We start from the raw sequence: 82,776 nt of genomic DNA, 5'->3' as shown, positions 1-82,776 counted from the left end.
GAATTGCTCCGGCAAAACGTATTGTCGGTAAAGAGGGGTCAATGCCATTAGCTGCGTTTAAACACGTTATTGATGTCAATCTTATTGGTACTTTTAATGTGATGCGCGTGGTGGCAAATTCAATGTTGACCTTAGAGTTAGAAGATAACTCTCAGGAGCGTGGTGTTATTATTAATACAGCCTCAATCGCTGCATTTGAGGGACAAATAGGTCAGGTTGCATACAGTGCTTCTAAAGGAGGTATTGTTGCAATGACTTTACCAGCAGCACGTGAATTGGCACAGTTTGCAATTCGGGTGAATAGTATAGCGCCCGGATTAATTGCTACACCTTTATTACTCAATATGCCGGAAGAGGTACAGAATAATCTGATCTCAACAATGACATTTCCTAAGCGTTTTGGTACGCCAGAAGAGTTTGCTGCTTTGGTGGGTCATATTATTGAAAATGGCATGATGAATGGAGAAGTCATCAGATTGGATGGCGCTTTGCGTATGCGATGAAATAGAGTGTACTTTAATAGACTAAAATTTAGATAATTCTACAGGCCACAAATGATAAAAATGATGCACAGGTCCGTGCCCTTTGCCAACATTGTTATCCTTAGCTGCTTTTATAGCATTAAATAAATACCTTTTAGCAATCTCGCAAGCTTTTTCCATTTCTATTTTTTGTGCAAGACAGGCGGTAATTGCTGCTGAAAGGGTACATCCTGTTCCATGCGTATTTTTTGAATTAATTCTTGGACTTTCAAACCAATGAAGTTCGCCATTTTTTCCCATAAATAAATCATTGGATGTTCGGGACTTTAGATGGCCACCTTTGAGTAAAATATAATGCGGGCCTAGATCCAGTAACTTCTGACCAACAATTAACATTTCTTCTTCAGAGTGTGCATTCATTCCTGTAAAAGTATAAGCTTCAGGAAGATTAGGGGTTATAAGGGTTGCAAGCGGAATTAGTTCAGAAATTAAAGTATCGACTGCATCAGGCAATAACAAAGGATCGCCACTTTTAGCTACAGTTACAGGATCAAGTACAATAGGAATATGTGCAGCCATACGTTTAAGAAATGCAGCAACTAATCTAATAATATCGCTATTAAATAACATACCAATTTTAATGCTATCTGGTCTGATGTCTTCAAAAATTGCGTAAAGTTGCTCTTCAATGGCTTGCAGTGGGATATCGTAGCAGTTTCTTACACCGCATGTATTTTGAATCGGAAGTGCTGTAAGTACAGTCATTCCGTAACAACCAAAAGCAGAAAAAGTCTTTAGATCAGCTTGGATACCAGCTCCACCCGAACCATCAAATCCTGCTATAGATAAGGCTTTATACTGCATGTTTAGACTCAGCAGCATTATGTGAAAAGAAATCCCAATCAGGATGAAATAAATTGTCAATGAATGTCTGTCTAAATGCAGCAGGGGCATTACTTTGTTGCTCTGCTAGTTGCCCGCATAAGCCAAAATAAGCGATCGCGTGGACCGTAGCCTGAAAATAGTCAAGGTTGCAAGCAACAAAAGTGCTAATGACAGCAGTTAGTGTGCAGCCCATACCAGTGATAAGGGGCATTAAGTGAGAGCCAAACGGAAGTATTTGATCCTGATTACCATCGGTTACAAAATCTTCCGGGCCACTAATAACAATAATTTTGTTATAGTTCTTCGCTAGTATCTGCGCGCTGTTTATTGCTTTGGTCACAGGCTCTGCAGTTTCAACACCTTTTGTCGTACCCATTGCCCCTGTTAATGAAATAATTTCACTGGCATTGCCTCTGATGACATTGGCCAGAGGAAGTAATTCTATGGCTGCAGAGGTTCTAAGCCTACTAGCTCCTGCACCTACAGGATCAAGAATTACTGGTTTGTTTAATAAATTAGCATACTTAGCAGCGAGACGTGCTCGCTCCATAAATACATCGTTTAATGTGCCAATGTTAATATAAACAGCGTGACTTAGAGTCACCAATTCTTCAACTTCTTCTATGGATTCAGACATTAATGGCGCAGCGCCTAAAGATAATAGGCTATTAGCCATAAGATCCATAGTGACATAATTGGTTAAACAAAGTACTAAAGGTTTGCTTTGTTTCACTTGCGTAAGTGTGGATTTAATTTGCTCTATCATTTCTTTGTTCCTGATTAATATCAACTGCGCAGAAAAAAATCAATAGATTTAAGAGGACAAAGTATATCCTATGACCTACCAGGCTGCAATTTTTTCTGGAGGATTTTGTAGTGAGCATTCTTCTGAGATTGAGCCATCGCCACACACGATTAAGCCTGAAGGTGCACTAAGAGAAGGAGGGGGCATAACACCGCCGCGCCATAAACAACAACCTCTAAGTAATTGTAAGTCCATTATGGCATGCGGAGTACAATAACAGGTGGAGTAAAAGCCATTATTACAAACAAGTCGTCCGGCTGATGAATCACAGTAACTAACCCCGCCCATTTTTTTACAACAATCACTTTCGAATTTTTTTCCAGCACATGTAGAAGAGATTAGCACACTTAACAGTCCTATGAGAAAAAGGGGTTTACATGATAGCATCTTAATTTCTCTGGTGATTTATTGGTTTTAGAATAACATAGAGTTTTACGCAAGTGTAGCCTGCTTCCAAAGAACTTTTTTCTTATTTTTTCGTCTACAACATAAAATAAGAAGGATAAAACTGTAGCAAATAACTTGTTGCGAACCCTGCTAATAATCCAAATAAGTGAGACTCCCATGAGACTCCCTTTTGTTGGGGGAAAATCCCAAAAAATATACCAGCAAAATAGTAGATACTAATCAACCCCAAGATAAATGTAGTTACATTGCCATTTTGATAAATATTACTAACTAAAAATCCCCAATACCCTGTAATAACCCCACTTGCCCCTATATGTATAGCGGGTTTAGCAAAACACCATATAGCAATACCACTAAGGAGTGTAATTAGTACAGTCACTACTAAATAATAGTAAATACCATTGATTAAGATAAAATTACTCAATACTACTAAAGGTATGGTGTTGAAAAATAGATGATTAAAGTTGAGGTGCAGGAGGGGAGCAAAAATAATCCCAGGAAGCCCACGAAGATGTCTCGGGATAATTCCCAGTATGTATAATAATTTTTTATCAAATCGAGTAACAAAAAAAATAAGCCAGGGAATGATTATAATGACTGCCAAAATAGAAAGGTTATCTTGGGTTTGCGTAATAATTAAATTAAGGCTGTTGGCTAGAGCGTCAAGCATGGCTTTGTTAAATCCTAAGATTGAGTTTCTGTTATGTCACAAGTAAGCTTACCTTGTGCTAAAAGTACTTCAATTATATCTCCAATATGTACTTGTTCACTAGAAAAAAGTACTTTGTCTTTGTGCGTTGCAATAGCATAACCTCTATCCAGTGTAGCCAATGGACTGACTGCATGTAAAGTGGCGAACTGGGTGTGTAATTGGTATTTAAGTTGATTTATTTTGTTGTGCATGTACTGGATTAATTGTGTTGTCATTTGTTGCAACAGAATTTGCGTCTGTTTGATTTGCATTTTGGGATTCAGGGCATTTAATTGATGAGAGTAAAGATGTACCTGATGCCTCTTGTGTTTTATAGTCTGCACGATGCACGAGTTCAGTTGGCGTTCTAGATAATCAGTAGTTTGCCAATAGCTTGCAATGGTCTTTTGCGGCGAAGATATTTTATCAATTAAGTGCTGTAGTTTGGTTTGCTTTTTTTGCAGGAAGCGGTGTATTGCTTCCTGCAAGCGAAAGATTGAATTGTTGAGTAATTTCATTAATTCAAGGCAATCAGGTGTAACTGCTGTTGCCGCTGCAGTTGGAGTTTCTGCTCGATAATCAGCGACGAAATCAGCAATGGTAAAATCAGTTTCATGACCAACACCAGATACTATGGGTATTAAACTACTGGCAATCTGTCGCGCTAATTGTTCATCATTAAAAGACCATAAATCCTCAATACTGCCACCACCACGGGCGAGAATCAATACATCACAACGAGCATCAAAATTAGCATGCTGCAGTGCTGCAATCAGTTGTTGAGCCGCACTAGCACCTTGAACTTCACTAGGATAAATCAAGACACGTGCTAAGGGAAAACGCCGCGCTAAGGTAGATAAAATATCACGAATGGCAGCTCCTGTAGTGGAACTAATTATACCTATTGTCTTAGGCATAGTAGGCAATGCTTTTTTATTCGCTGGATGAAAAAGATCTTCTGCAGCCAGTTTATTTTTTAACTCTTCAAACCGTTGATAGAGTGCCCCCAGACCGGCTTCGGTAATTTTTTCAACGATTAATTGGTAATCCCCCCGTGCTTCATAAAGACTTAATTTACCGCTGACAATAAGATGTTGGCCATCAGCAATCTGAGATGCAAGAGTACTTAAGTGGCGATTTTTAAAAAATACGCAACGTACCTGAGCCCCACTGTCTTTTAATGTGAAATAAAAATGTCCTGAGGATGGTTTACTTAAATTGGAAATTTCTCCTTCTACATGAACAAGACCCAGTTCATTTTCAAGATAACTTTTAACTTGGCGATTGAGCTGACTTACGGTGAGAATTGAACTTGGTGTTTCCATAAACAATTGTTCACAACAAATGAAAGAGAAATACATCTTAGCAAATTATTATGAGCTCAGTTAACATTAATTTTTTAATTCAAGAGAGTCGTTATTACCATCCCTCGGGGAGGCTCAGTTTCAGACTTAAGAATAGGCACTCACTTCTTTAATGATGTGATTAAAATTGCACATCTTTACGGGATGTGTGTTGGCAAACACTATAAGAATACGCTATCATCTCTCTTTATAAAAAATTTAAATAATAGTAAAATGAACTGCTTACATAATCGACAAATTGGTTTCTTTTCATTTTTATTACCCTCTCTTCTTGCAATGGGTATGGCAGGATGTATTGACTTATCGAGCACTAGGTATTATAGCAAAACAGATATTCATGCCCTCAGAAAAGAAAATTCCCAAGTTAAACACAAAGCTTATCATGGTGAAGTGCATACCATGTTGGGGGGGTTGGGAGTTTTTAGTACAGGTATGAAAGAATTAAGTAATTCAGTAGTCGTTAAGTATGATATTCCAGCTCCCAGTGATATGTGGTACAACGCGGGTGCTGTGTCTAAATCTATAATGGCCTACTATTATAAGCACAAAAATCATAGGCCAATTATTTTAGTAGGTCATTCATTAGGTGCTAATGAACAAATCAAAGTGGCGCGTAACTTGAATAAAGTCGCTATTCCAGTTGATTTATTAGTTACTGTTGATGCGGTATCCCAAACCATTGTGCCGCCTAACGTGAAGCATGCTATGAATTTTTATAAGCCAGGTTATGTACCTATGTTCAGTGGTTTAAAACTTAAAGCGGTTGATCCAGATAAAACCTTTATTGAAAATATTAATGTAACTGAATTAAAAGGTGTTAAGGTTAATCACTTCACAATTGATAAAGATCCTGTCGTTCAAGCGATGATAATGAAAGAAGTTAAAAAGGTAACCACTCATGCAAATAGAACAAAAGCATAAGGAAAATCATTATCCTCGTGTCTGTGTTATCGGAGCAGGCCCAAGTGGTCTTGCTGCAATTAAAAATTTGCAAGAACAAGGTGTTTCTGCAATTACCGCATTTGAAAAAAATAATCAAATCGGAGGAAACTGGGTTTATGATGAACAGAATAATCATTCCAGTGTTTATGAAACAACTCATATTATTAGTTCAAAACGCTGGTCTCAGTTTGAAGATTTTCCTATGCCAGCGAGTTATCCTGATTATCCTTCCCACAAACTAGTTTTAGAGTATTTTAACAGCTATGCAAAGCATTTTGATTTAACCAGATACATTCGTTTTAATACAACAGTCTTAAAAGTAACGAGGAATAGCTCACAACAATGGCAGGTTGTATATGAAGATGCTCAAGGCACACATGAGCAATGTTACGATTATGTATTAATCGCTAATGGGCATCATTGGGATCCTTTCATGCCTGAATATCCTGGTCAATTTAATGGTGAAATTCTGCATTCACATCAATACAAAAAAGCTTCTGTTTTCAAAAATAAACGAGTTTTGGTTGTTGGTGGTGGTAATTCCGCCTGTGATGTTGCTGTTGAAATAGCTCGTATTTCTACACAAACTTCTATTAGTATGCGGCGTGGCTATAATATTTTTCCTAAATTTGTGTTTGGCAAGCCTACTGATGAGGCAGTTGCTAAAACTCGGTGGATGCCGTCGTGGCTACGCCAGAGACTCTTTACTCTGGTTATTAGAATGTTGCAGGGACGATATGCCAAGTACCGTTTAATGAAGCCAGATTGTGGGCCTTTAGAAATACACCCAACAATTAATTCTGAATTGCTTTATTCTATTCGTCATGGAAAAGTTCATCCATATGTTGGAATAACTCATTTTGAAGGCAATAAGGTCCATTTTGCTAACGGTGAACACCATGAATTTGATACGGTCATTTTTGCTACGGGTTATAAAATTAGTTTCCCTTTTATTGATAAGGAGTTAATTGATTTTACCGGTTCTACACAGGTACCTTTATACCGCAAAATGATGCATGCAGATTTAGAAACTCTTTATTTTATTGGTTTATGTCAGCCTCAAGGGTGTATTTGGCCATTAGCTGACTATCAATCAAAAATTGTAGCTCGTATTATTATGGATACTCTAAAGCGCCCCGATCAACTTCATAAAAAAATTGCTCAGGAAATGAGTAAGCCTCATTACCACTTCAAAGCACATATGCGCCATGCTTTAGAAGTTGATTACCATATGTTCCGTCGTGAACTGTTGGAGATGTTAGGGTAACCTTTCACTCTGAACATCTTCGGTCGATTTGGAACGGAAATCGACCGAAAGATGACCTTCCTTCAAGAGTCTCAAATTACACTGGAGGAAATAGATCCTGGAATTTAATTCGTGTTTTAAGTTGCAATGCTTTGTGTCTTTTTTTCGAAAAGTCTAGCATCGTATAGATTGCGATAGGAACCAGAAAACTCACCAGGCCAATATAGAATGCCAACTTGTAGGTAGGATCTTTATTTAATACTAAGAAAAACAAGGCAAAACACATGAGCACTATTGCCAATATTCCTGTATAAGGCGAGTAGGGTGTTACATAGCGCAGATTCGCTGTAGTATAGCCAGCCTGGTATAATCTGTTTCTAAATCTAATTTGTGAGATACATAAAGAAATCCAAGCGAGAGTACCTGTAAAACCAGAGACTAAAAGTAACGCAATATAGAGCTGTGTTTGACCAAAAAAATACCCTACACCTAAAAGAATCCATATCATAATCAAGGTGGCAATTACCGCATTTTGAGGAATTGAATTTTGATTAAATCGAGCAAAGGTATGAGGTGCCATACCATCGCGGGCAAGAGCATTAAGCGCGCGTACGGTGCCATAAAATCCAGAGTTAGCACAGGATAAGGTAGCACTCAGGGTAACAAAGCTGGTTACTGCTCCTGCCCACTTTAAACCATATAAATTGAGCGCATCAGCAAATACAGAGTTGGATAAACCTGCCTTTTGCCACGGGAAAATCAAAACCAGAAAAAATACTGGAATGATATAAATAAAAAGAATTCTAAAGGTCACATTGCGGATGGCATGTGGAATCATGCGCGCGGGATTTTCCGATTCTCCAGCAGCAAGACCAATGATTTCAGAGCCCTGATAGTTGACCAATAAGAGAACCATAGCTGTTAATAAGGACATGAATCCATTAGGAAGAAGGCCACCATCACCTAAAATATAGGTACTACCGATAATTCCAGAGGGTTCGCTACCATTAATCACGCCAAAGAAAATTAAAATGGCCAAAACAACAAATCCAAACAATGCCAGAATTTTAATTAGTGCTAGCCAGAACTCGATTTCACCAAAGGTATCTACCTTAGCGAGATTAATGTAGGTAATTAATAAACCAAAACAAATGGCGCAAAGATAGCCGTTGATCCCTGTAAACATTTCCATGATAATACCTCCCGCAACACATTCGGCAGGAATATAGGCTACCCAACTGATCCAGTAGGACCAACCAACGCCACAAGCAATTGATGGAGAGATAAAATCAGCTGTGTAGGTTACAAAAGAGCCTGAAATGGGTATTGCAACAGCGAGTTCACCCATACACAACATCGTTAAAAAAATAATTAAACCACCGAGCATATAGGCTATAAATACCGCCGGTCCTACGAGATTAATTACCTCGCCAGTGCCTAAAAAATAACCGGAGCCGATAATTCCACCAAGAGCTATTAGTTGAACATGGCGGTCTTTCAATCGACGACTGTAACCACTATCTTTTAAGGGTTTCGTTTCTTTTGACTTACTCTTATTCACAAGCTGTTTATTTCTCACATTGTTGATTAGGATGATGAAAAACAATGTTCATCTCTAAAATACTAAGTTCATTTTTTAGCAAAGCAAAAAATGGCCCGATGTCAATTATTTGTTCATTTTTGTCTATTTTTGATAAAAAATCAAGAGAATTATACACGCTTTTAATAACCTATCAATTATCAAATAATTTGATAGTATTCGCAAATTATTTAATAAGCTTAATTTAACTCGACGTTATCTTTTTAAGCGGTTAAAGAGAACTGATAAATCAAGGTGTTAATTGTTTCATCAGTGTATTTATCCAAATCAGGATGATTTTAGACTTTGAAAAATAATTTTTTGCTTAGATTGAGCGACGGCAACTTACTTTTTGACAGATACCTGCAACGTTAGCGCATAACTCTGTTTTTAGTTCCTCAGCAGCTAGAAAGATCAATAGAGTTAACATCTTCCTACATTTAAAAGAAAATTAATGGACTCATTCTAAATTATCAACTGTACTTCGAAGACTTTCACCTTTAGTCCTTCTTCAATTTAGTAAGAGTCCATTGGACTAATTATCTGTAACAACGTAATTGGCCCCAAGCATTTCTCCAACAGCCTCGGTGATATGGAGCTGGAGTAGCTCGTGGTCCTGGGTGATTTAGCACGCATCGACCATGCATATTTCTATGAAAGCCATAACCGCAACCTTGGGCTGCATTGGCAACAGGTATATAACTGGCCATGAAACCTAAAATGCTTATTATAAGCATAGTGCGTAATGATTTTGCAAAACATAATGTCATTGTATTCATTACATTCTCCTTGGTTACTTTTTTCCTACCATTTAATTATAGTGATTTATTTTTTAATTGCTTTTAATTTGCACAAATAATTATTTATTAATTGATTACTTTTTATTCTATGCTGGATTTACGGAAGGTTTTGACTATCTTTTTGCTTTTATTATCAATGACTTCGCCGTGGATATCCGCGAAATTCCCTGATCCTTGTATGAGCATCCATGCATAAAGTTCATCAATATTATTTCCAACTTGTTTTGCCAACAGCTCCTTGCCAGTATATACAATTGCAGTGTATTTATCGTTCATTTGGGGGGATCCTCTGATACAACTCTTCTTTAATAATTCTAGTTGTTCAGCGTACTAATTGCCAATTATTTAAACAATAAATAAAGAATACTGAACTATAATTTAAATAATGACATTGACAGGAGTATTATCATGATGATTACCTATTTTTTAGCAACCGTTTTAGGTTGGTATTTAGTAATTATGGGTATTTTTTTAATTAGCAGACGAGAGATAGTTATATCAGTAATGAATGATATGGTCACTCGACCTGGAATATTATTAGCTTTGGCGTTTATCACCCTAATTTTTGGTTTGTTAATGGTTGTTAGTCACAATTTATGGGTTATGGGATGGCCAGTAATTATTACAATAATAAGTTGGCTTGTTTTGATTAATGGAATCATCAGATTATTTTACCCAGCGTTCGTTTATCAAATTTGGGATGAGTTAGCAGCTAAACCAGCATTATTTACTATTACTGGCATCATCGCTCTACTTATAGGATTATTTTTACTAGTAGAGGTTTATTTCATTTGATGAAATAACTTCTTTTGTTCTTTAATGCTTCCCAAGTTACGTACCAGCAGCTTATTATAAATATAGAGAAAGCTGCTGGTTTATTTGATTTAAAAAAGAGACCTCTCTCTAAATGGCTACTTTTAAAGTGCTCTAACTCCACGCCAAAAGGAACTATTAGATAAAGGGCTTTCCTTGCAAATCACGACCATAACTAATCGTATGATACTTTCCTGTTTCTACAATGATTTGTCACTTGTATGGTGAATACTCATAATGGATAAGCTTTGGGAAGAGTTCTCAGATTGAATCAGGGACAGTTCTTTATTTATTGTTTTGTTAAAGCATTTCTTCAAAGTAAAAAAATTGAATTGAGTCATTTATCCATTATCTTTATACATTCATTTTGGACTTTATTTGACTCTAAAAAAGAATTCACACAAGTTGGAAAGAGGTCTGTAGGGTGGTTGAGGTGATAAAAGTGGTTAAGCCTCCTTTTTTTTGTTAAATTATGTTTTTTAATTTAAATGGGAATTTTATGCCATCTTTTGATATTGTTTCAGAGACCAGTGAAGTTGAATTACGCAATGCAGTAGATAATGCAGTGCGTGAGATGGGAACTCGCTTCGATTTTCGAGGTGTGGAATCCAGCATAGATCTCAAAGAACTTACTGTGACTTTACGTTCAGAGTCTGATTTTCAGGTAAGACAATTGGAAGACTTGTTTCGTACTCATTGCACCAAGCGTTCACTTGATGCTTCAGGAGCAGATATAGAGGATGAGCCGCTGCATAGTGGGAAATTCTATTCTTTAAATATGACTTTTAAACAAGGCATTGATCAACCCACAGCAAAAGAAATTGTGAAGCTATTAAAAGAAGCTAAGTTGAAAGTGCAAAGTTCTATTCAAGGAGATAAGGTTCGCATTACGGGAAAAAAACGAGATGATTTGCAAGAGGCAATTGCGCTGTTAAAAAAATCTGATTTGAAGTTACCATTACAGTATGAAAATTTTCGCGATTAATTTAAATAAAGTCAAGGTGAGAGAGATTAATTCATAATTTCTTCAATCTTTGCAGAAATTCTCGCTTGCAAATATTTATCGTCTTTCGCAATACTGCGGGCGACTTTTAATTGAGCCACCGCTGCTCTTTTTTGTCCTTCAAGTATTAAGCACTGAGCTTGCGTAAAATAGGCATAGCCTTTTTGGTTTATTTTTGCTTGTGCTCGAGCTAATTCCTTACAAAGTGACAGGTCTTGTTTGTATTGTCTGCTGCCTTTAAGCAAAATGCTGACGGCCTTTTCATTTTGATTGGCCGCTAATAACGCTTGCGAATAAGCCATAAGCACGGCGTAACTATCAGGGTAATTAATTTGCATTTCTGCTAGTCGAGAAAGCGCTGTCTGGTATTGAGATAATCCTGTTTCTGCTTGGGCCATAGCAATTTGAAAATAAAGGTTATTTTTTTGTATTACTAACGGTGTCAGCAGTTCGCGTGCCTTAGTAAAATTATTGGTATTTAATAAAGTCAGCGCATGACCGTATTGACAGGCTGTAGGTGGACTTATTTTAGGACATTGACGTTCGTAGTATTCTAGTAAGGTCCTGGGATCTCGTGATACATCGGTGCGAATGATTTCTTTAACTAAAGCATAATCCAAGGAGTCAGAATAATTTTTTTTCGCAAAGCGTGTTGTACGGTTCTGTGCTTCAGCAATTCGATCTGAATCTAAGGGATGGCTACGTAAAATGGCTGGTATATGCGCTGTATAGTAATAACGAGTATTTTCCTGCATTTTCTGAAAAAAGGCAGCCATACTGTGCGGGTTGTAGCCTGCTTTAATCAGCATATCAATACCAATTCGGTCTGCTTCTTTTTCTTTTGAGCGTGTAAAATTAATAGTATCTTGCGAAAATCCAGATAATGAACCCATTATAGCTCCCATACCTAATGTAGGATTGATGACGCCTAAAGCAACTGAAGCAAGCAAAGAGGCGAGCATGGGAATACGCATTTGTTTTTGATGCTCAATTGCACTGTAAAGATGATGCAAACGGACGTGCGCGATCTCATGCGCCATTACTCCAGCTAACTCACTTTCGTTGCTCGTGATGAGAATTAATTGGGTGTTAATGCCTATATGCCCACCAGGACCGGCAAACGCATTGATTTCATTTGATTTTACGATAAAAAAATCGGGTGTTTTAATGTGTCCCTGTTGAGCTAAGTTTTTTCCAATACGATTAATGAATTGTCTTGCTAGAGGGTTACGTTCTACACTTTCTGATTGATTAATTTGTTGCACAAACTCTTTTTCTAACTGGTCCAGCTCATTGGTGGAGTAGGGAGATAATCCTTCCGCGGCAAGTGGTTGGGTCAAAATAATAGTTAATGACAGCCAACAAATAGTTTTCTTGATTTTCAATTTAATCATTAGGCTACTCAAAAATTGAATAATTTGTTATCATTCGTACAGATTTTAAAGGTAATGTAATCAATGCATAAAAAGTTTTTGCTCGCAACTCTCGAACAAGCCCGCCTTGGGCAAGGTTTTTGCGCCCCTAATCCTTGTGTTGGCGCTGTTGCTGTGCAAAATGGAACTATTATAGCACAGAGCTGCCATAGGGGTGCAGGAACCCCACATGCTGAACAACTATTGTTAGCACAGATCCCAGCTAAAACACCAGGGGTTAGTCTTTATATTTCTCTTGAACCGTGTAATCACTGGGGGAGGACACCTCCTTGTGTTGATGCTATTATTAATCATGGTAGCATTGAGCATGTTATTTTTGCTTATTCAGATCCAAATCCAGTAGTTGCTAAAAATAATTCCTCGGAAAAATTGCGTGCACAGGGGATAAAGGTAACTCATTATCCGGTGGAAGAGATCACTGAGTTTTACAAAAGCTACGCCCATTGGATTTTAACCAAAACGCCCAGAGTTACAGTTAAAATAGCGCATACATTAAATGGTAAAATTGGTCGGTCAGTTGGTGAGCAAGTCGTTTTATCTAATTCTTTATGCGGGGAATTTACTCATAAAATGCGCGCGGCTACTGACGTGATTCTTACCAGCGCCAGAACCATTTCTTTGGATAATCCCCGGATGAATGTAAGATTAGCTGCTACAGAACAAGCAAAGCCAATAGCCATTATTGACAGGCAACTTACATTGAATAAAGAAGTAAGTATTTTTTCAACTGCTGCTTATTGTCATGTATATCATTGTGCAAAGCGGGAAGTATCCTATTCAAATAGCAGTTTTCATTTAATGCCTATGAAAAATGGGTTAATGGATTTAGCTGCTGTAATTAGGCATTTGGGTAAATTGGGATATCATGATGTGTGGGTTGAGGCAGGTGGGGCTATTTTTAGTACTTTACATAAAGAGCGGTTAGTTCAGCGAACTTATGTGTATCTTGTTCCCACATGTTTGGAGCACGATGCCATTTCAGCATACCAGCAAAGTGGGCTATTTGACTATCCACACACAGTGTCATGGCATGGTATGGGTGACAATATAATCATAGAAATTGATTGGCAAGAACACTAGGGTATATACACTTGTATTAAATGAGGTCGCATTATGAAGCATTCATTAGCTACAATAGAACAGGCAATAGAAACACTCAAAGCCGGTAAAATGATTATTTTAATCGATGATGAAGATAGAGAAAATGAAGGGGATCTCGTTATGGCAGCAGAATTTGCCACCCCTGAAGCAATTAATTTCATGTCTCGTTATGGTTGTGGGTTAATTTGTTTGTCTATGGCTGAAGAATTGGTTGATAAATTACAGTTGCCTATGATGGCGCAAAATAATAAATCACCCTATGGCACAGCGTTTACTGTATCTATTGAAGCAACGGAGGGCGTCTCAACAGGGATTTCCGCACAGGATAGAGCGCATACCATTAAAGTGGCAATTAATTCGGAAAGTAAGCCCACGGATATTATTTCTCCAGGGCATGTTTTTCCGTTACGTGCTAGAAAAAAAGGAGTTTTGGAACGGATGGGCCAAACGGAAGGTAGTGTTGATCTGGCAAAACTTGCTGGTTTAGTTCCAGCTGCGGTGATTTGTGAGATTATGAATGAAGATGGGACTATGAGTCGATTTGATGAGCTATTAGTATTTTCACAAAAACACACTATTCCACTGGTGGCCATTAAGGATTTAATTGAATACAGAGTTCGTCATGAAGTTTTGGTTATTGAAGCTGCATCAACACGTATTCCTCTGCAGGATAAAGGGGATTTTAATATGACAGTGTTTGCCAACGACTTAGATTCTTTGGAGCATTTTGCATTGGTAAAACCCTCACGATTTGCCAATCAAATACCTTTAGTTCGTATTCATTCTGAGTGCATTACGGGCGATATTCTGGGTTCTTGTAAATGTGATTGTGGCAAACAATTAGAACAGGCTCTTTTTTTGATTGCACAGGAAGGCGGCGTGTTAATTTATTTACGTCAGGAAGGACGAGGTATTGGCTTAGCTAATAAGTTAAAAGCTTATGCTTTACAAGAAAAGGGATTAGATACCGTGGATGCAAATAATGAGTTGGGTCTCCCTGTTGATAATCGCGATTATGCAATTGCATACCAAATACTGAAGCATTTTGGTATTGATGCCATACGGTTGTTAACAAATAATCCATTAAAAATCAATGCAGTTAAGCGTTATGGTGTTACTATAACTGAGCGTGTTCCTTTAGAGATAGAGCCGACTCAGGAAAGTCATCGATATTTGAAAACTAAAAAAGAAAAAATGGGTCATTTTTTGGCAATAAACTAAAGAAGGAAATCACGAAATTTCCCTTCCTTTAGTTGGGATTTTAGCACTTTCCTTCAAAATTCATGTCATTTTTATTTTCATTTTGGTAGAATTAAATCCCGTTTACTTTAGGTGAGTTTAGGGGCAACAGGCTCTAGTGGATTTAGCATTTTGAACGGGATCAATTATGACAAATTTTATTTTTATTACTGGCGGTGTTGTTTCTTCCTTAGGGAAGGGTATTACTGCTGCATCTTTAGCGGCCATCCTTGAGGCACGCGGTCTTAGAGTTACGTTAATTAAGCTGGATCCCTACATTAACGTTGACCCGGGCACTATGAGCCCATTCCAACATGGTGAAGTTTTTGTAACCAATGATGGTGCAGAAACTGATTTAGATTTAGGACATTACGAACGTTTTGTAAATACTATTATGACCAGACGTAATAATTTTACCTCTGGCAAGATTTACGAAAACGTTATTAAAAAAGAGCGCAAAGGGGATTATTTAGGAGGCACTGTTCAGGTAATTCCACACATCACAAATGAAATCAAACGTTGCATTAAACTAGGGGCTGATGGCTTTGATGTCGCTATGGTTGAAATTGGTGGCACAGTAGGCGATATCGAGTCTTTGCCCTTTCTTGAAGCGATTCGTCAAATGCGGATAGAATTAGGCTCACAAAGAGCGATATTTATTCATCTAACCTTAGTGCCCTATATTACTACTTCAGGTGAAACAAAAACAAAACCAACACAGCATTCAGTAAAAGAATTACGCTCCATAGGTATTCAGCCAGACATTTTAATTTGTCGTTCTGAGAGAGCATTATCCATGGCTGATCGAGCAAAAATCGCACTGTTTACGAATGTTGAAAAAGAGGGTGTAATTCCACTTGAGGATGCGCCCTGTATTTATCAAATCCCAATGATCTTACATGAGCAAGGGTTAGACGATATAGTGGTAAAGAAATTAGCACTTAATGCGAATGCTGCGGATCTTAGTGAATGGCAGCGTGTTGTTGATATGCACAAAATTCAAACCATGACTGTTAAAGTTGCATTGGTGGGTAAGTACATTGAATTAAATGATGCTTATAAATCAATTAACGAAGCATTGCTACATGCAGGAATTCATACTCAGACTAAGGTTGAAATTATCTATTTGGATGCAGAATTAATTGAAACGCATGGTTCTGAATTATTAGAAAATATCGATGCTATTCTTGTTCCAGGTGGTTTTGGCGAAAGGGGAGTTGAAGGCAAGATTAATGCAATTCAATATGCACGTGAACACAAGGTACCATTCTTAGGAATTTGTTTAGGTATGCAAACCGCAGTTATCGAATTTGCCAGAAATGTTGCAGGTCTTGCTGGAGCAAATTCTACTGAATTTAATAAAGATACACCTTTTCCTGTACTTGGTTTAATTAATGAGTGGATGGATTCAGATGGCTCCAAACAATTTCGTGATGAGCATACCAATTTAGGGGGGACGATGCGTTTGGGAGCGCAATTGTGCCAATTGGAGGAGGGTACTTTAGCTAGTAAGGTCTATGAAAAATCGAAAATCATTGAGCGTCATCGGCATCGTTATGAAATGAATAATAAATACGTTCAACATTTGGTAGAGTGTGGTTTGATTATTTCAGGACGTTCTGCGGATAATACATTAGTTGAAATGGTGGAACTAGCCGATCATCCTTGGTTTTTAGCATGTCAATTTCATCCCGAATTTACATCAACTCCTAGAAAAAGTCATCCACTATTTAAACAATTTATACTTGCTGCACGGAACAAACATCAGGATAAGGATAAAGCATGAAATTATGTGGATTTGAGATAGGTTTGGACAAACCTTTATTTTTAATTGCAGGTCCTTGTGTTATTGAAAGCGAAGAATTAGCGATAGAAACTGCGGGTTATTTAAAAGAACTATGCAGTCAATTAAACATCCCTTTTATCTACAAATCATCTTTTGATAAAGCAAATCGTTCGTCTTTATCCAGTTATCGCGGCCCAGGATTTGAAAAGGGGCTACTTATTTTAGAAAAAGTAAAGGCACAGGTTGGTGTGCCAGTATTGACTGATGTGCATGAGGACACTCCATTACTTGAAGTATCCAGTGTAGTGGATGTGTTGCAGACCCCTGCTTTTTTATGCAGACAAACAAACTTCATTCAACAAGTGGCTGCAATGAATAAGCCAGTTAACATCAAGAAAGGTCAGTTTTTAGCTCCTTGGGAAATGAAGCATGTAATTGCCAAAGCAAAAGCAGGGGGTAATGAGCAAATTATGGCCTGTGAACGTGGAGTAAGCTTTGGTTACAATAACCTAGTTTCAGACATGCGTTCTTTAGCTATCATGCGGGATACTGGATGTCCTATTGTTTATGATGCAACTCATTCGGTGCAGTTGCCTGGTGGTAATAACGGTGTTTCGGGGGGGCAAAGAGAGTTTGTTCCTGTGCTTGCCCGTGCGGCAGTTGCGGCAGGGATTTCGGGTATTTTTATGGAAACTCATCCTGATCCCGATAAGGCTTTAAGCGATGGTCCTAACAGCTGGCCTTTAGATAAGATGAAACAGCTGTTAGAATCTTTAATCTCTATTGATTCTGTATATAAAAAGGCTGGAGAAATTTTTTAAACAGCTTTTCTTAATGCTGGGCTGTACTTTACAGCCCAAAACCAGTGATTTAAGCTAAATCACTCATTGTAGAAACCGCATGATATCCTGCATCAACATGCACTACCTCGCCAGTAATGCCTGAGGCTAAATGAGAGCATAAAAATGCAGCAGTATTACCTACTTCTTCAGTAGTAACATTTCTTTGTAGTGGGGTAATGTTTGCATAAGCGGTTTGAATTTTACGGAAATCCTTAATACCTGCAGCAGCCAAAGTTTTAATTGGGCCTGCTGAAATAGCATTAACACGTAAACCCCTATGACCCAAACTTGATGCTAAATAACGCACAGAAGCCTCTAAACTTGCTTTAGCGACTCCCATAACATTATAGTTAGGAACTGCTTTTTCAGCACCATAATAGCTCAAAGTTAAAATAGCACCTTGAGTACCTTCCATCATTGGTAAGGCAGCTTGTGCCACGCCAATCAGACTATAGGCACTAATATCATGCGCAATTCTAAATCCTTCACGTGTACATGAGCTAACAAAGTCTCCGCTGATTTGATCTGCTGGCGCATAAGCCACAGAGTGAATAAGTATATCTAATTTGTTCCAATGTTTGCTTAGATTAGTAAAAAGAGTATTAATCTCTTCATCATGAGCAACATCGCAGGGATAGATCATGGCCGAATTAAATTCGGCCGCCATTGATTGTACGCGGTCTTTCAAGCGTTCATTTTGATAGGTAAATGCTAATTCAGCTCCTTGTTCATAAAATGCTTTAGCAATGCCATAAGCAATAGATCTATTGCTTGCCAGACCAATAATTAGTGCTTTTTTACCCGCTAAAAAACCCATGGTTTTCTCCTTATGTATTATCCTAGAACATTCATTATCTTATTAATTAAGCGCTGTGATTTAATTGCTTTTTTTAAAATTATTTACTGTGTGATGCTAATAATTCACGCATTTTAGCTTGGATCATTTCAATAGCAATTCTATTTTCACCACCGCGAGGAACAATGATGTCCGCATAACGACTTGATGGTTCAATAAATTGTAAGTACATAGGACGGACAGTGGTTTCGTATTGATGAACAACCGATTCAAATGTTCTGTGACGTTCAACAACATCTCTTTTTAAGCGTCGAGTCAGACACACATCAAGTGGGGTAGACATAAAAATACGAATATCCATAATTTCGCGTAACTTTTTATCACTAAAGAGTAAAATACCTTCCAGAATAATAATCGCGTGTTTGCCTACAGTTCTTGTTTCAGCCAAGCGTTGATGATTTGAATGAGAATAAATTGGGATTTCAACAGATTTTCCTTCACGAAGTTGACGTAAATGTTCGCAAAGCAATGCATGATCAAAAGAGTCGGGATGATCATAGTTTATTTTTTCTCTGTCAGCAAACGGAAGGTGTCCATTATCTTTATAATAAGCATCTTCGGAAATAACGACTACATGTTCTGATCCTAATTCGTTAACTATGGTGTTGGCAAAAAGACTTTTACCTGATGCGGAAGGACCTGAAATTCCAATTATAATTGCTTTTTTGTTCATCATAACATCACTCAAATTTTCGCACGGATGGTAAAGGTTTTTTGTGTTAAATTCAATAGTAGCTGCTCATTACGGCTCAAGAAATGTCTAATATTTTTACATAACGACTGAGTAGTTACATTTAATAAAAAGCAAAAATGAAAATCATGACGTAATTAATTAGTTTAAACTTCATTCTAGTGAGGAAGTTTAGTTTTATGTGCATGCAGCTATTTATGATGAATATGCTGCTGACAGTTCGTTGCAAAATTATCTTTCCTCGTGATTAACAAATGCTAACAAAAGTACGCTCTATCGTTCATTAAGTATTTCTTTAGATTTAAGAGAAAATAATAAACCCACTAATTCAGACTTATGTTATATGTATAGTGCATTAAAAGAATTTATGTTCTCATATATGTATAAGAATCCAAAAGATTTAAGGGAAGGCGCTTATCAACCCTTATTCCATTTAGTAAGGAAAAAATTGAAAAATTTGATGTGAATAATTTTCTTGAACAGTTAACTAAAAAGATAGGAACGTTAGAAAAGAGTGTTAATATCAAATTAGAGCAAACATCTCATTTTTCTCTACATCTGTTTTCTACTGCTGATCCATTTTAAAAGAGCTAGGTCATAGAACCTGCAGAGACTCAGCAGGATCTTCTTCATTATGTAGGGAAGGCCATCTTTGGCCGATTGGGAGCGAAAAAATTCCACATCAATGCTCACATACTGATGTATGCTGTGCTTTTTTCGTTCCCAATCGACTCAAAGCTGACCTTTCTCCAAGAATCAAGATCTTAACTTGAACGGATAGCTAATATACCTGAGAGGTATATTATTCAACAGGATAACCGAACGCAGACCATGCCATGATTCCCCCTTCGACAGAATAGACTTCCTGATATCCCAGATTCATTAATGAGTGTGCTGCATGTAAGGATCTAACTCCTCCTTGGCAAAGCAGATAAATTGAATGATTTTTATCAGGGATTTGAACTTCGATATGTGTCGTAATGCTGCCTTTAGAGATATGAAATGTTTTGGGTATATGGCCCATTTGCCATTCTTCCTCTTCCCGCACATCAATAACGCATAAGTCGGAATTTTGCTCCATTTTACTTTTTAACATATGAACGTCGATGGTTTTGATATTAAGATTTGTCATAACGAACTTCTCTCGGTATGGGTCTTGTTAATGAAGAATGGTGTAATAACCAGTAAATTGTTGCAGTTAATACACCCCCGATTAATGTGGCAAATGCCCAAGTTGAGGCAGAAACAAGAATAGTTTTTTGTCCTATTCTATTCATATTGCCACCATCGCGAGCTACGGCTCCAGCAAATACCAAGTGCAAAATTCCGTTGATTAACATAATAATATAGAAAAAAGTCTGAATTTGTGTAGCAAATTGTTTTACCAGTTCATTGATCATAAAATTTAATTCCTCTATAAAAGGTTTCTTTTTATTCCCTTCGTCTCAAACATATACACAAGCTTCCCCCAGACTGAACGAATGTCTGGATGCATCCGCTAATGTTTGCAAGGGTTGGTATTCATCATAATGGAATCTATAATAAATAACAGAAATTTGTTCAGATCTTTTATTTCTTTCTTAACACCGGTAACATCAGTGAATAAAAATAATATGAGAAAAAGCATGAAAGCTTATGAAGTCCCTGTTCCACATTTAACTATAGCTAATTCAGGCCCCTTATATCACGTAGAAAAAATTGTTTTAAATCAGGTTGCAGTAATTGAGTCATGGTTTCGACAAGAATGGAAGAAAACGCCGCCGCCATTGACATCATCAGTTGATTTACGTCAGGCGGGGTTCAAGTTGACGCCTGTTGATACTAATTTATTTCCCGCTGGATTTAATAACTTAAATCCAGAATTTCTTCCATTATGTATTCAGGCAGTACAATCAGTACTTGCAGATTACGTTCCTGATTGCACTCGAATTATATTACTTCCGGAAAACCATACTCGTAATAAATTTTATATGCAAAGTCTTTATGTTTTGCGAACTATTTTAGTTAAAGCAGGTTTTGTAGTGCGTATTGGGAGTCTGGATCCAGAACTTAAAGAGCCTATTGAAATTGTTCTCAAAAATGATGAAACTCTATTAATTGAACCAATACAAAGACAAGGAGAACGAATAGGCCTTTCTGATTTTAATCCTTGTTTTTTAATGCTAAATAATGATCTGTCGCAAGGTATTCCTGAAATTTTACAAGGTTTGCAGCAAAAAATCGGACCTACAGCCAAACTGGGTTGGTCGAGGCGATTAAAATCGAGTCACTTTAGTTTTTTTGATGATGTGGCAAATGAGTTTGCTGAGTTACTCGGTATGGATGCATGGTTGATCAATCCTTATTTTAGCGCAATCAATGGGGTTAATTTTATAGCGCAAGAAGGAATTGAACAATTAGCAGAAGAAGTTGACAAAGTTCTCACTTTAATGCGGCACAAATATACATTCTATGGGATTAAAGAAAAACCATTTGTAGTAATTAAAGCGGATAATGGCACTTACGGTATGAGTGTTATGATGGTAAATGATGCTGATGAAGTAAGGATGTTAAATCGAAAGCAGCGTACCAAAATGTCTGCGAGCAAAGGGAGCCGAAAGGTAGATCGTGTCCTTATTCAAGAAGGTGTTTACACCTTTGAAACTATGCCTGATGGAGCAGTTGCTGAACCTGTAGTTTATATGATTGGTCAATATGTAGTTGGTGGTTTTTATCGAGTTCATCAAGAGCGAGGCTTTAACGAAAATCTGAATGCGCCAGGAATGCATTTTGAGCCACTAGCGTTTGCACAGGCCTGTAATATGCCGGATGATGAATTAGAGGTGGTGGATTGTCCTAATCGTTTCTATGTTTATGGTGTTATTGCACGTTTAGCCGCTCTTGCTGCAGCAAGGGAAATCGTAGCTATTGAGGAAGAATAATGAAACTTGCCATATTGCTGGATCCGTTACATTATCTAAAACCCTATAAAGATACTACAGTTGCCTTGATAAAAAGAGCACAAGAGATGGGTTGGTCTTGTGTTTATTTTACTCAAAACGATTTATTTTGTAGAGAAGGCCGAGCTTATGCTCGAGTTGCCGATATAAATATTGGTGATTTGCAAAGCATTGATTGGGCCCGAACAAAAGATTTTGGAGAAAAAGCCTTAGGTGAGTTTGATATTATTTTGATGCGTAAAGACCCGCCATTTAATACAGAATATATTTACACTACTTATCTTTTGGAGCTTGCCGAATGTGAGGGGGTTCTTGTGGTGAATAAACCACAAAGTTTACGTGATGCTAATGAAAAATTTTTTACATTGAATTTTCCTCAATGTTGCCCTACAACACTTGTTTCGCGAGATATGAATAAGTTGCGTTCTTTTTGGCAGCAGCATCAAAATGTCATTTTTAAACCCGCGGAAGGTATGGGGGGGAGCTCGGTATTTCATGTGGATGAACACGGAAAAAATTTGTCAGTCATTTTAGAAGTTCTGACCGAATATCAAAAAAGAACTATTATTGCACAGCGTTATATTCCCGAAATTGTATCAGGTGGCGACAAACGTATTTTAGTCCTTAACGGCGAACCTGTCCCATACGCTTTAGCAAGAATCCCCGCACCAGGGGAATTACGTGGTAATTTAGCAGCAGGTGCACGGGGCAAAGTTGTCCCAATTACTAGCCGTGATCGCTGGATTTGTGAGCAAATAGCCCCAACTCTTAGATCGAAAGGATTGTACTTTGTTGGGATTGATGTGATTGGAGATTATTTAACTGAAATCAATGTAACCAGTCCAACCTGTTTGCAAGAAATTACTGCGGAAACGGGATTGGATATTGCCGGTAATTTTTTACAATCTCTTGAGAAAATTTGTCTCGCTCAAGGTTAAAGGAATCTTTGATCAGTTCTTCCTCCAAGAGTCAAGATCTCATGAATACACCGGAGCTCTTGTCTATTTTATAGCTCCTACTCATCTACATAGTCGCTACCAACGTTCGCTGCTGCTGCTTTTTGGTCCGCTTGTTGATCTTCAATATAAAGAGAACCATTATCTTGCTCAGCACCAGAAATAAGGTAGTTGCGATGTTGCAAATAGGCATCCCTAAGAAATGAATATTTATCTAGAGCTTCATCCATCAAGCGTTCAGCATCAAACAGTTGCGAACGCAGATCAACATAGCGTAAAGCCAGTAAACTAAAAATTACTGTATTGTCATTGATATAAACATAGGGGCTATATAGAGCAAATTGGAATAACCAACCCGCTCCGTCACGAATAGTACTTGGGCCTAAGAAGGGCAGAACCAGGTAGGGTGAATTTTTATCACCCCATTTAGCTAAAGTAAGTCCCAAATCATTTGAGTGGGGCGGTAAACCAAATTTTTGGCCTACATCCAAGAGCCCACCGATACCTAAGGTAGAGTTAATGACAAAGCGCCAACTGTCTCTGATTGCCCATTTTCCCTCAGCTTGCAACAAATCATTACCCACAGTAGGAATCAGGTCTAGATTATTGTAGAAATTATTTACACCTTTACGAACAAATGCAGGTAAAACAGCCCTATACAATTTTGCAGGTGGCTTTAAAAAAATCTTATCAAATGTTGAATTAAACTTATATACCTTGCGGTTAAATGACTCATAAGGATCTGCGGGATTTATTCCTTTAGTCGCACAGCAACCAGCTAAGGTAAGGCTTCCTGCCAAACTGATACTTATTAAATTTAAGCGCATGATTTTTCTAACTTATTAAACTTAGCAACGATGTTACACGAGTTTATTGTTCTTGCAAACTGCCAGGTTGAGTAACGCATCTAGCATGCATCAAGCCTTTGCTTGGAAATTTCTTTGCTGGCATAGATAAGAGCATCAATAATGCCAGATTCCCGATCAGAATGCCCCGCATCGCGGACAATTCTTAAATTGGATGCGGGGATAGATTGATGTAATTCAAATGCACCCGCCAATGGAGTAATCAAGTCAAAACGACCATGCACAATATAAGTAGGAATATGTCTTATTTTGTTAACATTATTCATTACTTGGTTTTCTGTTATGAAAAAATTATTTGTGATGAAATAGGTTTCCAAAGTTGCAAGAGCCAAGGCAAAATGTGGATCGCTGTATTGATCAATAATATATAAATGAGGTTGTAAACTGCTACAACGAGCCTCCCACAGTGCCCAGTTTTTTGCAGCACTCATGCGAGCTAATTCATTAGTCCCTTGTAAGCAATGAGCATAATATTGGGGGATTTCTTCAAGCATGTTTTCGGGAACATTAGTAATAAATTCTTGCCAATAATCTGGATAGACTAAATTGGCTCCCTGTTTGTAAAACCAGTCGACATCTTTTTTCCTACCTAAAAAGATCTGATGCAACAACAAGGCTTTAATATGTTGGGGGAATTTTTGTGCATAGAGTAAAGCTAACAAAGAACCCCAACCACTACCGGATAAAACAAATTCAGATAATTTTAAAAAATCTCTAATCGTATCAATGTCATTAATTAATAATGCTGTATTATTTTCACGAATTTCTAAATGGGGGGAAGAACGTCCACAACCCCGTTGATCAAAAAGAACAATACGGTATTGTTGGGGGTCAAAAAAACGACGTAAATAGCCATCAGATGAACTGGCTCCAGGACCGGGGTGCAAAACAATAACGGGTATTCCTTCCGGATTTCCTGTTTCTTCAATGTAAAGTGTATGTATCTCACTGACTTTTAATTCATGTTGAGCATAAGGTTTAATTGCTGGATAGAGTGAATGCATGTTAATCCTTTAGGAATTAGTATTAGACTATTTTCGCAGTGTGATAGCACACCGCCTTTTTTGCACTTTGTTTTCTGCAAAGTGAAGTTTATTGTTAAATTCTTTTATTCTGCTCTTGGCGTGGTACGATTGCAAGGGCTGCTTTGCACGCACATCCAGAAATTTTTGAGAGGTGCGCATTAAATTTTTTATTTAAAAAGGTTTTAGATTAGTTACATGTGCTAAAACTTAGCATAACATATCCTTTGTTTTTACCAGCCAAATTGAGGATAATATCCACCTCTATTTTTTTTGGAATTAATGTATGACTATTGCTGCTCTTCTCAAAGGCTTGAACGAACGACAACGTGAAGCAGTTACTGCGCCTTTGGGTAATACGTTGGTTTTGGCTGGAGCTGGAAGTGGCAAAACAAAAGTTTTAGTTAGTCGTATTGCCTGGTTGATTGAAGAAAAGCATATTTCACCGCATGAAATTTTAGCGGTAACTTTTACTAACAAAGCTGCTGGTGAAATGCGAACACGTTTAAACAACCTACTTGCTATGCCTGTGCTAGGTTTATGGGTTGGAACATTTCACGGCCTGTGCCATCGCTTGTTACGTAGACATTATAAAGAAGCCCATTTACCTGAGCAATTTCATATTCTAGATTCTGATGATCAGGCACGAGTGATCAAGAGGGTAATTGCTGCTTTAAATTTAGATTCAGAACAATGGCCTATAAAACAGGCTCAGTTTTTTATTAATGGACGTAAAGATGAAGGAATACGTCCGCAACATGTCCATACATTACACTATGGACCTGGTAAAACATTACTGGCAATTTATACTGCTTATGAAGAGGCTTGTCGTACTGCCGGAGTAATTGACTTTGCTGAATTATTATTGAGAACTCACGAGTTATTACGAGATAATCCTGAAATTCTGACGCATTATCGCCAACGTTTTCAAGCGATATTGGTTGATGAATTTCAAGATACAAATACCATTCAATATGCCTGGATACGTCTTCTAGCTGGTGAGAAAATGGCAGTTTTAGCGGTAGGAGATGATGATCAGTCTATTTACGGTTGGCGTGGAGCTAAAGTAGAAAATATTCAACAATTTTCGCATGATTTCAAAGACACGAAAATCATTCGTTTGGAACAAAATTACCGATCAACAGCTACCATACTTGATGCTGCCAATGCCTTAATTACAAATAACAATTCACGCATGGGTAAAGACTTATGGACTGCCGGCAGTGCCGGCGAGAAAATTCTTGTCTTTAGTGCATTTAATGAATTGGAAGAAGCACGTTTTGTTAGCGAACGCATTATGATTGAGATTAATCAAGGTGTGAGCACTGATGGTATTGCTGTTTTATATCGTTCGAACGCTCAATCTCGTGTATTGGAAGAAGCGTTATTACGCGCAGGAATTGCCTATCGAATTTACGGTGGTTTGCGGTTCTTTGATCGTGCCGAAGTTAAAGATACCCTAGCGTATTTGCGATTACTCGTTAATCCAGATGATGATACGGCTTTTGAGCGTGTGGTGAATTTTCCAACACGCGGTATTGGCGAAAAAACATTAGATGATGTGCGTCAATATGCTAAATCAGAACAATGCTCTTTATGGTTGGCGGCAAAAAAATTAGTGTCCTCAGGTGAAATGCCACAACGGGCAGGAGCAGCTCTGACGAAATTTATTGAATTAATTGACGAGTTGCGATGTAACACAGCAGATATGGAATTAGATGAGCAACTTTCTACAGTGATTCAGGGTAGTGGTTTGTATACTCACTTCAGTAAGATTAAGGGAGATAATAAGTCGGAGTCACGTCTTGATAACTTGCAAGAGTTGATCAATGCAGCAAAACAATTTCGTTATGAACAGGACGAAGAAGAGGAGCTTCCTTTAGTGAACGCCTTTTTAGCCCATGCCTCATTAGAAGCTGGTGAAATGCAAGCTGATGAATATGAACGCTCGGTACATTTGATGACTTTGCATGCAGCCAAAGGTCTTGAGTTTCCAATTGTATTTTTGGTAGGTATGGAAGAAGGAGTGTTTCCTGGAAAACAATCCCTTGAAGAGCCAGGACGTTTAGAAGAAGAGCGTCGTTTGTGTTATGTGGGTATGACTCGTGCTATGCAGAAATTGATTTTGTCTTATGCTGAAGTTCGTCGTCAATATGGGCGTGAAGAATATCATCGCCCCTCTCGATTTTTACGTGAATTACCCCAGGAATTACTTGATGAAATTCGTGTTAAAGCACGCTTTAAATCTCCTGATGTGACAAGAAGTAAGGCACCCATTATTGCGCAAACGCAGGCTGAGGAAGCTGGGTTGCCTTTAGGACAAAGTGTCATGCACACGAAATTTGGCCAAGGAGTAGTCTTGGCAATTGAGGGAACTGGGGCACATACTCGGGTTCAGGTGAAGTTTAGCGAGCATGGTATCAAATGGTTGGTTTTAGCTTATGCTAATTTGGCTGTGGAATCTTAAGTTCTCGTTATTTTAACTATTGAATTTTTTGCAAGTGAATGCTAGGGTGCCGTTTGGGGTTGGGATAATAATTATATAAATATTTAAGGGGAATTCTGTGAAATTTACAAATCTATTAACAATAGGTGCATTGACAGCATCTTTGGTCTCACCTGTGCTTAGTGCAGATGACAACACTGCTGCTTCTCTGTCAGATGCACAAAAAAAGGAAGTTCAGCAAGTAATTCATAATTATTTAGTAACTAACCCAGAAGTCTTATTAGAGGCGTCACAGTCTCTACAACAAAAACAACAACAAAATATGCAGCAGCAAGCACAATCTGCAATTAAAGAAAATGCAGATCAATTATTCAATGACAAAATAACTGTTGCAGGTAACCCAAAAGGTAATGTGACAATTGTTGAGTTTTTTGATTATCAATGTGTTCACTGCAAAAAAATGTCACCGATTATTAATAGTTTAATTGAGAAAGACAGTGATTTAAGAGTAGTCTATAAAGAATTTCCAATTTTTGGAAAGAGCTCTGAATTAGCTTCAAAAGCTGTTTTAGCTGCGGGTATGCAGGGTAAATATAAGGCAATGCATATGGCTTTAATTGGTGTTGATAAGCGTTTGAATGATAAGATCATTATGGATTCTGCCAAGTCTCTCGGTTTGGATATGAAGAAGTTCAAAAAAGATATGGACAGCAAAGAAGTTACGGAAGTGTTAGAAGCTAATCGTGCATTGGCTGAAAAATTACACTTGATGGGAACTCCTGCATTTATCATTGCATCTACTCCAAATGGCCGCTTTAAAGTAGGTACTGAACCCTCATTTATTCCCGGCGCTGCAAGTAAAGAAGCATTACAAGAACTCATTAAGAAAGCTGCTGGTAACTGATGGCAATGCCAAGACACTTACTTTTCGCGGACAAGTGCCGCGAAAAGTAAAGCTACTTTTGTCCCAACTTATTTAAGAAGTTACAATCTTATCATCATTGTTAATTTTGAGATCTTCATGACAAAACCGAATACATTTCAGGATATTATTCTCATTCTGCAGCAATATTGGGCTGCTCAAGGTTGCATTATTTTGCAACCCTTGGATATGGAGGTTGGTGCGGGTACTTTTCATCCGGCAACTTTCTTGCGAGCCATAGGCCCAGAACCATGGTCCGCTGCTTATGTTCAACCTTCACGAAGACCCACAGATGGTCGTTATGGAGATAACCCTAACCGGGTACAGCATTATTATCAATTCCAGGTAGTGCTTAAACCTTCTCCTTTGGATATACAAGATAAATATTTAGATTCATTGCGTGCATTAGGCATAGATTTTTTAGCAGATGACATTCGTTTTGTTGAAGATAACTGGGAGTCACCTACTTTAGGGGCTTGGGGTTTAGGTTGGGAAGTTTGGCAAAATGGAATGGAAGTGTCGCAATTTACCTATTTTCAACAAGCAGGTGGTCTGCCTTGTAAGCCTGTAACCGGCGAGTTAACTTATGGCCTGGAACGATTGGCCATGTATATTTTAGGTGTGGATAATTTATTTGATTTGCCTTGGGCTAATACAGCAAATGGGATGATAACTTACGGTAATGTCTTTCACCAAAATGAAGTAGAAATGTCTGCTTATAATTTTGAATATGCAAATGTGGACGAATTATTCAGACAATTTGATTATTATGAAGGTGAAGCACAAAAATTGATCTCCTTAAAGTTGCCACTTCCAGCCTATGAAATGGTGATCAAAGCGTCTCACTCCTTTAATCTTCTTGACGCGCGTAAAGCGATCTCTGTAACTGAAAGACAGCGTTATATTTTACGAGTTAGGCAATTATCACGAGCAGTGGCGCAAGTATATTATGAAGCGCGTGAAGCTTTGGGGTTTCCTTTGGTAAAAGGTGTGTAATGGTTAATGATTTTATATTTGAATTAGGGTGTGAGGAGTTACCTTCAGGTTCTGTTTGGGCCTTAGCTGATGAGTTTGCTAATCAATTATTAGCTGCTTTGGATAAGGCACAATTAAGCTACGGAGAAGTAAAACGTTTTGCAACACCCCGTCGTCTTGCTGTGTATATCCAGAATTTACAAACGGAACAAAAAAGTCAAATGATAACCCGACGTGGTCCAGCGGTAATTGCAGCCTATGACAAAGAGGGTAAACCTACACAAGCGTTACTGGGTTTTTCTAAATCTTGTGGTGTAGCGCTTGAGCAGCTTTCAAAAATAGAAACAGATAAAGGTGGTTGGATTGTATGTGAAATACCAACGCATGTTAATAAAACTAAAGAGTTACTGCCCGTTTTCATCAGTCAGTCTTTAGCTGCTTTACCTATTGCAAAACCTATGCGTTGGGGTTCAGGTGATGAGGAGTTTGCCAGACCGGTTCATTGGGCTATGATGCTTTATGGAAATGAAGTAATTGACTCGCAGCTGTTGGGAATCAGAACTGGTTGTAAGAGTCGCGGACATCGCTTTCATCATCCACAAGAGATTACACTTTCTTCAGCACAAAGTTATGAGATAAAAATGAAAGAAGGATTTGTTATCGCTGATTTTGCTCTTAGAAAACAATTAATTAAAGAACAAGTTGAGCACTTGGCTGCTTTGCAGGAGGCAACAGCGGTTATGCCTGATGATTTGCTTGATGAAGTAACTTCCATTGTCGAATGGCCCCAAGCATTAATGGCTAATTTTGAAAAGGAGTTTCTTGAAGTGCCTGCTGAAGTGTTGATTGCATCGATGCAAGCCCATCAGAAATGTTTTGCGTTAAGAGATAAGAATGGATTGTTAATACCGCATTTTATTACGGTTGTAAATATTGCTAGTACAAATCCACAGCAGGTTATTTCAGGTAATGAAAAAGTGATGCGTGCACGTTTAAGTGATGCTGCATACTTCTTTAAAAAAGATAAAAAATATAGTTTACATCAGCACATTGCCGCAACTGAAAATGTTGTTTTCCAGGTAAAGCTAGGAAGTTTGTGGGATAAAGCACTACGTATAAAGGCCTTAATGACTTATTTGAGTCCAGCGCTGAATCTATCTTTGCCAGAAGCTCAACGTGCTGCTGAATTAAGTAAATGCGATTTACTAACCGGTATGGTAGGAGAATTTCCTGAGTTACAAGGTTTAATGGGTTATTATTATGCTCTTCATGATGGAGAAAATCCCTCTGTTGCTCACGCCTTAAATGAACAATACATGCCACGTTTTGCAACAGATAAATTGCCTGAATCAGTTTTAGGTCTTGCTTTATCTTTGTCGGATAGAATGGATACTTTAGTAGGTATTTTTGCTATAGGACAAAAGCCTTCGGGAGTAAAAGATCCATTTAAATTAAGACGCCATGCTTTAGCAGTTGTTCGTTTATTAATTTCTACGCCGGTCTCATTAAATCTGAGTTCGTTAATTGATCAGGCTGTAGCACAGTATATAGGAATTTTAGACGTAGATTCTAATATAACTTCTGAATTAAAACTGTTTATTCTTGAGCGCCTGCAGTCTTATTATCAAGGTCAAGGGTTAAGCGTGGATTTAATTCATGCAGTGCGTGCACGTCAAGATGAATGCCTATATGATTTAGATAAACGCTTACACGCCTTACAAATGTTTGTCTCGCGTCCCGAAGCAACATCGCTCTCTGCTGCATGTAAGCGGGTGACTAATTTATTAAACTCTACGAGTAAACTAGTATTATCGGCTAAAATTAATGAGCAATTGCTTGAAGAAGCTACAGAAAAATCTTTATATATTCATATTAATAAAATAATACAATCAGTTGCACCTTTATATCGTTCGGCAGATTATGGAGCTTTATTAAAATTACTTGCTAGTCTTAGAGATCCTGTAGATGCTTTCTTTGATCAGGTAATGGTTATGGTGGATGATGAAGCTGTAAAAGTTAATCGTTTAACTCTCTTGGCTTGTTTGCAAGATGTGCTTCAAGGTGTCGCTGATATTTCACTATTGCAACTTTCATGATTAATGTTTCTAGTGTAGGTTATGAACATGAAGGTTTACACGATAAAGCACAAGCGCTTGCTAAACAGCTAAGTTTTTTATTGGACAAGGATGCAAATCCCTGTCTTTTTCTTACTGAAAAAAAATTGACATTGAAAATACCTAATTTTTCTCTACTTTTTCCTGAATTTCATGCAGCCTTTTGGAATAAAAGGAAAAAGGCGGGGAAAAAACAAGGATTAATACGCGCATGCAAACCCGTAACAGGTTTAAAAATTATTGATGCAACAGCTGGTTGGGGACGAGATGCTGCTGTTTTGGCTACTTTTGGTGCCGAAGTATTAATGTTGGAGCGCCATCCAGTGATAGCAGCATTATTGGCTGATGCTTTATTGCAGCGAACTGAATTTGATAAGAAACAAATGCACTTATCCCTTTACGTAGGCGATTCTTGTTCTTTTTTAAATACATTAAAGGAAAAGGAGTACCCTGATGTAATTTATATTGATCCCATGCATCCTGAACGTAATAAATCAGCTTTAGTGAAAAAAGACATGCAAGCATTACAACAAATGATCGGAGCTGACAAGGACGTTTTAAAATTAATACATCTTGCAATAAGACGAGTGAAACAAAAGGTAGTGGTAAAATGGCCGCAAAAAACAAAGTCTTTATTGCCTGCAAATGCATCTATTGAGGGAAAGACAGTTCGATTTGATATTTATTTTCCTTTGAATCAAATAAATCTCAGGCAAAATGATCTCCAAGTTAACTAACCAAATTCTGTCAGCTCTTCTTTTAAACGCTTTTCTTCTAGCAAATCTTCGATTTTTCGTCGTCTTTCCAATTTGGTAGAAGGATTTGATTCGGTAATTATTACACTGTTGTCGCTAAAATCTTCCAGTACATTTTCATCTTCATCAAAACCACAGGTACTCATAGCTAACTCCTTAGCTTAATCGGTTTTGTTTCTTTAATAAAATAACAGAATTCAGAAAGCAAAAATAGTGGAATTTTTTGAGCAGTAGTAATTATTTCTAGCTGGATTTACTTTATTTATGTTACGAGATTATGTTAATTCACAAAGAACATATAAATGATATAGGTATTGTTTAAATTATATCGAACTCAAAGACGATAAACTTTTATCGTCTTTGACACTTATAGAGGAGCTTGTTGGTTCACGTCTTGACAGGCATTTATTTTTTTCTTTCTTGAACTAATATAGAGGCAACGTCGATTCGGCGTTGCCGTCTTTATTGAACCTCTTGATTTTGAGACAAGAGACATTTAAAATCAGCCATAAAATAATTTTGCTGTTCTCACTTTCCTGGGTTTACAGTTGCGCTAGTCTGTTTTTCATTGGGCACATTTTGAATTGCCTTAGCTTGGGCACTTGCTCTTAAATCTTCCATTTCTTTCCTTATTTCATTCATACCTGCTTTGGTCATTGTTTTCGGTGTTGAAGTTATATTTTGTAAACTATCCTGAATTGTCTTCGATCTTTGTTCCAGGAGAGCAAATTCACTGCCTTTTTTACTGTACAGCCGTTCTTGGATTGATTCATATTTTTGACTGTCTTTCTCATTTCCAACCCCATTATAGCTCATCAGCTTACCATTGATGTTTAATTTAATTTTCTCAGGTGGAAAACCAGCTTTAATACATGCTTCATATGCTTCTCGGCCACGTTGCTCTGCAATTTTTTGATTACTAAAATCGAGTTTCATCGTGATTGAACTCGAGCCTGAGGCACGAATTGCTTGAGCTAATATCAACATGTCTCTACTAGCTCGATCATTGAGATAATAACGGGGATTAAATAGTCTCATCCCCATATCTAATTGATAACTTATGGGTTGTTCGGATGCTCGCCTTATTTCACCACCGCCAATAAGTTGAATGAATTTTAACTGATCCAGATTAACTGAAAAAATATCTTTTTTATCAGCACCGAAGGCTACTTCCATATTCTGAGCACTATATAGATTTCGATTAGCATCAGCAATTTTCTCAATTTCTCTTTGCATATTGGCGTCATTTTTATGTAGACTGGCAATAAATAGAAATGCTTGCCTTTGTCTTGTTGACGTATTATGTAATTGTGCTTCAGACTCTTGAGTTGATTTATCAAATGCTTCTATTTGTTTTTTGTGAGTATCTTCTAAATCTGCAATGAGACTGTGTTGCACATTTTCAATTTGTGCTTCAGTAATATTAAGCCCTGTTTGAAAATCTTTCTTAAACTCAGTCAAAGTAAATTGGTGTTTTAATCGCTCTAATTCTTCTGATTGTTGTTGTTTTATTGCGTTTTTACCCTCTTCAACAAGTTCTTTCATGACTCCGATAATGTCTTGAACGTTACGTCTACCCCTGCTTTGTTCTACAAGTTCTTTGAATATCTGTACGGATTCGACGTATTTTTTTTGAGCTGTTTGAAGTTTTGTGGTTAGTTCGCCTTCTGTGATTGGTGTTAATTTTAAAACATCATTTATTCCTGTTTTAATGCGCTCAATGGCTGCACGGCGATCATTTGCATTGTCGTCATCACCTCCAATAATTGCCCCCAGTTTTTTATAAAGAGGTTCATCTTTTTCAAAGATTTTGGCTTCTTGTAGATCGGTAAAGTCTCGAGCTCTTCCTTTGACATGATCTTCAAACGCTTTAGCATCAAAGATGAAATCATCCCCTTCTCTCAAAGGCATATCAGAAAGATATTCTTGTGCTATATTTTCTAAATCTGTCGGAGAGTAGTGTTTAGAAGTTCCACGATCGCCAATAATCTTATTTAATCGAGATCGTTTTTCAGGTTTCGTTGGATTCAGCCCACCCATCAATGGTGCTGAAGGAAGAGGACTTGTCATAATCTGCACCTTTAAAGAAATTTAGTTAACTAAAGTATAACACTTTTTTCATTAAGGGAGGATTAAACTACCTCGATAATTATCTTAGTAGTTTAATTCATTTACCAGGCAGGAATGGCAGTATCTCCAAATAATGTTTCTGCCTTTGCTTTAACTTCATTAGAATTTAATGCCTTAACAAATAAGAGCAATTGTTCCTTTTTAGGACTATCACGACGAATTACAATAATATTTGCATAAGGTGAATCTTTATCTTCAGTGAATAATCCATCATGAGAAGGAGTTAAACCAGCGGGTAAAGCAAAAGTAGTGTTGATTACAGCTGCATCGACGTCAGGTAGTATTCGAGGTAATTGCGCAGCATTCATTTCTTTAAATTGTAAATGCTGCGGATTGAGTGCAATATCCTGTAAACCTGTAGTATTGGTGTCTTTTAATGTAATTAAATGAGCCTTTTCCAATAATTGTAAAGCGCGCATCTCATTACTGGGATCGTTAGGTAAAGCAATGATTGAGTTTTCAGGCAAATCGTTTAATGAAGTAAATTTTTTGGAATAAATACCCATAGGATAAACAAAGGTTCTTCCTATAGCTTCAAAATTATAATGATGTGCCTTAATAGCGGCTTGCAAATAAGGTAAATGCTGGTACACATTCGCGTCCAGGCTGCCATCCTGCAATGCTTCATTGGGTAAGTTATAATCATTAAATGCAATAATTTTAATGTCTAATCCATATTTGGTTTTTGCTACTTCTTTTGCTGTTTCAATAAGCTCCGTTTCAGGGCCAGCAATAGTTCCTACAACTAAGGTATTGGGCGAGGGCTTATTGCAGGCCACTAAGCTTAATAATAAAACAATATAAGTTAAAATTCGCATTGAAAAACTCCAAATTTATTTAATGATGTAAAAACCGTTTTGCCAAATGGTCACCCATCATTTGTATCATTTGTACCATAATAATTAATACAATAACCGTCGATGCCATCACTCCAGCATCAAAACGTTGATAGCCATAGTTAATTGCTAAAGTACCCAGGCCTCCCGCACCCACCGTTCCGGCCATTGCTGAATAATTAACCAAAGTGATGGCAGTTACAGTGATGGCATGAATTAATCCAGGTTTTGCTTCTGGTAATAAAATATGAAGAATGATTTGTTTAGTAGTTGCCCCCATAGCATATCCTGTTTCAATTAGCCCATTGGGCAAACTCTGATAAACATTATCAACCAAGCGGGCAAAAAAGGGAGTGGCTCCTAAAGTCAAAGGTACAATTGCTGCATTTATCCCAATCGATGTGCCAACAATAATTCGAGTAAATGGAATAATAGCTACTAACAAAATGATAAAAGGTATTGAGCGCGACATATTAATAAAGATGGACAGGGCTTTATGTAATTTAGGCATTAGCTTTACCCGCTTGGTTGTGTAAAGTAGGGTACCTAACGGCAAACCCAATAGTATGGCAAAAAGCATACTAGTAACCACCATATATAGAGTTTCGCCTGTAGCGACGAATAAATCATATGCCATCGGGTAGGACATAGCCTAAAACCTCCACAGTTAATTTGGCGTGTTTGCATCGTTCTATGAATGCTTCCAATAAAAATTGGTGTGCAGTGAGTTCAACTATTAAAACCCCACAAGTGACTGTATCAAAACGATCAATATTGGCGAGTAAAATATTAATATCTAAATTTAACTCACGACTGGTTTGACTGATAAAGGGTACTGTAGCTTCTTCCCCTTGAAAAAAAAGACGAAGAAGGGGTTTGTCTGTTATATAGGACGCTACTCTGCTGGTTAAACATTCTGGTAATTTTGGGCTAAGTTGTGCATAAAGCATAGTACGTGCCACACTGTCATTTTTATTGAATACATTTGCCAAAGCTACAGTTTCGATAAGCTTCCCTTGTTCTATAACAGCCAATCTTTGACAAATGCGTTTTACTATATCCATTTCATGAGTAATAAGGACTATGGTAATTCCATACAAGGTATTAATTTTTTTAAGTAAGATGAGAATTGCATCCGTTGTTTCGGGATCTAGAGCAGAGGTGGCTTCATCACAGAGTAAAATTTTAGGTGAACAACTTAAAGCACGTGCAATTGCTACTCTTTGTTTTTGCCCGCCACTAAGTTGATGTGGATAGGCAAATTTTTTATCTGTTAGTTCTACAATTGGCAGCAATTCTTTGATTTTAGCATCGATCAAGTCTTCATTAATTCCTTGAATGCGCATTGGTAGTGCAATATTGTCATACACATTTTTTGAATTGAGTAAATTAAATTGCTGAAAAATCATCGCCATTTTGTGACGAGCTAAAGCTAAATTTTTTCGTGAAAGGCTATTCAGGTATTGGCCATCAATAACGACATCACCTTCGTCAGGACGCTCCAACAAATTAATACATCGTAATAAAGTGGACTTTCCAGCGCCACTTTTGCCAATAATACCAAAAATTTCACCTTCTTGAATGAATAAATTAATATCTTGTAAAACTGGTTTGCCAGAAAAGGATTTTGTTAATCGAATTAAATCAATCATGTTATAACCTGAAATTATATATTATGCATGCGATAGACGGTTTGGAGAGAGAGTATGAAACAGCACCCGCTTTAGCCGTATTTTCAAAAAAGAACCCTTTTTTGAGCGTCCGCAAGCTGAATTTCAAATCGACGCCGTAGTTGGAGTATACACAATCTGATTAAGTAAACAAAGAAGTATTTGAATTGCTTTTTGGTTGTGATGTAGAAAAAACTATTACCATAATGCTCTTGGTGAGAGTATTATTTTTTAATTCAGTAAAAAACCTACCACATGGATGTTTCATGATTTTTAATAATAGCGCTGTTGCGTTCTTTTTTTATGTGTTTTCAGTTCACTAACTTCATTTGCTGGTAGTATGGGAAAAATTGGTTTTTTACCTAAAGGTTATTTCCTTGCTTAGATTGGTGGGTATTCTGGAGTTCAGGTCAAAACGCAAACTATAATTATGGACAAGAACCTCCGGTGAGTAATTACTACACAGTTACAACTCATCAGGGTATTAGTCTCCAGTTCAATAATGTTGCAGATCAACTATCCATTGTAATTGGTTATCGCTTTTTCTACCTAGGACAGGGGAAATCAACAATCAACAATCAACAATCAACAATCAGCAAGCACTTAATGCAATTAAAACGGGCGATAACTATGCGAATGCTCTTGTTTTTACCGTGACAATTTAATGATTTTACTAACTCATTAACTCTATACGATTTTTAAAATAATCCAAGGCCTGGGGGTTTGCTAATGATTGCAAATTATGTACTGGTAAACCGTGAACTACCTGGCGAACAGCTAACTCAACGATTTTTCCACTGATAGTGCGAGGAATGTCATCTACTTGCAAAATTTTTGCTGGGACATGTCTTGGTGAAGCATTTTTACGAATAGTAGAGCGAATTTTATCGATTAGTTCTTCATTCAAAGATTTGTTTTTACGTAGTTTCACAAATAAAACAACACGGACATCATCTTGCCAATCTTGACCAATGACAATGCTGTCAATAACTTCATCAATTTGCTCTACCTGTCGGTAAATCTCAGCAGTACCAATGCGGACACCACCAGGGTTTAATACAGCATCGGAGCGACCATAAATAATGAGTCCAAAGTGCGCTGTTATTTCAGCAAAATCACCATGTGCCCAGACTCCCGCAAAACGTTCGAAATAAGCGTGCCTGTATGCTTGTCGATCGGGGTCATTCCAAAAACTTATTGGCATGGAAGGGAATGGCATAGTACAAACTAATTCGCCATGAGCTTTATGCACAGAGTGACCTTCCTCATCAAACACTTTAACGGCCATACCTAAACCTAAACATTGTAACTCGCCTCGATAAACGGGCAACATGGGGTTGCCTAGTGCAAAACAGGAAAGGATATCGGTACCTCCTGATATAGAGCTAAGTTGTATATCGCTTTTGATTTGCTCATAAACATAATCATAATTTTTTGGAAGTAACGGTGAACCTGTAGACAGAATACAGCGTAAATGTTTTAAATTACATTCCTTGCCGGGTTTTACTCTGGCTTTTTCTACAGCGGAAATATATTTAGCACTGGTTCCAAAGACAGTGACTTTTTCTTCTTCAAGTAATTTAAATAAGCGATTGCTTTTAGGGTAAGTTGGAGATCCTTCGTAAAGAGTTAATGTGGCGCCTAATGCTAGTGAAGAAACCATCCAGTTCCACATCATCCATCCGCAGGTGGTATAAAAACATAAATTGTCTTTTGCATGTAAATCTGTATGCAAACCTAATTCTTTAATATGCTGTATTAATGTTCCACCGGCACCATGCACAATGCATTTAGGTTTTCCAGTTGTTCCTGAAGAAAACATGATATACAGTGGGTGTGCGAAGGGAAGGGAGGTAAACTCACATTCTTTGGCTGGTTTTAAAAAATCATCCCAATGTTCTGCGTTAGGTAGTTCTGAGATGTCTATAACTTCATGGATATTAGGGCAAATTATCAGATGTATCAATGTTGGAAGGAAATTATTGAGTTGTTTAATCTTCTCAGCCTCGCTGAATTTCTTACCATTATATTGATGGCCATCACAAATGAATAATACTTTAGGCTCAATTTGTCCCAAGCGGTCAATGGCTGCTTGAGCACCAAAATCAGGTGAGCAAGAGGACCATATGGCTCCTATCGATGCAGTAGCTAACATAGCAATGATGGTATAATGAGTATTAGGCATTAATGCTGCAACCCGGTCTCCGCTACTGACCCCAATTGCCTTTAACCCAGCAGCACATTGGGCGACTGCGGTATATAATTGTTGATAACTTAGTTCATGACGTTCATTATTTTCATTGAGACTAATCAGCGCAGGATGTTCATCTCTTCGTGACAAAAGTTTTTGCGAAAAATTTAATTTAGCACCAGAAAACCAATGTGCGTCCATCATTTCATCGTAATAATTTAGGATTTGGTGGGGTGGGATATCAAATTTTAAATGAAAAAAATCGCAAAGTGTCGGCCAAAATGAATCAGGATGTTTAATAGACCAGGTATGAAGATCCTGATAATTTTCAAAAACCTGACAGTGTTGTTTTGCAGCAAAATGCATAAATTGCCACATTCTGCTCTTCTGAGGATATTTAGGTTTCCATGCAAGTTCACTCATTATTTATTCCTTTTTTAATAATTACAAGGATTTGCCAGTAGAGCGTTGCCAACTTTTGATTGATTTTTACGTCCCAAAATTTTACAAATTAAATCACCAACTGCTACAATTTTAAATACATCCACTCCAGTGTTAATACCTAAACCATGCATTAAATAAAGAACATCTTCAGTAGCCACATTCCCTGTAGCTCCAAGAGCATAAGGACAACCACCGAGTCCTGCAACAGAACTGTCAAAGCGATGTACTCCATAGTGTAATGAGGCATAAATATTAGCTATTGCCTGCCCAAAAGTATCATGAAAATGCATTGCTAATTGATTTAAAGGTAGAAATTTTAATACTTGGTCTAGGACTAATTGAGTTTGACGGGGAGTACCTACGCCTATGGTATCGCCCAATGAAATTTCATTGACGCCTAAATCTAAAAGTTTTTGCGTGACCTCAGCAACTTGTTCAGGAGGTATATTGCCTTCATAAGGACAGCCTAAGACACAAGAAATGTAGCCGCGTACATTGATGTTTTGCGCATTAGCTAAAGTAAGAACTGGTTTAAAGCGCATGATGCTTTCATGAATAGAACAATTAATATTATGTTGATTGAATGATTCGCTTGCTGCTGTAAATACAGCGATTTCTTTAACACCTGCTTCTATGGCTTTACGCATACCTTGTTCATTAGGAACCAGAGCGGAATAATGCACATTGGGGACTTTATCGATTGCCTGAAACACTTTTTCATGATCTGCTAATTGTGGAATGGCTTTTGCAGAAACAAAACTAGTCACTTCGATGCATTCCAAGCCTGTTTGACTCAGGGCATTAATCAACTCAATTTTATGTTTACTGGATACAAAAGCAGATTCATTTTGTAGACCATCACGGGGTCCTACTTCAATGATTGTCACTTGGTGTGGATAGTCCATATTCTTCTCTCAGTTCTTCATATATCACTCTTACTCAATGACAGTAATTCTTCTCCCTCATTAACCTGTGAACCGACAGAGTAAAATATCTGTGACAAAATACCATCACTTGGCGCATGAATAGTGTGTTCCATTTTCATAGCTTCCAGAACGATCAAGCGATCACCTGCTTTCACTTGCTCCCCAATATTTTTAAGTATAGCAACTACTGTTGCAGACATGGGTGCAGTCAATTGTCCTTTATGAGTTGATGAATGAACAGATGTATTCCAATTAAATCGTTCGATGGTAATCTGACCATTAATTGTATATAAGGTCAACGATTGGTTTTTATTGTATATTATGGCTTGATGTTGTTGTTCATTTAATTCAAGTGTAAGTTGATCCGCATTCAGTTGTGCGCGAATGAAATATTCTTGTTCTTTTATTTTTACTTTAAACTGATTGGCACTAATCGATGTAATTACCGCTTCCAGTAAATCATTTTCATCTTGATAGCGGTATATCCAGTTACTTATTGCGAAAGATTGCCAGGCAAACGCTGCTTGCAATAACGGATCTTGTATTTTATTCACTGTATTTAAATAGTCAAAACTTATTGTCATCAATTGTGCTAACTCTTTATCGGGTGAAGATAATTTAATGTCTTCCTTCGTTAAAAAATCAGTACACAGTTCTGCATGTCTGAATTTGGGATGTTGGCAAATTGCGTATAAGAATGGAATATTGGTTTTTACGCCTCCAATAAAATAATGTTCAAGTGCTCCTTGTAGTCGTTGTAAGGCTTCTTGGCGGTTAGTTCCCCAAGCAATCAGTTTGGCAATCATGGGATCGTAATATCTGGTAATTGGTGAGGAGCATGTTATTCCAGTATCGATACGTATTCCATCGCCCGACGGTTCTTTAAGAAAATGAATTTGACCTATTGATGGAATAAATTCATGATAGGGATCTTCAGCATAAATACGGCATTCAATGGCATGTCCTTGCACTTGAATTTGATTTTGTGGTAATGGTAAATGTTCATTTGCTGCAATTTTCAATTGCCAGCTTACTAAATCAAGACCCGTAATCATTTCTGTTACTGGGTGTTCTACCTGTAAGCGGGTATTCATTTCCATAAAGTAAAACTGTTCATTAACATCAACCAAAAATTCTACGGTTCCTGCCCCACTGTATTTAATCAAACGGGCTACTTCACAGGCTGCATCTGCAAGTTTCTGACGTAGGGCAGGTAGTAAATTGGGCGCAGGAGCTTCTTCAATAATTTTTTGATGTCGGCGTTGAATAGAACAATCTCGCTCAAATAGATGAACTACATTTCCATGATTATCGGCCATGATTTGTAATTCAATATGACGTGGCTGAAGCATCAGTTTTTCTATAATCATTGTGTCATCAATAAAATTGGCCATGGACTCGCGTTTGGCTCCAGCTAATGCTGCACTGAATTCAGACTCTGTATACACTGCGCGCATCCCTTTACCTCCCCCCCCATTAGCTGCTTTAATGAGCACTGGAAATCCTATTTTTTTTGCTTCACTAAGTAATTTTTCTTCTGATTGATCACGGCCATGGTATCCGGGTATTAAGGGAACATTAGATTTTTCTAGCAATTGTTTCGCCAGTTGTTTGGAGGCCATTGCTTCCATTGCATCAATGCTTGGACCAATAAAAATAATATTTGCTTTTTTACAGGCTTTAGCAAACTGAGCATTTTCTGATAAAAATCCATAACCAGGATGAATGGCTTGTGCATTGCTTTCTTTGGCAATACGAATAATGGTTTCACTATGTAAATAACTGTCTTTTGCTGCTGCATCGCCAACACAGTAAGCGCTGTCTGCATTGCGCACATGCAGACTATCTTTATCAACAGAAGAATAAATTGCTACGGTATGGATGCCCATTGAGCGTGCTGTTTTAATTATTCTGCAAGCAATTTCACCGCGATTAGCAATAAGGATTTTATTAAACATGCAAGCCTCTAGTTCCAGGTAGGTGTTTTTTTATTTAAAAACGCATTTAGACCTTGTTGTCCTTCGGGAGATACCCTTTTTTGGGCAATCAATGATGCAGTGTAATAAATTAATTCTTCGTCTATTTTTTTGTTTGCTACGTGAGCTGCTAATTTTTTAGATGCTCTTACCGCCTCAGGGGCGTTATTGCTAATTTGTTGGGCATAGTTCAGGGTGAACTCCAATAAATCTTTTTCGAGAATACAATGATGTATCAAATTTAAAGCTAAAGCTTTCGCTGCGTCAAACACTTCAGCACTCATGAATAAGGCTTTAGCAGAACGCTCACCAATTGCTGAAACAACATAAGGGCTAATTACTGCTGGAATTACTCCCAGTTTCACTTCAGAAAAACAAAAACGGGCCGAGGTCGATGCTAAAGTGACATCACAAGCAGCAGCCAAACCGGCACCGCCTCCAAAAGCACAGCCCTGAACCATTGCTAAGGTTGGTTTTGGGCTTTGATTTAAGGTATACATTAAATTAGCCAGTATCATAGCATCTTTTAAATTTTCTACTTCGCTAAAATGGGCCATTTCACGCATCCAGGCTATATCAGCACCGGCAGAAAAATGTTTGCCGTTCGCTTTAAGTACAATGACCCTGACCTTGGGATCTGTTAAAGCATTATTAAGATATGTTTGCATTTCAGCTAATAAATGATTATCAAAAGCATTATGTTTTTTCACGCGGTTTAAAGTAAGTAAACACAGATGGTCTTGAATTTCGTATAATAAGTCACTCACAGTTTGTCCTTTACATGCGAAACACGCCAAAGCGTGTTGATTCAATAGGGGCGTTTAGTGCAGCGGATAAACCAAGTCCTAATATTTTACGTGTATCCTCCGGCGCAATAACACCGTCATCCCATAGTCGCGCACTAGCATAGAAGGGATGGCCTTGTAGTTCATATTGAGCACGCATTTGTTTTTTAAATTGCTCTTCTTCTTCCATAGACCAATTATGTCCTTCTTTTGCTAACTTATCACGATTCACTTGAGCTAGAACATTAGCTGCTTGTTCACCACCCATTACCGAAATACGAGAATTGGGCCAAGACCATATAAACCGAGGATCATAGGCACGCCCGCACATTGCATAATTCCCTGCACCAAAACTACCCCCAACTATGACTGTAAATTTAGGAACATTTGCATTGGCAACAGCAGTAACCATTTTAGCGCCATGCTTGGCTATTCCAGAGGCTTCATATTTGGAGCCAACCATAAAACCCGTAATATTTTGCAAAAATACTAAAGGAATTTTACGTTGACAGCAAAGTTCTATGAAATGGCAGCCTTTTAAAGCACTTTCACTAAAGAGAATGCCATTATTTGCGATAATAGCAATGGGGTAACCATATAAATGAGCGAAACCACAAACTAATGTAGTACCATAAAGTGCTTTAAATTCATCAAATTCAGAACCATCAACGATGCGTGCGATGACTTCACGAATGTCAAAAGGTTGCCTAGGATCAGCTGGGATAATTCCATTTAGCTCTTTATAGTCATAAAGTGGCTCGAAGGTTTCAATGCGTTTAACAGAAGATTCTTTTTTGCGGTTCAAATTACTGATGCAAACCCGTGCTAAATGTAAGGCATGTGCATCATTTTCAGCATAATGATCTGCTACGCCGGAATGTCGGCAATGCACTTCGGCCCCTCCTAATTCTTCTGCGCTGATTACTTCACCAGTGGCTGCTTTAACCAAAGGGGGGCCGCCAAGAAAAATAGTGGCTTGATTTTTTACCATAATGGACTCATCGGCCATCGCTGGAACATAAGCACCACCCGCAGTACATGAACCCATTACTACAGCAATTTGCGGGATATTTCGTGCAGACATTTGGGCTTGATTAAAAAATATGCGTCCAAAATTATCCCGATCTGGGAATACTTCATCTTGTTGCGGTAAGAATGCACCACCTGAATCTACCAGATAAACACAGGGCAAATGATTCATCTGAGCAATTTCTTGTGCTCTTAAATGTTTTTTCACGGTTAATGGATAGTAAGTACCTCCTTTTACTGTAGCATCATTAATCACAATAACGCATTCAATACCACACACCCACCCGATTCCTGTAATAATTCCTGCAGCAGGTACATTATCATCATAAACCTGATAGGCAGCAAGTTGTGACAGTTCTAGAAAAGGACTACCAGGATCGAGTAATTGCTGTAAGCGTTCCCTAGGAAGTAGTTTTCCATGTTTTAAATGTCTGGTACGAGCTTTTTCAACGCCACCCAACGCGATGCGTTTAATTTGTTGTTGAAGTTTATCAATTAAGACGTGCATGGCGGATTGGTTTTCTTTAAATTCTTGACTTCCAGTGTTAATTTGACTGATTAATTTCGCCATGTATTAGTCCTTATCGTACTAAAATATCACTAAGAACAAGTATCGTCCAAAGGATCCATGTTATTGCAATAAAGTGGGGCATGTCACTACCTTTTATTGCTCTATAGATCAAAGCTGGAATTGTTGTAAGAACAACAGGCAACAGAGCAAGCACCAGAATTTTACGGATAACAAGTCCCCAACCTGTTTGGCTGAATATAGGAGTTAATTTTATATTTACGTACGTGAAAAATACATCAATATAAACAATAACAAGATGAGCGTATTTTGCAAATACGACTACCAGAATACTGAGTAGCAAATAAATAAGACTTTGTCGTAACATGAACATCCTTTTTTTATGATAAATTACATCAACTCAATTGCCATTGCTGTTGCTTCACCACCACCAATACACAATGCGGCAATACCACGTTTTTTACCTTGATGTTTCAATGCATGGATTAAAGTAACTAAAATACGTGCACCTGAAGCACCGATAGGGTGCCCTAAAGCACAAGCACCGCCGTGAATATTAACCTGTTCTGGATTTAATTCAAGCTCAGTAATTGCAGCCATTACCACAACCGCAAATGCTTCATTAATTTCATAAAGATCGACATCATTTTGATTCCATCCAGCTTTAGTCATTACTTTACGAATTGCATCGATTGGTGCCGTGGTAAACCACTGGGGTGCTTGAGCATGACTTGCATGAGCGACAATACGGGCAATAGGACGAAAATCGCGTTTTTCTGCCTCTGCCTTGCTCATTAATATCAAACTGGCTGCACCATCAGAAATAGAACTGGAGTTTGCTGCTGTAACTGTACCATCTGCTTTAAACGCAGGTTTTAAGTGAGGGATCTTGGCTAATTTTGCTGCGTCTGGGCCTTCATCAATAGTTACTGTTGTCTCACCTTTATGGGTATTGATGGTCACAGGTGCAATTTCTTCAGCAAACGCACTGTTTTCAATTGCTTTTAAGGCTTTGCTCATTGATTGGGTGGCGTATTCGTCTTGTTGCTTTCTGCTGAAATGAAACTGTTCCGCAGTGGCTTCGGCAAAGCATCCCATTAACTGACCTTTATTATAGGCATCTTCTAACCCGTCCAAAAACATATGATCTTTTAATTCACCATGTCCTAACCGGTATCCTGCACGTGCTTTAAGCAGTAAATAGGGTGCATTACTCATGCTTTCCATCCCTCCAGCAAGGATTATATTTGCTGAACCTGCTTTAATTAAGTCATGAGCCAACATCACTGCTTTCATCCCAGAACCACATATTTTATTGATTGTTGAGGCGGTTACTGAATCAGGGATTCCTGCTTTGATTGCAGCTTGACGTGCGGGGGCTTGGCCGATACCCGCCTGGAGCACACAACCGCTAATGACTTCGTCAATTTCAGCCGGATTGATTCCTGCCTGAGATAAAGCAGCTCTGTGAGCAATAGCGTTTAGTTCTGGAGCTGAAAGTGCAGATAGCGCCCCTAATAATCCTCCCATGGGCGTTCTTTTTGCTGCAACAATAACTATCTCGTTATGATCCATTCGTATTATCCTTATGCTGTTTCTTTAAAAAGTTCGCGTCCAATGAGCATTCTTCTAATTTCAGAAGTACCAGCCCCAATTTCATACAGTTTTGCATCGCGTAGTAAACGGCCAGTTGGGTATTCATTAATATATCCGTTACCACCAAGAATTTGAATTGCTTGTAATGCCATTTGCGTTGCTTTTTCTGCAGTATATAAAATTACTCCAGCAGCATCTTTACGAGAGACTAAGCCCTGATCGCAGGCTTTAGCAATTGTATATAAATACGCTTTGCTGGCACTTAGATCAGTATACATATCTGCTAATTTACCCTGGATGAATTGAAATTCGCCAATAGGTTGTTTAAATTGCTTGCGTTCATGTACATAAGGTAAAACAACATCCATACATGCTTGCATAATACCCACAGGTCCTGCTGCCAGAATAGTACGTTCATAATCAAGGCCACTCATTAATACTTTGACACCTCGATTAATTTCACCCAAAATTTGTTCTGCAGGTACTTCACATTCTTCAAAAACTAATTCACAGGTATTTGAACCGCGCATCCCCAATTTATCCAATTTTTGAGCTGTCTTAAATCCAGGCATTCCTTTTTCAATCAAAAATGCGGTAATGCCCTTATTTTCTGCTTGTTTGTCTGTTTTTGCATAAACTACTAAAACATCTGCATCAGGACCGTTAGTAATCCACATCTTGGTACCATTGAGAACAAACTTATCGCCCGATGCCTTGGCGTGTAATTGCATACTGATGACATCCGAACCTGAATTGGATTCACTCATTGCTAAGGCACCAATGTATTCCCCACTAATTAACTTAGGCAAATATTTATGTTTTTGCGCAGTGTTTCCATTTAAATAGATTTGGTTTACGCATAAATTAGAATGCGCACCATAACTTAAGCCGACAGAAGCAGAGGCACGAGAAATTTCTTCCATAGCTATGGTATGAGCAAGATATCCCATGTTGGCTCCTCCATATTCTTCGCTCACTGTAATCCCTAATAAACCCATGTCTCCTAATTTTCGCCACAGGTGATTTGGAAATGCATTAGTTTCATCGATTTTTGCAGCAAAAGGAGCTATTTCAGTGTGGGAAAATTGACGAACACTATCTCGTAATAGCTCATAGGTTTCGCCTAATTGATAGTTTGGTCCTATGTACATAGGTGGCTTCCTGTGGTTTTTTATAAATCCATTTAGACTATACCTAATCGAATTGAAGTTGCAACCAGAATTTCTATTTTCATCATGGATTATGATGGTTTAAAAAAGCTTCTTTACCCGATTTAAAAAATCACCTACTCTTAAGCCAAAGTTACTTGGATTTACCGATTTAGGAGAGTCGCACATGCGAAAGTTAATGCTCTGGGGACATCCCATTAATGTTTAATATTTATTCAATTTTACGTCCTTTATTATTTTTTATGGATCCAGAAAGAGCGCATTCATTGAGTTTGTCAGCATTGCACTATATGCCTATTACTCGCAATAAATCCATAGATGCCAAACCCATTAATTCTATGGGATTGCAATTTCCCCATGCAGTGGGTTTAGCTGCAGGTTTCGATAAAAATGGCGAGTATTTAGATTCCTTATCTAAATTAGGTTTTTCTTTTATTGAATTAGGGACAGTTACACCAAGAGCTCAGTTGGGTAATCCAAAGCCACGCTTATTTCGTTTACCTGAAGCGCAGGCCATTATCAATCGTATGGGATTTAATAACCAAGGTGTTGATATTTTAGTAAATCGTATAATTCAGGCAAACTATAAGGGGATTTTGGGAGTTAATATTGGTAAAAATAAGGATACCTCTTTAAATCGGGCTGTTGATGATTATCTTTATTGTCTCAAAAAAGTCTATGCCCATGCCTCGTATGTAACAATTAATATTTCCTCTCCGAACACACCTGATTTGCGCCAATTACAACAAGGTGCTTACTTTGCTAATTTACTGTCGCAGTTACGGGCTGAACAAATGAAATTGGCTGATGAATTTCAGCGTCATGTTCCTTTAGTTGTTAAGGTTTCTCCTGATGAGGATAATGAAACATTAAAACAAATGACAGAAGTTATTTTACAGCATCGTGTTGAAGGAATCATTGCAAGCAATACTACTTGTTCACGTGAGGGTATTAAAAATTTACCTCATGCAGAAGAGATTGGTGGTTTAAGTGGTAAACCCTTGCAGGAATTATCATTGCAGTGTTTGAGCTTGCTCAAACAATACGTTGGTGATGCAGTAACTTTGATTGGAGTTGGCGGAATAGACAGTTGTCAGACTGCTCAAGAAAAATTAGATGCGGGAGCATCGTTATTGCAAGTGTACAGTGGGTTGATTTATCAAGGGCCTGGATTAGTTCATCAATTGCTAAATGGATTAAACATAAAATGAGCTATATCACTAAAGATTTAGCGGCACAAATGGAAGGTTGCATGAAGCAAACCCATATTGAAGTAACCAGACAATATGAGGAAGGAACTGTGCTAGAAATTAATGGTGGCGCAGCTTGTTTTTCCGGTTTTGATTCCTATTTATCGCAAGTTGTAGGTTGGGGGTTTGCTACTCGACCAAAGCAATTTAAGACTGAAATTGAACACATAGAACATTTTTATAAAGCTCAGGATCATTTGCGGGTGGATATAGAGTTATGTCCTTTTGTAGGGAATGAATTAGCTGTATTTTTAAGTAGACGTGGTTATGGAGTCTCTGAATTAAATAGTGTTTCTGCCTTGAATTTAAAAACATACGAACCGGTCGATTTAGTTGTTTCGCCGTTTGAAATCAGAAAAGTAACTCCCTGTGAATTAGAGGAATGGGCTACTCGAGTTGCTTTAGGGTTTGGTTGTCCTGTAGCTAAAAAACAATTTTTTCGTTATGCGAAGGCTGGGGGAGTTCAAGCTTTTGCTGCTTATAAGGAAGAATTCATGGTTTCTGGAGCCGTAATCGCGATGCATGGTGAATTTTGTGATTTAGGTGTTACTAGTACTTTACCCGCTTATCGGGGAAGTGGATTACAAAAGAAATTATTACATACGCGCTTGAATTATGCCAAAGAGCATGGGTTATCCTGGGCTATAGTTACGACTGAACATGGGACTGTTTCTGATGCAAATGTACAAAAAATTGGGTTTCATTGTGCCTATACGCGCGTTAAAATGACGTTAGAGATGTGGAATGAATATTAGCACTTCTGTTCAATAAGAGTTACAATTAGCCACATATTGCTAATATGCTAAGTTCTGAATTAATGAAAAATAAACTTACTATTAAAACTGATGTCTTATATAAACGTTTGTTTTCTTACGTCAAACCATTTTGGCCAGTATTGGTTTTGGGTATCGGCGCAAATATTTTTTATTCACTGATCGATGCTGGTTTCACTTACATGATGCGTCCTTTTTTTGATAAAGGATTTATTAATATTGACATCGCTTTTATTAAAAAAATTCCCTATATCGTTTTAATAGGGATCACTTTAAGAGGGTTAATCAGCTCTCTTGGCAGCTATTGCATGACTTGGGTAGCACGTTCTGTAGTTAAAGTATTAAGAGAAAAGGTTTTTACCCATGTTCTGTACTTGCCTGCAGATTTTTATGATGAAACAACTTCTGGGCAATTACTCTCCAAAATTCTTTACGATGTAGAGCAAGTTGCCCAGGTTAGTGCAGAAGCATTAACAGACCTCGTGCAAAACATCTGTTTAATCATAGGCTTAATTACAGTGATGATGGTACTTTGTTGGCAATTATCGCTCATGTTTTTATTTACTATTCCCTTTGTCGGATTGATTGTCAGTTACACCAATAAGCGAGTCAGACGAATTAGTCATAAAGTGCAAGAAACAATGGGTGAAGTAACTGAAATTGCTAGTGAAGCAATTGAGGGTTATCGAGTGGTGCGTATTTTTGGAGGTACGACTTATGAGTCTGATAAGTTTAGCAAAGCAATAGAGCGCTCACGACAAAATGATATGAAGGTTGCTGTAAGTAAGGCTGTCAATGTATCGGGTGTACAGATTGTTATTGCGATTGGTATTGCCGCAATTATTGCAGCAGCCATTCAACTTTCCACCATAGTTATTGTTTCAGCAGGCTCTTTTTTAGCAATTATTGCTGCGATGTTACAGTTGATTAAGCCAATGAAAACGTTAACGACGTTGCATGCGGTCATCCAAAAAGGACTAGCTGGGGCAGAAAGTGTATTCAATTTATTTGATAAGCCTGTAGAACTAGATCAGGGCATTATGTTGGCACAAAGGGCAAAAGGAGCAATTGCGTTTAAACAGGTATCTTATGCTTATAGACTGGGACGAAAGGTTTTACATGAAGTCACTTTTACTATTGAAGCAGGTAGCACAGTTGCTTTAGTGGGGCATTCGGGAAGCGGTAAAACCACTATAGCCAGTTTACTTCCACGCTTTTATGAGGTAAAGGAAGGAATGATTACTCTGGATGATATGCCAATTAATCAAATTAGCTTACACAGTTTGCGTAAACAAATGGCTTTGGTAAGTCAAAATGTAACTCTTTTTAACGACACTTTAGCTAATAACATTGCTTATGGACGTTGGGATGTTAGTCGTGAGCAAATTATTCATGCTGCGAAATTGGCTTTTGCTGATGAGTTTATCAGCAAATTGCCTGATACTTACGATACCTACATAGGTGAGAATGGAGTTTTATTATCAGGTGGACAAAGACAAAGAATTGCTATTGCACGAGCCATTCTAAAAGATGCACCTATTTTAATTTTGGATGAAGCTACTTCTGCTTTGGATAGCGAATCGGAACGTTACATTCAAATTGCTTTAGAAGAAGTAATGAAAAATCGTACTACTTTAATTATTGCTCATCGATTATCAACAATTAAACATGCAGATAAAATCATTGTTATGCAACAAGGACGTATTGTAGAACAAGGAACGCACCAGGAGTTACTTGCATTGCAAGGATATTATACACAACTTCATGGAGGGCAGCACATCAATACGATGGGTGAGGAAACTATAATCTGATGTCTTCATTTATGGATAATTTATGGTATGGAACACATCCTTTACAAAGGTTTCTAAGTCCTTTGTCCTTAATGTACCGTCTTGTGGTTTCTGCGAGACGTTGGTATTTACAGAATTTTTGTCAAATTAATTGTTCTGTGCCTCTTATTGTTGTTGGCAATTTAACCGTTGGGGGCGTAGGTAAAACGCCTTTGGTTATTGAATTAGCTAAGAGATTGCAGGAAAAAGGATTAAAAGTAGGAATTGTTAGCCGAGGTTATGGAGCTACAATTAAGAATTTTCCCTATGAAGTTCAGCTTGATGACGCGGCGGCAAAGGTTGGTGATGAGCCTTTATTAATAGCACAAAAAACTCAATGTTGTGTAGTGATTTCACCCAAGCGCACAGAGGCAGTGCATTATCTTTTAAACAAACATGAGTGCCAAATTATTATTAGTGATGATGGTTTACAACATTATCGTATGGGCCGTGCTATTGAAATTGCCGTAATTGATGGTATGCGAGGTTTGGGAAATGGTCTCTGTTTGCCTGTCGGGCCTTTAAGAGAACCTGCTACTCGTTTAGAAGAAGTGGATTTTATTGTGGTGAATGAGGGCACTTGGGAAAATTCGTATTCTATGATATTAAATCCTGGTAAGATAACGCAACTTAATAATGGTAACGAAGTGGAACTTGATGCGATTAATGGAAAATGGGAAGCAGTCGCAGCAATTGGCAATCCACAACGTTTTTATTCCACTTTAAGTCAATTAGGAATAGAATTTGATACCTGTTCTTATCCTGATCATTATCAGTTTAAGCCAGGTGATTTGGACTATTTGGAATCGTTCATTATTATGACAGAAAAAGATGCGGTGAAGTGCCGCCCATTTAGTACAGATACCATGTTTTATTTGCCTGTAAACGCTGTATTGGAAGATGCATTTTGGAACGCATTATGGTCACATCAACAGTTAAAAGGTTATTGCTAATATGTTACCTATTCGATGTTGTGCTTTTTTATTTGGGATAATATTTTTCATCAGTACTGGCGTGTTTGCAACCGAAACAGATGAAGTAAAACCGAAGCTTAAACCAGTTGATCCTACTCTAGGTAGCTGGATCTTTTCGGGTATGGTGAATAATGAAAGTGGTGATAAATATGGTTACTTTTTTGAAATGAAGCGTCAAGGCTCAGAATTTTATGCTAAAGCGGCTTTAATTGACGGGCAAACAAATCAACTGATATTTTTCTATGAGGGTAATGAAAAAATAGAGTCGGCGGCCTCACTTGATTGGCATGTGGGACATTCTTTTATTCGCTTTAACCCAATTAATGACAGCTGGATTTTTGGTGTTAAAGGTGAAGATAAGAAAGGTTTTAACTTTAAAGTAGATATGTTGAAACAAAGCAATCATCCCAATGAAACGTTAGTGTTACGACCTGGTGTTAAATTGCAGGCCCAACAAACAAGTCAATTGAATGGCCATGTGCAGGTGAATAATAAGGAAGAATTTGTTACCGGTAATAAAGCCTGGTTTGGTCAATTAATGTTAAGTAATGATCAGAAAGACTCTCATGACATCAGCACTACTTTCTGTCATTTAAACGATGATAATGGTTTTTATTCGGCCAATCTCAAAGAAAAAGATGCCGTCAGTGCAGCCGTTGCTGGTTGGCTTGATCCTTCAGGCAATAAAGTGAAAATGTCACAATTTGTTTCAATCAAATCATTAGATCATGATCAATGCGTGCTAAACATAGGTTTGCCTAAGCTGACTTTAAAATTGCTGAATACTTTGAAAGCGGATAATTCAGCTCATGCAATTGCTGGTTTCTCCAAAGAAAGCAAAGGCACTTTCTGCTTTGTCACCGAGCAGTCTTTCTTAAAGGAACAAGCAACTGTGTAGATAGAGTATGCCAGCATGGTCATGAGGAGATTGATTATATTTTACAAGATGATGAGCTTGGTTTAATGTTGGGTTATTTGCATGATGCAGAACGGAACACCATTATCGTTCTCCATGGTTTCTAACTCAAGATATTGTAACTTATGATCTCCACGAATATAGAATATCACACGGGCGTGCGGATTTGCTCATTAAGGCAAATAGTGGTTTTCGCATTTCGCCTGTAAAGATTAAACACGTGTTGAACTTACATCCTGCCGTAATAGAAGCAGCTTATGGTGAGCGTTTTAATCGACAGTGTGCCGCATTGCCCAATTATTAAAAATATATCTTACGGATTATAAGGTTCTAAACCAACTTTATTTTGTTGACAAGATTCCTAGAAATAGTCGAAATAAAATTATTCGCAATGAATTGTCATTATTAATACCAATTAGTATTTATCCGATTTCAATGGAATAGTGGGGAGGTCCTCACACTCTGAAGCAATATCTTTCGAGCAAGACTACCCATAAAGCGAATTTGTTTTTAATGCCAATTCATAATCGAATGCCCTTCTTACTTAAATTTCATTATATATTATGGCCGTACTCAGTTATGCTTGCACTCTCATCTGACTCATTTGCTGTTTTTTCGGGTAGGTATTGTGAAAGAATGCTTGCAATAATTAACACCGCGGGAATGATTAAAAGTGTTAATTGGTAATTCTCTAAGGTATAGTGCCCTGTATGTCCACTAAAGTAATCAAGTAAATAACCAATTAAAGGTTGTAATATGGGTGTGGATAGCATTCCTAAGGTATTAGTAAAGCCCGTGCATGCAGAAAGAGATTCAGGTGGCGCGAGTTCATTGGCAATCGTAAAGGCCAGCATGTAAGCTCCACAACAAAGACCAATCATAAAAAATAGAAAGCCAGTTATTAAACTACTTTTTAGGGGTAAATAAAGAATAAGAAGAAATAGCGCTGCAGTGGATAAACACGAACAATGAATGAGGGGCTTGCGTTTGCTCAGGCGTATGGATAGCCAACCATAAATCGGGCAACTTATGCCAGCACCTAATAAAATCATTGAGGTAAGGATACTCGCTGTTTTTATATCACAGTGCAGTTTGAGTTGTACAAATGGGAGCGCCCACATAGCGCCAAAAACAGTAATGACAGAAAATTCCAAACCTATAAATAACCCGTTAATCCAGACCAATTTATTTTTTAGCATCAACAGCAGTTGTTTTTTGTAGTATTGTGGATTATTAAAAGTGGGTTTGTTACTGGGAATAAAAAGACAGCATAAGGTAGCAATTAAAAGACCTACAGTAGCTGCAATCGTCAGGAAATACCGCCAACTGATAAAGCCGATAAGCGATCCCATGCCAATCATACCTAATACGGTAATTGTAAATCCCAAAGTTTCGGACAAACCTATCATAAAAGCATACTGGGTTAAGGGGAAATGTTGGCGGAGAACGCGAGTTAAACCGACAAAAGCAAAAGAAGAACCTGCGCCGATAATCAAACGCCCGCAAAATAATACAACTAAATTGTCTCCGATGGAAAAAATAAAACAACCTAAAGCACAGAGTAAAGCATTAATTGATAATAAAGTTTTTATGTTGTAACGATCAAAAAGCATACCGACTGGAATTTGCATACTTGTGTACACATAATAAAATGAGCTACTTAAAAGACCAGCAACTAATGCAGAGAACCCTTGCTCATGCATAATTGCACCAATAATGATTCCTGATGATAGTTGTAAAAAGAATTGAAATAATAAAAAAGAAACACTGACCAACCAAATAAGTATTCTTTTTGGCCTATGTAAGGGTATGGAATTCAATAAAATCATTCGCTTTGTTTAAATCAAAGGTGAAATATATCGAATTGTGGACGGAGTGTAAATTTATTTTAATTGTAGTTGATATTATCATCGAATTTAGATGGATTCCTATTGCGTTGTACCTTTAAAATTTGGCTTGCAATTTAAATAGTTCTTAAATAGTCTACTGATACAGCCCGGACATGAACGTATTAATGTGAATTCTACTTATCATGCGCCTGGTATTTTTAATGGATGTTTATAATATTGAAACCAATCTAGTTACTTAAATCAGCAATTTAGAAATTAGCTTGCTTTGAGTCATATATCAATTAATGAATTACTCTAGTGGAGCAAATAGCGTTTTGCTAACTGCTAAGACGCAGTACTGATAATTTTTACGCTAATTTATGAATTTTAACCACCATTCCTATATCATCATTATCCAAATAATAAATCACATTTCCTTTTAAACGATGTTTTTGTGACACCGTAAAGGATGATTGTGGATTATTAGGCGGAGACACTTGCAGATGTGCATTGAACGTATAGTAATTACTTTCTCTTACACGAAATGTACCTTGTACTTGTTGTCATCCGCTCTGTTCAACACGAGGCAAAGCAACGGTAGTTTGGCTATTGGCCGGTTGTCTCCAGGAGTAATGGCCCAAAACCGGATAACGTGAGCGATGACTTAATTGGTAATAGTGATCGTGTAAACTTGAGTAGGAACCAGGTAATAAAAAGTAAGGTTTAAGTGTTTTTCCTGAGCTCGGTTTTAAAAAGTTCGCATTAGTACTCATAGGAATGAGGGGCACATCTGTAAGAAGCATATCATGTTGAAAAGAGGCAGTGTTTTGGGCAAATATAATAAGATCGATTTGATAACTGGGTTTAGCGAAAACAAAACACGAATACAGCAGGCTTATTATTATAGGTATTCGTCGCATGATTCAATCTTTTTAGTTTTTAACATTATACTCATCAGGTACAAATTCACTCAACAACAATTTTAGGAAACTTATCTGCATAATTAATTGGTTTTTTAGCCAGTTCAATGGCACTATGCAGGGCTGTTTTGATAAATGTGTCGGTTAAATTATTGCGAGGCTGAGCTGCTGTTGGTAAGCCAATATCACAATGTTGACGGATGTGTCCATTTAGAGGAAGCTGGCCTAACAAAGGGCAATGATGAGAAGCACAAAGCGCTTCAGCGCCTCCTGCACCAAATAATGCTTCTTGATGACCACATTGACTGCATACATGTATCGACATATTTTCAATAACACCTAATACATCTATTCCTGTTTTCGAAAACATATTTATTGCTTTTTGTGCATCTAATGTTGCCACATTTTGAGGTGTTGTAACCACTATTGCTGCTGTGAGAGGAATTTTTTGCACTAAAGTAAGTTGAATATCACCTGTTCCTGGTGGTAAATCAATGAATAAATAATCCAATTCATCCCAAAGAGTACTATCCAGCATCTGGATTAATGATTTAGCGAGCATAGGACCTCGCCAAATCAAGGCCTGGTCATTGTGAGTAAGGTAGCCAATAGACATCGCTTGAATACCATGAGCATGAACCGGTAGATAAAAATTACCGTCGATTTGAACAGGTTCTGTTTTACCCATCATGAGGGGTATGCTGGGCCCATAAATATCTGCATCTAGAATGCCTACACGTGCTCCAGCACGCGCTAATGCTGCGGCAAGATTAACCGTTACTGTCGATTTACCGACGCCTCCTTTTCCTGAAGCGACTGCGATCGTATTTTTGACGCCTCGTAAGCCTTTACCCACTAATTGAGTTCTATGTGCTCTAATCCATTGGTCAATGTTAATTGTTAGGTGTTGGTTTGGGAATTGAGTTTGTAACGCAGAGTAAATTAGCGGCTTATAGTTCTCTTCTAGAAAATAGTGTGGGAACCCTGCAAGCACGTTAATAATCAATTCATTGGCTTTAGTTTTATAGTCCCACTGTAAATTCATTTCCTTGCCGGTAAGATCAAGCAAAGGATCGGCTAACGTATTTAACACGTTTGTTATTGTACGTTCAACAGTCATTGATGAGACCTTTAGTGTAAAAGGTGAATAATAGCTCAGGCTAGTATTATTGCATAGAAAAAAAATCAGCTTAAGACAAACTCATACTCCCAGGTAACCCAACGCGTACTTGCCAAATAATAAATTCCACAATGAACCGGACGTTCACTTCGTTCTGATAAATACAAACCATAATTATTGAGTTGAAGGCGGTGTGTAACTAAAGCATGTTCCTCGTCTTTACCTGTTTTAAAATCAATAATCCACATCTTATTTTGATCTTCAAATGTACGATCGATAATTCGAGTGGAAGGTTTATTCTGGTGTGTTACCAATAATTCATATTCGTTGTGTTCTTTATCATGTTTGGTAATAATCCATGCACCTATTTTATCTTGAAATAATCGTTTAATCTGTTCTTGTAAAAGCTCTACAGACTCCTGTTGCATTTTTTCATCAAATCCAAGTTTTTTAAATTCATTATGTGCTAAATTCCAAGGGATTTCAGTAGGTGTTGCCGGATGGTTCTCACATACCCATTGTAATAATCGATGAGCCACTATACCGGTTAGGCGAGGAATACTCGTTAATAAAGTAGAGGCAGGATTTCTGGAAAAATGATCATTTACTTGGGGGTCGTCTTTGTTTTGATAATAAGATACAGGGAGCCGCATTAATTTAGGCAAAGGAAGATTTATTTCCTGTGTACACTGTAAGGTTTCATCTTCATTAAATTCTTGCTGTTTTAATAAACTACGAAAAGAGTTTTTGGATGATTTTTCAGAATAATCCATTAAATATAAACGTGATTTTGCCCTTGTCGCTGCAACATATAATAGTCGTTGTGCTTCATAGCAGCTTTTTACATTATCCAATTGACTTAAATAATCATAAACAGCACAGTGTTCCTGATGTGCTGCTTTAATTGGCGACATTAATAATAAATTTTCGTTTTTTTGTGTAGGTAAATTAAGCCAACGTAACATCGGAGAATCTCCTTGATTAGGTTGTGCACCTAAACCAGGTAAAAATACGGTGTCAAACTCCAAACCTTTGGATTTATGAATGGTCATAATGTGCAAACGCGATGGAGTAGTCTGTTGAGAATAGAGCTTATTAAATTCTTTCAGAAACTTATTCATGTCGGCCAAACGGCCATCTTCTTCATAACGATCAAGCAGGTTCCAGAATTGTTGTAAATCATTAAGCTGGGCTGGATTTAGTATTTTATCAACATGTAATTCATTTAATGCATTAATTACCCATGTCGACAGTCTGCTTTCATATCGGTGTGTCAGTGCTTTGTGCATGATACGAATAAAATAGCTGGCACGAATAGTTCCCTCTTCGCTCAAGTCTTGAATTTTATTTAAATGTAACAGAGCAGAATAAATGGATTTCTTTTTATTAAAGTGTGCGATGGCATGTATATCAGTTAACGACAAACCACAATAGGGACTACGTAGCAGAGACAGCCAAGATAGTCGATTTGCAGGAGATAATAAGGCTTGGGTTAATGACCATACATCACGTAAGTGCCCTAAATTTGCTAATAAAGTAATATCAGTGCCCTGGTAGGGAATTTGATGGTAACGCAGTAATTGAATAATTTCCGCCAGCTGAGTTCTGGAGCGTACTAAAATAGCCATGCTTTGTTCTGGTTGAGTTTGCAATTCATATTGGATGAGTTGTATCAGCCTTTGAGCTTCTTGTTCACGACCTTTAAATTGCATTGCATGAATAGCACTGTGTTTGTCATCTTGAATAACATTCATACTGGGATGGAATGATACTGCTCCAGACTCTATATCTACTTGTTGCGGAAATATTTTGGTAAATTGATGATTGATCCAATCTACAATAGTTTTAGTTGAGCGAAAATTACAACTCAATTCTAATGAGTTAAGTCGAACTGGTCCAATGCCTTGTTCTTTAGCCCGGAAAAACAATCCCACTTCCGCTTGCCGGAACCGATAAATGGATTGCATGGGATCACCTACGATAAATAAGGTTTTGCCGTCTCCTCCCTGCCAACCATGAACTAACTTGCTGAGTAGATCAAACTGAGTAATGGATGTATCTTGAAATTCATCAATTAACAGGTGATGAATTGCATTATCTAAATATAATGCCAAATCAGTAGGGTATTCTGAATCACCTAATGCCGCTAATGCTTGTTGCGAAATGGCTGTAAAATCAACTTCATTTTGCTCGCTAAATAAAAGCTGCAAATGGCCAACAAGCAGTGGAAGTAATAAAAATAAGGCTTGTAATACATCCCATTGTTCTGCATCGTATTCTGGATTTGGCAAATTACTTACTTGCATTAAGGAATCACGAAAGTCAGGGTAGTTGTTAAGTTCTGCTAAAAGTTCTTTACTGGCATTTTTAAGTCGTTTGTATTCATTAGGTGGGCAAGAAGAGCTTAATAGTCCAACGCGATGGTCAAAACTTTTGCGAAAATTAAAATCACCTGTTAGTAACAGTTTACCTAATGCGGTAGCAATCTCTCGATTGGTTTGTTGGAAATCATTCCATTCTTTTAGCACATAACGAGGTGAGTCAGGATTATTTTCAATAAGTGCTAGTTCGCGGGCGCATTGTATTAATTCTGGGACTAAATGATCGGGAAGACTTTGTTTAAAACGAGTTAGTTCATGTTCTTGTATCTGATGTAAGGCTTGTTCAAAGGTTGATTTTTCTTGGACTTTAGCCTGGAATAAAGGGTATAGCCATTGATCTCTGCGAGAGAGCAATGTTTTAAATAATTCCAGCAAACGATCTTGGCGGTTGTCTACATGTAAAAACAGTGTTCTTATGGCCTGTTGGTATTCAGGGGTATTTAGAGCGAATTGGATGCAGTAACGACTTGCATTTAAGTAATGGCTTTCGGCTTTATCTGTAACTTGTGAATAGGCAATTTGTTTTTCCAGCAATGGAATTGCTTGATTGATACTTTGACATAAAGAATCGATGGTTATAATTTTTAAGCGATTAGGATGATGCAGTAAATCCCATTGATAGTGTTCGTCACGCTGAAGTGCTTCACGCGCAAAATCAAGAGTGATTTGTTGATGAGGCGTTCTGGCGAAGGAGGTACTTGTAGCTTGTTGGAGGGCGAAAATAATTCGTTCCCGCATTTCACTGGCGGCCTTGCGAGTAAAGGTAAGCGCAATAATTTGTTCTGGGGCGGTTACTGTACTTAATAAGCGCAGATAGCGTTGGCTTAAAATTTCTGTTTTACCCGAACCTGCTGGAGCCTGAACTATAAACGATTGGCTGGGATTGGTAGCTTGTTTCCTTTGATTACTGTCTATTAGCATGATTTAATTGAAAATTCCTAGAAAATGTAAGTAAGCATTCAATGGTGTCAACTTAAAATTTTTGTCATCCACACAGACGAAGATCCATTGGTAAAATAAGCTGAGGTGGTGCGACTTGAAAAATAGATTCGCACCTAATGCGAAAGTGACTCGCTTCTTAAATTGGACGGTAACTCCTAAATTATTCCAATACAATTTCCTGTGCAGGTGGTCTTAAATTGTAATAAGAGCTCATACAACGGCCATAAGCTCCCGTGTTCGCAATTAAAAGCACATCACCTTCTTGAGTGACCGGTAATAATCGGTCATAACCCAAAGTATCTCCTGATTCACAAATAGGACCTACGATATGTGAAAATCCAGCTTTTTCCTCGTGGAGTCGGCTTAAATTTACAATTTCATGATAAGCACCATATAAAGAAGGCCTGAGCAAAGAATTCATGCCGGTCTCAATACCAATAAATTTAACTTTGCCTTTTTCTTTGCACTGGGTAACTTTAGCCAAAATAATACCACTTTCTGCGACGAAGAAGCGACCTGGTTCTAACCAAAGTTCCAGATTCGGGTAGCGAGATTTTACTGCCATCAGTAATGCATCCAGATTAGCGAAATCTAAAGGTTGCTGTCCTGGTTTTTCAACAATACCTAAACCACCACCTAAATTAATCGCTTTTATTTCTGGGAATTGCTTTATTAACGAAGCCAGCATTAATGCGGTTTGCTGCCATAATTCAGGTGTAAGAATCCCACTGCCTGAATGGGCATGTAATCCTACTACTCGGATGTTATTTTTTTTGGTAATTGCAACAACCCGATCCAGATCATTTTGCGTAATACCAAATTTTGATTCATTTCCTGCAGTAGAAACATGTTTATGATGACCAGCCCCGGTACCGGGATCAATACGGATAATAACATCGCGGTTTTTAAATAAACCTGACCAGTTCTCTAATGGATAGAGACTGTCTATAGTGATGTGGCAACCAATTTTTAATGCGTACTCATATTCAGATCGGGGCGCAAAATTTGGTGTAAATAAAATACGCTTTTGATCAATATTAGGGAATAGTTCTAAAACTCTATCTAATTCTTGAATAGAGACGCATTCGAACCCCACACCTTCTTTCTCTAGAGTCTGTAAAATAGAAGGGTGAGGGTTTGCTTTAATGGCATAAAATAAGTTATCTACAGATTCCAATGCAAGCAATTGTTTTGCTCTATTGGCCTGGGTTGGACTATGGTATACATAGCAAGGTGAATATATGGAAGCTGTGGTTAATAAGCGATCGCGCTCGGTTTCCCACCAAGGTGTAAAGCGTACAGCAGGTTTGCCAAATTCTTCGTGCCAGCTTTTAGAGTAATAAAAAATTTGCGGGTTATTTTCTATAAGTAAATGGTGCAGCTTTTGGCAAAGCTGATTTGCCTGAGATTCATCAACAACAAAAGTTAGATTCAAATCATTAGATGCTAATGACATTAAATACACTTGTTTTGCCTCAAATACTTCGAGGGCTGGGCCCAGTTGTGGTAGCACTGTTCTAATATGATGTCCTACCAAGCTGACTGCACTGCAGGGCTCAATGAGTTTGGCGCGTCCGAATTGATTTAACTCCTGTAATAAGGCATTAATTGCAGGTCGGTCATGTATCTTTTTATTGATATCGAGTGAAAGGGTAACGTTAAATTCAGAAGAAGAGAGTAGGTCTACTGAAAAACCATGGTGTTTAAAAGCAGAAAATACATCAGATAAGAATCCAACTTGTTGCCACATATGTAAGGTATCGATTGAAATTAACAGAATACTGTTTTTAACTTGAATTGATTTAATTAATGGTGCTGTTTCATCAATGTCTTTAGTAATTAAAGTTCCTGAATGCTCTGGCATTTGAGTAAATTTAACCGACATTGGAATCTTGGCACGTCGTACCGGTGGAATACAATTGGGATGAAGTACTTTAGCTCCCATAGAAGCAATCTCTTGTGCTTCGTCATAATTTAATTTTTTTAACAAGCGTGCGTGGGGTAGTTGATGAGGATTGGCAGTATAAATGCCAGGAACATCAGTCCAAATTTCACAAGCGGTAGCTTGTAATTTACTTGCAAATAAAGTGGCTGAGGTATCCGAACCACCACGACCTAATAATACCGTCTCGCCTTGTGGGTTTGCGGCAAAAAAACCTTGGGTAATTATTGCTTGTGCGCCGCTGGATAAGAATTTTTCAACCAATTCCGGATCGTATTCGCTTTCACAGCGGGCAGAAAGATAATTGGCTGATTCACCATTATAAAATGGTGTACTGGTTAATAAGTCACGAGCATCATACCAAAGGCAATGAATTCCTTGCTTTTGCAGGAATTCGTGCCCAAGACGAGTCATCATCAGTTCACCTAAACTTAATATTTGGGCATGGGTTTTAGCTGGAGCTTGTTTTAATAGAGCAATACCTGTGAGCCATTGTTCTAACTGATGTAACTCTTCAGTAATTAATTCAGGATTTGTTGCCAGTTGTTCTGCAAGATTAAAGTGCTCATTACGAATATCTGTTAGGATACTTTGATGCTCATTGAGCAAAGCAGCATCTATGGCTTTTTCTAGTTTATTAGAAATTTGCGTTAATGCTGAGCAGACAATAACAGGTTGCACCCCTTTACTCAGATGTTTTTTAGTAATTGCTGCAATGTTATCCCAGTTGCCTCGAGTTGAAACACTGGTTCCACCAAATTTAGTTATTATTTGTGGCATGTTTATTTCCGCACAAAAATAATACACCTTATCATGGAGTGAAGTAAGTATACAAGTAGTTTGATTTTATTTTTACGGCCTATATTATTCATTAATAAACCACGATGAATCTAATTGTATCATTATGAATTAATATTTTTTTCTCTTTGAATGTTATAAGAAAAAAGTATTTTTAAAGATTTGAAAACAGGATACACTCCCCCAACAACGAACGCATTTTATTCTATTTTGAAAGTAATGGATTAAGGAGTCTTGAGTGATGAATAGGTATAAACCATTAAGAACACTTATTAACACAGCGGTTCTTAGTGTTCTAGCTACTGGTGCAGCTCATGCAGCTGGCTTTGCTTTATATGGTGAGAGTTCTGGTTATACAGCGGGTAACTATGGTGCTGGTGTCGCAGCAGAAGCAGCTGATGCATCAACAGGATGGTATAACCCAGCTGGTTTATCATTGCTCCATAAACAAGAAGCTGTATTAGGTGCTACAGGTATATTTCCCGATATTCGAATTAATGGAACAAGTACTTACACTACAGAAGGCCTGCCGCCTTATACACAATCATTTGAACATGTTGATGGTAGCTACAGTGGTGTTGCTCCTGCAGCTCATTATGCATTACCTCTTGGTGAGCATACTACAGCGGGTTTAAGTCTGGTAGCTCCTTTTGGCTTGTCTACGGATTGGGATCCCAATTCGCCAGTGCGTTATTCAGCTACGTATACTGAGCTTTTAACCGTTAATATTTCTCCTGAAATTGGTACTCAAGTATTTGAAAATTTTGCTGTGGGAGCGGGGATGGATTTCCAATATTCTCGCGTTAAATTCAATCAAATGATTGGTGCGCCAACATTGTTCCAGTTACTTGATGAAAATCCAGCTGAAGTGGATACTTTTAGTAACAATAAAGGAGCTTCCTGGGGCTTAGGTTTTCATGTGGGGGTGATGGGACTGTTTAATGATAACCATACTCGTATTGGTTTAAATTATCAATCCAGGGTACGCCATGTTTTTTATGGGCATAGTGAATTTAAAGGTGTATTAGCTAATGATTTTGATTTAGTTGGTCCATTGCCCTCTCCTGGTATTTGGAAAAACGGTAATTTATTTAGTAATCCAATTAATTTTCCTGATGTGCTTACATTAAGTGGTTATCAGGATGTTAACGAACGATTGGCTTTACTAGGTTCTGTTATTTATACAGGTTGGAATGTGTTCAAAACAATTCAATTGAATAATCTTCCTGCCCCAAATATTAGTTCAATACCTCCTTTTGCAGTAACTGAGGCAAATATTATTAATTCAGTTGCACAAAATTATAAAGATGCATGGCGGGTAGCGCTTGGTGCGAACTATCGCATTAATCCTCAGTGGATGCTTCGAGTAGGTGGTGGTTATGATCAAACGCCAAGTAATAACAAAGACAGAAACATTCGCTTACCTGACGTAGATCGTTGGGCTGTTGCCGTAGGTGCTCATTATCAGTGGAAAGCAAATTTTGGTTTTGATGTGGGATATACTCATCTGTTTTCAGGCAGCAAACCTACAATTGACTCAGTGCAACAGTTATCGCCGACTTCTGCGTATAATGTAAATTCTGGCAGTGGTCATTTCAGCGCTGATCTGGTTGGCGGACAAGTAGTTTGGGTTATTGATCCAATAGAGACACCAGCACCAATGAAATAATTTATCTCCTAAATGAAGCAAAAAAGCCACGTTCATCGTGGCTTTTTTGCTTCTAAAGAAGTGACAAAAAATCGATATTTCTACATCGGTTGTCATAATTATCCACAATGATCTTACCTGTACGTAGGGTAAGCAATAGCTTGCGAATTTGTAAGTATTGCTATACTTAATTATAGGTCTTAGCTTAATAAGGAGTAGTTAATGACTAATAAAAAATTGTCTACAGTTTTATCTAATGAACGCAGTTCTCCACAAGATAAAACTTGTTCTAATGTAGGGAATAAAATTTCTAATAACACTTCTTTTGGGGGCTGGAGTTCTCAAAATCCTCATTTATTTCATTTAAGCTCTTGGTCACCCTCCTCATTTGAAGGGGGAACATTGCAAGGAGCAATAGCAGATAATTGGAATATCCTCAAAGGTCAGGAGGGTTCTGTCTATTTAGCTCGTTTGGAAGTAGGGGGTATTCGAGAACCGCATTGGCATCCTAATGCCTGGGAGCTCAATTTTATTATTTCTGGTCGAGCCAAATGGAGTATTTTAGGCGTTAAGGGCGAGAGTGATTGTTTTGAAGCAAACGCGGGTGATTTAATATTTGCGCCACAAGGCCATTTCCATTATTTTGAAAACGCTAGTGACACAGAAGAATTGCTTGTATTGATTGTTTTTAACACTGATGCTAGTGAACCCAAAGATGATATTGGTTTAGTCGCTTCGATAAGTGTTATTCCTACTGATGTGCTGTCTACTTTTTTTGGTGTATCGGAAGATATTTTTTCTTCAATGAAGCGAAAAATTGAGGCAGTAACTATTGCTAAACGAAAATAAAAATAAATAAAAAAACTCATTTCGCATATACATAAAATTACTTAGTATAGAGGCTGAAGTAATTAGCTTATTATACAGAGAATCTACTTATCGAAGAATTAGATAAAAATGCTGGCTTATATTTGCTGTGCACCAGGCCCGGTTTGGACCCCTTAGCCGATGAGATAAAAACAATTTGGTACTAATGTTCCCATGAAACGCGTGGGCCAACCCTGTGAAATTTCTCCTGCCTATGTTTTTCTAGCATCAAATGATTCTTATTATATGACGGGGCAAGTTTTACATCCCAATGGGGGAGTAATAGTAAATAGTTAATAGTGGACAAACATTTAATGGAGGAAAAAATGGACCATTTAAAAGGAGTCAAGGTAGCAATTTTAGTAGCAAATGGATTCGAACAGGTTGAAATGGAAAAGCCTCGACGCGCTCTTGAGAATGCTGGGGCAAAAACGTTTTTAATTTCACCTGAAAAAAATGTACAAGGTTGGCATCATATGGATAAAGGAGATACTTTCCCTATTGATGTTTCTCTTAAAGAAGCACGTGAGGAAGATTATGATGCAGTGCTATTGCCTGGTGGCGTGATGAATCCAGACAGATTGCGAACACTTCCCGAAGCGGTTAATTTTGTAAAAGAAATGAATAAAAAAAGTAAACCCATAGCTGCTATTTGCCATGGCCCATGGTTATTAATTAATGCGGCAGTAGTTGATGGTCGTAAGGTTACTTCCTGGTCTTCTATACGAACTGATCTCATTAATGCAGGAGCCCACTGGGTAGATCAACCAGTTGTTCTTGATCATAATTTGCTGACCAGTAGAAAACCGGATGATATTCCGCAGTTTAATGAAGCAATGATTAAGTTATTTGCCAGATAGATTCTATGTTTGTTTTTTAATTATTTGACAAGGATTCTCTTAAAAGTCGGAAAAACGAAGATAATAAACAATGTTTGTAACTCTTCTATGTAAAAATAGAAGAGTTACAAAATATATTATTGCACGTTACAGGTTATTTTTGTGCAATCACGGCAGTTGGTAGCTGCAAATGCAAAGGCATCGGCTGCGGATTTTGCTGTATTTGCCATTTGATCGTCAGCTGCTTTTTCTTCTGCGACAGAGCTGCTGCTGGCATTGGTTGTACAAATCCAGTTTGTAGCGAGGTCAGTTTTGGTAGCGGCAAAAACTGTTGAGGTTGCTATCATTAAACTGCTGCCAATAATTAATGATAAAATACCTTTCATTATATTCTCCTATTTAATTAAGTGACAAACAATATAAATTTTTTATGGACAGTTGATCATATCACCAATAAAGAATAGGAAGGGAAAGTAATGCCGTCAAGCTGTCTACAACATAATGAGCTCATTACTCACTTCAGAGTAATCATAAGCTCAATATTTTTTAATTAAAATGGTACTTCTCATTGGTATAATTTTTTTACCATTATTTGACCACGGGCTGCTTCTTCACCAAATACTATCCCTATAATTGAAATACAAATTAATAAAATTGGAGCAAGTGAAAATACAGTATAATAAGCTAATGCTGCAGATTGACTTGAAATTCTATCTTGACTCCAACTCGTAAAAAGTTTTTTTAAAAAACTCGAAGAGCTCTTTAAAATCATTTTAATCCTTAGGACAGTTGGTAATGTATCTATGATTTATATGTACAAATTAATTTTTAATGATGCTCGCTTCACCTGGACCATCAACAATTAGAGTATACCCATTGCTGGTTATTTGTTTGGGGCTGATATCACCGGTATCAAGATTCATACTGACAGTGCCAATTTCTATAGGGTCAGTAGTATTCGTCGCCATTTTAATTACTGCAGGGCAATTTCTGCCAGTAGTATGTCCGTAACACGCTAACTTTACTAGATTCCAATAAACTTCTCGTGTTGAATTGGCTGGTGTAGGATAAATAGAAGGAACACCTGCTACGTATGCATTAGATTCTACGCCAGTATGGTTATGGGTAGTTAAATAAATTGGGCTTGAAAAAGCAGTTACAGCACTTAAACTTAGAGCAATTGCTGAAAGATTTTTAAATATTAAGTTCATTGTATCTCCATTGTATTATAAATAATCGGTATAGGTCAGCTGCTTTTATAATTTTTATTTTCCAAAGCACAAGTGAAGTATACCGTAAAATAGTTAGGTATTACATATTACCTTTGATTTGTCCAAAAAACGGGCAATATCTTTGGCGAAATAAGAAATAATAAAGTCTGCGCCAGCTCGTTTTATCGCAGTTAAACTTTCAATTATTGCTTCTTGTTCATTAATTAGATTGTGTTGCGCAGCGATTTTAATCATAGAATATTCACCGCTGACCTGATAGGCACATAGAGGAATTTCAGGAAAATTATGTTTTATTTTAGCAATGATATCCAAATAATAAGTTGCTGGTTTTACCATAATCATATCTGCTCCTTCATCCAGATCTAAAGCGATTTCTCTTAGCGCTTCATTGGCGTTAGCAGGATCCATTTGATAGGATTTTCGATCACCAAATTGAGGAGCACCTTGAGCTGCTTCTCTAAACGGTCCATAGAGACAAGAGCAATATTTTGCGCTGTAGCTTAAAATAGGGATATTTTGATATCCCGCAGAATTTAATGTATGACGGATAGCCCCGATCATGCCATCGGTCATTCCACTAGGAGCTACCCAGTCAGCCCCAGCTTTTGCATGGCTTATGGCTTGTCTGGCAAGTAAAGAAAGTGTTTTATCCGTGTCTATATGTGTTCCTTTGAGTACGCCACAGTGACCATGATCTGTATACTCACAAAAACATAAGTCAGTGATAATTAATATATCTTTATTAATGGAACGTATTTTTTTTATCGCTTTTGGAATAATGCCTTCTTCGTTAAACGATTCACTGCCGTATGCATCTTTATGCTTGGGAATTCCAAAAAGTAATACCGCTGAGATTCCTAATGCATTTAGGGTTTCAATTTCTTGAGGTAAACAATCCAGGCTTAGTTGATATTGGCCAGGCATGGCACTTATTTTCTTGGGAGCTGTCAGGCATTCGCTAATGAATAATGGCATAATAAATTGTTGTGTATGTAAACGAGTTTCTCTTACTAAAGCACGAGACATGGGGCTGCTTCTTAAGCGGCTCATTCTAAGAGGTATGTTGTAGTCGGTCATGAGGTTTTATCCTGATATTGAATGGTCAAATACTACTTTTTCACTTTGTTTTTATTTGAAGTATATAGGAAATCAATAGCGCTATTAGTGTCACTGTTACTAATCTGAATGCTAAAAAACTTATTAAGTATGTATTTAAGTGTCATAACATTGGGATCCGTTTGCGACAGGCCGACGTTATAGCTTAAATAAACACGTTTTGAAAGAGATTTTCCTACAACAACTGCAGTTGAGTCAGTGACTGTATTAGTTAATTGGTTGTAATTTGTATTTGTTTGTATATTGAAATCCAATCCTGAGCTTTGTTTCAATTGGTCTAAAAGCTGTGTACTCTTTGTACCGCCAAGGTTCATTGAAGAGATGGCTGCCAGGATTAATTGTCCTCCTGCTTTATTTGCTTGATTAGCGGGACGTCCTAGAATGAGCATGGACAAAATATCTGCTTGTGAAAGAATAGCAGGGTCTGAAAACAACTGAATTTGTGGTTTGGTTAAACGACCCGTTACTTCTACTCCTAAGGTGATATGGTCGCCTAAATCAACATTTTGCAAATTAGTACTGTTAAAATTAAATAGTTGACTCGCATTGGTGTAAGTAGAGGAGTTATTGATTTTTTTAGTAGCGCGTAAGTTAATTCCCGGATTATCAATGGGCCCACCTGTAAAAATTAATTTGCCCTGTTTTATAGTTAGCTCTTGACCATAAGCTTTGTAGGTCCCATCTCTTACGGACAGTTCACCATAGGCACTTAGGGTTGTTTGCGGCTGTTGTTTGATATTAAGTGCTCCTTCTAAATGTCCTTTTAGTCCCTTAACATTTACGTTAACGTTCTCACCCAATTTAATGGCGACATCCATAGTGTAACTTAAAGCGGCTGCAGGAGATTGTTCCAGTTGTTTTTTATAAACAACCTCATCAGGTAATGCAATGCTACTGCTAAATGTTTGTGGTTTTATTTGAGCATCAGGAATAAGAATAGAACCAGAAATGATCCGCTCTGTGGGAGTCACATGCAGTTTGAGTTGTGGTGAACTATTAATTTGGTATTCGCTGGTTTTTATGAGCGGGAAATTAGTAGCTTCTAAAAAAACATCACCCTGATAATTTGCCTCTAAGGTGCCTGTTCCTTTAATTGATAAATGATGGCCTGCAGAAATTATAGATCCTGTTGCCTCCCAGCGTTTGTCTTTGCTCGTCACATTAAGATCTGTTGTATCGATATTAAGACCTAATTTAGGCACGTAAAAACTAGTTTTTCGAAGAACTAACTGACCTACAATGTTCGGCTTTTCTACAGTACCATTAGCTTTGATAGAGGCAACCAATCTTCCTTTAAGTTTGTTGATTTCAGAATTAATATGCTGTAGAAAATCCAGGGAATTGACTTCCAAAGTAAGTTCACCATTTATTTTTTGATTAGCTTGTAAACCAGTATCCAGGGCAAATTGGGGTAATTGAAATTCTAGTTTTAAGTTTTTATTTTGATCTACGACTAGTAGTCCCGTTCCTGAGAGCCCTTTTGGTGAAAGGGCAACATTTATGGTGCCTCCTTTGAAATATAATTCGGAAATAGATGTATTATCTAGTACTTGGTAATAACCAGGCTGTATGGTAAGAGCTAAAGTCCCTTGATCGGGCGTTTTTGTTACTCCCCGAATGATTAAATCAGCATGTAATCCAGAATATTTTGTTGCTGCATTTTTAATTTGAGATAGATTGGCATCAAGAGACCAGTGCCAAGGTAAAGTGCCTAAAAGGCTAAGCGTTATTTGCCAAGGTGCTTTTGTAGATGAATCAACTGTTGAGTTTATATTCAGAGCTATTTCAGGGAAAGTGGTTGTTGCTGAAATGGTTCCTATAGGACTATTTAATTGTTGATCTTTAGAGAGCTCACCTTGCAGATGATGCCATTGAGCCTTTAGCAAGTGCTTTTTCAATGTTTCAGGATGCCATTGCACATTTAATTGTTTTATTTTGATATTGATGGTTTTATTTTGGTACCTTAAGTCTTCCACACTAAAGTTATTCAGTAAACTTCCTTGTAGATGTTGAATGCTTAGTGTTCCTGGAAGGTAGAGTCGACTTAAATTAATTACCGTGTGTAGTCCTGGGGTGGTAGAAAGTAAAAACGCTACAATACTTCCTAATATAATAAATACGATCAGGGCAGTATAGCCTATTTTTACCAACAATCGGATCATAAGTCAGGTCCCATACTAATAACTAACCGCGGGCTGTGACTCGTACGTTGCCAGCGATTATTGATTTCTTGTGCAACACCTATTTTAATAGGACCTAAGGGTGAAATCCACATTAAACCCAATCCAGCATTATATTTAGTCTCTTTAGGACTAGGGTTATAGACCGCACCTGCATCATAAAAGGCGATCAGGTACCAATTTTTTTTGGTTTCTTTTTGAATTTCAAAACCTGCATAACTGAGTATTTTTCCTGGGCCTATAGAGTTAAAGCTATAGGCTTTTAAATTATCTGTACCACCTAATAATAATGCAAGAGATAAGGGCTGCTGATTAATATCATCAATGGCAGTAAAGCCTTGCAGAAAATGACCATAAAGACGTAAACGCCATGGCTCAATCTTAAAAGCAACTTTTGTATCCAGAGACAATTGGGCAAAATTAATTGTCGATAAAGCGGCAGTATTCGCTGCCAGACCATTAATCGTAATATTATAACCTGAAGGTGAAAACAATAAATCTGTAGTTTTGATAAAAGAAATAGATGCCTTCGGATAAAGTAAAAATTGCTGAGTATTTTTTTGTAAGGTGTAATGAAAGCCTTCATAAAGACTGTTTAATGAAAAAAGGCTCTTATAGCTTTTTAGGTGATGCTGCTGGGAAAGCGAGAGTAACCAGGCATTACTGTAACCAGCACTGTAGTTTAAATTAGAATAATTTCCAGTAAAACTGTATTGATCGGTAATTGGATTTGTGCCAGGAATAACGTATTGCGCTTGTATCGCATTTTGCACAAAGGAACCTTGAGCCAACGCATTAAATTTGTGACCACTACGATTAACTGGAATTACATGCAGTGCCGCACGGCCCCGTACTCCTGTATCAGTTCCATAACCTGCTCCTAAAGTATAAGAATATTTAGGTGTGGAATTAACCTGAACATGGGTAGGCACTGTGCTGGCATCAGTAATTTGTGGTTTTACAAGCACAGTACTAAAATAACCACTGTTTGATAAATTGTTATTAAATTGCAGTATTTTATCACTAGAGTAAGTTTGCCCAGGCTTAAATGGAACATAGCGGTGCAATAATTTAGGACTAATATAAGTGGGGTTAAACTGAACCTGTCCAAAATAATACAAAGGGCCTGTATCAAAAATTAGTGTAATTTCTGCAGTGTATTGTTCTTCATTGATTAAAATTTCATTTTTCTTAAAATTGGCATGCAGATAACCTAAACTTTCTGCAGTATCAAGAAGACTTTGTTTTGTTTTATTGTAGTCTTCCGTGATAAACGGGGTAGCCGATTTTAATGCTGCATTTTTTAAAGCAGTGCGCAGGGTAACGTTTTGTGCTCCTTCGCCAATAAGCTCTATAGTAATTCTAGAAATCATGATTTGAGGGCCGGGCTGAATAATGATCGTTAATTTTTGATCACTGATTCTTTGTACATTGACTTCGGCTTTAAAATAGCCAAAAGGTTGCAGTGCTTTGATTATCTGTTCATGTAACTCTTCTGGGGTGTATGTACTTAATGGTTTTAACTGCTTTAACTCCTCCATGTGTTGTTTCACATTCGTTTGTGCTTTGCCAGAAATGCCATGAATTGTAATAGTTGGAGTATCATGATTTTTGGCAAAAAGTGAGGCGCACACGAGGAAAAGGCCAATTAGAATTACTAGTCTAAGTTTTGGGAATGCAATGAGCGGGGAAAGGTAGTTCCCAATTACAGATTTGCCTGAACTCAGGCTATACTTCATCCACACCCTCCATAATTTTAAGATGATAAATTAAATCAAGAGCTTCTCGTGCTGTTAGTTGATCTGGATTAATTGCTGCTAACTCACGCAAAATAGGGGATTGAGGGTGAGATATAGGTTGAGATACAAGTTGAAACGGTTCCATATTGGGTTCATTCTTTTGTAGGTGATTTAAATAAGCATGCGCAACTTTTAATACATCATTTGGTATACCAGCAAGTTCAGCTACTTCTAAACCATAACTGCGATTGGCATAACCTGGTTCTACCCGATATAGAAAGATAATCCGGCCGGTCTCTAAAGAGGCTTGTAAATGAACATTGCGGATACAAGGCCATTGTTGTGGTAGATTGGTTAATTCAAAATAATGGGTGGAAAATAGAGTATAGGCTTTAATGGTTGTCGCAAGATAGGTACAACTGGCATAAGCTAAAGCCATTCCATCATAAGTACTGGTACCTCGTCCAATTTCATCAATTAATACCAGGCTTTCCTGCGTTGCCTGTCTTAAAATTTGCGCTGTTTCAGTCATTTCTACCATAAATGTGGAACGACCTGAAGCCAAATCATCACTGGCACCAATACGGGTAAATATTCTGTCAATGGGTCCTAAAGTCACCCTTTGAGCAGGCACAAAGCTGCCTATATGCGCTAGGAGAACAATTAATGCAGTTTGACGCATGTACGTTGATTTACCTCCCATATTCGGGCCAGTAATCAGTAAAATGTTTTGTGATGGTTGCAAGTGTAAATCATTGGCAATAAATCGTTCTTGCAGTAAATTCTCAATAACTGGGTGACGACCTTCCTGAATGGATATTTGAGAATCAGGAACTAATTTGGGACAACACCAGTTTAAGCTTTGTGCTCGCTCTGCTAAGGTCACCAATACGTCCAATTGCGCTAATGCCCGTGCTAACTCGGTTAGTTCAGGGATGCTTTGTTGAATTTCTTCCAACAAATTGTCATACAACCATTTTTCACGTGCCAGAGCTTTAACTTGAGCGGAAAGTACTTTTTCTTCAAACACTTTTAATTCAGGAGTAATGTAACGTTCCACGTTTTTTAGAGTTTGTTTGCGATGATAATGAGGAGGCGCTTTTTCTGATTGTGCTTTGGACAGTTCGATATAATAGCCTTGGACGTTATTAAAACCAAATTTCAATGAGGAAAGCCCTGTGCGTTGTTGTTCTTCTTGCTCTAGGGCATCAAGGGTTTCATTAGCATGAGTGCTAAGCATTCTTAACTCATCAAGCTCCTCATCAAAGCCTGGAGCAATAACTCCACCATCACGGATTAAGACGGGTGGATTTTCGATAATTGCTGCAGCCAGAAGTTGCTGAAGTTCTGGTAATGGTTTGGTATGCGAATTAAGTTCCATGGCGAGTGCGCTTTGGTTTTGGGCAAATGCGACATGAATTTCAGGCAGTACAGTCAAAGTATTCCCCAGCGCCAGTAAATCACGTGGGCGTGCTGATTTTAATGCAATACGTGAAACAATACGCTCAACGTCACAAATTTGGCGTAATAATTGATGGATAGGGGTATCACATTGCACGCGTATAATTTCGGCAATGGCTTGTTGACGTGCCTGAATTAAATGATGTTGTTTTAAAGGCCTTCCTAACCAACGTTTTAATAAACGGCTTCCCATAGTGCACGCTGTTTTATCCAATACAGCAAGCAGACTGTTCGTATGACCACCCTGTATGTTTTCAAATAACTCCAAATGCTTTTGGGTTGAGGCATCTAATTGTAAATAATCTCCTGAGTTTTCGAGAGTGATTGCATTTAAATGGGGCAATGTTTGTTTTTGCGTTGTTTGTAAGTAGGATAGTAAAGCACCAGCTGCAATTAAGGCGATAGGGTAGTCTTGCTCGCCAAAAGCAGTAAGATTAGTTACCGTAAATTGTTCACACAAACGTTTCTTAGCACTGTCAAAATTAAATTCCCACCCTGGCCTTACTTTGACTGGAAAGTTCTGGCAATATTCTTCCAAAGGAGATGCTTCTTGCAGCAGAAGTTCTGCAGGTTGCAGTCTGGTTAATTCAGCACAAAGTTGGGTTATTTCTGATACTTCAAGCAAATGAAAATGGCCACTGCTCAAATCAACCCAAGCAAGACCTATTTTTTGCTTTTGCTGATGTAGAGCAAGCAATAAATTATCTCTTTTTGCATCCAAAAGTGCTTCATCAGTGACAGTACCTGGAGTGATGATACGGGTTACTTGTCGTTCTACAGGTCCTTTGCTGGTAGCGGGATCGCCTATTTGCTCGCAAATGGCTACTGATTCACCTTTTTTTAGTAGTCTTGCCAGATAATTTTCTACCGCATGATAAGGTACTCCTGCCATGGGAATAGGTTTATCCGCAGACTGACCGCGATGGGTTAGGGTAAGATCCAGTAATTGTGCTGCGTGTTTGGCATCGTCAAAAAATAATTCATAAAAATCACCCATACGGTAAAGTAATAGCATATCCGGGTATTCTGATTTAATGCGTAAATATTGTTGCATCATTGGTGTATGTGAATTAGTCATGGAAGAGTTGATTAAAATTAAATTGAAGTGATTTTAGCAAAATCAGTTTTGGAAGTCAGTAAAACTCATCATTTCTGAATTGTATGTCCAAGCCACAAGCTTAGAAGCAGTTTCATGAGTTAGTTATCTAGCGGCGAAACCAATGACTCGGTGTAAAATTAATAACTCATTTTATCCAGTTTCAATCATAGAATACCAAGTCTCTAACTGAATTTATAAATCAGTGAAAGCTTGCCTGTTAAGGTACTAAAAGTGTTTTTATAAAGTTGGATAGTACCCGATGTTAAACCTAAGCCTCTGCTGCTTTGTGAAGCATACATATCATAGATTGCATCTAATCGAAATAATACATTATTTTGTAGCCTGTTTGTAAATCCTAATCCGGTTTGAAATCCACTTTTGTTATAGCCAGTGTTGATGTAACCATAAACACCATTATCAAAAATATTAAATTTTCCATTGGTATAGCCAAGTACAATATGCCCGCTTGTGTTAGGTGTGAATATATATTGCGGCAATACGCGTACACCCAAATCATAACTTTGGTGATGATGATAAGTATACGGCTCATGTGTAATAGCTGCATTTAAACCAGTAGCATCAGCAAAAAATTCCAAAGCCAACCCATATTGTTTAAAACCATACTCATAACCAGCATAACCACCACCTATAATGCCCAATGCACCAAGTTGATGTGTTTCAGGAAATGAACTATGTGATTCTTTATCTACCAAACCAGCCACACCAATCTCACTTGCCACATAAAATCCATTGCGAATCCAGTTCGTATCAACACGTTCCATCCCTCCCGCAATGGACAGGGACGAATGTATTAAACACAGGCTTAACACTATTGTTAAAACATTTTTCATCATGAATTCCTTTATAGAAATTTATAAATCAGAGATAAGTTGCCTTCAAGAGTTGCAAAATTGTCGTAATAATTTAACGGAATAAGTGCAGTCGATAAGCCTAAAGAACTATGGGAACTATAAGTTGTATACAGCATATCTCCTCTGAGCGATAGATTTTGAAAATAACAAGGAACATTGATATTTAATCCAGTTTGAAAACCAGGATTTGATATGCTGCTGTTAATATATCCATAATTACCACTATCTTTGATATTAAACTTACCATAAGAATAACCCAACACGATGTGCCCTATTGTGCCTGGAACAAATTCGAATCCAGGTAATAATCGAAATCCTGTGCTATAACGCATATTTGCATTAAAAGAAGGGGAACCCGCATATTTTTGCTCAGCGGCAATATTTAAAGCAGTTCCATTGATAAAGCCCTCAACACCCAATTTTATTCGGTTAGTAATACTATAATCGTAACCAACCATTCCCCCACCAAGAAATCCTGTCGCGCTAAATTGATGCTGATCATACAATCCGGGAGCATAAAGTGTAGATTCTTTATCTAACAAATTTGCTACCCCAATGTTTCCCCCAATGTATGCACCATTGAAGGGCGAACCTAGGGTGCCAGCAAATACCGATGAACAGAACAAGCCCATCCCCCAAAAATATAGAGCAGTATACATAACAATCCTTGAAATTATGATTAATTTTTATTAAATACATTAAGTTAAATTATAAAAAAGAGTCAATATTTAAAACTAAGACAATAAGGCTGCCTTAAGTCGTAATAGTTCATCATTAACAACGAATGCAAATTATGATTTTGGCTAATTAAATAAGATTCTTTTTGATAAGTTTCGTATAAATTTGTTGCTTGCACAATGAGTAATGGTTGAATTGAGTTTTTTTTGCTAAGATTAAAAAGGATTTTTAATTAAATCTAAAAAACTAACCTAGGGAGAATGATTATGGACCGTTTAGTTCTAATTGCTGCAACTGGACTTTTAACACTAGCATTAACTGCTTGTGGTGAACATGGTAACTCAAAACACCCAACAGTCAGCAATAATGCAGTACAACAACAAGGTGCTGCTCCTGAACCACAGCCACAACAGCCACAACAACCTACTCCAGGTCAATAACACGAAAGTTTTCTGCTTTATTTTCACTTGGTTATCAGAGTCTGTCGACACTAGCGAAAAGTGTCAACAGACTCTAACCTGAGTGGAAGCTATGAGCCTTATCTTGGTATTTTAAATGAACACCTTTAATGAGTTCATCAAAGAAATTGCGGTAATTTTAAAAGAAAAAAACTGGCAATTAGTGACCGCAGAATCATGTACTGGCGGATTAGTTGCAAGTATGCTTACCGAAATATCCGGCAGTTCCGTTTGGTTTGAACGAGGGTTTGTCACTTACAGTAATTTAGCTAAAGAAGAAATGCTGGCTGTTTCTAAACAAATACTTAATGAATATGGTGCTGTGAGTGAACCCGTTGCTGCAGCTATGGCAGCAGGCGCCTTACACTTCAGCGCAGGGCAAATTGCACTATCGATTACCGGGATTGCGGGTCCTGAGGGAGGGACAAGTAAAAAACCGGTAGGAACTGTATGTTTTGGGTGGGCAATACAGGGTCTCAAGCCAATAAAGACAGTCACAAAACAATTCTCTGGCAACAGGCAAGAGATTCGTTTAGCCTCATGTCAGGAGGCTTTATCTGGTGTTCTTTCCATCTTGAAAAATATTCCTTAATCAATTTGCTGCTTGTACCCATCTGTGTGATAATTTTGTCTTGGCATTAATTACTCTGGAAAAAATGATGGAAGAAAATAAACAAAAAGCATTATTAGCAGCTCTTTCGCAAATTGAGCGTCAATTTGGTAAAGGGTCTGTAATGCGTATGGGTGATAGCACTGTAGCTCGCGATATAGAAGCAATTTCAACCGGTTCTTTAGGTTTAGATATTGCCTTAGGAATAGGTGGTTTGCCAAAAGGACGTGTTATTGAAATTTATGGTCCAGAATCTTCGGGTAAAACTACGTTAACGTTACAAGTTATTGCTGAATGTCAGAAAATGGGTGGTACTGCTGCGTTTATTGATGCAGAACATGCTTTAGATCCAAATTATGCACAAAAACTTGGTGTTAATGTGGATGCATTATTGGTTTCTCAACCTGATACGGGAGAGCAGGCATTAGAAATTACTGATATGTTGGTGCGTTCTGCAGCCATAGACGTAATCATCATTGACTCAGTTGCTGCTTTAACACCGAAAGCAGAAATTGAAGGTGAAATGGGAGATTCACACGTTGGTTTGCAAGCACGGCTGATGTCACAAGCTTTGCGTAAATTAACGGCTAATATTAAGCGCTCTAATACATTAGTTATCTTTATTAACCAAATTCGTATGAAGATCGGGGTGATGTTTGGTAGTCCTGAAACGACTACAGGTGGTAATGCATTAAAATTCTATGCTTCTGTTCGTCTGGACATTCGTCGTATTGGATCAATTAAGAAAGGCGAAGAGATTTTAGGCAGTGAAACCCGTGTGAAAGTAGTTAAGAATAAAGTGGCTCCTCCATTTAAGATGACAGAATTTGACATCCTGTATAATGAGGGTATTTCACGCGAAAGTGAAATTATCAATTTAGCTGTCCAATTAAATCTGATTGAAAAAGCGGGCGCATGGTACAGTTATAAGCAAGAAAAAATTGGTCAGGGTAAAGATAATGTTCGTTTGTACTTGAAAGATAATCCACAGATCGCAGCATCACTTGAGCAACAGATTCGCTCTGAATTATTAGAGAAAAAACAGCCTATGCTTACTACTGTGAATGAAGAGGCTTTTGAGACTGTAGATGACTAAAGCATTTGATAATGCAGTGCGCCTGTTATCTGGGCGCGAGTATGGTGCGATTGAGCTTTGTGAGAAATTAAAAAAGAAGGGATTTAGGTCGACGGAAGCAAAAGAGGCATTGGCTAACTGCCAACAATTGGATTTACAACAGGATCGTCGTTTTGTTGAAGTATACAGTCACTCACGTATTCGTCAGGGGTATGGTCCTTTAAAAATTAGTCAAGAATTAAGCAGTAAAGGCATAGACAAAGAATTAATTCAAAGTGTTTTGCGGCAAGAAGAAGAAAATTGGCTAACTTATGCTTTAGCGGTTTGGCAGAAAAAAAATAAAGGGCAGATTGACATGTCTTTTAATGAAGTGCAAAAACAGCAGCGTTTCTTACTTTATCGTGGATTTAGTATGGATACTATTACAATGATAGTAAAGAAGTTGAACTTGTAGGGAGAAGTTAATCTAGCTCCCACTGCCTTAAATTAACTTAAATTGGTATTGATTAGAAAATGAAAAGCTCTGAAATTAGACAAGCATTCTTTGATTATTTTGCACAACACGGTCATCAATTAGTAGAATCAAGTTCTTTGATTCCTGGCAATGATCCCACTTTATTGTTTACCAACGCGGGTATGGTGCAATTTAAGGATTTATTTTTAGGACTTGAAACACGCCCCTACCAACGTGCAGTAACTGCGCAGCGTTGTGTACGCGCGGGTGGGAAACACAATGATTTGGAAAATGTAGGCTATACAGCACGTCATCATACTTTTTTTGAGATGTTAGGTAATTTCAGTTTTGGTGATTATTTTAAACGAGAAGCCATTAAATTCGCCTGGGACTTTTTAACACAGGTGTTGGGTTTACCAGAAGAGCGTTTGTGGATTACTGTCTATAAAGACGACCATGAAGCGGAAGACATTTGGCTTAAAGAAATGAAGGTTTCTGCAACCCGTTTTTCTCGTTGCGGTGAAAAAGATAATTTTTGGTCTATGGCTGATACCGGTCCTTGTGGTCCTTGCACAGAAATTTTCTATGACCACGGTCCTGAAATTGCTGGGGGTCCTCCAGGAAGTCCTGATGAAGATGGAGATCGTTATATCGAGATTTGGAATTTGGTATTCATGCAATTTAACCGTGATAAAAACGGCAATCTACATCCTTTACCTAAACCTTCTGTTGACACGGGTATGGGATTAGAGCGACTTGCTGCAGTAGTACAGGGCGTCCATAGTAATTATGAAATAGATTCATTCCAATACTTAATTAAATCGATTGCTAAACTCGGAAATATTAGTGATTTGCATCATACTTCGTTAAAAGTAATTGCTGATCATATTCGTTCTTGTGCTTTTTTAATTGCTGATGGTGTTATTCCAGGAAATGAAGGACGTGGTTATGTATTAAGACGAATTATTAGAAGGGCAGTTAGACATGGTAATAAATTAGGTCTAGCAACACCATTCTTCTTTAAGTTAGTACAACCCCTTAGTACCCTTATGGGAGATGCTTATCCGGAATTAATTACTTCAAGAACGTATATAGAAAAAATTCTTACTCAGGAAGAAAATCAATTTGCCCGTACTTTAGAACAAGGTTTGCGTTTATTAAAAGAGCAAATTCATTTGTTAGGTAGTGAAGAAATTCCCGGGGAAATCGCGTTTAAATTATATGATACTTATGGTTTCCCAATAGATTTAACCGCTGATATCGCCCGTGAGCACGGCTTATCTGTAGATATAAATAGCTTTAATCTACTCATGCAGCAGCAAAGAAAACAATCACAAGCCGCTAGCCGATTTACCACTGATTATGCTGCTCCAGCATTAGAACACCAATCTGATTTTCATGGTTATGAAAAAGAAGCAATGGAGGGAAAAGTGATTTCTTTGCTACACGATGGGGAGGAAGTTTGCTCTTTAGGTGATGGCATGCAAGGTATTATTATTCTTGATCACACCCCTTTTTACGCAGAAAGTGGTGGCCAGGTAGGGGATAAAGGCTTTCTATTAGGAGAAAACAAAGTACGTTTTCGTGTTGATGATACGCAGAAAAACGGCCAGGCAATAGCTCATTACGGTGAGGTAGTGGAGGGTACACTAAGTGTGGATCAATTCGTTACTGCTCAGATTGATGTGAAGCGCCGAAATGCAGTTCGTTTAAATCATACAGCGACTCATTTATTGCATGCAGCTTTAAAAACTTTAATTGGTCCGCAAGTACAACAAAAAGGTTCTTTAGTGGATGCAGAACGTGCTCGTTTTGACTTTTCACATAGCGAGGCGTTAAGTCCTGCACAGATTCATGAAATACAAATTCTCGTCAATGACCAAATTCGTGCCAATAATGAAGTGGTTACTCAGTTAATGGATATTGAATCAGCCAAGAAAAGTGGTGCAGTAGCTCTTTTTGGTGAAAAATATGCGAATGATGTGCGTGTCTTATCTATGGGAACATTTTCAAAAGAACTTTGTGGTGGAACCCATGCTCAGCGTACAGGTGATATAGGTTTATTTAAGATTATTTCTGAATACGGTATTGCCAGCGGTGTACGACGTATTGAACTGATCACTGGTGCATATGCTTTAACTTGGGTAGATGAGCAACAAAGTCTTTTAGGTAACTTGGCTTCGTTGCTAAAAACCACAGCCACCAATTTACCAGACAAAGTAGCACAATTAATTTTAGATAGTAAAAATCAGGAAAAGGAAATCGCTAAACTTCAAAGTGAGAAAGCGCGAAAATCGGGCGCAGATCTAGCAAATGAAGCAGAAAAAATTAATGGAGTTAACTTACTAGTGAAGCAATTGGAGGGTGCAACTAACCAAATCTTACGTAGTACTTTAGATCAATTAAAATCTAAGATTGATTCGGCAGTAATTGTCTTGTTTGCAGTGGAGCAAGGGAAGATAAATGTAATTGCTGGAGTTAGTAAAAACATGCTTGGTAGAGTTCCCAGTGCAGCAGCATTAGTAAGGCATCTTTGTGGTAAAGGTGGTGGTCGCGACGATATGGCTCAAGGCGGGGGGGTTGTCCCTATTGATTTAGAAGAAAAAATTGCCGAAATTAAGGAAATGGTACGTAGTACATAATAAGTAGTTTTGAAACTCTAATCCTGCTGAATTAATGCTGATAAGGGAGGCATCCTGGAGATGATATGAATTTTTTACATGAATTTAAAGCATTTGCTATCAAAGGAAATGTTGTTGATTTAGCAGTAGCAGTAGTGATTGGTACAGCATTTGGCAAGATAGTAAGTTCTTTAGTTAGTGGAATTATTATGCCTTTAATTGGTCTATTATTAGGCGGTATTAATATTGCTGGTAAAACATTTACCGTAGGCAATGCCGTAGTAAAATGGGGTGAGTTTTCTCAATCCATTATTGATTTTACGATCATTTCCTTCTCAATTTTTATGGCAGTTAAATGCATTTCCTTTTTAAAAAAAGACGAACAAAAACATACAGAACCAACCCGTGAAGAAGTTTTATTGACTGAAATCCGTGATTTATTAAAAAAGTAAAAGAGAGCAAAATACGTAGTGTATTAAATAAAGCAAATAGGTTCATTATTTATGCTATAATCTCAATACTGGCAAATAAATAAGGATATTTATGAATGACTTAATGAACTTAATTGCTGTAATCATCGTTTTTGGCGTAGGATTATGGTTAATTAATGCGTTTATTCCAATGCCACCCGCTATTAAAAGTCTTCTTAATGTATTGGTATTAATTATTTTAGTTATTTATGTTTTGCAGTTTTTTGAGGTGATAAAAAACATATTACCGACGATTAGAATCTTGCGGTAATTATCACTTTTACCTGCGTTCCGCGGACAAGCTGTAGAAGGTAGGTACTACTTCTAACACACGTATTTGTAAAAAATTGTTTTTTTGTCAAGCGAATTAGAAATAAAAAGATGGGAAAGGTTTTTTTAATAAAATATTTAAAGATTTCGAGCAATTTCTAGGTATTAAGC

The 82,776-nt window shown here is 37.7% G+C and carries 74 protein-coding genes and 3 pseudogenes; 36 read left to right on the top strand and 41 right to left on the bottom strand.

What is annotated here, in order from left to right; genetic code table 11:
- The coding region (locus WA877_RS07390) for an SDR family NAD(P)-dependent oxidoreductase (RefSeq protein WP_425170273.1) at positions 1-503 on the top strand (503 nt) is incomplete at its 5' end.
- Between the two features lie 21 nt (positions 504-524).
- On the opposite strand, the gene thiD is transcribed toward WA877_RS07390, so the two are convergent.
- Both thiD and thiM read right to left on the bottom strand, forming a co-directional pair.
- Entirely contained in the window at positions 525-1,346 is an 822-nt protein-coding gene (gene thiD, locus WA877_RS07385) for a bifunctional hydroxymethylpyrimidine kinase/phosphomethylpyrimidine kinase (RefSeq protein WP_425170272.1), read from the bottom strand.
- Positions 1,336-2,133: a hydroxyethylthiazole kinase gene (gene thiM, locus WA877_RS07380; RefSeq protein ID WP_425170271.1), complete on the bottom strand. Its 798-nt coding sequence runs from the start codon at positions 2,131-2,133 to the stop codon at positions 1,336-1,338. Before thiM ends, thiD begins: the two co-directional genes overlap by 11 nt.
- 70 nt (positions 2,134-2,203) lie before the next feature.
- On the opposite strand from thiM, the gene WA877_RS07375 reads away from it, so the two are divergent.
- On the top strand, positions 2,204-2,389 hold the full coding sequence (locus WA877_RS07375) for a hypothetical protein (protein ID WP_425170270.1): 186 nt from the start codon (positions 2,204-2,206) through the stop codon (positions 2,387-2,389).
- A gap of 264 nt (positions 2,390-2,653) precedes the next feature.
- Here WA877_RS07375 and WA877_RS07370 read toward each other — a convergent pair whose 3' ends face one another.
- Together WA877_RS07370 and xseA are read right to left on the bottom strand one after the other, a co-directional pair.
- Positions 2,654-3,250 carry a rhomboid family intramembrane serine protease gene (locus WA877_RS07370; protein WP_425170269.1) on the bottom strand — a complete coding sequence of 199 codons (597 nt, stop codon included), beginning with the start codon at positions 3,248-3,250 and terminating at the stop codon, positions 2,654-2,656.
- Between the two features lie 14 nt (positions 3,251-3,264).
- Positions 3,265-4,596, bottom strand: a complete 1,332-nt coding sequence (gene xseA, locus WA877_RS07365) for an exodeoxyribonuclease VII large subunit (protein ID WP_425170268.1) — start codon at positions 4,594-4,596, stop codon at positions 3,265-3,267.
- Between the two features lie 252 nt (positions 4,597-4,848).
- On the opposite strand from xseA, the gene WA877_RS07360 reads away from it, so the two are divergent.
- Entirely contained in the window at positions 4,849-5,556 is a 708-nt protein-coding gene (locus WA877_RS07360) for a hypothetical protein (protein ID WP_425170278.1), read from the top strand.
- The gene (locus WA877_RS07355; protein ID WP_425170267.1) at positions 5,534-6,844 is read left to right on the top strand and encodes a flavin-containing monooxygenase; all 1,311 of its coding nucleotides are present in this window, start codon (positions 5,534-5,536) and stop codon (positions 6,842-6,844) included. The genes WA877_RS07360 and WA877_RS07355 overlap by 23 nt, the downstream gene beginning before the upstream one ends.
- Positions 6,845-6,920: 76 nt before the next feature.
- Here the strand turns inward: WA877_RS07355 and WA877_RS07350 are convergent, their stop codons facing one another.
- The 3 genes from WA877_RS07350 to WA877_RS07340 form a co-directional block, all read right to left on the bottom strand.
- Positions 6,921-8,384, bottom strand: a complete 1,464-nt coding sequence (locus WA877_RS07350) for an amino acid permease (RefSeq protein ID WP_425170266.1) — start codon at positions 8,382-8,384, stop codon at positions 6,921-6,923.
- 557 nt (positions 8,385-8,941) lie between these two features.
- Positions 8,942-9,181: a GCG_CRPN prefix-to-repeats domain-containing protein gene (locus WA877_RS07345; protein ID WP_425170265.1), complete on the bottom strand. Its 240-nt coding sequence runs from the start codon at positions 9,179-9,181 to the stop codon at positions 8,942-8,944.
- Positions 9,182-9,283: 102 nt separating this feature from the next.
- Entirely contained in the window at positions 9,284-9,478 is a 195-nt protein-coding gene (locus WA877_RS07340; protein WP_425170264.1) for a hypothetical protein, read from the bottom strand.
- Positions 9,479-9,613: 135 nt separating this feature from the next.
- On the opposite strand from WA877_RS07340, the gene WA877_RS07335 reads away from it, so the two are divergent.
- Together WA877_RS07335 and WA877_RS07330 are read left to right on the top strand one after the other, a co-directional pair.
- Positions 9,614-9,997 (top strand): hypothetical protein, encoded by a 384-nt coding sequence (locus tag WA877_RS07335; RefSeq protein WP_425170277.1) that lies wholly within the window; start codon positions 9,614-9,616, stop codon positions 9,995-9,997.
- 517 nt (positions 9,998-10,514) lie between these two features.
- Positions 10,515-11,000: a YajQ family cyclic di-GMP-binding protein gene (locus WA877_RS07330; RefSeq protein WP_425170263.1), complete on the top strand. Its 486-nt coding sequence runs from the start codon at positions 10,515-10,517 to the stop codon at positions 10,998-11,000.
- A 26-nt stretch (positions 11,001-11,026) separates the two neighbouring features.
- Here WA877_RS07330 and WA877_RS07325 read toward each other — a convergent pair whose 3' ends face one another.
- A complete protein-coding gene (locus WA877_RS07325) occupies positions 11,027-12,412 on the bottom strand; it encodes a M48 family metalloprotease (protein ID WP_425170262.1) in 1,386 nt (461 codons plus the stop codon).
- Between the two features lie 63 nt (positions 12,413-12,475).
- Here WA877_RS07325 and ribD point away from each other — a divergent pair, with 63 nt between their 5' ends.
- The 4 genes from ribD (at position 12,476) to kdsA (ending at position 17,398) form a co-directional block, all read left to right on the top strand.
- The gene (gene ribD, locus WA877_RS07320) at positions 12,476-13,531 is read left to right on the top strand and encodes a bifunctional diaminohydroxyphosphoribosylaminopyrimidine deaminase/5-amino-6-(5-phosphoribosylamino)uracil reductase RibD (RefSeq protein ID WP_425170261.1); all 1,056 of its coding nucleotides are present in this window, start codon (positions 12,476-12,478) and stop codon (positions 13,529-13,531) included.
- Between the two features lie 33 nt (positions 13,532-13,564).
- The gene (gene ribB, locus WA877_RS07315) at positions 13,565-14,773 is read left to right on the top strand and encodes a 3,4-dihydroxy-2-butanone-4-phosphate synthase (RefSeq protein WP_425170260.1); all 1,209 of its coding nucleotides are present in this window, start codon (positions 13,565-13,567) and stop codon (positions 14,771-14,773) included.
- A gap of 166 nt (positions 14,774-14,939) precedes the next feature.
- The gene (locus WA877_RS07310; RefSeq protein ID WP_425170259.1) at positions 14,940-16,577 is read left to right on the top strand and encodes a CTP synthase; all 1,638 of its coding nucleotides are present in this window, start codon (positions 14,940-14,942) and stop codon (positions 16,575-16,577) included.
- Positions 16,574-17,398 (top strand): 3-deoxy-8-phosphooctulonate synthase, encoded by an 825-nt coding sequence (gene kdsA / locus WA877_RS07305; RefSeq protein ID WP_425170258.1) that lies wholly within the window; start codon positions 16,574-16,576, stop codon positions 17,396-17,398. The genes WA877_RS07310 and kdsA overlap by 4 nt, the downstream gene beginning before the upstream one ends.
- A 49-nt stretch (positions 17,399-17,447) precedes the next feature.
- Here the strand turns inward: kdsA and WA877_RS07300 are convergent, their stop codons facing one another.
- Together WA877_RS07300 and udk are read right to left on the bottom strand one after the other, a co-directional pair.
- A complete protein-coding gene (locus WA877_RS07300; protein ID WP_425170257.1) occupies positions 17,448-18,236 on the bottom strand; it encodes an enoyl-ACP reductase FabI in 789 nt (262 codons plus the stop codon).
- Positions 18,237-18,315: 79 nt separating this feature from the next.
- Positions 18,316-18,948 (bottom strand): uridine kinase, encoded by a 633-nt coding sequence (udk, locus tag WA877_RS07295; protein WP_425170276.1) that lies wholly within the window; start codon positions 18,946-18,948, stop codon positions 18,316-18,318.
- A 283-nt stretch (positions 18,949-19,231) separates the two neighbouring features.
- Here udk and WA877_RS07290 point away from each other — a divergent pair.
- Positions 19,232-19,432 (top strand): annotated as a pseudogene (locus WA877_RS07290) (hypothetical protein); the annotation flags it as partial.
- A gap of 336 nt (positions 19,433-19,768) precedes the next feature.
- On the opposite strand, the gene WA877_RS07285 reads toward WA877_RS07290, so the two are convergent.
- On the bottom strand, positions 19,769-20,098 hold the full coding sequence (locus WA877_RS07285; RefSeq protein WP_425170256.1) for a rhodanese-like domain-containing protein: 330 nt from the start codon (positions 20,096-20,098) through the stop codon (positions 19,769-19,771).
- Entirely contained in the window at positions 20,085-20,366 is a 282-nt protein-coding gene (locus WA877_RS07280; RefSeq protein ID WP_425170255.1) for a hypothetical protein, read from the bottom strand. Before WA877_RS07280 ends, WA877_RS07285 begins: the two co-directional genes overlap by 14 nt.
- Before the next feature lie 225 nt (positions 20,367-20,591).
- Between WA877_RS07280 and gshA the strand changes: the two genes are divergently transcribed.
- Together gshA and gshB are read left to right on the top strand one after the other, a co-directional pair.
- Positions 20,592-21,887: a glutamate--cysteine ligase gene (gene gshA / locus WA877_RS07275; protein WP_425170254.1), complete on the top strand. Its 1,296-nt coding sequence runs from the start codon at positions 20,592-20,594 to the stop codon at positions 21,885-21,887.
- Positions 21,887-22,843 (top strand): glutathione synthase, encoded by a 957-nt coding sequence (gshB, locus tag WA877_RS07270; protein ID WP_425170253.1) that lies wholly within the window; start codon positions 21,887-21,889, stop codon positions 22,841-22,843. The genes gshA and gshB overlap by 1 nt, the downstream gene beginning before the upstream one ends.
- A gap of 77 nt (positions 22,844-22,920) precedes the next feature.
- Here gshB and WA877_RS07265 read toward each other — a convergent pair whose 3' ends face one another.
- Entirely contained in the window at positions 22,921-23,688 is a 768-nt protein-coding gene (locus WA877_RS07265; protein WP_425170252.1) for an MlaA family lipoprotein, read from the bottom strand.
- Between the two features lie 80 nt (positions 23,689-23,768).
- The gene (gene pip, locus WA877_RS07260) at positions 23,769-24,731 is read right to left on the bottom strand and encodes a prolyl aminopeptidase (protein ID WP_425170251.1); all 963 of its coding nucleotides are present in this window, start codon (positions 24,729-24,731) and stop codon (positions 23,769-23,771) included.
- 304 nt (positions 24,732-25,035) lie between these two features.
- Here pip and uvrD point away from each other — a divergent pair, with 304 nt between their 5' ends.
- From uvrD to WA877_RS07235, 5 genes are all read left to right on the top strand, one after another.
- The gene (uvrD, locus tag WA877_RS07255) at positions 25,036-27,216 is read left to right on the top strand and encodes a DNA helicase II (RefSeq protein WP_425170250.1); all 2,181 of its coding nucleotides are present in this window, start codon (positions 25,036-25,038) and stop codon (positions 27,214-27,216) included.
- Positions 27,217-27,313: 97 nt separating this feature from the next.
- Positions 27,314-28,099, top strand: coding sequence for a DsbA family protein (locus WA877_RS07250; protein ID WP_425170249.1), 786 nt, complete (start codon positions 27,314-27,316; stop codon positions 28,097-28,099).
- Between the two features lie 117 nt (positions 28,100-28,216).
- Complete coding sequence (gene glyQ, locus WA877_RS07245) at positions 28,217-29,113, top strand: glycine--tRNA ligase subunit alpha (protein WP_425170248.1); 897 nt, start codon at positions 28,217-28,219, stop codon at positions 29,111-29,113.
- A complete protein-coding gene (gene glyS / locus WA877_RS07240; protein ID WP_425170247.1) occupies positions 29,113-31,188 on the top strand; it encodes a glycine--tRNA ligase subunit beta in 2,076 nt (691 codons plus the stop codon). The genes glyQ and glyS overlap by 1 nt, the downstream gene beginning before the upstream one ends.
- Positions 31,185-31,943: a class I SAM-dependent methyltransferase gene (locus tag WA877_RS07235; RefSeq protein ID WP_425170246.1), complete on the top strand. Its 759-nt coding sequence runs from the start codon at positions 31,185-31,187 to the stop codon at positions 31,941-31,943. The genes glyS and WA877_RS07235 overlap by 4 nt, the downstream gene beginning before the upstream one ends.
- Here WA877_RS07235 and WA877_RS07230 read toward each other — a convergent pair.
- From WA877_RS07230 to WA877_RS07210, 5 genes are all read right to left on the bottom strand, one after another.
- Positions 31,940-32,107: a PA3496 family putative envelope integrity protein gene (locus WA877_RS07230; RefSeq protein ID WP_425170245.1), complete on the bottom strand. Its 168-nt coding sequence runs from the start codon at positions 32,105-32,107 to the stop codon at positions 31,940-31,942. The two genes, WA877_RS07235 and WA877_RS07230, sit on opposite strands and share 4 nt — an antisense overlap.
- Before the next feature lie 382 nt (positions 32,108-32,489).
- Positions 32,490-34,031 (bottom strand): hypothetical protein, encoded by a 1,542-nt coding sequence (locus WA877_RS07225; protein ID WP_425170244.1) that lies wholly within the window; start codon positions 34,029-34,031, stop codon positions 32,490-32,492.
- Between the two features lie 101 nt (positions 34,032-34,132).
- Positions 34,133-34,909 carry a MetQ/NlpA family ABC transporter substrate-binding protein gene (locus WA877_RS07220; protein WP_425170243.1) on the bottom strand — a complete coding sequence of 259 codons (777 nt, stop codon included), beginning with the start codon at positions 34,907-34,909 and terminating at the stop codon, positions 34,133-34,135.
- Between the two features lie 19 nt (positions 34,910-34,928).
- Positions 34,929-35,576, bottom strand: a complete 648-nt coding sequence (locus tag WA877_RS07215; protein ID WP_425170242.1) for a methionine ABC transporter permease — start codon at positions 35,574-35,576, stop codon at positions 34,929-34,931.
- The gene (locus WA877_RS07210) at positions 35,554-36,579 is read right to left on the bottom strand and encodes an ATP-binding cassette domain-containing protein (protein ID WP_425170241.1); all 1,026 of its coding nucleotides are present in this window, start codon (positions 36,577-36,579) and stop codon (positions 35,554-35,556) included. Before WA877_RS07210 ends, WA877_RS07215 begins: the two co-directional genes overlap by 23 nt.
- A gap of 465 nt (positions 36,580-37,044) precedes the next feature.
- Between WA877_RS07210 and WA877_RS07205 the strand changes: the two genes are divergently transcribed.
- Positions 37,045-37,254, top strand: coding sequence for a hypothetical protein (locus WA877_RS07205; RefSeq protein ID WP_425170240.1), 210 nt, complete (start codon positions 37,045-37,047; stop codon positions 37,252-37,254).
- A 16-nt stretch (positions 37,255-37,270) separates the two neighbouring features.
- Here WA877_RS07205 and WA877_RS07200 read toward each other — a convergent pair whose 3' ends face one another.
- Genes WA877_RS07200 through WA877_RS07165 form a run of 8 tightly spaced genes read right to left on the bottom strand, consistent with a single transcriptional unit; the run spans position 37,271 to position 47,224 of the window.
- Positions 37,271-39,211, bottom strand: a complete 1,941-nt coding sequence (locus WA877_RS07200) for an acetoacetate--CoA ligase (RefSeq protein ID WP_425170239.1) — start codon at positions 39,209-39,211, stop codon at positions 37,271-37,273.
- A 14-nt stretch (positions 39,212-39,225) separates the two neighbouring features.
- Positions 39,226-40,137 carry a hydroxymethylglutaryl-CoA lyase gene (locus WA877_RS07195; RefSeq protein WP_425170238.1) on the bottom strand — a complete coding sequence of 304 codons (912 nt, stop codon included), beginning with the start codon at positions 40,135-40,137 and terminating at the stop codon, positions 39,226-39,228.
- Between the two features lie 17 nt (positions 40,138-40,154).
- Positions 40,155-42,116 carry an acetyl/propionyl/methylcrotonyl-CoA carboxylase subunit alpha gene (locus WA877_RS07190; protein ID WP_425170237.1) on the bottom strand — a complete coding sequence of 654 codons (1,962 nt, stop codon included), beginning with the start codon at positions 42,114-42,116 and terminating at the stop codon, positions 40,155-40,157.
- A gap of 8 nt (positions 42,117-42,124) precedes the next feature.
- Entirely contained in the window at positions 42,125-42,901 is a 777-nt protein-coding gene (locus tag WA877_RS07185) for an enoyl-CoA hydratase-related protein (protein WP_425170236.1), read from the bottom strand.
- A gap of 10 nt (positions 42,902-42,911) precedes the next feature.
- On the bottom strand, positions 42,912-44,519 hold the full coding sequence (locus WA877_RS07180) for a carboxyl transferase domain-containing protein (RefSeq protein ID WP_425170235.1): 1,608 nt from the start codon (positions 44,517-44,519) through the stop codon (positions 42,912-42,914).
- Between the two features lie 10 nt (positions 44,520-44,529).
- The gene (locus WA877_RS07175) at positions 44,530-44,844 is read right to left on the bottom strand and encodes a hypothetical protein (RefSeq protein WP_425170234.1); all 315 of its coding nucleotides are present in this window, start codon (positions 44,842-44,844) and stop codon (positions 44,530-44,532) included.
- 23 nt (positions 44,845-44,867) lie between these two features.
- Positions 44,868-46,052 carry an acetyl-CoA C-acyltransferase gene (locus tag WA877_RS07170; RefSeq protein ID WP_425170233.1) on the bottom strand — a complete coding sequence of 395 codons (1,185 nt, stop codon included), beginning with the start codon at positions 46,050-46,052 and terminating at the stop codon, positions 44,868-44,870.
- An 11-nt stretch (positions 46,053-46,063) separates the two neighbouring features.
- Complete coding sequence (locus WA877_RS07165) at positions 46,064-47,224, bottom strand: isovaleryl-CoA dehydrogenase (protein WP_425170232.1); 1,161 nt, start codon at positions 47,222-47,224, stop codon at positions 46,064-46,066.
- 227 nt (positions 47,225-47,451) lie between these two features.
- Here WA877_RS07165 and WA877_RS07160 point away from each other — a divergent pair, with 227 nt between their 5' ends.
- The 6 genes from WA877_RS07160 (at position 47,452) to WA877_RS07135 (ending at position 53,288) form a co-directional block, all read left to right on the top strand.
- The gene (locus WA877_RS07160; RefSeq protein ID WP_425170275.1) at positions 47,452-48,453 is read left to right on the top strand and encodes a quinone-dependent dihydroorotate dehydrogenase; all 1,002 of its coding nucleotides are present in this window, start codon (positions 47,452-47,454) and stop codon (positions 48,451-48,453) included.
- A complete protein-coding gene (locus tag WA877_RS07155) occupies positions 48,450-49,247 on the top strand; it encodes a GNAT family N-acetyltransferase (protein ID WP_425170231.1) in 798 nt (265 codons plus the stop codon). The genes WA877_RS07160 and WA877_RS07155 overlap by 4 nt, the downstream gene beginning before the upstream one ends.
- Positions 49,248-49,309: 62 nt before the next feature.
- A complete protein-coding gene (msbA, locus tag WA877_RS07150) occupies positions 49,310-51,076 on the top strand; it encodes a lipid A export permease/ATP-binding protein MsbA (protein ID WP_425170230.1) in 1,767 nt (588 codons plus the stop codon).
- On the top strand, positions 51,076-52,047 hold the full coding sequence (gene lpxK, locus WA877_RS07145; RefSeq protein WP_425170229.1) for a tetraacyldisaccharide 4'-kinase: 972 nt from the start codon (positions 51,076-51,078) through the stop codon (positions 52,045-52,047). Before msbA ends, lpxK begins: the two co-directional genes overlap by 1 nt.
- Before the next feature lies 1 nt (position 52,048).
- Positions 52,049-52,966 (top strand): hypothetical protein, encoded by a 918-nt coding sequence (locus WA877_RS07140; protein ID WP_425170228.1) that lies wholly within the window; start codon positions 52,049-52,051, stop codon positions 52,964-52,966.
- Between the two features lie 184 nt (positions 52,967-53,150).
- Positions 53,151-53,288: a hypothetical protein gene (locus WA877_RS07135; protein WP_425170227.1), complete on the top strand. Its 138-nt coding sequence runs from the start codon at positions 53,151-53,153 to the stop codon at positions 53,286-53,288.
- Between the two features lie 250 nt (positions 53,289-53,538).
- Here WA877_RS07135 and WA877_RS07130 read toward each other — a convergent pair whose 3' ends face one another.
- The 5 genes and pseudogenes from WA877_RS07130 to WA877_RS07110 form a co-directional block, all read right to left on the bottom strand.
- Positions 53,539-54,813: an MFS transporter gene (locus WA877_RS07130; protein ID WP_425170226.1), complete on the bottom strand. Its 1,275-nt coding sequence runs from the start codon at positions 54,811-54,813 to the stop codon at positions 53,539-53,541.
- A 368-nt stretch (positions 54,814-55,181) separates the two neighbouring features.
- Positions 55,182-55,733, bottom strand: a pseudogene (locus WA877_RS07125) (CsiV family protein).
- A gap of 46 nt (positions 55,734-55,779) precedes the next feature.
- The gene (gene apbC, locus WA877_RS07120; RefSeq protein WP_425170225.1) at positions 55,780-56,853 is read right to left on the bottom strand and encodes an iron-sulfur cluster carrier protein ApbC; all 1,074 of its coding nucleotides are present in this window, start codon (positions 56,851-56,853) and stop codon (positions 55,780-55,782) included.
- 65 nt (positions 56,854-56,918) lie between these two features.
- Positions 56,919-60,155: a UvrD-helicase domain-containing protein gene (locus tag WA877_RS07115; protein WP_425170224.1), complete on the bottom strand. Its 3,237-nt coding sequence runs from the start codon at positions 60,153-60,155 to the stop codon at positions 56,919-56,921.
- Between the two features lie 181 nt (positions 60,156-60,336).
- Positions 60,337-62,898 (bottom strand): bifunctional aspartate kinase/diaminopimelate decarboxylase, encoded by a 2,562-nt coding sequence (locus WA877_RS07110; RefSeq protein ID WP_425170223.1) that lies wholly within the window; start codon positions 62,896-62,898, stop codon positions 60,337-60,339.
- A 256-nt stretch (positions 62,899-63,154) separates the two neighbouring features.
- Between WA877_RS07110 and WA877_RS07105 the strand changes: the two genes are divergently transcribed.
- The 4 genes and pseudogenes from WA877_RS07105 (at position 63,155) to WA877_RS07090 (ending at position 66,291) form a co-directional block, all read left to right on the top strand.
- On the top strand, positions 63,155-64,585 hold the full coding sequence (locus tag WA877_RS07105) for an OmpP1/FadL family transporter (protein ID WP_425170222.1): 1,431 nt from the start codon (positions 63,155-63,157) through the stop codon (positions 64,583-64,585).
- A gap of 201 nt (positions 64,586-64,786) precedes the next feature.
- Complete coding sequence (locus WA877_RS07100; RefSeq protein ID WP_425170221.1) at positions 64,787-65,413, top strand: cupin domain-containing protein; 627 nt, start codon at positions 64,787-64,789, stop codon at positions 65,411-65,413.
- A gap of 186 nt (positions 65,414-65,599) precedes the next feature.
- Positions 65,600-65,728, top strand: a pseudogene (locus tag WA877_RS07095) (SDR family oxidoreductase); the annotation flags it as partial.
- 29 nt (positions 65,729-65,757) lie between these two features.
- Positions 65,758-66,291, top strand: coding sequence for a type 1 glutamine amidotransferase domain-containing protein (locus tag WA877_RS07090; RefSeq protein WP_425170220.1), 534 nt, complete (start codon positions 65,758-65,760; stop codon positions 66,289-66,291).
- A 116-nt stretch (positions 66,292-66,407) separates the two neighbouring features.
- On the opposite strand, the gene WA877_RS07085 is transcribed toward WA877_RS07090, so the two are convergent.
- The 9 genes from WA877_RS07085 to WA877_RS07045 all read right to left on the bottom strand — a co-directional run bounded on the left by WA877_RS07085 (position 66,408) and on the right by WA877_RS07045 (position 76,628).
- On the bottom strand, positions 66,408-66,656 hold the full coding sequence (locus WA877_RS07085; protein WP_425170219.1) for a hypothetical protein: 249 nt from the start codon (positions 66,654-66,656) through the stop codon (positions 66,408-66,410).
- A 179-nt stretch (positions 66,657-66,835) separates the two neighbouring features.
- A complete protein-coding gene (locus WA877_RS07080) occupies positions 66,836-67,042 on the bottom strand; it encodes a YhjD/YihY/BrkB family envelope integrity protein (protein ID WP_425170218.1) in 207 nt (68 codons plus the stop codon).
- 49 nt (positions 67,043-67,091) lie between these two features.
- Positions 67,092-67,481, bottom strand: coding sequence for a hypothetical protein (locus WA877_RS07075; protein ID WP_425170217.1), 390 nt, complete (start codon positions 67,479-67,481; stop codon positions 67,092-67,094).
- 93 nt (positions 67,482-67,574) lie between these two features.
- Complete coding sequence (hemB, locus tag WA877_RS07070) at positions 67,575-68,579, bottom strand: porphobilinogen synthase (RefSeq protein ID WP_425170216.1); 1,005 nt, start codon at positions 68,577-68,579, stop codon at positions 67,575-67,577.
- 32 nt (positions 68,580-68,611) lie between these two features.
- Positions 68,612-70,780: a translocation/assembly module TamB domain-containing protein gene (locus WA877_RS07065; RefSeq protein WP_425170215.1), complete on the bottom strand. Its 2,169-nt coding sequence runs from the start codon at positions 70,778-70,780 to the stop codon at positions 68,612-68,614.
- Positions 70,777-72,537, bottom strand: coding sequence for an autotransporter assembly complex protein TamA (locus WA877_RS07060; RefSeq protein WP_425170214.1), 1,761 nt, complete (start codon positions 72,535-72,537; stop codon positions 70,777-70,779). Before WA877_RS07060 ends, WA877_RS07065 begins: the two co-directional genes overlap by 4 nt.
- Entirely contained in the window at positions 72,527-75,076 is a 2,550-nt protein-coding gene (gene mutS, locus WA877_RS07055; RefSeq protein ID WP_425170213.1) for a DNA mismatch repair protein MutS, read from the bottom strand. Before mutS ends, WA877_RS07060 begins: the two co-directional genes overlap by 11 nt.
- 203 nt (positions 75,077-75,279) lie before the next feature.
- Positions 75,280-75,948, bottom strand: coding sequence for a hypothetical protein (locus WA877_RS07050; RefSeq protein ID WP_425170212.1), 669 nt, complete (start codon positions 75,946-75,948; stop codon positions 75,280-75,282).
- 11 nt (positions 75,949-75,959) lie between these two features.
- The gene (locus WA877_RS07045; protein WP_425170211.1) at positions 75,960-76,628 is read right to left on the bottom strand and encodes a hypothetical protein; all 669 of its coding nucleotides are present in this window, start codon (positions 76,626-76,628) and stop codon (positions 75,960-75,962) included.
- A 285-nt stretch (positions 76,629-76,913) separates the two neighbouring features.
- On the opposite strand from WA877_RS07045, the gene WA877_RS07040 reads away from it, so the two are divergent.
- The 7 genes from WA877_RS07040 (at position 76,914) to WA877_RS07010 (ending at position 82,606) form a co-directional block, all read left to right on the top strand.
- Positions 76,914-77,087 (top strand): hypothetical protein, encoded by a 174-nt coding sequence (locus WA877_RS07040; RefSeq protein WP_425170210.1) that lies wholly within the window; start codon positions 76,914-76,916, stop codon positions 77,085-77,087.
- A 115-nt stretch (positions 77,088-77,202) separates the two neighbouring features.
- Complete coding sequence (locus tag WA877_RS07035) at positions 77,203-77,697, top strand: CinA family protein (protein WP_425170209.1); 495 nt, start codon at positions 77,203-77,205, stop codon at positions 77,695-77,697.
- A 67-nt stretch (positions 77,698-77,764) separates the two neighbouring features.
- Positions 77,765-78,811 carry a recombinase RecA gene (gene recA / locus WA877_RS07030; protein ID WP_425170274.1) on the top strand — a complete coding sequence of 349 codons (1,047 nt, stop codon included), beginning with the start codon at positions 77,765-77,767 and terminating at the stop codon, positions 78,809-78,811.
- Positions 78,804-79,244: a recombination regulator RecX gene (recX, locus tag WA877_RS07025; protein WP_425170208.1), complete on the top strand. Its 441-nt coding sequence runs from the start codon at positions 78,804-78,806 to the stop codon at positions 79,242-79,244. Before recA ends, recX begins: the two co-directional genes overlap by 8 nt.
- Positions 79,245-79,303: 59 nt before the next feature.
- Positions 79,304-81,886, top strand: a complete 2,583-nt coding sequence (gene alaS, locus WA877_RS07020; RefSeq protein WP_425170207.1) for an alanine--tRNA ligase — start codon at positions 79,304-79,306, stop codon at positions 81,884-81,886.
- A gap of 65 nt (positions 81,887-81,951) precedes the next feature.
- Entirely contained in the window at positions 81,952-82,317 is a 366-nt protein-coding gene (mscL, locus tag WA877_RS07015) for a large-conductance mechanosensitive channel protein MscL (RefSeq protein WP_425170206.1), read from the top strand.
- A gap of 91 nt (positions 82,318-82,408) precedes the next feature.
- Positions 82,409-82,606 (top strand): Thivi_2564 family membrane protein, encoded by a 198-nt coding sequence (locus tag WA877_RS07010; protein ID WP_425170205.1) that lies wholly within the window; start codon positions 82,409-82,411, stop codon positions 82,604-82,606.
- The last annotated feature ends 170 nt before the right edge of the window (positions 82,607-82,776 follow it).

The organism is Legionella sp. (assembly GCF_049790535.1).
In the GTDB taxonomy this organism is placed as follows: Bacteria; Pseudomonadota; Gammaproteobacteria; order Legionellales; family Legionellaceae; genus Legionella.
Note: the sequence above shows the minus strand (reverse complement) of the source record. Positions and strands in the feature narration are given on the sequence as shown.

Bases quoted from the DNA above. Each gene is read 5' to 3' on its own strand.
- thiD (WP_425170272.1), bottom strand. From the start codon at position 1,346: ATGCAGTATAAAGCCTTATCTATAGCAGGATTTGATGGTTCGGGTGGA.
- thiM (WP_425170271.1), bottom strand. From the start codon at position 2,133: ATGATAGAGCAAATTAAATCCACACTTACGCAAGTGAAACAAAGCAAA.
- WA877_RS07375 (WP_425170270.1), top strand. From the start codon at position 2,204: ATGACCTACCAGGCTGCAATTTTTTCTGGAGGATTTTGTAGTGAGCAT.
- WA877_RS07370 (WP_425170269.1), bottom strand. From the start codon at position 3,250: ATGCTTGACGCTCTAGCCAACAGCCTTAATTTAATTATTACGCAAACC.
- xseA (WP_425170268.1), bottom strand. From the start codon at position 4,596: ATGGAAACACCAAGTTCAATTCTCACCGTAAGTCAGCTCAATCGCCAA.
- WA877_RS07360 (WP_425170278.1), top strand. From the start codon at position 4,849: ATGAACTGCTTACATAATCGACAAATTGGTTTCTTTTCATTTTTATTA.
- WA877_RS07355 (WP_425170267.1), top strand. From the start codon at position 5,534: ATGCAAATAGAACAAAAGCATAAGGAAAATCATTATCCTCGTGTCTGT.
- WA877_RS07345 (WP_425170265.1), bottom strand. From the start codon at position 9,181: ATGAATACAATGACATTATGTTTTGCAAAATCATTACGCACTATGCTT.
- WA877_RS07340 (WP_425170264.1), bottom strand. From the start codon at position 9,478: ATGAACGATAAATACACTGCAATTGTATATACTGGCAAGGAGCTGTTG.
- WA877_RS07335 (WP_425170277.1), top strand. From the start codon at position 9,614: ATGATTACCTATTTTTTAGCAACCGTTTTAGGTTGGTATTTAGTAATT.
- WA877_RS07330 (WP_425170263.1), top strand. From the start codon at position 10,515: ATGCCATCTTTTGATATTGTTTCAGAGACCAGTGAAGTTGAATTACGC.
- WA877_RS07325 (WP_425170262.1), bottom strand. From the start codon at position 12,412: ATGATTAAATTGAAAATCAAGAAAACTATTTGTTGGCTGTCATTAACT.
- ribD (WP_425170261.1), top strand. From the start codon at position 12,476: ATGCATAAAAAGTTTTTGCTCGCAACTCTCGAACAAGCCCGCCTTGGG.
- ribB (WP_425170260.1), top strand. From the start codon at position 13,565: ATGAAGCATTCATTAGCTACAATAGAACAGGCAATAGAAACACTCAAA.
- WA877_RS07310 (WP_425170259.1), top strand. From the start codon at position 14,940: ATGACAAATTTTATTTTTATTACTGGCGGTGTTGTTTCTTCCTTAGGG.
- kdsA (WP_425170258.1), top strand. From the start codon at position 16,574: ATGAAATTATGTGGATTTGAGATAGGTTTGGACAAACCTTTATTTTTA.
- WA877_RS07300 (WP_425170257.1), bottom strand. From the start codon at position 18,236: ATGGGTTTTTTAGCGGGTAAAAAAGCACTAATTATTGGTCTGGCAAGC.
- udk (WP_425170276.1), bottom strand. From the start codon at position 18,948: ATGAACAAAAAAGCAATTATAATTGGAATTTCAGGTCCTTCCGCATCA.
- WA877_RS07285 (WP_425170256.1), bottom strand. From the start codon at position 20,098: ATGACAAATCTTAATATCAAAACCATCGACGTTCATATGTTAAAAAGT.
- WA877_RS07280 (WP_425170255.1), bottom strand. From the start codon at position 20,366: ATGATCAATGAACTGGTAAAACAATTTGCTACACAAATTCAGACTTTT.
- gshA (WP_425170254.1), top strand. From the start codon at position 20,592: ATGAAAGCTTATGAAGTCCCTGTTCCACATTTAACTATAGCTAATTCA.
- gshB (WP_425170253.1), top strand. From the start codon at position 21,887: ATGAAACTTGCCATATTGCTGGATCCGTTACATTATCTAAAACCCTAT.
- WA877_RS07265 (WP_425170252.1), bottom strand. From the start codon at position 23,688: ATGCGCTTAAATTTAATAAGTATCAGTTTGGCAGGAAGCCTTACCTTA.
- pip (WP_425170251.1), bottom strand. From the start codon at position 24,731: ATGCATTCACTCTATCCAGCAATTAAACCTTATGCTCAACATGAATTA.
- uvrD (WP_425170250.1), top strand. From the start codon at position 25,036: ATGACTATTGCTGCTCTTCTCAAAGGCTTGAACGAACGACAACGTGAA.
- glyQ (WP_425170248.1), top strand. From the start codon at position 28,217: ATGACAAAACCGAATACATTTCAGGATATTATTCTCATTCTGCAGCAA.
- glyS (WP_425170247.1), top strand. From the start codon at position 29,113: ATGGTTAATGATTTTATATTTGAATTAGGGTGTGAGGAGTTACCTTCA.
- WA877_RS07235 (WP_425170246.1), top strand. From the start codon at position 31,185: ATGATTAATGTTTCTAGTGTAGGTTATGAACATGAAGGTTTACACGAT.
- WA877_RS07230 (WP_425170245.1), bottom strand. From the start codon at position 32,107: ATGAGTACCTGTGGTTTTGATGAAGATGAAAATGTACTGGAAGATTTT.
- WA877_RS07225 (WP_425170244.1), bottom strand. From the start codon at position 34,031: ATGACAAGTCCTCTTCCTTCAGCACCATTGATGGGTGGGCTGAATCCA.
- WA877_RS07220 (WP_425170243.1), bottom strand. From the start codon at position 34,909: ATGCGAATTTTAACTTATATTGTTTTATTATTAAGCTTAGTGGCCTGC.
- WA877_RS07215 (WP_425170242.1), bottom strand. From the start codon at position 35,576: ATGTCCTACCCGATGGCATATGATTTATTCGTCGCTACAGGCGAAACT.
- WA877_RS07210 (WP_425170241.1), bottom strand. From the start codon at position 36,579: ATGATTGATTTAATTCGATTAACAAAATCCTTTTCTGGCAAACCAGTT.
- WA877_RS07200 (WP_425170239.1), bottom strand. From the start codon at position 39,211: ATGAGTGAACTTGCATGGAAACCTAAATATCCTCAGAAGAGCAGAATG.
- WA877_RS07195 (WP_425170238.1), bottom strand. From the start codon at position 40,137: ATGGACTATCCACACCAAGTGACAATCATTGAAGTAGGACCCCGTGAT.
- WA877_RS07190 (WP_425170237.1), bottom strand. From the start codon at position 42,116: ATGTTTAATAAAATCCTTATTGCTAATCGCGGTGAAATTGCTTGCAGA.
- WA877_RS07180 (WP_425170235.1), bottom strand. From the start codon at position 44,519: ATGGCGAAATTAATCAGTCAAATTAACACTGGAAGTCAAGAATTTAAA.
- WA877_RS07175 (WP_425170234.1), bottom strand. From the start codon at position 44,844: ATGTTACGACAAAGTCTTATTTATTTGCTACTCAGTATTCTGGTAGTC.
- WA877_RS07170 (WP_425170233.1), bottom strand. From the start codon at position 46,052: ATGGATCATAACGAGATAGTTATTGTTGCAGCAAAAAGAACGCCCATG.
- WA877_RS07165 (WP_425170232.1), bottom strand. From the start codon at position 47,224: ATGTACATAGGACCAAACTATCAATTAGGCGAAACCTATGAGCTATTA.
- WA877_RS07155 (WP_425170231.1), top strand. From the start codon at position 48,450: ATGAGCTATATCACTAAAGATTTAGCGGCACAAATGGAAGGTTGCATG.
- msbA (WP_425170230.1), top strand. From the start codon at position 49,310: ATGAAAAATAAACTTACTATTAAAACTGATGTCTTATATAAACGTTTG.
- lpxK (WP_425170229.1), top strand. From the start codon at position 51,076: ATGTCTTCATTTATGGATAATTTATGGTATGGAACACATCCTTTACAA.
- WA877_RS07140 (WP_425170228.1), top strand. From the start codon at position 52,049: ATGTTACCTATTCGATGTTGTGCTTTTTTATTTGGGATAATATTTTTC.
- WA877_RS07130 (WP_425170226.1), bottom strand. From the start codon at position 54,813: ATGATTTTATTGAATTCCATACCCTTACATAGGCCAAAAAGAATACTT.
- apbC (WP_425170225.1), bottom strand. From the start codon at position 56,853: ATGACTGTTGAACGTACAATAACAAACGTGTTAAATACGTTAGCCGAT.
- WA877_RS07115 (WP_425170224.1), bottom strand. From the start codon at position 60,155: ATGCTAATAGACAGTAATCAAAGGAAACAAGCTACCAATCCCAGCCAA.
- WA877_RS07110 (WP_425170223.1), bottom strand. From the start codon at position 62,898: ATGCCACAAATAATAACTAAATTTGGTGGAACCAGTGTTTCAACTCGA.
- WA877_RS07100 (WP_425170221.1), top strand. From the start codon at position 64,787: ATGACTAATAAAAAATTGTCTACAGTTTTATCTAATGAACGCAGTTCT.
- WA877_RS07090 (WP_425170220.1), top strand. From the start codon at position 65,758: ATGGACCATTTAAAAGGAGTCAAGGTAGCAATTTTAGTAGCAAATGGA.
- WA877_RS07085 (WP_425170219.1), bottom strand. From the start codon at position 66,656: ATGAAAGGTATTTTATCATTAATTATTGGCAGCAGTTTAATGATAGCA.
- WA877_RS07080 (WP_425170218.1), bottom strand. From the start codon at position 67,042: ATGATTTTAAAGAGCTCTTCGAGTTTTTTAAAAAAACTTTTTACGAGT.
- WA877_RS07075 (WP_425170217.1), bottom strand. From the start codon at position 67,481: ATGAACTTAATATTTAAAAATCTTTCAGCAATTGCTCTAAGTTTAAGT.
- hemB (WP_425170216.1), bottom strand. From the start codon at position 68,579: ATGACCGACTACAACATACCTCTTAGAATGAGCCGCTTAAGAAGCAGC.
- WA877_RS07065 (WP_425170215.1), bottom strand. From the start codon at position 70,780: ATGATCCGATTGTTGGTAAAAATAGGCTATACTGCCCTGATCGTATTT.
- WA877_RS07060 (WP_425170214.1), bottom strand. From the start codon at position 72,537: ATGAAGTATAGCCTGAGTTCAGGCAAATCTGTAATTGGGAACTACCTT.
- mutS (WP_425170213.1), bottom strand. From the start codon at position 75,076: ATGACTAATTCACATACACCAATGATGCAACAATATTTACGCATTAAA.
- WA877_RS07050 (WP_425170212.1), bottom strand. From the start codon at position 75,948: ATGAAAAATGTTTTAACAATAGTGTTAAGCCTGTGTTTAATACATTCG.
- WA877_RS07045 (WP_425170211.1), bottom strand. From the start codon at position 76,628: ATGTATACTGCTCTATATTTTTGGGGGATGGGCTTGTTCTGTTCATCG.
- WA877_RS07040 (WP_425170210.1), top strand. From the start codon at position 76,914: ATGGACCGTTTAGTTCTAATTGCTGCAACTGGACTTTTAACACTAGCA.
- WA877_RS07035 (WP_425170209.1), top strand. From the start codon at position 77,203: ATGAACACCTTTAATGAGTTCATCAAAGAAATTGCGGTAATTTTAAAA.
- recA (WP_425170274.1), top strand. From the start codon at position 77,765: ATGGAAGAAAATAAACAAAAAGCATTATTAGCAGCTCTTTCGCAAATT.
- recX (WP_425170208.1), top strand. From the start codon at position 78,804: ATGACTAAAGCATTTGATAATGCAGTGCGCCTGTTATCTGGGCGCGAG.
- alaS (WP_425170207.1), top strand. From the start codon at position 79,304: ATGAAAAGCTCTGAAATTAGACAAGCATTCTTTGATTATTTTGCACAA.
- mscL (WP_425170206.1), top strand. From the start codon at position 81,952: ATGAATTTTTTACATGAATTTAAAGCATTTGCTATCAAAGGAAATGTT.
- WA877_RS07010 (WP_425170205.1), top strand. From the start codon at position 82,409: ATGAATGACTTAATGAACTTAATTGCTGTAATCATCGTTTTTGGCGTA.